At 62.1% G+C, this 112,367-nt stretch carries 112 protein-coding genes, 1 tRNA gene and 1 pseudogene (2 of these 114 running past the window's edge); 51 read left to right on the top strand and 63 right to left on the bottom strand.

Annotation, left to right across the window (positions count from 1 at the left end):
• The 3 genes in view from J1N60_RS18370 to J1N60_RS18360 are tightly spaced (each overlapping or abutting the next) and all read right to left on the bottom strand, a layout consistent with a single transcriptional unit that may run on beyond the window.
• Positions 1-14: the 5' end (the start) of a gas vesicle protein GvpH gene (locus tag J1N60_RS18370; protein WP_312909396.1), read on the bottom strand. Its footprint begins 907 nt before the window's first position; the window shows 14 of its 921 coding nt (coding positions 1-14); it begins with the start codon at positions 12-14; the stop codon falls past the left edge of the window.
• On the bottom strand, positions 7-270 hold the full coding sequence (gene gvpF / locus J1N60_RS18365) for a gas vesicle protein GvpF (protein WP_312912618.1): 264 nt from the start codon (positions 268-270) through the stop codon (positions 7-9). Before gvpF ends, J1N60_RS18370 begins: the two co-directional genes overlap by 8 nt.
• Positions 270-965, bottom strand: coding sequence for a GvpL/GvpF family gas vesicle protein (locus J1N60_RS18360; RefSeq protein WP_312909395.1), 696 nt, complete (start codon positions 963-965; stop codon positions 270-272). Before J1N60_RS18360 ends, gvpF begins: the two co-directional genes overlap by 1 nt.
• Before the next feature lie 380 nt (positions 966-1,345).
• Between J1N60_RS18360 and J1N60_RS18355 the strand changes: the two genes are divergently transcribed.
• Together J1N60_RS18355 and J1N60_RS18350 are read left to right on the top strand one after the other, a co-directional pair.
• Positions 1,346-3,046 carry a methylmalonyl-CoA mutase family protein gene (locus J1N60_RS18355; protein WP_312909394.1) on the top strand — a complete coding sequence of 567 codons (1,701 nt, stop codon included), beginning with the start codon at positions 1,346-1,348 and terminating at the stop codon, positions 3,044-3,046.
• Positions 3,047-3,145: 99 nt separating this feature from the next.
• Positions 3,146-3,319, top strand: coding sequence for a hypothetical protein (locus J1N60_RS18350; protein WP_312909393.1), 174 nt, complete (start codon positions 3,146-3,148; stop codon positions 3,317-3,319).
• 5 nt (positions 3,320-3,324) lie between these two features.
• On the opposite strand, the gene J1N60_RS18345 is transcribed toward J1N60_RS18350, so the two are convergent.
• From J1N60_RS18345 to J1N60_RS18330, 4 genes are all read right to left on the bottom strand, one after another.
• Positions 3,325-3,873 carry a metallophosphoesterase family protein gene (locus J1N60_RS18345; RefSeq protein ID WP_312909392.1) on the bottom strand — a complete coding sequence of 183 codons (549 nt, stop codon included), beginning with the start codon at positions 3,871-3,873 and terminating at the stop codon, positions 3,325-3,327.
• Positions 3,874-3,933: 60 nt separating this feature from the next.
• Positions 3,934-4,566 carry a class I SAM-dependent methyltransferase gene (locus J1N60_RS18340; RefSeq protein WP_312909391.1) on the bottom strand — a complete coding sequence of 211 codons (633 nt, stop codon included), beginning with the start codon at positions 4,564-4,566 and terminating at the stop codon, positions 3,934-3,936.
• 65 nt (positions 4,567-4,631) lie between these two features.
• A complete protein-coding gene (gene hisS, locus J1N60_RS18335; protein WP_312909390.1) occupies positions 4,632-5,933 on the bottom strand; it encodes a histidine--tRNA ligase in 1,302 nt (433 codons plus the stop codon).
• A 98-nt stretch (positions 5,934-6,031) separates the two neighbouring features.
• Positions 6,032-6,913 (bottom strand): cell division protein CdpA domain-containing protein, encoded by an 882-nt coding sequence (locus tag J1N60_RS18330; RefSeq protein ID WP_312909389.1) that lies wholly within the window; start codon positions 6,911-6,913, stop codon positions 6,032-6,034.
• Between the two features lie 381 nt (positions 6,914-7,294).
• Between J1N60_RS18330 and J1N60_RS18325 the strand changes: the two are divergent.
• From J1N60_RS18325 to J1N60_RS18315, 3 genes and pseudogenes are all read left to right on the top strand, one after another.
• Positions 7,295-7,576 (top strand): annotated as a pseudogene (locus tag J1N60_RS18325) (DUF5789 family protein); the annotation flags it as partial.
• A gap of 84 nt (positions 7,577-7,660) precedes the next feature.
• On the top strand, positions 7,661-8,359 hold the full coding sequence (locus J1N60_RS18320; protein WP_312909388.1) for a CPBP family glutamic-type intramembrane protease: 699 nt from the start codon (positions 7,661-7,663) through the stop codon (positions 8,357-8,359).
• Between the two features lie 72 nt (positions 8,360-8,431).
• Positions 8,432-9,580, top strand: coding sequence for an AI-2E family transporter (locus J1N60_RS18315; RefSeq protein ID WP_312909387.1), 1,149 nt, complete (start codon positions 8,432-8,434; stop codon positions 9,578-9,580).
• Positions 9,581-9,757: 177 nt separating this feature from the next.
• Here J1N60_RS18315 and J1N60_RS18310 read toward each other — a convergent pair whose 3' ends face one another.
• The 5 genes from J1N60_RS18310 to J1N60_RS18290 form a co-directional block, all read right to left on the bottom strand.
• Complete coding sequence (locus J1N60_RS18310; protein WP_312909386.1) at positions 9,758-10,513, bottom strand: diphthine--ammonia ligase; 756 nt, start codon at positions 10,511-10,513, stop codon at positions 9,758-9,760.
• Between the two features lie 43 nt (positions 10,514-10,556).
• Entirely contained in the window at positions 10,557-11,981 is a 1,425-nt protein-coding gene (locus tag J1N60_RS18305; protein ID WP_312909385.1) for a DUF373 family protein, read from the bottom strand.
• 140 nt (positions 11,982-12,121) lie between these two features.
• Entirely contained in the window at positions 12,122-13,120 is a 999-nt protein-coding gene (gene sppA / locus J1N60_RS18300) for a signal peptide peptidase SppA (RefSeq protein WP_312909384.1), read from the bottom strand.
• A gap of 156 nt (positions 13,121-13,276) precedes the next feature.
• Entirely contained in the window at positions 13,277-14,158 is an 882-nt protein-coding gene (locus J1N60_RS18295) for a coiled-coil protein (RefSeq protein ID WP_312909383.1), read from the bottom strand.
• 237 nt (positions 14,159-14,395) lie between these two features.
• Complete coding sequence (locus tag J1N60_RS18290; protein WP_312909382.1) at positions 14,396-16,282, bottom strand: glycoside hydrolase family 2 protein; 1,887 nt, start codon at positions 16,280-16,282, stop codon at positions 14,396-14,398.
• Between the two features lie 163 nt (positions 16,283-16,445).
• On the opposite strand from J1N60_RS18290, the gene J1N60_RS18285 reads away from it, so the two are divergent.
• Positions 16,446-17,141: a phosphoribosyltransferase gene (locus tag J1N60_RS18285; protein ID WP_312909381.1), complete on the top strand. Its 696-nt coding sequence runs from the start codon at positions 16,446-16,448 to the stop codon at positions 17,139-17,141.
• A gap of 100 nt (positions 17,142-17,241) precedes the next feature.
• Here the strand turns inward: J1N60_RS18285 and J1N60_RS18280 are convergent, their stop codons facing one another.
• Positions 17,242-18,660 (bottom strand): MATE family efflux transporter, encoded by a 1,419-nt coding sequence (locus J1N60_RS18280; protein WP_312912617.1) that lies wholly within the window; start codon positions 18,658-18,660, stop codon positions 17,242-17,244.
• Positions 18,661-19,010: 350 nt separating this feature from the next.
• Here J1N60_RS18280 and mtnP point away from each other — a divergent pair, with 350 nt between their 5' ends.
• Positions 19,011-19,865 (top strand): S-methyl-5'-thioadenosine phosphorylase, encoded by an 855-nt coding sequence (gene mtnP, locus J1N60_RS18275; RefSeq protein WP_312909380.1) that lies wholly within the window; start codon positions 19,011-19,013, stop codon positions 19,863-19,865.
• 17 nt (positions 19,866-19,882) lie between these two features.
• On the opposite strand, the gene J1N60_RS18270 is transcribed toward mtnP, so the two are convergent.
• The 9 genes from J1N60_RS18270 to J1N60_RS18230 all read right to left on the bottom strand — a co-directional run bounded on the left by J1N60_RS18270 (position 19,883) and on the right by J1N60_RS18230 (position 28,867).
• On the bottom strand, positions 19,883-20,371 hold the full coding sequence (locus J1N60_RS18270; RefSeq protein WP_312909379.1) for a DUF8108 domain-containing protein: 489 nt from the start codon (positions 20,369-20,371) through the stop codon (positions 19,883-19,885).
• Complete coding sequence (locus J1N60_RS18265) at positions 20,371-20,877, bottom strand: DUF8108 domain-containing protein (protein ID WP_312909378.1); 507 nt, start codon at positions 20,875-20,877, stop codon at positions 20,371-20,373. Before J1N60_RS18265 ends, J1N60_RS18270 begins: the two co-directional genes overlap by 1 nt.
• An 82-nt stretch (positions 20,878-20,959) precedes the next feature.
• Positions 20,960-21,166 (bottom strand): hypothetical protein, encoded by a 207-nt coding sequence (locus tag J1N60_RS18260; RefSeq protein WP_312909377.1) that lies wholly within the window; start codon positions 21,164-21,166, stop codon positions 20,960-20,962.
• Positions 21,167-21,226: 60 nt separating this feature from the next.
• Complete coding sequence (locus tag J1N60_RS18255; protein WP_312909376.1) at positions 21,227-21,967, bottom strand: class I SAM-dependent methyltransferase; 741 nt, start codon at positions 21,965-21,967, stop codon at positions 21,227-21,229.
• A 151-nt stretch (positions 21,968-22,118) separates the two neighbouring features.
• Positions 22,119-22,712 (bottom strand): GNAT family N-acetyltransferase, encoded by a 594-nt coding sequence (locus J1N60_RS18250; RefSeq protein ID WP_312909375.1) that lies wholly within the window; start codon positions 22,710-22,712, stop codon positions 22,119-22,121.
• Between the two features lie 105 nt (positions 22,713-22,817).
• On the bottom strand, positions 22,818-23,837 hold the full coding sequence (locus J1N60_RS18245; protein WP_312909374.1) for a segregation/condensation protein A: 1,020 nt from the start codon (positions 23,835-23,837) through the stop codon (positions 22,818-22,820).
• Complete coding sequence (gene smc / locus J1N60_RS18240) at positions 23,830-27,420, bottom strand: chromosome segregation protein SMC (protein WP_312909373.1); 3,591 nt, start codon at positions 27,418-27,420, stop codon at positions 23,830-23,832. The genes J1N60_RS18245 and smc overlap by 8 nt, the downstream gene beginning before the upstream one ends.
• Positions 27,421-27,477: 57 nt before the next feature.
• The gene (locus tag J1N60_RS18235; RefSeq protein ID WP_312909372.1) at positions 27,478-27,801 is read right to left on the bottom strand and encodes a DUF7518 family protein; all 324 of its coding nucleotides are present in this window, start codon (positions 27,799-27,801) and stop codon (positions 27,478-27,480) included.
• Between the two features lie 97 nt (positions 27,802-27,898).
• Complete coding sequence (locus J1N60_RS18230; protein WP_312909371.1) at positions 27,899-28,867, bottom strand: transcription initiation factor IIB; 969 nt, start codon at positions 28,865-28,867, stop codon at positions 27,899-27,901.
• Between the two features lie 248 nt (positions 28,868-29,115).
• Here J1N60_RS18230 and J1N60_RS18225 point away from each other — a divergent pair, with 248 nt between their 5' ends.
• On the top strand, positions 29,116-29,619 hold the full coding sequence (locus J1N60_RS18225; RefSeq protein WP_312909370.1) for a GNAT family N-acetyltransferase: 504 nt from the start codon (positions 29,116-29,118) through the stop codon (positions 29,617-29,619).
• Between the two features lie 170 nt (positions 29,620-29,789).
• Here J1N60_RS18225 and J1N60_RS18220 read toward each other — a convergent pair whose 3' ends face one another.
• From J1N60_RS18220 to J1N60_RS18200, 5 genes are all read right to left on the bottom strand, one after another.
• A complete protein-coding gene (locus J1N60_RS18220) occupies positions 29,790-30,518 on the bottom strand; it encodes a guanosine phosphorylase (protein ID WP_312909369.1) in 729 nt (242 codons plus the stop codon).
• 343 nt (positions 30,519-30,861) lie between these two features.
• On the bottom strand, positions 30,862-31,191 hold the full coding sequence (locus tag J1N60_RS18215; RefSeq protein WP_312909368.1) for a HalOD1 output domain-containing protein: 330 nt from the start codon (positions 31,189-31,191) through the stop codon (positions 30,862-30,864).
• A 126-nt stretch (positions 31,192-31,317) separates the two neighbouring features.
• The gene (locus J1N60_RS18210; RefSeq protein ID WP_312909367.1) at positions 31,318-32,205 is read right to left on the bottom strand and encodes an ATP-dependent ribose-1-phosphate kinase; all 888 of its coding nucleotides are present in this window, start codon (positions 32,203-32,205) and stop codon (positions 31,318-31,320) included.
• A 189-nt stretch (positions 32,206-32,394) separates the two neighbouring features.
• Entirely contained in the window at positions 32,395-33,225 is an 831-nt protein-coding gene (locus J1N60_RS18205; protein ID WP_312909366.1) for a DUF63 family protein, read from the bottom strand.
• Between the two features lie 68 nt (positions 33,226-33,293).
• Positions 33,294-34,277, bottom strand: a complete 984-nt coding sequence (locus tag J1N60_RS18200) for a ribose 1,5-bisphosphate isomerase (protein ID WP_312909365.1) — start codon at positions 34,275-34,277, stop codon at positions 33,294-33,296.
• A gap of 107 nt (positions 34,278-34,384) precedes the next feature.
• Between J1N60_RS18200 and J1N60_RS18195 the strand changes: the two genes are divergently transcribed.
• Positions 34,385-34,558, top strand: a complete 174-nt coding sequence (locus J1N60_RS18195) for a hypothetical protein (RefSeq protein WP_253437811.1) — start codon at positions 34,385-34,387, stop codon at positions 34,556-34,558.
• Positions 34,559-34,682: 124 nt separating this feature from the next.
• On the opposite strand, the gene J1N60_RS18190 is transcribed toward J1N60_RS18195, so the two are convergent.
• A complete protein-coding gene (locus J1N60_RS18190) occupies positions 34,683-34,904 on the bottom strand; it encodes a hypothetical protein (protein WP_312909364.1) in 222 nt (73 codons plus the stop codon).
• A gap of 203 nt (positions 34,905-35,107) precedes the next feature.
• On the opposite strand from J1N60_RS18190, the gene J1N60_RS18185 reads away from it, so the two are divergent.
• From J1N60_RS18185 to J1N60_RS18175, 3 genes are all read left to right on the top strand, one after another.
• On the top strand, positions 35,108-36,469 hold the full coding sequence (locus J1N60_RS18185) for a D-aminoacyl-tRNA deacylase (RefSeq protein WP_312909363.1): 1,362 nt from the start codon (positions 35,108-35,110) through the stop codon (positions 36,467-36,469).
• Between the two features lie 136 nt (positions 36,470-36,605).
• Positions 36,606-37,751, top strand: a complete 1,146-nt coding sequence (gene ftsZ / locus J1N60_RS18180; RefSeq protein WP_312909362.1) for a cell division protein FtsZ — start codon at positions 36,606-36,608, stop codon at positions 37,749-37,751.
• A 219-nt stretch (positions 37,752-37,970) separates the two neighbouring features.
• Positions 37,971-38,687 carry a hypothetical protein gene (locus J1N60_RS18175; RefSeq protein ID WP_312909361.1) on the top strand — a complete coding sequence of 239 codons (717 nt, stop codon included), beginning with the start codon at positions 37,971-37,973 and terminating at the stop codon, positions 38,685-38,687.
• Between the two features lie 43 nt (positions 38,688-38,730).
• Here the strand turns inward: J1N60_RS18175 and J1N60_RS18170 are convergent, their stop codons facing one another.
• Both J1N60_RS18170 and J1N60_RS18165 read right to left on the bottom strand, forming a co-directional pair.
• On the bottom strand, positions 38,731-39,516 hold the full coding sequence (locus J1N60_RS18170; protein WP_312909360.1) for a helix-turn-helix transcriptional regulator: 786 nt from the start codon (positions 39,514-39,516) through the stop codon (positions 38,731-38,733).
• 158 nt (positions 39,517-39,674) lie between these two features.
• Positions 39,675-40,010 carry a 2Fe-2S iron-sulfur cluster-binding protein gene (locus tag J1N60_RS18165; RefSeq protein WP_312909359.1) on the bottom strand — a complete coding sequence of 112 codons (336 nt, stop codon included), beginning with the start codon at positions 40,008-40,010 and terminating at the stop codon, positions 39,675-39,677.
• Positions 40,011-40,152: 142 nt separating this feature from the next.
• Here J1N60_RS18165 and J1N60_RS18160 point away from each other — a divergent pair, with 142 nt between their 5' ends.
• Positions 40,153-41,559, top strand: coding sequence for a geranylgeranyl reductase family protein (locus J1N60_RS18160; protein WP_312909358.1), 1,407 nt, complete (start codon positions 40,153-40,155; stop codon positions 41,557-41,559).
• A gap of 569 nt (positions 41,560-42,128) precedes the next feature.
• Here the strand turns inward: J1N60_RS18160 and J1N60_RS18155 are convergent.
• From J1N60_RS18155 to J1N60_RS18135, 5 genes are all read right to left on the bottom strand, one after another.
• Positions 42,129-42,785 carry a COG4315 family predicted lipoprotein gene (locus J1N60_RS18155; protein ID WP_312909357.1) on the bottom strand — a complete coding sequence of 219 codons (657 nt, stop codon included), beginning with the start codon at positions 42,783-42,785 and terminating at the stop codon, positions 42,129-42,131.
• 98 nt (positions 42,786-42,883) lie between these two features.
• Positions 42,884-43,186 carry a DUF8036 family membrane protein gene (locus J1N60_RS18150; RefSeq protein ID WP_312909356.1) on the bottom strand — a complete coding sequence of 101 codons (303 nt, stop codon included), beginning with the start codon at positions 43,184-43,186 and terminating at the stop codon, positions 42,884-42,886.
• Between the two features lie 61 nt (positions 43,187-43,247).
• A complete protein-coding gene (locus J1N60_RS18145; protein ID WP_312909355.1) occupies positions 43,248-43,541 on the bottom strand; it encodes a winged helix-turn-helix domain-containing protein in 294 nt (97 codons plus the stop codon).
• A gap of 74 nt (positions 43,542-43,615) precedes the next feature.
• Positions 43,616-44,887, bottom strand: a complete 1,272-nt coding sequence (locus J1N60_RS18140; protein WP_312909354.1) for an amidohydrolase — start codon at positions 44,885-44,887, stop codon at positions 43,616-43,618.
• 137 nt (positions 44,888-45,024) lie between these two features.
• Positions 45,025-45,363 (bottom strand): uS10/mL48 family ribosomal protein, encoded by a 339-nt coding sequence (locus J1N60_RS18135; RefSeq protein ID WP_254157954.1) that lies wholly within the window; start codon positions 45,361-45,363, stop codon positions 45,025-45,027.
• 110 nt (positions 45,364-45,473) lie between these two features.
• On the opposite strand from J1N60_RS18135, the gene J1N60_RS18130 reads away from it, so the two are divergent.
• Both J1N60_RS18130 and J1N60_RS18125 read left to right on the top strand, forming a co-directional pair.
• Complete coding sequence (locus J1N60_RS18130; protein WP_253437843.1) at positions 45,474-45,911, top strand: bis(5'-nucleosyl)-tetraphosphatase; 438 nt, start codon at positions 45,474-45,476, stop codon at positions 45,909-45,911.
• Between the two features lie 169 nt (positions 45,912-46,080).
• Positions 46,081-47,127: a DUF5787 family protein gene (locus J1N60_RS18125; RefSeq protein ID WP_312909353.1), complete on the top strand. Its 1,047-nt coding sequence runs from the start codon at positions 46,081-46,083 to the stop codon at positions 47,125-47,127.
• A 129-nt stretch (positions 47,128-47,256) separates the two neighbouring features.
• Here J1N60_RS18125 and J1N60_RS18120 read toward each other — a convergent pair whose 3' ends face one another.
• From J1N60_RS18120 to J1N60_RS18100, 5 genes are all read right to left on the bottom strand, one after another.
• Positions 47,257-47,541, bottom strand: a complete 285-nt coding sequence (locus J1N60_RS18120; protein WP_312909352.1) for a MarR family transcriptional regulator — start codon at positions 47,539-47,541, stop codon at positions 47,257-47,259.
• Positions 47,538-47,786: a hypothetical protein gene (locus J1N60_RS18115; protein WP_312909351.1), complete on the bottom strand. Its 249-nt coding sequence runs from the start codon at positions 47,784-47,786 to the stop codon at positions 47,538-47,540. The genes J1N60_RS18120 and J1N60_RS18115 overlap by 4 nt, the downstream gene beginning before the upstream one ends.
• A gap of 591 nt (positions 47,787-48,377) precedes the next feature.
• On the bottom strand, positions 48,378-49,520 hold the full coding sequence (locus tag J1N60_RS18110; RefSeq protein ID WP_312909350.1) for an acyl-CoA dehydrogenase family protein: 1,143 nt from the start codon (positions 49,518-49,520) through the stop codon (positions 48,378-48,380).
• A 65-nt stretch (positions 49,521-49,585) separates the two neighbouring features.
• A complete protein-coding gene (locus J1N60_RS18105) occupies positions 49,586-50,779 on the bottom strand; it encodes a DUF7544 domain-containing protein (protein WP_312909349.1) in 1,194 nt (397 codons plus the stop codon).
• 86 nt (positions 50,780-50,865) lie between these two features.
• Positions 50,866-53,133, bottom strand: a complete 2,268-nt coding sequence (locus J1N60_RS18100) for a cation:proton antiporter domain-containing protein (RefSeq protein ID WP_312909348.1) — start codon at positions 53,131-53,133, stop codon at positions 50,866-50,868.
• Positions 53,134-53,406: 273 nt separating this feature from the next.
• On the opposite strand from J1N60_RS18100, the gene J1N60_RS18095 reads away from it, so the two are divergent.
• The 6 genes from J1N60_RS18095 to J1N60_RS18070 all read left to right on the top strand — a co-directional run bounded on the left by J1N60_RS18095 (position 53,407) and on the right by J1N60_RS18070 (position 59,841).
• Complete coding sequence (locus J1N60_RS18095; RefSeq protein ID WP_312909347.1) at positions 53,407-54,225, top strand: RIO1 family regulatory kinase/ATPase domain-containing protein; 819 nt, start codon at positions 53,407-53,409, stop codon at positions 54,223-54,225.
• A 160-nt stretch (positions 54,226-54,385) separates the two neighbouring features.
• The gene (locus tag J1N60_RS18090) at positions 54,386-55,921 is read left to right on the top strand and encodes an aldehyde dehydrogenase family protein (RefSeq protein WP_312909346.1); all 1,536 of its coding nucleotides are present in this window, start codon (positions 54,386-54,388) and stop codon (positions 55,919-55,921) included.
• Positions 55,922-56,316: 395 nt separating this feature from the next.
• Positions 56,317-56,691, top strand: a complete 375-nt coding sequence (locus J1N60_RS18085) for a DUF7344 domain-containing protein (RefSeq protein ID WP_312909345.1) — start codon at positions 56,317-56,319, stop codon at positions 56,689-56,691.
• Positions 56,692-56,761: 70 nt separating this feature from the next.
• Positions 56,762-57,466 carry a DICT sensory domain-containing protein gene (locus J1N60_RS18080; RefSeq protein ID WP_312909344.1) on the top strand — a complete coding sequence of 235 codons (705 nt, stop codon included), beginning with the start codon at positions 56,762-56,764 and terminating at the stop codon, positions 57,464-57,466.
• A gap of 230 nt (positions 57,467-57,696) precedes the next feature.
• Positions 57,697-58,398, top strand: coding sequence for a phosphoglycerol geranylgeranyltransferase (locus J1N60_RS18075; RefSeq protein ID WP_312909343.1), 702 nt, complete (start codon positions 57,697-57,699; stop codon positions 58,396-58,398).
• Positions 58,399-58,494: 96 nt separating this feature from the next.
• Positions 58,495-59,841 carry a cytochrome P450 gene (locus J1N60_RS18070; protein WP_312909342.1) on the top strand — a complete coding sequence of 449 codons (1,347 nt, stop codon included), beginning with the start codon at positions 58,495-58,497 and terminating at the stop codon, positions 59,839-59,841.
• Positions 59,842-59,867: 26 nt separating this feature from the next.
• Here the strand turns inward: J1N60_RS18070 and J1N60_RS18065 are convergent, their stop codons facing one another.
• The gene (locus tag J1N60_RS18065) at positions 59,868-60,350 is read right to left on the bottom strand and encodes a cupin domain-containing protein (RefSeq protein ID WP_312909341.1); all 483 of its coding nucleotides are present in this window, start codon (positions 60,348-60,350) and stop codon (positions 59,868-59,870) included.
• 117 nt (positions 60,351-60,467) lie between these two features.
• Between J1N60_RS18065 and J1N60_RS18060 the strand changes: the two genes are divergently transcribed.
• The 3 genes from J1N60_RS18060 to aspS are packed head-to-tail and all read left to right on the top strand — an operon-like array spanning position 60,468 to position 62,461.
• Complete coding sequence (locus J1N60_RS18060) at positions 60,468-60,728, top strand: antitoxin VapB family protein (protein WP_312909340.1); 261 nt, start codon at positions 60,468-60,470, stop codon at positions 60,726-60,728.
• Positions 60,729-61,100 (top strand): type II toxin-antitoxin system VapC family toxin, encoded by a 372-nt coding sequence (locus J1N60_RS18055; RefSeq protein WP_312909339.1) that lies wholly within the window; start codon positions 60,729-60,731, stop codon positions 61,098-61,100.
• 59 nt (positions 61,101-61,159) lie between these two features.
• Positions 61,160-62,461: an aspartate--tRNA(Asn) ligase gene (aspS, locus tag J1N60_RS18050; RefSeq protein WP_312909338.1), complete on the top strand. Its 1,302-nt coding sequence runs from the start codon at positions 61,160-61,162 to the stop codon at positions 62,459-62,461.
• Positions 62,462-62,719: 258 nt separating this feature from the next.
• Here the strand turns inward: aspS and J1N60_RS18045 are convergent, their stop codons facing one another.
• Entirely contained in the window at positions 62,720-64,252 is a 1,533-nt protein-coding gene (locus J1N60_RS18045) for a WD40/YVTN/BNR-like repeat-containing protein (protein WP_312909337.1), read from the bottom strand.
• A gap of 243 nt (positions 64,253-64,495) precedes the next feature.
• On the opposite strand from J1N60_RS18045, the gene J1N60_RS18040 reads away from it, so the two are divergent.
• Both J1N60_RS18040 and J1N60_RS18035 read left to right on the top strand, forming a co-directional pair.
• Positions 64,496-65,323, top strand: coding sequence for a pantoate kinase (locus J1N60_RS18040; RefSeq protein ID WP_312909336.1), 828 nt, complete (start codon positions 64,496-64,498; stop codon positions 65,321-65,323).
• Between the two features lie 462 nt (positions 65,324-65,785).
• A complete protein-coding gene (locus tag J1N60_RS18035) occupies positions 65,786-68,689 on the top strand; it encodes a DUF1508 domain-containing protein (RefSeq protein ID WP_312909335.1) in 2,904 nt (967 codons plus the stop codon).
• A gap of 115 nt (positions 68,690-68,804) precedes the next feature.
• Here J1N60_RS18035 and J1N60_RS18030 read toward each other — a convergent pair whose 3' ends face one another.
• The gene (locus J1N60_RS18030) at positions 68,805-69,770 is read right to left on the bottom strand and encodes an NADPH:quinone reductase (protein ID WP_312909334.1); all 966 of its coding nucleotides are present in this window, start codon (positions 69,768-69,770) and stop codon (positions 68,805-68,807) included.
• Between the two features lie 143 nt (positions 69,771-69,913).
• Here J1N60_RS18030 and J1N60_RS18025 point away from each other — a divergent pair, with 143 nt between their 5' ends.
• Positions 69,914-70,690, top strand: coding sequence for a 4-phosphopantoate--beta-alanine ligase (locus tag J1N60_RS18025; RefSeq protein WP_312909333.1), 777 nt, complete (start codon positions 69,914-69,916; stop codon positions 70,688-70,690).
• Between the two features lie 202 nt (positions 70,691-70,892).
• On the opposite strand, the gene J1N60_RS18020 is transcribed toward J1N60_RS18025, so the two are convergent.
• The 3 genes from J1N60_RS18020 to J1N60_RS18010 form a co-directional block, all read right to left on the bottom strand.
• Entirely contained in the window at positions 70,893-71,351 is a 459-nt protein-coding gene (locus J1N60_RS18020; protein WP_312909332.1) for a DUF7313 family protein, read from the bottom strand.
• Positions 71,352-71,481: 130 nt separating this feature from the next.
• Positions 71,482-72,489 (bottom strand): NAD(+)/NADH kinase, encoded by a 1,008-nt coding sequence (locus J1N60_RS18015; RefSeq protein WP_312909331.1) that lies wholly within the window; start codon positions 72,487-72,489, stop codon positions 71,482-71,484.
• Positions 72,490-72,502: 13 nt separating this feature from the next.
• Positions 72,503-73,819, bottom strand: a complete 1,317-nt coding sequence (locus J1N60_RS18010; protein WP_312909330.1) for a M28 family peptidase — start codon at positions 73,817-73,819, stop codon at positions 72,503-72,505.
• Positions 73,820-74,041: 222 nt separating this feature from the next.
• Between J1N60_RS18010 and pdhA the strand changes: the two genes are divergently transcribed.
• The 7 genes from pdhA (at position 74,042) to J1N60_RS17975 (ending at position 80,887) form a co-directional block, all read left to right on the top strand.
• Complete coding sequence (gene pdhA / locus J1N60_RS18005; RefSeq protein WP_312909329.1) at positions 74,042-75,121, top strand: pyruvate dehydrogenase (acetyl-transferring) E1 component subunit alpha; 1,080 nt, start codon at positions 74,042-74,044, stop codon at positions 75,119-75,121.
• Between the two features lie 199 nt (positions 75,122-75,320).
• Positions 75,321-76,520, top strand: a complete 1,200-nt coding sequence (locus tag J1N60_RS18000) for a M24 family metallopeptidase (RefSeq protein ID WP_312909328.1) — start codon at positions 75,321-75,323, stop codon at positions 76,518-76,520.
• Positions 76,521-76,685: 165 nt separating this feature from the next.
• The gene (locus J1N60_RS17995) at positions 76,686-77,513 is read left to right on the top strand and encodes a prephenate dehydrogenase (protein WP_312909327.1); all 828 of its coding nucleotides are present in this window, start codon (positions 76,686-76,688) and stop codon (positions 77,511-77,513) included.
• Positions 77,510-79,015: a small ribosomal subunit Rsm22 family protein gene (locus J1N60_RS17990; RefSeq protein ID WP_312909326.1), complete on the top strand. Its 1,506-nt coding sequence runs from the start codon at positions 77,510-77,512 to the stop codon at positions 79,013-79,015. Before J1N60_RS17995 ends, J1N60_RS17990 begins: the two co-directional genes overlap by 4 nt.
• A 96-nt stretch (positions 79,016-79,111) precedes the next feature.
• Positions 79,112-80,011, top strand: coding sequence for a 5'/3'-nucleotidase SurE (surE, locus tag J1N60_RS17985; protein ID WP_312909325.1), 900 nt, complete (start codon positions 79,112-79,114; stop codon positions 80,009-80,011).
• Between the two features lie 51 nt (positions 80,012-80,062).
• On the top strand, positions 80,063-80,293 hold the full coding sequence (locus tag J1N60_RS17980; RefSeq protein ID WP_312909324.1) for an Rdx family protein: 231 nt from the start codon (positions 80,063-80,065) through the stop codon (positions 80,291-80,293).
• Between the two features lie 159 nt (positions 80,294-80,452).
• Positions 80,453-80,887, top strand: coding sequence for a helix-turn-helix transcriptional regulator (locus tag J1N60_RS17975; RefSeq protein WP_312909323.1), 435 nt, complete (start codon positions 80,453-80,455; stop codon positions 80,885-80,887).
• 213 nt (positions 80,888-81,100) lie between these two features.
• On the opposite strand, the gene J1N60_RS17970 is transcribed toward J1N60_RS17975, so the two are convergent.
• On the bottom strand, positions 81,101-81,553 hold the full coding sequence (locus J1N60_RS17970; RefSeq protein ID WP_312909322.1) for a hypothetical protein: 453 nt from the start codon (positions 81,551-81,553) through the stop codon (positions 81,101-81,103).
• 276 nt (positions 81,554-81,829) lie between these two features.
• Between J1N60_RS17970 and J1N60_RS17965 the strand changes: the two genes are divergently transcribed.
• Entirely contained in the window at positions 81,830-82,030 is a 201-nt protein-coding gene (locus tag J1N60_RS17965; protein ID WP_312909321.1) for a hypothetical protein, read from the top strand.
• 151 nt (positions 82,031-82,181) lie between these two features.
• On the opposite strand, the gene J1N60_RS17960 is transcribed toward J1N60_RS17965, so the two are convergent.
• Positions 82,182-82,253, bottom strand: a tRNA-Ala gene (locus tag J1N60_RS17960).
• Positions 82,254-82,420: 167 nt separating this feature from the next.
• Here J1N60_RS17960 and J1N60_RS17955 point away from each other — a divergent pair.
• From J1N60_RS17955 to J1N60_RS17930, 6 genes are all read left to right on the top strand, one after another.
• Positions 82,421-83,185 (top strand): hypothetical protein, encoded by a 765-nt coding sequence (locus J1N60_RS17955; RefSeq protein ID WP_312909320.1) that lies wholly within the window; start codon positions 82,421-82,423, stop codon positions 83,183-83,185.
• Positions 83,182-83,385 (top strand): hypothetical protein, encoded by a 204-nt coding sequence (locus tag J1N60_RS17950; protein ID WP_312909319.1) that lies wholly within the window; start codon positions 83,182-83,184, stop codon positions 83,383-83,385. The genes J1N60_RS17955 and J1N60_RS17950 overlap by 4 nt, the downstream gene beginning before the upstream one ends.
• A 211-nt stretch (positions 83,386-83,596) precedes the next feature.
• Positions 83,597-84,064: a 30S ribosomal protein S15 gene (locus J1N60_RS17945; protein WP_254157888.1), complete on the top strand. Its 468-nt coding sequence runs from the start codon at positions 83,597-83,599 to the stop codon at positions 84,062-84,064.
• On the top strand, positions 84,065-85,354 hold the full coding sequence (locus J1N60_RS17940) for an exonuclease (protein WP_312909318.1): 1,290 nt from the start codon (positions 84,065-84,067) through the stop codon (positions 85,352-85,354).
• On the top strand, positions 85,351-85,644 hold the full coding sequence (locus J1N60_RS17935) for a KEOPS complex subunit Pcc1 (protein ID WP_312909317.1): 294 nt from the start codon (positions 85,351-85,353) through the stop codon (positions 85,642-85,644). Before J1N60_RS17940 ends, J1N60_RS17935 begins: the two co-directional genes overlap by 4 nt.
• A complete protein-coding gene (locus J1N60_RS17930) occupies positions 85,641-86,282 on the top strand; it encodes a 30S ribosomal protein S3ae (protein ID WP_254157881.1) in 642 nt (213 codons plus the stop codon). Before J1N60_RS17935 ends, J1N60_RS17930 begins: the two co-directional genes overlap by 4 nt.
• A 132-nt stretch (positions 86,283-86,414) precedes the next feature.
• Here the strand turns inward: J1N60_RS17930 and J1N60_RS17925 are convergent, their stop codons facing one another.
• The gene (locus J1N60_RS17925; RefSeq protein WP_312909316.1) at positions 86,415-86,849 is read right to left on the bottom strand and encodes a cupredoxin domain-containing protein; all 435 of its coding nucleotides are present in this window, start codon (positions 86,847-86,849) and stop codon (positions 86,415-86,417) included.
• 106 nt (positions 86,850-86,955) lie between these two features.
• Between J1N60_RS17925 and J1N60_RS17920 the strand changes: the two genes are divergently transcribed.
• The 5 genes from J1N60_RS17920 to J1N60_RS17900 all read left to right on the top strand — a co-directional run bounded on the left by J1N60_RS17920 (position 86,956) and on the right by J1N60_RS17900 (position 94,102).
• Positions 86,956-87,687: a protein sorting system archaetidylserine synthase gene (locus tag J1N60_RS17920; protein WP_312909315.1), complete on the top strand. Its 732-nt coding sequence runs from the start codon at positions 86,956-86,958 to the stop codon at positions 87,685-87,687.
• A 200-nt stretch (positions 87,688-87,887) separates the two neighbouring features.
• A complete protein-coding gene (locus tag J1N60_RS17915) occupies positions 87,888-89,138 on the top strand; it encodes a HEAT repeat domain-containing protein (protein WP_312909314.1) in 1,251 nt (416 codons plus the stop codon).
• A gap of 84 nt (positions 89,139-89,222) precedes the next feature.
• Complete coding sequence (locus J1N60_RS17910; RefSeq protein ID WP_312909313.1) at positions 89,223-90,941, top strand: phospholipase D-like domain-containing protein; 1,719 nt, start codon at positions 89,223-89,225, stop codon at positions 90,939-90,941.
• 412 nt (positions 90,942-91,353) lie between these two features.
• Positions 91,354-92,181, top strand: a complete 828-nt coding sequence (locus tag J1N60_RS17905) for an HNH endonuclease (protein WP_312909312.1) — start codon at positions 91,354-91,356, stop codon at positions 92,179-92,181.
• Positions 92,182-92,668: 487 nt separating this feature from the next.
• The gene (locus tag J1N60_RS17900; protein ID WP_312909311.1) at positions 92,669-94,102 is read left to right on the top strand and encodes an RNA-binding domain-containing protein; all 1,434 of its coding nucleotides are present in this window, start codon (positions 92,669-92,671) and stop codon (positions 94,100-94,102) included.
• Positions 94,103-94,336: 234 nt separating this feature from the next.
• Here the strand turns inward: J1N60_RS17900 and J1N60_RS17895 are convergent, their stop codons facing one another.
• The gene (locus J1N60_RS17895) at positions 94,337-94,933 is read right to left on the bottom strand and encodes a tyrosine-type recombinase/integrase (protein ID WP_312909310.1); all 597 of its coding nucleotides are present in this window, start codon (positions 94,931-94,933) and stop codon (positions 94,337-94,339) included.
• A gap of 207 nt (positions 94,934-95,140) precedes the next feature.
• Here J1N60_RS17895 and J1N60_RS17890 point away from each other — a divergent pair, with 207 nt between their 5' ends.
• Complete coding sequence (locus J1N60_RS17890) at positions 95,141-98,623, top strand: Eco57I restriction-modification methylase domain-containing protein (RefSeq protein WP_312909309.1); 3,483 nt, start codon at positions 95,141-95,143, stop codon at positions 98,621-98,623.
• 57 nt (positions 98,624-98,680) lie between these two features.
• Here J1N60_RS17890 and J1N60_RS17885 read toward each other — a convergent pair whose 3' ends face one another.
• The 7 genes from J1N60_RS17885 to J1N60_RS17860 form a co-directional block, all read right to left on the bottom strand.
• Positions 98,681-99,199: a hypothetical protein gene (locus J1N60_RS17885; RefSeq protein WP_312909308.1), complete on the bottom strand. Its 519-nt coding sequence runs from the start codon at positions 99,197-99,199 to the stop codon at positions 98,681-98,683.
• 28 nt (positions 99,200-99,227) lie between these two features.
• Positions 99,228-99,509 (bottom strand): hypothetical protein, encoded by a 282-nt coding sequence (locus J1N60_RS17880; RefSeq protein ID WP_312909307.1) that lies wholly within the window; start codon positions 99,507-99,509, stop codon positions 99,228-99,230.
• A 79-nt stretch (positions 99,510-99,588) separates the two neighbouring features.
• Complete coding sequence (locus J1N60_RS20705; RefSeq protein ID WP_425499359.1) at positions 99,589-99,894, bottom strand: HNH endonuclease; 306 nt, start codon at positions 99,892-99,894, stop codon at positions 99,589-99,591.
• Positions 99,895-100,646: 752 nt separating this feature from the next.
• Positions 100,647-100,820: a hypothetical protein gene (locus tag J1N60_RS17875; RefSeq protein WP_312909306.1), complete on the bottom strand. Its 174-nt coding sequence runs from the start codon at positions 100,818-100,820 to the stop codon at positions 100,647-100,649.
• A gap of 432 nt (positions 100,821-101,252) precedes the next feature.
• A complete protein-coding gene (locus J1N60_RS17870; RefSeq protein WP_312909305.1) occupies positions 101,253-101,603 on the bottom strand; it encodes a hypothetical protein in 351 nt (116 codons plus the stop codon).
• Positions 101,604-101,617: 14 nt separating this feature from the next.
• Positions 101,618-102,061: a winged helix-turn-helix transcriptional regulator gene (locus J1N60_RS17865; protein WP_312909304.1), complete on the bottom strand. Its 444-nt coding sequence runs from the start codon at positions 102,059-102,061 to the stop codon at positions 101,618-101,620.
• 387 nt (positions 102,062-102,448) lie between these two features.
• Positions 102,449-102,766 (bottom strand): hypothetical protein, encoded by a 318-nt coding sequence (locus J1N60_RS17860; protein WP_312909303.1) that lies wholly within the window; start codon positions 102,764-102,766, stop codon positions 102,449-102,451.
• A gap of 536 nt (positions 102,767-103,302) precedes the next feature.
• Between J1N60_RS17860 and J1N60_RS17855 the strand changes: the two genes are divergently transcribed.
• Complete coding sequence (locus tag J1N60_RS17855; RefSeq protein WP_312909302.1) at positions 103,303-103,701, top strand: hypothetical protein; 399 nt, start codon at positions 103,303-103,305, stop codon at positions 103,699-103,701.
• Positions 103,702-103,773: 72 nt separating this feature from the next.
• Positions 103,774-104,451: a hypothetical protein gene (locus tag J1N60_RS17850; protein ID WP_312909301.1), complete on the top strand. Its 678-nt coding sequence runs from the start codon at positions 103,774-103,776 to the stop codon at positions 104,449-104,451.
• Here the strand turns inward: J1N60_RS17850 and J1N60_RS17845 are convergent.
• From J1N60_RS17845 to J1N60_RS17835, 3 genes are all read right to left on the bottom strand, one after another.
• The gene (locus tag J1N60_RS17845; protein ID WP_312909300.1) at positions 104,423-104,746 is read right to left on the bottom strand and encodes a hypothetical protein; all 324 of its coding nucleotides are present in this window, start codon (positions 104,744-104,746) and stop codon (positions 104,423-104,425) included. The genes J1N60_RS17850 and J1N60_RS17845 overlap by 29 nt on opposite strands.
• Before the next feature lie 115 nt (positions 104,747-104,861).
• Positions 104,862-105,476 (bottom strand): hypothetical protein, encoded by a 615-nt coding sequence (locus J1N60_RS17840; RefSeq protein WP_312909299.1) that lies wholly within the window; start codon positions 105,474-105,476, stop codon positions 104,862-104,864.
• 101 nt (positions 105,477-105,577) lie between these two features.
• Positions 105,578-106,618: a restriction endonuclease gene (locus J1N60_RS17835; RefSeq protein WP_312909298.1), complete on the bottom strand. Its 1,041-nt coding sequence runs from the start codon at positions 106,616-106,618 to the stop codon at positions 105,578-105,580.
• Positions 106,619-106,793: 175 nt separating this feature from the next.
• Between J1N60_RS17835 and J1N60_RS17830 the strand changes: the two genes are divergently transcribed.
• Positions 106,794-107,024 carry a hypothetical protein gene (locus J1N60_RS17830; RefSeq protein WP_312909297.1) on the top strand — a complete coding sequence of 77 codons (231 nt, stop codon included), beginning with the start codon at positions 106,794-106,796 and terminating at the stop codon, positions 107,022-107,024.
• 1,445 nt (positions 107,025-108,469) lie between these two features.
• Here the strand turns inward: J1N60_RS17830 and J1N60_RS17825 are convergent.
• Together J1N60_RS17825 and J1N60_RS17820 are read right to left on the bottom strand one after the other, a co-directional pair.
• The gene (locus J1N60_RS17825) at positions 108,470-109,945 is read right to left on the bottom strand and encodes an ApeA N-terminal domain 1-containing protein (RefSeq protein WP_312909296.1); all 1,476 of its coding nucleotides are present in this window, start codon (positions 109,943-109,945) and stop codon (positions 108,470-108,472) included.
• Positions 109,946-110,330: 385 nt separating this feature from the next.
• Complete coding sequence (locus J1N60_RS17820) at positions 110,331-111,881, bottom strand: tyrosine-type recombinase/integrase (RefSeq protein WP_312909295.1); 1,551 nt, start codon at positions 111,879-111,881, stop codon at positions 110,331-110,333.
• Between the two features lie 18 nt (positions 111,882-111,899).
• Here J1N60_RS17820 and J1N60_RS17815 point away from each other — a divergent pair, with 18 nt between their 5' ends.
• Positions 111,900-112,205 (top strand): phospholipase D-like domain-containing protein, encoded by a 306-nt coding sequence (locus tag J1N60_RS17815; RefSeq protein WP_312909294.1) that lies wholly within the window; start codon positions 111,900-111,902, stop codon positions 112,203-112,205.
• Between the two features lies 1 nt (position 112,206).
• Here J1N60_RS17815 and han read toward each other — a convergent pair whose 3' ends face one another.
• A protein-coding gene (han, locus tag J1N60_RS17810) for a Hef-associated nuclease (RefSeq protein WP_312909293.1) crosses the window boundary here: on the bottom strand, positions 112,207-112,367 show its 3' end. 1,768 nt of this gene lie beyond the right edge of the window; only the last 161 of its 1,929 coding nucleotides appear in the window; its start codon lies off the right edge, out of view; its stop codon occupies positions 112,207-112,209.

Raw genomic sequence — 112,367 nt, 5'->3', positions numbered from 1 at the left:
GGTTCGTCAGTCATTGGTTCGGACCTCCACGCGTCCGCTCGTGAGTTCCTCGTGGACCTCGCGAGCGAGCTCGAGTTCGTCTTCGATCTCGGCTTTGCGCTCCTCGTACTCGGCTTTCGACCGTTCGCCGAGTTCGTAGAGGAGCCGGTTTTCCTTGCGCTCGTCCTCGAGGGCTTCGATGTCGTACAGTTCGTCGATCGCCATCGTGTGCAGCGTGTTGACGAGGCCGACGAACGGGCGGACGAGCAGGTCGTCGACGATGATCGCCATCATCGCTGGGCCCCGATCTTGACGTCGACGAAACTGTACGGTGCGAACGGCCCCGAGTACCGGATCATCACGTCCTCGAGGTCGGCCTCGAGTTCGCCAACGGCGGTGTCGAACGCCTCGCGGTCCGACCGGTCGACGAGATAGGAGCGGTTGAGCACTAGCCGATCGCTGAACTCGCCACTGTCGACGCTACTCGTGGCCAGTGGCTCGAGTTCGTCGCTCACCCGCTCGACGATCGTCTCGTCGTCGACGGTCGCGTCCTGCTCGCGAACGACCTTCAGGCCGAGTTCGACCCTGTCGTCGATGTCGTGAAGCGTTCGTCGGAACGCGCCACGGCCGCCCCGGAGGACGTTCTTCAGCGCGCGTTCGCTCTCGAAGACCATGCCGAATCGCATCGGAACGATCGTTCGGCCGCCGTTCTCGGTCAACAGCGCGCGGAGCACCGCGTCGTGACGTTTCGCGTCCTCGTCGGTCTCCTCGGGATCGGTCACGTCGATCGGCGACGCCAGCGCGGCGAGTCGTCCGTGGGAGACCGGGTACAACTCGGTCGCCCCGGCGACGCCCGCCCCCTCTACGGGCAGCGTCTCCCGGTCCGAATCGTCATCTGCCTCGCCCTCCTCGAGCGAAATCACGTTGGCGTCGCTCGAGGCGACGATCCCGTACACGTAGTGGTAACTCGAGTTCGAGTCAGCCACCGTGCCACCTCGCGGATCGTCGCCGGCTTTGGTTCCGGTCCCAGGGACGGTCCCGGTGACCGCGACCGATCGCTCGCGGACGGTTCCACCGGCCGTCTGCGTCTGCGGTCGTCGATTGTTGTCGTGTATGCATACGTCTCACCCTCCAAATGCAGCGGCGACTGTGGCCGCCGCTCACTCACTCAGAGGTTCGAGCGGGCCGTGCGTTACCATGCTGCTTGCAGATGCAGCCTAGGCTCGTCGACGTCGGTCCGCTTCACAGTGTGCGGGTCGGGTGATGCGAGCAAATCGCGTTCCCACATCCCTCAGCTCCGCCAATGGCGCTGGCGTATCGACCGTTCCCGGAATCCTTAATGGACCGTCCGGCAATACTTACGCTCATGTACGATGAGGAGGAGCTCGAGGCGATCCAGGACGGCGAATCCGAGTGGGAATCGGAGACGCTCGAGCCCGTGATGGACCGCTTCGGGGAGCGAAAAGACCGGTTCGCGACGGTCTCGAACCTCGAGGTCGACCGACTGTACACCCCGGACGACGTCTCTGACCTGGACTACCTCGAGGATCTGGGCTTTCCCGGCGAGGAACCCTACACGCGGGGGCCGTACCCGACGATGTACCGCGGCCGGACGTGGACGATGCGTCAGTTCGCCGGGTTCGGGACCGTCGAAGAGACCAACGAGCGCTTTCACTACCTGATCGACCAGGGCCAGACCGGCCTCTCGACGGCGTTCGACATGCCGACGCTGATGGGGCTCGACTCGGACGACCCGATGAGCGACGGCGAGGTCGGCAAGGAGGGCGTCGCCGTGGACACGTTGCGGGACATGGAGGTGCTGTTCGACGGCATCGACGTCGGCGAGGTCTCGACGAGTTTCACGATCAACCCCTCTGCGCCCGTCATCTACGCGATGTACGTCGCGCTGGCCGACCAGCAGGGCGTGCCCCGCGACCAGGTCCGCGGCACCCTCCAGAACGACATGTTCAAGGAGTTCATCGCCCAGAAGGAGTGGGTCATCCCGCCCGAACCCGCCCTCGACCTCGTGACCGACGTCGTCGAATTCTCGACCGAGGAGACCCCGAAGTTCCACCCCATCTCGGTCTCGGGCTACCACATCCGCGAGGCCGGTTCGACCGCCGTCCAGGAACTCGCCTTCACCCTCGCGGACGGGTTCGGCTACGTCGAGGACGCGATGGACCGGGGCCTCGAGGTCGACGAGTTCGCGCCGCGTCTCTCGTTTTTCTTCAACTGCCACAACTCCTTCTTCGAGGAGATCGCCAAGTTCCGCGCCGCACGGCGAATCTACGCCCGCGTGATGGACGAGTGGTACGACGCCGAGCGCGCCGAATCCAAACGGCTGAAGTTCCACACCCAGACCGCCGGCCAGTCACTGACCGCCCAGCAGCCGATCAACAACGTCGCTCGCGTCACCGTCCAAGCCCTCGCCGGGGTGTTAGGAGGAACCCAGAGCCTCCACACCAACAGTTTCGACGAGGCGCTCGCCCTGCCCAGCGAGAAGGCCGTTCGCGTCGCCCTGCGGACCCAGCAGATCATCGCCGAGGAGTCCGGCGCTGCCGACATCGTCGATCCGCTCGGCGGTTCGTTCGCCGTCGAATCCCTGACCAACGAGGTCGAGGAGCAGGCGATGGAATACATCGAGCACATCCGCGACCTCGGCGACGGCTCCGTGCGAGACGGCATCCTCCAGGGCATCGACGACGGCTACTTCCTCCGGGAGATTCAGGAGGCCTCCTACGAGTACCAGGAGCGCGTCGAGCGCGAAGAGGAGGTCGTCGTCGGCGTCAACAAGTTCACCATCGATGAGGACACCAGCCCCGAGATCCTCCACGTCGACGAGGCCGCTCAGGAAACCCAGCTCGAGCGACTCGAGCGGACGAAAGCCGAGCGCGACGACGCGACCGTCGAGGCTGCTCTCGAGGACCTGAAGGCGACCATCGGGAGCGACGAGAACACCATGCCCGCCATCGTCGACGCCGTCAAGGCGTACGCGACGATGGGCGAGATCATGCAGGTGTTCGAGGACCACTACGGCGCCTACACCGAACAGATCGGGCTGGCCTGAGTGGGCCTCGAGTCGCCTATCCTGTTCGAATTGCCTATCCTGTTCGAGTCGTCCGCCTCCATCAAAATATATTTAGTGTTTCAAAATCGAGTGGAAATAATGTCTGACGATCCCGTCATCTTTCGTCTCAACGTCATCATCGTCCTCCTGATCGTGATTCTCGTCGCTCTGCTGGGGCCCGTATTCACGGCGCTCGTCTACGTCGTCAGCGCGCTAATCGTTCTTGCCGTCGCCGGTGCGATCGGGTGGGCGATGGTCCAGGGCGCCCGGTGATCGAATCAGGCCTCGTGGAGCGTCACCTCGAGGTCGCCGTCCTCGACGTCGACGGTCATCATCGTCGCCTTCTCGGCGGGGTCGGCCCCCGTCACCGAACCCGGGTTGAGCAGTCGAATCCCCTCGTGGACGCGGTCTTCGACCCTGTGGGAGTGACCACCGATGCCGACGACCCCCTCCCCGTCCCACGCGCGGGTCCGCGCTCGAGCGGTGTCCGCGATGGCGTTCGCCCAGTCCTCGTCGGCCATGACCATTCCGTCGTGGCCGTAGACGGCCGCTTCAACCGGGTTCAGCGTGCCGTGGGTGACGACGAAGGTGACGCCCTCGAGGGTCACGTCCGCCACCGCTGGCAACTCGAGGTCCGCCGGATCGGCGTTGCCGTGGACGGCAGTCAGGTCAGCGGTGAGGTCGCGAATCTCCGCGAGCGTCTCGTGGGTCTCGAAGTCGCCGGCGTGAATGGTGTGGTCCGCGTCGGCGATGCGCTCCCGGAAGCCGTCCGGGATGGCGTCTGCTCGCTCGGGTATGTGCGTATCGGAGATGACGGCGAGTCGCATACTCCTCGTGCGTTGGACGGCCAAAAAATAGTTCTGGTCGCTCGAGTCAGGGGAGACGAATCAGGGGACGCGATACGTCGGGAACCACTCCCCATGCTCGGACGTTCCCCTCGTGGGATCGCCGGATCGGTGGCCGACCAGGGTTACCAGTCGCTCGCCGTCGACCTCCCGTTCGGCGTAGTACCGGATCTCGAGCCTCGAGCAGGCCTCGAGGAGTTCGTTCGGCTCGAAGCGGTAGCGGTTTCCGGGACCGCCGCTGCTCGCGTCGTCCAGGTAGTGTTCGTAGACGAGCACCCCACCAGGGGCGAGGGCGTCGATGATCGCGGGCAGGCGGTCGCGGGCGTCGAAGAAACTGATCGTGACCAGGTCGTAGGCGTTCGGGCGAAACCCGTAGCTATCCACGTCGGCCAGAATCCAGTTGATCGCCAACGTCCGCTCGAGCGTTCGTTCTCGATCCTGCTCTCGCTCTCGAGCCCTCGATAGCACGGTACTCGAGATGTCGATGGCGTCGACCGTCCACCCTCTCTCGGCGAGGAACCGGGCGTTTCGGCCGCCGCCGGTGGCGACGTCGAGCGCCCGACCCGCGAGGAGGTCGTCCGCGAGGGCCTCGAGGACGGCCGACGGATCCTCGGGCGAGCGGTGTGTCGAGCCCTCGTAGCGGTCGTTCCAGCGTCGTCGTTCCTCGTCGGTCACGACTCGTTCTTCGTGGCGCTCGAGCAAGAAAGCGCCGCAAAGACGAACGTACTCGAGGAAGCGTCTCAGGCGTCGAAATCGTCGATGGTCGGCCGCTCGAGGTCGCCGGGGAACGCGGTAACTGGAACCTGGACCTCGTCGCCCGAGGCCATCTCCTTGACCGTGATTTCGTCGTTCTCGAGGTCGCGCTCGCCGACGATGACCGTCGTCTCGGCGTTGATCGAGTCGGCGTACCCCAGCTGGGCGCCGAAGGAGCGCCCGGCGACGTCGCTCTCGACGACGTGGCCCCGGTTTCTGAGGTCGCGAGCGATCCGCGAGGCCACCGAGCGGGTGTCGCCCACCGAGAGAACGTAGTAGTCGGTCGTCACCTCCTCGGCGGGCCAGACGCCGGCGCGTTGCATGAGTAGCGGCAGGGTCGCGTGGCCGGGAGCGACGCCGACCGCGGGCGTCGGCTGGCCGCCGAAGGACTCGATCAGGTCGTCGTAGCGCCCGCCGCCGAAGATCGACCGCGAGACGTCGCCCGCAGAGTCGAAGCACTCGAAGACGACGCCCGTGTAGTAGTCCAGGCCGCGAGCCGTCTCGAGCGAGATGGTGCAGTACTCGCGGGCGCCGAAGTCCTCGGCCGCCGCGAGGACGTCCTGCAGGTTCTCGACGGCTGCCGTGACGCGCTCGGTGTCGGCGAACGCGTCGACTGCCTCGAGGTCGCCCCCGGCGATCAGGTCGGCGACGTCCTCGGCCTCACCTCGTGAGAGTCCGGCGTCGGCGAGCAACCCGTGGTACTCGGCGCGGTCGATTTTGTCCGACTTGTCGACGGCCCTGATGGCCGCCTCGACGTCGACGTCGTCGCCGTAGGTCTCGAAGATGCCGCCGAGGATGTCGCGGTGGGAGATGCGGAACTCGAAGTGCTCGCCCGTGAGCCCGAGACCGGTGAGCGCGTCGGCAGCCCACGCCAGGATCTCGGCGTCGGCCTCGGGCTCCGAGGAGCCGAAGATGTCGACGTTGGTCTGGTAGAACTCGCGCTGGCGGCCCTGCTGGACCTGCTCGTAGCGCCAGAACGGGCGCGTCGAGAACCATTTAATTGGCTTCGAGAGTTCCTGTTGCTTGGCGACGACCATCCTGGCGACCGTCGGCGTCAGTTCCGGGGTGAGGGTGACGTGGCGGCCGCCCTGGTCCTCGAATGCGTAGAGTTCGTCGACGATGTCGTCCCCGCTCTTGTCGGTCCACATTTCCGCGCGCTCGAGCGCCGGCGTCCCGATTTCTCGAAATCCGTATCGACGGGCCGTCTCCTCGAGGGTATCGATCGCCTGGCGGCGAGCGGCCATCTCGCCGGGATAGAAGTCGCGAAAGCCCTTGATGCGGTCGTACATGGAATGTGGTTTACGGACCGAACACTTCTACTCTTTCGTTCGGCGCGGCCGCTCGAGTCTCGAGGAAACGACGGTGCGGCGAACATGACGAATCGACTCTACCGGCGATTCGGCGTCCACTCCTCGCAGGCATCCATGTCGTCCATCGTCTCCTCGAAGCGCCCACAGTAGGGCGTCATCCCGTTCGACGTTCGGACGTACTGGAAGTGCTGGCAGTTCCCGCAGTAGCGGTCGGTCGGATCGGCAGCCGTCGGCCCGTCGACGATGACGCCGTCCGAATCGGTAGCGTCCGCCGAGGGCCCGTCATCGAGCGGCGACCGAATGTCCTGCGTGGTCGAGCCACCGTCGCTGGCCGCCGAGCCCGGGTTCCCGGAGGTGGATGGTCCGTTCTTCTCGGCAGTCTGCGTCTCGACCTCGCCGTCGGGCGTCCCGCCGAGGAAGCCGATGCCGCCCAGGCCGCCTCTCGAGGACTCGACCTCGACGACCTTCGTCTGGTTTCGGCGGGTGACGTTCATCTCGAGCATGCCACCGGGGTCGTTTCGCGTCTTGAAGTTGACGACGCCGGTGAACAGACACCACATCGCGGTGAACAGGCCGAAGAGGTAGACGACGGACACCTGGAGCGTGAGGTTCTGGCCGTAGTTTCGCCAGTGGTCCGGGTAGGCGTAGGAGAAGAAGACGACGCCGAGCAGACAGATGCTCGTGCCAATTACGGCGGCAGCCTGCACGCGGCGACTCGCCGGAAGGACGGTGAAGACCCCCAGCAGCGCCAGCGGAACGCCGGTCCCGGCGAGTATTCCTGCCCACAGCACCGGCTCGTACTGGTCGGCGAACAGGCTCGCGAACGTCGAGGTCGTCGCGACGATGACGGCGACGACGGAGAGGAGCGCCCCGACGGCGACGAGTGCCGTTCCGGCGTACAGCCGTCGGTGGCTCGTTCCCGCTCCGGCCCCGTCGTAAACGTCCGTCAGGCTTGTCATATCCGCCCAATGGGGCTCATTCCACAAAACGATACGTCAGACACATGTAAAATATCATAGATGGTTTTCGACCCGGATCGTGCCCAATTCGACGCCCATCGGGTAGGGGTGAAACGATGTGAGACTCGACGCGTACTCGTCGTTTGGAACCACCGTCGAGACCAACCTCGGCCCGCCTTATTACTATACTTTCTATAGGATAAACAGGAACTCCGATACGCACCGTTCCTGCGCTGGCGATCGCCCCTCGAGGAGTGACGCTGGCACACCAAATCGATCGAGTCCCGATGGTGACTCGAGCCACCACGACCGACGAGGCAAGGGAGGTCCTGATCCCGCGGAAACGAAAGCTTGAATCGACGGGCTCGCGAACGCTCGCCTATGAGTGACGAGGAAGACGATTCGACGCCCGCCGTCGAGCTCGGTGAGCACACGCCCGTCGAGGGAGCCCCCCTCGCGCGCGTGACCTCTCGCCTGCACTGGCCCATCCAGAAGAGCGAAATCGACCGACTCGAGGGCGACAGCGAGATCCGAACGCCCGACGGTCCCCGAGCTATTTCGACCGTCCTCGAGGACGTCGACGAGACGTACTTCGAGCGCCGCCAGGAGTTCGAGGCACACGTCCAGGACGTCGTTGGAACCGGACCCGTCGCGACGGCAAACTCGGGCGCGGCAGCGGACTCGGGCACAACGGCGGACTCGAGCGCGTCGACCGCCGACGAATCGGCCTCGAGCGAGTAACGAATCGTGGAACGGGTGGACGAATCGGGCCTTCGCCGGTGGGTGCGCGAACACCTCGGTGACCGATCCTGGGTCCAGAAGTCGTTGATCGCGGGAGCAGTTCTCACGATCGTCTGGATGACCGGCGTCCCCGAGTCCATCGGCCGACGGGCGATCTTCGACTCGGTCGTCCTGATTGGCGGGCCGCTCGCGCTCGGCTACACCCACGGGCGTCACATCGGCTGGCACGTCGACCGCGTCGCGATCCGAAACGCGGTGTTGCTGGCGCTATTCGTCCTCCCGATCTACCTCGTCGGCTCGACGCTCCCCACGATCCGCGCGTACTACCCGATGTGGGAGACGTCGCTCGCGATGGGCGAGTTTCTCCCCCACGCGATCCAGCTGTTTACGCTCGCACTCGCCGCCGAGACCTACTACCGGGGCCTGCTCTGCGTCGGCGTCAAGGAAATCGGCATCGTGGCCGTGTTCATCAGCCCCGTCGTCTACATGATCCACCACGCCGCGAAGCCGCCGATCGAGTTCCTGCTCTCGGGGCCGACGGACGTCCTCTTCGGCGCCGTCGACTACCACTCGAACTCGATCCTGCCCTCGGTCGTCGCCCACGGCGCCGGACTGGTGCTTCTCGACTGGTTGGTCCTCCGAGAGCCGCTGTTCGACCCCACGGAACTGCTCGGGGCTCTCGAGTGGCTCCCGATCCCGCTCTAGATTCCGCTATAGGTCGTCGCGACCACCCCGCCGAAGGTGAAGACTTATGGGACTGTCACGTTAGCACTCGCTATGGATATTCGAGCCGGGTTCTTCGTACTCTCGCTGTTGATCCTCGGCTACATAGCCGCGCTAATGGTTCTCCCCCTCTTTCCGTACGTGATGGCTGCCTGTCTGCTCGCGTTCGTCCTCTATCCCCTCCAGCGGCGCCTCGAGACTCGACTCGAGCCGACGTGGCTCGGGAATCGCTACGGGACGAAACTCGTCGCCCTGGCGTTGACCGTCGTCGCCGTCGTCACCGCCGTCGTGCCGCTGGTGATTTTCTCGGTGATTCTCTTTCAGACCGTGTTCTCGTTTCTCCGCGACCTGGACGGCCGCAACCTGCTCGAGGGGGTCCGAACGACGGCCGAAGATCTCGGTCTCGACCCGCAGACGGTCGCCGCCCTCGAGGAACAGGCGCTCACCGGCGTCGAAACCGACGTCCTCACCCGCGTCATCAACCTCCTGCTGGACGAATCCGTTCGCCTGCTCAACTCGGGAATGGAGATGAGCATCGGACTGATCGTCCTCGTATTCCTGCTCTATTACTTCCTGGTCGACGGCGATCGGTTCGTTCACTGGGTCGGCGCCATCGCCCCCCTCGACCCCGTCGTTCAGGACGAACTGTTCGAGGAAATTCGGGTCGTCACCTGGGCGGTCATCCGCAGTCACGTCCTGGTCGCGCTCGTCCAGGGCGCCCTCGGCGGCCTCGGTCTCTGGGTCGCCGGCATCTCCAACGTCGCCTTCTGGACGCTGGTCATGATCGTCGCCGCCTTCCTGCCGGCCATCGGCGTCTGGCTCGTCTGGGGTCCGGCCGCCGGCTACCTCCTCGCCAGCGGCGAGACCGGCGCCGGTCTCCTCCTGCTCGCCTACGGTGCCGCGGTCCTCTCGGTTGTCGACAACTACCTGCGCGCCATCTTCGTCGATCGCCAGTCGGGCGTCCACCCCGCGGTCGTCCTCGTCGGCGTCATTGGGGGACTCTACCTCCTCGGGATCATGGGCCTGTTCCTCGGCCCGGTCCTCCTCGCGGTGTTCAAGGCCGGCCTCAACGTTTTCGGCGAGGCCTACGGCAACCTCGAGCCGCGACCCACGCTCGCGGAGGAACCCACCCAGGGCCCGACAACGCTCGAGATGTCGGCCGCGACTGCCGCTGGCGAGGAGCCGGCGGGCGAGACGGATTGAAAACCCACCTTTTGCACTGCGGTCTGCCGCGCTGGTGGCTTCGCCACACAGCGCGGCGTCCCTCGGCAAAAGCTGGACCAAAAGCACTCCTCCCTCCCCTACGGGTCAGTCGTCGGCCCGCTCGCTCACCGCGTTCGCTCGCGGTAGGATCGAGGTGAGACTAACTGCTGGATGGAACTACTCGAGCCTCGCCTCACTCACTCGAATCCGTCCACGGGTCCCTTCCCACTCGGTCTCGTACTCGAGATCCAGTCGCCGATCCATGTGCGGCCCGTCCACGACCAGCGTCTCGAACTCGCCGCCTTCGCCCAGCAGGTGGACGCCGTACTCCTCGTTGAGCGCCTCGAGTTCAGCCAGCGCGTCGTAATCGAGCGTCCGACCCAACCACGACTCGTCCAGGCCCGCCGCCGCCACCTGGACGATTACGATCTCGAACCCGGCCTCGAGCATCGACTCGGCCAGTTCTCGAGGATCCTCTCGCCAGAGCGGCGCGAACAGGTCACACTCGAGGCGCTCACACATCGCTTCGAGGCGACTGGTCTGGAACTCGCTCTCGACGGCGCCTGCGGTGACCCCGGCGAGCCCGCCATCGCCCTCGAGGTCGTCCGCGAGGTCGGCGAGCGCCGCCTCGAGCGGCTCGAGTTCGTCGTCGCCCTGTGTGCTCGAGTCCGTCGCCGATTCGGCGTCGAACGAGTCGGGTTCGACGTCGATCAGCGGAATGCCCATGCTCTCCGCGACCAGCGCCGTCAGGCGCGTCTCGGGGACGTGGTACATGTAGGAGTCGCCAGTCGGGTGGACCGTCAGGAGCCACTCGACGGAGAGCCCGCGCTCGAGCGCTCGATACACCGCCCACGCGGAATCCTTGCCGCCCGAAAAGAGGCCGACCCAGGCGCCTGTGCCCGTCGAATCGTCGGCGTCGTCCGGTGCTGTCATACTCGATGGTTCGACTCGAGCGTCATAGGGGTGGCGAGTCGGGTCACTCGGGGTCACGCTGGCTATCGGTGTCGGTGTCGTCCCCGGTGTCGGTATCCGTGTCTTCGTCGACTCCGGTGTCGGTGTCGCTATCGGTGTCGGTATCCGTGTCTTCGTCGATGCCGGTGTCGACGTAAACATTGGAGCCCGTTTCGTCCTCCGTCTTCGGCATCGGATCGGCCGAATCGTCGCTATCGCCCGCCGTCCCCTCGTCTCGAGACCGTGCGGATTTCGACCCACCGTCGGTCAACTCCGCGTCCGCCAGTCGCGACGGTTCTTCTTCCGCCGCTGACTCGTCGCCATCGGCGTACTCGTTTTCAGCGGCGGAGTCGGCAATACGCGAGACGACGAAGACGCCGACCAGGCTGAGAAGAATCGCCAGGCCGACGAAGAGCGCCAGCCGTTGCTCGGCCGTGAACGCGACTCGCCCGAATCCCTGCTGGCCGAACTGCACGATCAGGGGATCGGTCCACCCCTGTTGTTCGAGGAAGAAGCCGCTGAACCCGCGAACGACCAGCCCGACGGAGACGACGAGCGACGGCAGGTGGAGGTAGGAACTGCGAAGGGGACCGTCGTCGATCAGTTCGTCGAACAGCCGGCCCAGGCTGGCAGTGAGCCCCGCGGCGGCCAACCAGGGGACGCTGTCGAAGACGAAGCGCATCGTCGGGACGAGCACCCCCTGCGTGTCCTCGAGGGTCGAGACGCCGAGCGCGCCGACGAAGAGGCCCACGAGGGTCAACCCGATGGCGACGACGTAGGTGACGACTGAGACCTGTCCGGAGTACAACGACTCCCGGAGCCGTTTCGCCGTCCTGGTCAACCGTTCGTCGATGCTGAATCCCTTGTACAGCAGGAACAACCCGATCACGGCCGTGATCGTGGCTGCGCCGACCGCCGGGGTGAACACGCTGGCGAGTATCGGAAAGACGAGCAGGGTCAACCCGAGGGGCACCAGGATGGTCTGGCGAAGCTCCTCGTCGGCCAGGAACTGCTTGAGCAGGTAGTACGTCGACTCGATGTCCCTGGCCTGTCGAACGACCACCCGGTCGACGGCGTCGACCTGCAGTCGGCTCTCGACGATGGGGACGAGTCGCTCGTCTTCGGCACTGTCGATGACGACGACCGCTGAGTCCGGTTCGTACTCGGTCATCAAATCGTCCAGCTGGCGGGCGACCGCCCGATCGGCCGAGACCATCGACTCGCGGTCCCCCGAAACCACCGCGACGACCGTCTCCTCGTCGTCGTCGCGGAGGCTCTGGGCGACCCGCAGGGACTCGAGCAACGTGTTCACTCCCGAGTCTTCCGGGTCGGCGAGGCCGACGTCGGTCACCAGGGCGCGGACGGCTTCCCACCCCACGATTGGCGTCCGGAGACCGGTCCGTCGACCGACGTCGTCGGTTCGGTCGAGACAGACCACCAGCGTTGTCACGGTTTCTGTTGCATTCTCTGCGACGATAAAACCACTCACTCGTTTGGCGGGTCGAACGGCCGTCGGGCCGCGTATCCGAGTTCGTCGGCCCCGTCATCGGCGTACAGCCCCTCGAGTCGATGGTGGACTCCCGGATGGGATCAGGCCCGGAGCCGAAATCCGCGTTCGTGAGCGGTTCCCGAGAGTCCGGCCCCGAACGCGTACGCCAGCGACCGGGCACCCACGCCCACGCGAGCCATCAACGGTCGTTCGGGTTCGAACGCCTCGACGACCACGTCGTCGGCTCCAATCTCGAGCCGTTCGGCCACGGCCTCCTCGACGTCCTCGCGTGGGCCGAGAGCGTCCACCAGTTCGAGGTCGAACGCGTCGGCTCCGAGGTAGACGCGGGCTTCGGTCTCCCTGACCAGTTCAGGATCGAGCCCCCGGCCGTCGCTGACTCGCTTGACGAACGACTCGTAGTAGCCGTCGACGATACCCTGGAGGTACTCGCGCTCGTAGTCCTCGAGGTTCTTCAGGGGAATCCCGGCGTCCTTGTACGCACCTGCGGTGAACTGCTCGTAGGACAGTCCCACCCGATCAAGCAGTTCGGCGGCGTTGACTCGCGAACCGACGACGCCGATGGAGCCGACGATACTGGCGTCGCGCGCCCAGAGTTCGTCGCAACCGCTGGCGATCCAGTAGCTACCGCTGGCACAGAGATCGGTCGCGTAGGCAATCGTCGGGCCGTCGAAGCGTTCAGCCGCGAGTTTGATGTCGTCGCTCGGGACGACCTGCCCGCCCGGCGTGTTGAGTTTCACGAGCAGGGCGTCGACGTTTCCGTCCTCGTCCGCCCGCTCGATCTGGTCGACGACGTCGTCTGCCGGAGTCGAGCCAGGACTGCTGAGGCCGGACCCGCCGCCATCGCGCGTGATCGGTCCCTCGACGGCCACCTCCGCGACGTTGTACGCTGGAAACGCGGATCTGGCGATATTACTCGCGAACCGAAACCCGACCAGCGTCGCCGCGAGCGCGAGCACGACGCCGAGAACGTCCGCGACCGTCGTCGGAACGACGACGAACACGCCGACGCCGGCGACGGCGATGATAGCGGTTCCCAGCAGAACGATTCCTAGTCGAACGACGGTGTGGCTCCCCTTCATCAGTACTCACTCACACACCCGAGTCCACCCGCTGGTGGGTTAATGGTTGACCACGGTCGGCAGCGGGCACACTCGAGCGTCTCGCGAATACTGCTGTCGCACAGCTGTCGCTCGTGGTCGAAAAACGAAGAAAATCTCGAGAGAGAACCGTCGGACTTAGAGCAGGCCGGTCTTCTGGAGCTTCATCAGGTCCTCGGTGTCGAGGGTCTCGCCCTCCTTGAACTTCTGATAGATCTCCTCGGCTTCCTCTTTGGCTTCCTCCTTCTTCTTGTCGCGAGCGGACTGGCGCTGTTTCTCCTCTTTCTTGTCCATCTCGCGCAGGCGCTTCTGGACGCGGACGAAGTCCTCGTGGTGGCGGTCGGCGGCCTCCTGGGCCTCGACGAAGGACTCGTGCATCTCGTCGGCCTCGTCGCGGATGTCGTCGGCCTCGCGGTAGGCCTCGATCATCTGGTTGTGGTGCTCCTGGGCCTTGTCGGCCAGCTCGGTCACCTTCTGGTGGTGCTGGGAGGCCTCGGAACGGACCTCTTCGGCTTCCTCGACGAGTTCCTCGAGGCCGTCGTTGTCCTCGAGCTTGTCCTTGCGCTCGGCGTACTCCTCGCGCTTGGATTCGATCTTCTCGATGAGTTCGCGCTCCTCTTCGGTCGAGAGCACCTCGGTCTGCTGTTTGAACTCTAGCTGTTCGATCTCGGACTCGAGCTGCTCGAGGTCCTTGCCCTCGTCGAGTTCCATGTCGGACTTGAGCGTCTCGACTTTGTCGAAGAGCTTGTTGGCCTCGGCGTTGAGTTCGTTGCGTTTCTCCTTGTGCTCCTGGACCTTCTCGTTGAGCTCGTCGCGCTTCTCGCGGTGTTCCTGGGCCTCGTCGACCTTCTCGCGAGTCTTCGCGTTGAGGTCGTCACGCTTGCCGGCGCGTTCGGAGGCCATCTGGTTCAGCTCGTTTCGTCGGTCCCGGAGCTGGCCGGCCTTCTTGATGAGCTGTCCTTTGGAGTCGTTCTCGAGATGTTCGTCTGTAAGGTCGATGTTTTTCGATTCGTCTACCATGTGTAGTTACCTTCGGTGCCATACCCGCACCGGCCGGCGCAATCGCTCGTGACTCGCGAAAACCCAGTGATAAGATTTCCTGTCATCGATCATCGAGCGATACGCGCCCCGGTGGCGTTCTGGTACCCGATACTACTGGTGCGCACCATTTAAATGTACCGATCCGCTCGACTGTGAAAATCGTTACCAGGGAGCCTGAAACGGTGTGTAATTCACTCGCATGGCTGAACGAACAGCTTATAAATCGTATCGATTCTCGACTGTTCGATCCGGCAACTCGAGGGACAGGACGATGGCATCGGCGTCCGATGGTATGTCGACGCTTCCGGCCGACGCACAGCCCGTCGCGTCGACGGTTACCGACGTCTCACCCGACTGGTCGCCTGTTCGCCAGGAAACCGCCGTCTCGAGCAGTTCGGGGCCGTCGTTGACGACGGTCACGCCGACCTCCTTACCACGGACCGGCTCGGAATCGAGTACCGCCTGCACTGGTTCGTAGGCGGACGCGAGCGCCTCGAACACCGGCTTCGCCTCGCCGTCGACGGTCAGAACGCCCGTGCCCCCGCCCGGCGCGCTATCGCGAAGACTCGAGGCGACGAGCAGGCTGCTCTCGTGGCGACGGAGGGCTTCGGCGACCGTCCGCACAGTTTTTGCCTGCTTCGCGAGGGACTCCTCAGGGCCCGCCGCCCGTCGCTCGAACGAGTCGGCGTCGATGCCCGCGACGGCCGCCGGATCGACGTCGTCGGTGAGCGACGCGCTGCCGAACGCGCCAACGAATCGCCCGAGTGACGGGTATCGGTCGAGGAGCCACTCGACGTCGGTCGCCTCGAGGTAGTGCCAGCCCGGGTAGAGCGTCGTGGCGGTCGCGTCGAGTCCCGGCGCTCCCGTCAGGGGGACGGTTGCGACGGAATCGGGTATCGAGTCGGCGACCTCGAGCGCCCCGCGCTGGTCGACGCCGGCACGCCAGGCCCGCCAGCGAAACGCCAGGCGGGCTCGCCAGCCGCTCCCGAGCGGGTCGGCGAACGGGTCGACCGGTTCGTTTCGAACGCCGACGAGCCCGAGGCTCGGGTGCGAGCCGTAGGTTTCGAGGAGCACCTCGGCCAGCTCCGTCGCGCGGTCGACCTCGAACTCGGGGTCGGTCCCGGTGACCGGCAGGTCCTGCCAGACGAGTATCCCAGCCTCGTCGCAGGCGTCGTAGAACTCGGGGCGTGGAACATGGCCACGCGCGCGTACGAGATTCGCGTTGCAGTCGACGACGCGCTGGACGTCCTCGAGTGGGTCGCCGCCGGGGAGTCGAGCGACCCCGCGGGCTCGGATCGGCCGATCGTTGACGAGCAGTTCGTCGTCGGTGCGCTCGACCGTCCGGAGGCCGACCGTCCGTTCGGTCGCGTCCTCGCCGAGTTTCGCCCGCACCGTGTAGCGATGCTGGTCCCCGTATCCTCGCGGCCACCACAGCGACGGGTCCCGGACCTCGAGCGTTTTCGAGACCACGACTCGCTCGCCGGGGTCGCCCTCGACGCGGACGCGGTCCATCGTCCCGCCGCCGCGAAACCCCTCGGGGCGGAGCGAGAGCGTGATCGAATCGTCGAGCGGGTCCTCGCCGACGTCGACGACGAGTTCGACATTGATGAATGCGGTCTCACCCTCGAGTCGAGGCGTCACCGACAGTTCGTCGATGAACGTCTGCGGGCGCACCTGCACCGCCGCGCCCCACCAGATTCCCGGCAGGCCGAGTTCCGGTGGTACCTCGTCGGTGTCGTAGACGCCGCCGGCGGTTCGCGCCGTCGCGAACTCGAGGTGGAGTTCGGTTTCGGATTCCGGCTCGAACTCGAGTCTCGTCGGAACGAAGTACGGCGCTCCCGCGTCGATCTCGCGTTCGGTTCCGTCGATCCGGACCGACTCGAGGCCGGATGCGCCGTGGAGGGCGAGCAGCGTTCGGTCGTCGGGCGTCGTTCGAGGGTCGGCGATCGTCGTTCGATATGCGAGGCGCTCGTCGGTCGAACGGGCCGCCTCGGCGAACCCGCCCGGTCGACCGGGGACCGAAACGGGGGTCCACCGATCGACGGTCGGCGGCCCACCGTTCGAACGCGATTCGACGACGCCAGCTATCCACTTGCCAGCCATTACCACTGTTCACTGAACGGGGACCAAATAGGTGTTGCGACGGTTCGAGCCCTCGAGGCGCCACCCCTCGTCGTTCACCCCGACCCTCGAGCGACCGCTCGAATCGGATTCAGCCGACTTAAGAGGGACGGCGTCATCGACTCGAGGTAGGTGGCCACACGCAATGTCCGATCTACCGGACGACTTCAAGTGCACGATCACGAACTGGGAGTACATCTACAGCCTCTGTCGAGACGTCAGCGACGACGTTCGCCGCGACGCGTTCGAACCGGACGTCATCGTCGCGCTGGCTCGCGGGGGCTGGTTCGCGGGTCGGTGTATCTGTGACTTTCTCGGCCTCGACGACCTGACGAGCCTGAAGATGGAACACTACGTCGGCACCGCCGAGAAGTCCGGCGAGCCGACCATCCGGTACCCGATGCCCGAGGGGAGCGTCGAGGACAAGGACGTCCTCATCATCGACGACATCGCCGACACCGGCGGCTCGATCAGGCGCGCCCAGGAGTACGTCGAGGATCGCGGCGCCGGCGAGGTCCGGACGGCGACCCTACAACTGCTCCAGACCAGCGAGTTCGACCCCGACTACGTCGGCGAGCAACTCGAGGAGTGGGCCTGGGTCGTCTATCCGTGGAACTTCATCGAGGACATGGTCGACCTGATTTCGGGGGTCATGGAGAAGTCCGACCAAGATTCGTTCACGAAGGCGGACGTCCGTCACTACCTCAAGGAGTATCACGACGTCGACCGGATCGGCATGGAGATCGCCCAGCCCAACCGGCTGACCGAGGTGCTGACCGAGATGGAACGCCGGGGGGTCCTCGAGATGACGGCGCCGGGTGAGTGGGCGCTGGCGGAGTAGCATCTCGAGACTGACACCGCCGACGTGCCCGATGGCGATTTTCGGTCCGGAACTCTCGAGGAGGCGATCGACGCTTCGCTCGAGGCATTCACTCGTTCGTTCAGTCGCTTGAGGACGTACTCGCCGGTTCTGGCCTCGCTTGTTTGGGTTCGTCCTTGCTCTCGCCCTCGCCCTCTCCTTCGCCCTCGTCATCGACGATCGATCCCTTCCAGGTGCCGCGGGTGAAGTAGGCGATGGCAGCGAGCGCGCCGACGACGTCGCCGGCGACGACGCCGATCCAGATACCCATCGTTCCCCAACCGGCGACGAAGATGAGGTAGTACGCCACCGGGACCCGGGCGATCCAGAGAGTGACGACCGAGAAGACGAGCGCCGTCTTGGTGTTCCCGGCCCCGCGGAACGCGCCGAGGAGGACCTGCAGGACGCCCATGAAGACGAACATCGAGGCGGCGATCCTGAGGTACGTGCTGCCGTGGGCGATCGTCTCGGCCGCCCCCTCCTCACCGGACGTCATGAACACGCCGACGATCGGTTCCGGGGCGACGAACGCGATCACTCCCGCTGCGAACATGATCGACGCGACGACGCCGGAGGCGATCCAGGTCGCCCGTCCGGCGCGGTCGGGTTTTCCGGCCCCGAGGTTCTGGCCGACGATCGTGTCCGTCGCCTGCCCCATCCCCATCGCCGGGAGGAAGGCGAGCGAGATCAGTCGGTTGCCCAGGCCGTAGGCCGCGACGACGGCCACGGGAAATGTCGAGACCATTGCCGTCATCGCGATCATCGCGAGCGAACTCATCGACTGCTCGAGCGCCGTGGGGACGCCCAGTCGCGTGATCTTCGAGACGTACTCGCGCTGTGGGACGAGGTGACTCGCCTCGATCTTCGGGCCGACGTCCGTCCCGAACAGGACGTAGAGGCCGATGGCGGTCGCCACGGCCCGCGAGAAGACCGTCGCGACGGCCGCTCCCTCGATCTCGAGGGCGGGAAACGGCCCGACGCCGAAGATGAGTAGCGGGTCGAGTACGAGGTTGACGACGACGCTGACGGCCATCACGCGCATCGGGGCCCGCGTGTTCCCGTAGCCGCGCATGAGCGAGGTGAAGATGAAGAAGCCGAACAGGAACGGCGATCCGAGGAAGAAGATGCGCATGTAGTCGGCCGCCAGGGGGATCACGGTGGCCTTCGTCTCCGGATCCGCCGGAAGCAGTGCGAGCATCGGATCGGTCACGAAATAACCGAGCACGCCGAGGACGATCGCGACGATCGAGATGAACGAGAGCGTCTGGCCGGCGATCAATCCGCCTTTGCCGCTCTCGGCGCCCGTGTGCTGGGCGATGAGGATCGCCCCTGCCGCGGTGAAGCCGCCGCCGATCGAGATCAGGAAGAAGATCAGCGGGAAGGCCAGGCTCAGCGCGCCGACCGATTCCGGCGACAGCGCACCCAGCCAGAAGGTGTCGCCGATGTTGTAGGCGACCTGCAGTAACTGGATGACCATGAGTGGCCACGCGAGTCGAAACATGGGTCGGAGAAGCGGTCCGTCGGTGAGGCCGCTACCGGTCGTCGCAGTCGTCGTGGTCGTTCCTGGGGAGTCGGTGTCGGTCGCCTCGCTCTCGCTCGCACTCGAGTTCGCGTTCGCATTCTCGTTCGCGGTCACGCTCGCGGCCGTACCTGCCGTCTCCTCGAGGGGCTCGGTGCCGGAATCGTCCTCGGGAGGCATTACGAATCGAAATAGTTCTCAGGATACTTGAACTCTCGTACGACGTGATAGCGTGTCACATCGCCCTATCGCCTCGAGCGAGCGGCAGTCGGTGGTGAGCTGGGCCGCACAGATTCCACACCGTTTAGGAACCTCCCCGTCGACGTCGAGGTATGACCATCGGCGTCATCGGCGGAAGCGGTATCTACGAAGCACTGCCACTCGAGAACGTCTCTACGGAGTCGGCGACGACGCCCTACGGCGAGCCGAGCGACGATCTGACGATCGGCGAATTAGCGGGCAAAGAGGTCGTCTTCCTCCCGCGTCACGGCGAGGACCACCGCCACACCCCCACCGAGGCGAGTTACCGGGCGAACATCTACGCGCTCAAGGACGCGGGCGTCGACCGCGTCATCTCGACGAACGCCGTCGGCAGCCTGCGCGAGGACCTGCCACCGCAGTCGCTCGTGATCCCGGATCAGATCTTCGACCGAACGAAACATCGGACGCCGACGTTCTTCGGCGACGGGATGGTCGTCCACATGGGCTTCGCCGACCCGTACTGTCCGGCGATGGTCGACCATCTCGCGACTGCCGCCAAGGAAGCGGCCGAGACCACCGTCCAGGAGAGCGGCACTTACGTCTGCATCGAAGGACCTCAATACTCGACCAGAGCCGAGAGCGAGTTCTACCGCGACCAGGGCTGGGACGTCGTCGGCATGACCACCATCCCGGAGGCCAAACTCGCCCGCGAGGCCGAGATGAGTTACGCGACGGTAACCGGAATCACCGACTACGACGTCTGGAAACAGGACAACGAGGTCACCCTCGAGGAGGTCCTCGAGAACGCCGCGGCCAACCAGGAGTCGATCAACGCGGTGATCGAGCGGGCGGTTCGGACGATGCCCGAGGACTTCCAGAGCGAGGCCTGGTCGGCGCTCGAGGGGACGATCAACACGCCCGTCGAATCGATTCCCGAGGAGACCCGCGAGCGCGTCGAGTTGCTAGCGGGGGAGTACCTCGAGTAGCCGGCCGCCCACGCGCGTCAGTCGTCGAATTCTCGAGCCAGTTCGCCGCGTTCGCTCGTTTCGTCCCCGTCCGTCTCATCCGCACTCGTCTCGAGCGCTGCGCTGCTCGCCTCGCGCTCGAGGCACTCTGGACAGTAGACGTTCTCGCCCCACTCGGGGACGGCCACAGTGGTGCCGAAGAGGACCTGCCGGGTCGCGTACCGGCGCCGCTCGCCGCCTGCCGCGTTGGCACCACACTCGTCGCAGAGGCTCGTGTCGTCGGTCATCCGCTCGCTCGAGACCTCGCGGCGTTTGCCGACGACGTAGACGGGATGGGTCGAGGCCGCCGCGGCCTGCCAGCAAAGCGCCAGTCCGAGGAAGAAGAGGAGCGCTCCGATCCACCAGTAGCCGAGCCACGTCGGGACGAAAAACAGCGAGACCAAGAGCCAGCCCCACAGCAGGGTGAACCCGAGGTTGTCCGCCAGCCGCCGGACCTGCCGGTCGAGACTGATCGGGCGCTCGGGCATCAGGCATCGTCCTCGAGCGCGCGCTCGAGTTCGCGCTTCGCGCTGGTGTCGTTCGTTCGGACGCGCCCGACCTCAGAACTTCGGTCGACGCCTGGACCGCCGCCCGGACGAGCGCACTCGAGACAGTAGTCGTTGATGCCCCACTCGAGGGTGTGCAGCGGGACGCCGAAGACGACGAACTGGCGGGTGTAGCGTCGTCGGAGGCCCTGTCGGCAGGTGGTGCCACAGCCAGCACAGTGTTTGCGGGGGCCGTCGAAGGTGTCCTCGTCGACGCGGTGTTCGACGCCGAAGGTGTGAGCGGGGTAGAGGGGAATCCCGCGGGCGATCCAGAGGACGAAGAGACCGAGGAAGAAGTTCGCCCAACCGAGCAGCATGGCCCAGCGGGTCTGGAAGACGACCACCGGCCAGATTAATAGAAAGGCGAGCGCCACGACCGGGAAGAGCTTTCGGAGGAGGGCGAACGCGCCGAGGCGGGCACGATAGAGTACGTCGTCGGGTCGCGACATCTGTTTATTTGTTTGCTCGTGGCACCCTAAACCATTGCGGTCGGACCCGAGTCACAGGTCGTCGCTCGTCGAACCTCCGCCGTCAGTGACGTCTCGGATCGTCGCTCACGCCCCAGAGCACCCGGTACGCGACGTAACCGATCAGCAGGGCGAACGCGAACATCGCGACGGTTTCGGTGAACCAGACGATCGCGTAGAGCGCTCGAGTGAGCGTTCGCACGAGGACGTACCCGCCGTAGAGGGCGACGACCACGACCAGTCCGCCGAGGGCTGCCTGCACGCGTTCCATACGCGCTTCCTGTCGGCCAGCACCAAAAATCGTCGCGGTCGGTGGCGGTCGGCCCGCTTTCTACTGATCCGCTCGCGCTCGAATTACGAGTAGTTCCGGCCGTCGTAACGCGTCCTCGTACCGCTCTGGGGAGTGCTCCTCGTACGACTCCTGCGGTTTCGGTTCGTCGAACGCCTCGAGACGAAACCCGGCTTCGATAAACGGGGTGACGACCGCGTTCATCGGGCGATAGTACGTCGGAATCTCGACCCCTGGCCACTCGTTCATCAACTTCGTCGTCTCGTCGTAGCTCTCGATACCGGCGCCCGAACGGATATATCGCGGGTGGATAGTCGCGATAACGAGAATCCCACCGGGGGCCAGCAAACGGTGAAATTCCTCGAAGACAGGCCGCCATGCCTCGATGTGGCTGAACACCAGATTGCTGACTAGGAGGTCGAACGAATCGTCGTCGTCGAACTCCAGGTGGTCGGTCAGATCGGCGTGGTAGAAGGTCGCCTCGTCGTCGAATCGCTCTTGTGCACGCCGAATCGCTGCCTCGCTCACGTCCACGCCGGTTACCGTCGCACCCTGCTCGCGGAACCACTCCACGTGATCCCCGCGTCCGCACCCGGCGAGCAACACCCGACGGTCATCGAGTTCCGGGAGAGCCTGTTGCAGGGCGGGCCAGGAATAGTGGCGCTGGAAGTGGCTGTCGCCCCACGGACTCGCCTCGCGTCTCAAATCCTCGTCTGCCTTCTCCGCTAATACGTCGTAACCCGCCGCGACCTGATCGACGGAAGTGGTCTCGCTCTCGTCCAAAGTGTTTCCTCGATACAATTCCTCCACTGACAGTGATATATTTTGTGTGGGCCAGAAATACGCTGTGTTCATGCCCGTCAATGTCGGTTCGCTACGTCCACCGATAGGTGTTTCACCGGTCGATAGCGCCGACTCGAGCGATCCATCTCGATCAATCGACAACCGCTTGCTCGTACTGTTCCCGTAAAACAGTGTACCGGTGTAAGTCGTCGACCCCGTCGCTCATCGGCACCCAGTTCCTGAGCACCCCGTCGTACTGGCCGCCGTGGGCGTTGACGTACGCCTCGATGGCTCGCCTCGACTTCTCGTTGCCGTCGTTGTACCCTGCCGTGACGAGCGCGAGGTCGAGGTGATCGAAGGCGAGTTCCATCAGCGCCGCTGCACGTTCCCTCGAGTAGCCGCGTCCCCAGAACGGCTTCGCGAGAATGAGCCCTAGCTGTCCCGTCTCTCGCTTCCACTCACAGTACAGTCGGGCCGTTCCGGCAAGCTGTCCCGCTCCTTCCTCGCCTTCCTTCGGCCGCACGATGTACTCCGCGGCCTCGCAATCGTTCCACCGTTCCTCTGCGTCGTCGATCTGCTCGAGTGCGTCCTTCGGCGTCCGGTACGGCTCCTGCGGCACGTACTCGAACACCTCGGCGTCCGCCTCCCCAGCCGAAAAGCGGTCGTACAGTTCGAACGTATCGGCGTTCTCGTGACAGAGTCGCTCGAGAACGAGTCGGTCGGTCTCGAGACGTTCCGGGAACATACCCGACACGTGAGCTCGCGCCATAATCAGCGTACTGATGGAACGAATCGTTGGAGATGATGACCGTCCAACTTCCGGAGAAACAGCCAACTCGAGCCGTCCCGCTCAATCCGCGACCGCTTCCTCGACCTCGGGCTCCGGCGTCACGGGTGCGATCCAGAGGTCGCCGAATAACTCGTCCTGCTCGAGAACCAGCCGCCCGCGGTGGGCCAGAAACAGCAACGCGAGGTAGGTCATCACGCGGGTGCCGCCCACGTGATCGATCTCAGCGTACAGTACTTCGTCGCGCCCCTTCTCGTAGTGGGACTCGATTTCGGCCTCGACGTCGTCGATGACGGCCTCGATGTCCTCCTCGTGAGCCGTGTGAGTCACGTCGTCGGCCGTCGGCTCGTCGTCCACTCGGAAGTCGTCCCCCGAGTGGTAGCTCAGCTCCTGCATCCCGCGGCCGTACCCGTGCGGGGAACCACTCGTGTCGTAACTCCTGGAGGACTTCCACCAGGTGCCGCGCTCGGCGTCCCGGAGCTCTCGCACCAGTTCGTCCAGCGTCTCGGGCTTCCCGCGGGCGTGCTTGCGCTCGAGGCGACGATCCATCTCGGCTTCGAGGCTCTCGATGGGGTCGAAGCCCGGCGCCGCGTCCTCCATCGCCGCGTCGTCGGTGAAGGGGGCCTCCCAGGGCGGGAGTTCCTCTTCCTCGGGCTGGTCGGGGGCGAACAGTTCGTCGCTCTTCATCCGGAGGAGGACGCTCGCGTAGAACAGCGCCCGCCCCGACGTTCGGAGGTCGGCGTCGTCGAGTACCTCGAGGAACTTGTCGGTGACGGCGACGATGTCGATGTCCCAGGGGTCGATCTCGCCGTCTTTGGCGAGCTGGACGAGGAGTTCGACGGGTTCGACCTCGTCTTCGTCTTCGCCTTCGTTCCCAGCCTCGTCCTTGCTCTCGCCCCCGTCGTCTCCGCCATCGCCCGCCGTCTCGAGGTCCTCCCTGGTATCCGAGCCAGTGATCTCGCTCTCGTCGAACGCGAGGACCGACTCCCCGACTCTCGAGTTCCCATCAGACCCCGGCCGCTCGCGATCCTCGTGACCGGCGATCTGCAGCGGGATGTCGTTCTCGCTGTCGCCGTCAGTCATCTGCCGGGACCTCTTCGCCGTCTCCGTCTCCGTCGCCGCTCAGGTCGATCCCAGTCACGGCCGAGACGTTGTCCTGTTGCATTGTGACGCCGATGGCTCGCTCGGACCGATCGAGCATCGCCGAGCGGTGAGAGACGACCACGAACTGGGCCCGACCCGCGAGTTCGTCGACCATCTGGCCGACGCGCTCGGCGTTGACCGCGTCGAGGAACGCGTCGACCTCGTCGAGGGCGTAAAACGGCGCCGGGTTGTGACGCTGGATGGCGAAGATGAACGCCAGCGCGGTCAGGGACTTCTCGCCACCGGACATCGCGTCCAGGCGCTGGATGGGCTTGTCGCCTGGCTGAGCCTTCATCGTCAGGCCGCCCTCGAACGGGTCGTCCTCGTCCTCGAGGTGGAGCGTCCCCGTCCCCTCCGAGAGCTTCTCGAAGATGTCGGTGAAGTGCTCGGCGATTGCGTCGTAGGACTCCATGAACGTCCGCTTCTTCTGGGTCTCGTACTGTTCGATTCGCTCGCGGATACCCTCCGCTTCCTCGACCAGCGTCTCCCGTCCCTCCTCGAGGTCGTCGAGGTCCGAGCGCACCTCGTCGTACTCGTCGATCGCTAGCATGTTCACCGGCTCGAGCGCTTCCATGTCGGCCTCGAGCAACTCGACCATCTCGACGACGGTGTCGTGGTCGGGGACGTCTTCGGGGTCGTACTCGCCGACTTCCTCCTCGAGGGCGTCGATCTCCCACTCGAGTGCGCCGGCGCGCTCGCGGGCGGACTCGAGTTTGCTCTCGACGGCGTTGACGCGATCTTGTTGCTGGTCCCGGGCCGTTCGGGCCTCCGAGACGGCCTCCTTGACCTCCGACCGTTCGCCTTTGAGTTCGGCTAACTCGTCCTCGAGTTCCGCGACGGCCTCGCGCTTTTCCTCGAGCTCCCCGCGTTTGTCCTCGATGGCGGCCTCGCACTCCTCGATGGTCGACTCGAGTTCGGCCTTGCGGTTCTGGGCCGTCTCGATGTCGTCGTGGAGGTCCTCGATGGCGTCCTCGGCGTACTGCTTCTCGAGGCCGAGTTCGTTGAGCTTCGTGTCGAGGGCGTCCATCCGCTCTTCTCGCTCGTCGATTTCGGCCTCGAGGTCCTCGATCTGGGCGGTGAGTTCGGGGATCTTCGAGTCGGCGAGTTCGGTCTCGAGGTCGTCGATGGCGGCCTGAATCTCGTCGATCTCTCCCGTGGTCGCCTCGATCTCGTCGGCGATTTCGGTCATTCGCTCGTCGACGGACTCGCGCTCGTCCTCGAGGTCCTCGAGTTTCGTCTCGAGATCCTCGACGTCGCCCTCGATGCGCGCTCGTTTCTCGTCTAGCTTCTCGAGTTCGGCCTCGATCGAGCGCACCTCGTCGGCGGCGTCGGTCTGGCGGTCGCGGGCGTCGTCGAGGCGCTCTTCGACCCCGCGGAGATCGCTCCGGACGGACTGTTTCTCGTCCTGGAGCTGGGTGATCTGGGTCGCGACGCGCTCGAGTTGTCCCTTCCCGCCGCTGGTGAACGAGTACCTGGATCCCTTCCGGGAGCCACCGGTCATCGCCCCGCTCTTCTCGACGAGGTCGCCGTCGAGGGTGACCATACGGTAGTCGCCCATGTACGCTCGGGCGGTCTCGATGTCCTCGACGACGAGCGTGTCCCCGAGGACGTACGAGAAGATGCCCGCGTACTGGTCGTCGAAGTCGACGAGGTTGTACGCGAAGTCGACAACTCCCGGATCCGAGGGCGCGTTCGGCAGCCCCCGTGAGCGCATCTTCGTGATCGGGAGGAACGTCGCTCGCCCGGCGTTGCGCGACTTGAGGTACTCGATGCACTGCTGGCCGATCACGTCGTCGTCGACGACCACGTTCGCCAGTCGGCCGCCCGCCGCGGTTTCACAGGCGACGGCGTACTCGCCGCTCACGCTGCCCAGCTCGGCGACGGGGCCGTGGACGCCGTCGATAGCCGCGTTCTGGATCGTCGTCACCGCTCGGCCGAACGAGGAGTCGCCGCTCTCGCCCGCGTTGGCCTCGAGTTCGGCGTACTCGGCCTGTTTGGCCTGTAACTCGTCGTCGATCTCCTCGAGTTTCGCCTGCAGTTCGCGCTTCTCCTCGCGCAGGTCCTCGACGACGCCCGTGATGTTCTCGCGGTTGGCCTCGGCCTTCTGGAGTTCGCGCTCGAGATCCTTGCGCTGGGTCTCGATTTCGGGGATCGATTCCTGGAGGGCTTCGATCTCGGCCTCGGTTTCGCTCACCTCGTTCGAGCGGCGACGGGCCTCGTCGAGCAGCCGATCCTGCTCGCGCTGGAGGTCGTTCTTCTCGGTCTTCGCCGTTTCGAGTTCGTCCTTTCGCTCCCGGAGGTCGGCTTTGACCTCGTCGTACTCCGTGTCGACGTCGTCGATCTCGGCCTCGAGACGTTCGACCTCGCTCTCGCGTTCCTGCACTTCGGACGTGAGCGAGGCCTTCTCGAGTTTGTACTCGCGCATCTCGTCTTCGAGGTCGGCGACCTGTTCCTGTTTGCGGTCGATCTGGACGAACGCCTCTCGCCGAGTGGATTCGGCCTCCTCGATCCGCTCGGTCGTCGCCTCGATGCGATCCTCGAGGCGGGAGATTTCGCCCTTGACGGATTCGATCTCGCTTTTGATCCGCAACTGCTCGTCCTCGCCCTTGCGCTCGATTTCGGCGTTGAGATCCTCGAGGTCCTCTTCGAGCCTGAGTACCGTCCCCTGGCGCTCGTCGAGTTCGCGCTGGAGCGCTTCGAGGTCGCCCTCGAGGCCGTCGATCTTCTCCTCGACGCCCGCGAGTTCCTCGCGCTTGTCCTCGAGTTCGCTCGCCTTGAGATACCCCTCGTACTCCTCTTTTTCCTCGCGGAGTCGGCGGTAGCGAAGCGCCGTCTGGCGCTCGTCCTCGAGCTGGGCGAGGCGGTCGCGCTTCTCGCCGATGCGCAACTCGGCCTCGTCGATGCGTTCCTGAACGATCTCGAGTTCGCCGAAGGCGTCCTCCTTCTTGGCGTCGAACTCGGCGACGCCGGCGATTTCGTCGATGATCTGGCGCCGGTTGTACGGCGTCATGTTGATGATCTCGGTGACGTCGCCCTGCATGACGACGTTGTAGCCCTCGGGGGTGACGCCGGCCTGGGCGAGCAGGTCCTGGATGTCCGAGAGGTTGACCGAGCGGTCGTTGAGATAGTAGTAGGAGTAGTAGTTGTCCTCGGTGCGCTTGATCCGACGACGGATGCGGATCTCCTCGCAGTCGCCGACGTCGTCGCTGCCGGCGGCGTTGACGACCTGCGAGCGCGTCAGCGTCTCGTCGCTATTGTCGAGGATGACCTCGACGATCGCTTCGCGCGGGCCGGACGACTCTCCTTCGCCGTCGTGGCCCGGGTTGTAGATCAGGTCGGTGAGTTTCTCGGCCCTGATCCCGCGGGTGCGAGCCAGGCCGAGTGCGAAGAGGACGGCGTCGATGATGTTCGACTTGCCGGAGCCGTTCGGGCCCGTGACGACGGTGAAGTCCTCGTAGAAGGGGATCTTCGTCTTTCGGCCGAAACTCTTGAAATTGTCCAGGACGAGCGCCTTGATGTGCATTCGAGATCTCCGTAGAGCGGGCGTCGACCGCCGACGTGAGTCGGGCGAGTCGACGAGTTATGCGACAATAATGTCGTCGGTACCTGAGTCTTCTGGTTCGCCCTCGAGCGCTTCGTCTTCTTCCTCGACGCCGTCGGCTTCCGCGGCCGCCTCGGCGACGTCGTTCTGGGCGGCTTCCGGCGTCTCGTCGCCCTCGGTCTCGGCCTCGACGTCAGCCGACTGGCGTCGCTCCGGGACGCGCGTCGGGATTTCGGTATCCAACTCGGCCTCGAGCACGCGGATCCGTTCTTTCGATTCGACGAGTTCTTCGGTCAGTCCCTCCACGGTGGACTCGAGTTCCTTCACGGTCGCCTCGAGTCGCTCGACGCGGTTTTTCGGCATACCTACTAGGGACTGTTCTCGATACTTAAACGTACGTCAGACACGTATATCTTCACTGATATAAAAATGGGTTCGCTGGCGGTGTTTCGCTCGAGTGTCAGTACAGTCCGACCGCCTCGATCTGCTCCTGGTATCGGTTGCGGATCGTCACCTCGGTCACCTGCGCGACGTTGGCGACCTCTCGCTGGGTCTTCTTCTCGTTGCAGAGCAGCGAGGCGGCGTAGATGGCCGCGGCAGCGTAACCCGTCGGCGATTTTCCGGAGAGAAGCCCCTTCTCGGCGGTGACGTCGATGATCTCGTTGGCCTTCGCCTGGACCTCCTCGGAGAGCTCGAGTTCCGAACAGAATCGGGGAACGTACTTCTTCGGGTCGACGGGCTCCATGCCCAGGCCGAGTTCCTGAGCCACGTAACGGTAGGTACGACCGATCTCCTTGCGGTCGACCCGCGAGACGGCGGCGACCTCCTCGAGGCTCCGCGGGATGCCCTCGATTCGGCAGGCGGCGTACAGCGCCGAGGTGGCGACGCCCTCGATGGACCGCCCGCGGATGAGGTCCTCCTGGAGCGCTCGGCGATAGAGCATGCAGGCGACCTCGCGGACGGATCGTGGAATGCCCATCGCCGAGGACATCCGGTCGATCTCGGAGAGGGCGAACTGCAGGTTGCGCTCGCCCGCGTCCTTGGTCCGGATGCGCTCTTGCCACTTGCGCAGGCGATGCATCTGACTTCGTTTCTCCGAGGAGAGCGAGCGGCCGTAGGCGTCCTTGTCCTTCCAGTCGATGGCCGTCGTCAGCCCCTTGTCGTGCATCGTCTGGGTCGTCGGTGCGCCGACACGCGACTTGCTGTCGCGCTCGGCTGCGTTGAACGCCCGCCACTCCGGCCCGCGGTCGATCCGGGATTCCTCGACGATCAGCCCACACCGCTCGCAACTGATTTCGCTCCCCCCATCGCTCGTGACGAGCGACTCGGACTCACACTCCGGACACTGTTTGACCGTCGACTGAGTCGAGTCCGTTTCTTTCGTCGCCGACGTCGCGGATTGCTCTCGTTCGCGGGTGGGGCGTATCATCGGATATCTCCCTGAATGCGACGGGGAGGGTTAAGCCCTCTGTCCGGTCTTCTGACAGTTACTCGCCGAAACTCGCTCGTTTCCGCTCTCGAACTGTGGCCGCCGACTGCTCCTCGAGTCAACTGCCCTCGCAGCTCAAACGATACACGTGGAACCGACGGATTCGGCGAACTGACCCCGCAAACCCTCGTCTCCCAGGGACTGGGAACGCGAGCCAGGCTTAGGACCGTGTCGCCCGAAGCGAACGTATGGTCATCGCCACCGATCAGCACCGACGATCCTCGCCCCCGACGACGTTTACGGATCGCGCAGAGCGATCGATCACCGTCGACGCGTACGCTGGCGGCCGCGAACCGCTGGTCGAGATGTACACCCACTTCGACGACGAATCGCGATCACAGGGGCTTCCACCGCGGGGCGAGCCCCGGGTACGCGAGTGGATCGACGGACTCCTGGACCAGGGGCTCCACGTCGTCGCGCGCCATCGAGGCGACGTGGTCGGTCATGCCGTCCTGGTTCCGTTCGACGACCGGGCCGAGCTGGCGATCTTCGTCCGGCCGGCGTACCAGTCGGCGGGGATCGGGACGCAACTCATCGGTCGTTTGCTCGAGTACGGTCGGGAAAACGGCGTGACCAACGTCTGGCTGACCGTCGACCGGAACAATCGCATCGCGATGAACCTCTACCGATCGGCCGGGTTCGAGACGACGGCGCGCAACCGTGGCGACTACGAGATGGAACGGTACCTGTGAACGCGAGACGCGCGGACCCGCCCGCCCACTGCGGAATCGTCCTCGAGTACGCTCGAGATCCTCCAGGCATACGCTCGAGATAATGGTAGTCGTCGCTCGAGTCAGCATAAGAAGTCGCCAAACGAAGGGAGCGTCCGCGATGGGACTCTCGAATATCGCAGCGACCTCGGCTACAGGTTTGTCGTCGCCTCGAGCGCGATGTCGATCGCTCGAGCGACGTTGTTTTTGGCCTTCTCGGGCAGTTCGTTGTCCTCGGTGTCGGTCCCCTTCTGGGTGCCCTTCACGAGGTTCCCGTCAACGGTGCAGATGGCGCCGGCGCGGAGCCCCTTGCGTCGCGCGAGGGTGAACACGGCCGCGGCTTCCATCTCGACCGAGAGCAGGTCGGCGGCCTCCCAGTTCTCGACGTACTCGTCCGTCTCGGCGTAGTAGGCGTCGTCGCTGGCGATGGGGCCGACGTGGACGTCCTCGCCGTTTTCCTCCGCGCCGTCGACCAGCGCCGTGAGAACCTCGTAGTCCGGCACGGCCGGGTACTCCACGTCCTCGTAGCGTTTCGAGGTGCCCTCGTTCTTGGCGGCGCCGGTCGCGACGATCATGTCGCCAATCTCGATCTCTTGCTGGAGAGCACCGGTCGTTCCGACGCGGACGAACGTCTCGACGCCGACGTTCGACAGTTCCTCGAGCGCGATGGCCGCCGAGGGGCAGCCGATGCCGGTCGAACAGATGGTCAGTTCGCGGTCGTCGTAGACGGCGTTGACGACCTTGTACTCGCGGTTCTGAGCGATCGTCTCGGATTCGTCGCAGTGACTCGCGATGCGGTCGACGCGTCCCGGGTCGCCCGGAATCAGCGCGATGTCGTGGACGTCACCGTCGTCGACGAGCAGGTGCGGTTGGGTTGCCATGGACGGCGATTCTCGGACCGGCCGCAAAAAGGTCGCGTTCCGTCCGGCGGAAGCCGATCGGTTCGTGACGCCACTCGAGATAGAGTTCCTCGGGCTCGGAAACCGGTGCTCGGTGATCGGACCTCCCCAGTACCGACGACTCGAGAGCCGTGCCATTATCTGACGCCGACGCTCGGAGCGCTCGAGTTCAGATTGTGAGCCGCCGCTCCCCCTTACTGTCCTGCTGGCTGCTCGGTCCCTTACTCGCCGTCGCTGCTCGCTATCGCCGCCCGTCGTATCGCCGACACGATTCGTCGCACAGAGTTCCACTGGGCGTAGGCGGTGAGCTTCGGCGTACGCGCGGTTACGACGTAATCTCTTGTCGCTCGTCGTCGGGCGTGACGTGAATGGACGTCGACGTGATGACGACCAGCCCGTCGGGGAGATCGATCGTGATTCGGCCCGCTTCGCGAGGCGTCCCGTCGTGCCTGTCTGCGAACAGCGCATCGAGTGCCTCCGGGTCGACGTACTCGTACAGCTGTGTCGACGACGAAAGTACCTCTTCGGCCCTGTACATCGCAATTGCGGACGCCGTGGCCACGCTCAGTGGCTCGTCGTCGTCCCGCTCGTACCGAACGTGATGTCGTGCCCCAGTCCCCCGGGAGCGAACGGCCCCTACTGTTCGTTCGTTCATGTCTATCAGGTATACGTCTCCGTGACGCTACTCGAGTTGCCAACGACTAACGCCATATAACTACCGTCAGACACCACTGTCTGCAATAGTTTGGTAGTGAAGAACGTGGTAAAAAGTGGCACGAAATCAGCGGGTGCGGGCGTCGTCGAGTAGCGCCTCGACTGCATCAACCGTCGGCGCACACCGTGCCCCCTCGACGCTCGCCGCGAGCGCGCCACAGGCGTTCGCGAACTCGAGGATCCGTTCGACGTCGTCGGTCTCGAGGTACGTCGCGAGAAAGCCAGCCGCGAACGCGTCGCCGGCACCCGTCGTGTCGACGGCTTCGATGTCGAACCCGGGGTGGTGAACCGATCCTCCAGGCGTGTGGACTTCGGCCCCGTCACTGCCGTACTTGACGGCCAGGATACGGTCGCTGAAGTCCGACGTGGGGTAGGTCTCCTCGATCATCGCCTCGACCTCCCGGTCGTTCGCGAAGATCACGTCCGCGTGGGCCAGTGCCTCGTCGTAGTCGCGTTCGGCCAGCCGCCGTCCGGGATCGATGCTGACGGTCACGCCGGCGTCGCTGGCAAGACTGGCGAGGCGGCCGGCCGTATCCGGTCGCTGGCTCGTCAGGTGCACGTGATCGACGCGCTCGATGCGGTTTGGGTCCAGATCGGACGGCCGAACGGCCTCGTTGACCCCGTCGTTCCCGAGGACGGCCACCTCGCCGTCGTCGTCGACCAGGATGTACTTGACCGCGGTGTCGGCGCCCTCGATGATCCGAACGCCCTCGAGATCGACGCCCGCGGCCTCGAGTTCGCGCCTGGCGAGGAGGCCGTTGTCGTCGTCGCCGACGCTCCCGACGAGGCCGGCCTCGACCTCGAGGGTGGCGAGCGCGGCGGCGACGTTCGCGGCGCTTCCGCCGCCGGACTGGCGTTGCGAGCGGATGGCGGCCTCGCCGTCGGGTTCGGGGAAGCGGTCGACGCGGAGGGTGACGTCCCAGTTGACGTGGCCGGCGGTGAGTACGGTGACCATTCGACGATGGCGGAGAGACGAGAGCCGGTCAAAAAACGTTGTCGTCTCCTCTCGATCTGTGAGCGGTCGTCGGGTTTCTCGCTACACGGGCGTTCGTCATGTTTTCTCGGTCACTCGAGCAGTTGTCGGGTTCACTCAGTTACTTGAGCGGTCGTCGGGGCTTCTCGATTAACTCGAGCCAACCCGCCCTCACGCCCCCACGCCCACGGTAAACAGGAGGACGTTGTGGACACCGGGACCGAGTCCGACGGCTGCGATCAATCCGAGGACGATTCGGGCCTGGCGGGGCTCCTCGCGAACGTACTCCTCGAACAGCGAGACGATGATCAGCGCGAGGACGACCTTCACGAGGACGAACAGCCAGCCGCCACCGATGTACCCCGCCGTCGGGAGCATCTCGCCCACCTCGAGGATGAACGCCGAGGCGGGGACGTCCTCGCGGACGCCGAGGACGTCGTAGCCGATCGCCGTCGACACGCCGTCGAGGGCGTGGGCGAAGACGACCAGCGCGCCGGTCACCCCCGTCACGGCCGCGACGTCGGTCAGCCAGAGGCTGAGGGCCACCCAGGCGATGGCGGCGACGACGCCGGTGACGACGACGGTGATCACCGGCCAGAAGGGTTCGAATGTCCCCATCTGCCAGCCGATCAGCACGGTGAACGTGGCGAAGACGACGGCGAAGCCGGTTCCGACGATGCCGACGAAGCGTTCGATCGATCGTTGCAAGCCGGCGGCATACAGAAAGCTGCCGGCGATCCAGGTCAACCCGGCAACCGTCGCCGTGGTCACGTACACCGTCGGCGCACTGAACAGTGCCTCGAGGCTCGCGGGAAACTGCTCGAGCTGGTACAGGACGTACAGCGTCGACCCCAGCATCATCCACGGGACGAACGCCATCACCGTCTCGTCGGTCACCGGCGGCGCCAGCACCCACAGGAGCGCGACGGTCCCCAGAAGCACCACCGCCAGCGGCACCACCACGTACCACGGCGGCAAGACGAATCCCTCGGGTACTACCATAGCACTACTGGGACAGACCAGCGTGAAACAATTTCCGGTTATCGGCGACGTTCGGCCGTAGCGCGGCCTCAGACCGCCCAGGGATCGGTCGTCGTCTCGCCGAAGAGGTCGCGCATGAGCATCACGATGCTCTCGGGCGGGTACTGCCCGTGCTCGGTGACGATGGCGTCGACGTGGCGGGGCGGGGTCACGTCGAACGCCGGGTTCTCGACGGTGAGGCCGTCGTCGGGAACGTCGCCGTCGGCCGCGACGTCCGCGTAAGCCGTCTCCTCGAGCACTTCCCGCTCGTCACGCATCTCGATTTCGACGGTGTGGCCGGTCATCGTGTCGGGGTGGAGTTTGATCGACTGGGCGGCGACCATCACCGGCACGCCGCGCTCCCGGGCGTTGACGGCCAGGCCGCTGGTGCCGATCTTGTTGATGACGCTGCCGTCGGCGGCGATGCTGTCGGCCCCGACGAGTACGTGGTCGGCCTCGTCGAGGTACCGGCGGGCGGCGTTGTCGACGATCAACGTGACGGGGACGCCCATCGAGCGCAACTCACTGGCGGTGATGTGCCCCTGGAGGCGCGGCCGGGTCTCCTTGACGATTGCCTCGATGTGCTTGCCGTCCTCGACGGCGGCCTCGACGCAGGCGAGCGCGTCCGTCGAGTGGCAGTGGGTCATGACGACGTCGCCGTCGCGTAGCCGGTTCGCGCCGACCTCACCGAGGGTCTCCTGGGCCTGCTCGAGGTCCGCCTGGAACGCCTCGGCGCGAGCGACCGTCGACTCGCGCATGGCTGCGACGGTCTCGCCCTCGACGCCACGGAGGACGTACCGCAGGGCGTTTGGCAGGCTCACCGCGGTCGGTCGCGTCTCGTACAGCGCCGAAGCCGCGGCCTCGAGTTCTTCGCGGAACGCTTCCGGCGAGTCCGCCTCGGAGCGTTCGGCCTGGGCGGCGAGGGCGGCCGCCGCGGCGTCGGCGATGGTCGCGGCGCCGCGAACCTCCATGTCGGCGATGTCGGTTGCCGTCTCCTCGACGACGGGGGCGACGTCGGGCGTCTCGTTGCTCATGGGTCGACGTTCGTCGGCCGAGGCCAAAAGTCCGCGGGCGTGGTCGGCCGCCGTCGTCTTAGGCGGACCAAAACCTATATAGGTTTAGGCTCGCCTAACACCTGCTAATGGACGTTCCCGTACAGCGTGACGACGGGCGCTCGCTCGAGCGCTCCGACGACGCGGACGCCGACTGCCTGGTGACCTGTCACGAGACCCGCCCCGGCAAAGCCGTTTTCACCGAGTGGAACAACACCGATGGCTGGATCGCGACCGACCTGACCGTCGACCTCGAGCGCTGAGTCGGTCCCACAGACGGCTCGGTGCTGCCCCCACGTCGACGCCGTCACTGCCGACTCGGGGTCGTCGAGATTCGCATCCGCCCGGACCGATTTGTGAATCGCTTCGTCACAGATCTGTCTCCCATCACTCCTCGGTCGTCTGGAACGCCCCAAACGCACACTCCAGTGAGAACATCACGATTCCCATCGTGAGAGCCTGAACGAGGGGGAACTCATCACTCAACAGAAGACCAACCGCGAGAACGCCGATACCTGCCGACATACCCAGCAGGGCTGCATACCGCACTCGAGAGAGTCCCTTCGCCCACTCGTCGGCGCGCATGTAGAGGCGAGTCACGGTGTTCATACTGACGATACGGGAACTCCAGGCAAAATATGTTGTGTAACTGATGTACATTCTCGATCGATTCGTTCGCAGCCATCTTGCTTGCAGTCGTCGTTTTTGACCGACGAACTTCGCTTCCAGCCCGTCGAGGTACGCGCAGTTCGAATCGCTACCAACGGATCAAAAACGGAGCCTATTCGGTTCCCCGCGGCCGACGACGATCCGTGATCGCAATCGTCGAGAGCCGCGCCGACCGCGCCTCGAGCCACATCTGCTCCCACCTCCGCGAGCTGAGTGACTGGGAGGAACGCGTCGATCCGGAGACGCCCGACGCCGAGGGCGGCGACACCTACTACCGCACCGATGGCGCCGAGTTGCGGTCGTTCGAAGCCCTCCATCTGGACCTCGAACGGCTCGTCGACGCCTTCGACGTCGACCCCGAGCCCGACCTGCTCGTCTTCGCCTCGCGCCACTCTGGGAACACCGGCCCGCTGCTGACGGCCCACTCGACTGGCAACTTCGGCCCTGCGGAGTACGGCGGGGAGCCGAACGCCGTCGCCGAGGCGGCGCCGAACGCCCTCGCCGAACTCCTCGAGGCGTTCGACCGCCACGCGCCCGAGGGGTACGACACTGGCCTCGAGTGCACCCACCACGGCCCGACCGACGTCGGCTGTCCCTCGCTGTTCGCGGAACTGGGAAGCGACGACGCACAGTGGGACGACCCCGAGGGTGCTCGTGCCGTCGCGAAGGCCATTCTCGAGTTGCGGGACATCGCCCCGCACCGGCGACGGACCTTCGTCGGCTTCGGCGGCAACCACTACGTCCCCCGGTTCGAACGGATCGCCAGGGAGACGCCGTGGGCCGTCGGCCACGTCGCCGCCGACTGGGCACTCGAGGCGATGGGCGACCCGGCCGACCACCGTGAGGTTATCGAGGCGGCGTTCGACGCGAGCGACGCCGATCACGCCGTCCTCGACGGCGAGTGGCCCGCCCTCGAGGCCACGATCGAGGACCTCGGCTACCGCGTCGTGAGCGAAACCTGGCTTCGCGAGGTCGGCGACCGGCCCCTGGACCTCGTCGACGCGGTCGAGTCCAGACTGGGAGCCGTCGACGACGGCGTTCGCTTCGGGTCCAGCCGAGCGGACGAATTCGCGGTCGTCGAGCTGCCTACGGAACTGCTCGAGGCCGCGGAAGCCGTCGACGCAGAGGCCGTTCGAGCGAGCCTCGAGTCCACTGCGGTCGCGTTCGAGACGCGAAACGGCGGGAGCCGAGTCGGGGGACGAGCCGCCTTTCCCGCTACCTCCGCCGCTGGTGAGGGCCCGCTCGAGTCCATCGTTCGCACGGCTGCGGCGGTACTCGAGGACCGCTACGAGGCCGTCGACGTCCGCGAGCGAGCCGTGGTCGTCCGCGAGGTGGCCTTCGATCCGGCGCTCGCTCGCGAGGCGGGCGTCCCGGAGGGCCCGAAGTTCGGACGACTGTCAGCGGGTGAGGACGTGACCGTCGATGGGCGGCCCGTTCGGGCCGAGGACGTCTCTCGAGAACGGAGCAAATCGTTCCCGTGGAACCGTCTCGAGGACGAGAAGTAACGATCAGTTACGGGGTTTCTTCTGCTGGTACATCAGTGACAACCTGATTATGTGTAAGAATCCATTACTATGTCTGACGTCTGACTGACGCATGGGGGAAAGATAATAATACTCCATCCTCTAGAACGGAGCAAGAATGGACTCAATTGTCGAAAATGCCATCGACGAGGCCGAGGAGGACGCCGCCGAGGGCGTCCCCGGGGCCGAGGAACCCCACGAGGGCGGGGCCGACGCTGGCGCGAACTCCGGAACGATGACCGACGACGAACTGCTCGACGTGCTCGACGACCTCCAAACGAACATCACGGTCGTCGGCTGCGGCGGTGCGGGCGGCAACACCGTCGATCGGATGAACGAGGAGGGCATCCACGGCGCGAAACTGGTCGCCGCCAACACCGACGTCCAGCACCTCGTCGAGATCGACGCCGACACCAAGATCCTGATGGGCGAGCAGAAGACGTCGGGCCGCGGCGCCGGCTCGCTCCCGCAGGTCGGCGAGGAAGCCGCCCTCGAGAGCCAGCAGGACATCTACGACGCGATCGACGGCGCCGACATGGTGTTCGTCACGGCCGGATTGGGCGGCGGTACCGGCACCGGTTCGGCCCCCGTCGTGGCCAAGGCGGCCCGCGAGTCCGGCGCACTGACGATTTCGATCGTTACGACGCCCTTTACCGCAGAGGGCGAGGTCCGGCGAACGAACGCCGAGGCCGGCCTCGAGCGCCTGCGGGACGTCTCCGATACCGTCATCGTCGTTCCGAACGACCGACTGCTCGACTCGGTCGGCAAACTCCCCGTCCGCCAGGCGTTCAAGGTCAGCGACGAGGTCCTGATGCGCTCGGTCAAGGGTATCACCGAACTCATCACCAAACCCGGTCTGGTCAACCTCGACTTCGCCGACGTCCGCACCGTGATGGAGCGCGGCGGCGTCGCCATGATCGGTCTCGGGGAGTCCGATTCAGAGGCGAAAGCCGAGGACTCCGTGAAGACAGCGCTTCGATCGCCCCTGCTCGACGTCGACATCTCCGGCGCGAACTCCGCGCTCGTCAACGTCACCGGTGGCAACGACATGTCCATCGAGGAGGCAGAAGGCGTCGTCGAAGAGATCTACGACCGGATCGACCCCGACGCCCGCATCATCTGGGGGACCTCGATCGACGAGACCCTCGAGGGCTCGATGCGCACAATGATCGTCGTCACCGGCGTCGAATCCCCGCAGATCTACGGCCGACCGAACGGCGAGGCCGTCCAGCCCGAGGGCGACGACATCGACTTCGTCGACTGACCCGTCGATTTCCCGCGTTTTGTTCCGTCTAATAGTCGATTCTGGGGATACCGATTCGGCTCTCTGAGATTCTCGAGCGGAGGTCGAGGCCACCCGCCTCGCGCTTCGATCGTTTCGTCCCCGTTCTTCGCTCATACCGTACCATTCCCATCCCCCGTTCACGCCGTGAATTCGTCTCATCGAGTGAGTACAATATCCTCAGGAGCCAACGATCGGTCCATGCAATCACGTGCGAATCGCGTCCTCTCGAGGCGACGGCTTCTTCGGACCGCAGGCGTCACCACGGCCCTCGTTCTCGGCGGCTGTCTCGACGACGTCCCGATCGGAGACGCACAAGTCGACGACGATGGAGCCACCGGTGACGACGACAGCGACGGGACCGACCCGGGAGACCGCTCAACGGACGGCGACGCGAGCGACGCGTCATGGAATCCCTTCGAGTTCGACCGTCCGATCACCTACACCTACGAGACCTACTCGACCGACGAGGGAGCGGGAACGCTCGTCTGGGACGTCACCGACGTGACCGACGACGAGGCGACCGTCACGCTCGAGTACGAGACGACCGACACCCAGTTCGAGACGACCGTCAGCGGGACGAAGGAGGACCTCCAGAGCGACCTGATCCTCACCCCAGCGGGCACGTTCGTCCTCGCGACGCTCTTCTCGCCCACGATGGGGTACTACGAGGGACGCACGCTTTCAGTCGGCGACGAGTGGTCGTACTCCTCGCCGGACGGCTCAGTGCGATTTGCGATCACCGAACGGCGAACGTACGCGGGCGTCGAGTGCTACGCCTCCGTCACCGAGGTCGACGGGCGGCCCGTCCACGAGGGCTGTTTCGCACCCGACCTCGGACTGGCGCCATACACCGTCTACTACGACGAGAACGGCGAACGAACCTTCGAGTTAGCGCTGGTCTCCATCGATACGTAGTGTTGGAGGACGGCTCGAGTCTCGAGTCGCTTTTGTAGACTATTCAGACGAGACGGTCTGCATCTTCCCGATAGCGATTGAACACCTGTTCTCCCCACGCGTACGCGTCCTCGTTATCGGTGTCGACGAACACCTCGAGGAGCCCCGTCTCGTCGTCGTACCCTCCGATTCCGACCCGATCGTCGAACAGCGCGAGACCGAACGGGACCTCCTCGCGGACCCAGAGCGTGAAGTTGTCCCGCTCGAACGCGTCGGTCGCGAGGTCGGTGTACTCGGTCGCTAGCCGTTCGACGACCGCCTGGTCGTAGACGAGTTCGACCGGCAACCCGTCCGCGATGCGGTCGTAGACGTCCTCGACGTAGGTTGGCGAGACAGACGTCGTGTCGAACCCGCGGATCGCGGAGGTGTCCTCGAGCAGTTCGATGAACCGATTCAGCGGGCGGTATGGATCGTGGGGCTCGACAGTGGTGACGGTCGCGTCCTCGAACCACGCGAAGTCGATAGGCGCCGATGGCGCGGCGGCCGTGACCACGTCGTACAGTGGAGCCAGTCGGTGCGTCTCGGCGACTGTCGACTGGTAGGTCGCGGTGGCTCGTCCCAGTGCCTCGCCGAACTGGGTTAGTGTGTACCCACGCGGCGTCCGTTGGATCCAATCCTTCTCCCGGAACGACGCGAGAATTCGATGGGCGGTCGCCGGCGAAACCTCGAGCGCTGCGGCGAGTTCGGGTTTCTCGAGGGGTTCGTCGGCCAGTACGTCGAAAACGTCGTGTCGCCGGATCAGTTCGACGAGCACGTCCTCGGTGTTCGCTTCGGCCGAACGGGTATTCATTAGTAGTGTATCATATTCGTGGTATAAAACCTTTTCAGCGGATAAAATCCGGTCAGGAGGAGAGTAGAGAGAATCGGCGCGTTGAGGGGCTCCTATCTCGGCCGATCGGTACGATGGGTGGTCCCTCGAAAATACTGCTTTCGGAGCCCCTGCTCCGCTCAATCGTCCGCCGGGGCCGTATCGCTCGAGCCACCGGTTTCGAGATCGGCCTCGATGCTCGGCGGATACTTCCCACGCTCGAGTCGCAGATCAGACTGGGGTCGAGCCATGCAGGTCAGCGCGTAGTTTTCCGCCTCTTCCTCAGTCAACCCGCGGGCCGCCGGCTGAGTGACCTCGCCCTCGAGAATCTCCGCCGAACACGCCAGGCACATCCCGACGCGGCAGGAGTACTCCTGGGCGATTCCTTCCTCGAGACAGCGACTGAGAATCGTCTGCGTGTCGGAGCAGGTGATCGTCTCGCCTGTGCCGACGAATTCGACGGTGTACTCGGTCATACTGGCCGGTACGAAAGACCGTACTAAAACTCTTTATCCCTCTCTGTCGTTTTCCTCCCGACAGAATCGGGGACGGCGACACTCCAGAGCGGTCGACGGCGCACGAAAAACGTTTTCTTACCCCGGTGTGGAGAGTCGAGTTATGAGCAGCATGGAGCAGTCGGCCGCGACGACGGGCCAACGCGAGCAGTCGCCGGACGTGGTCGTCGTCGGCGCCGGCACGGCAGGGTGTTACGCCGCCGCAACCGTCGCGAAGGCGGGCTACGAGGTGATCGTCCTCGAGCGAAAATCGGAGAAAGAAGCCGGGCACATCGCCTGCGGCGACGCGCTGAAGGGCGCGGACGCGTTCCCCGAGGCGATCCCCAAGTCCCAGCTCGAGCCGGCGTTCACCAACACCGAGGTGACCCACGGTCGCTTCGAGATTCCGCACGAGGACACCGTCCTCGAGATTCCGGTCCCCGGGGAACTCGCAGTCGTCGACCGCTGGGAGTACGGCCGCCGGATCATCGAGGGGGCGAAACATGCGGGCGCGACGTTCCACTACGACACCGTCGTCCAGGACGTGATCCAGGCGGACAACGGACGGGTTACGGGCGTCCGGGCGATGTCCCGCGGCGATCCCTACACCTACGAGGCCGACATCGTGATCGACGGCGCCGGGTCGCTCTCGCTCCTGCAGGACAAGGTCGATTTCTCGGACTCGACGTTCGACACCAACGTCACCTACTCACAGTTCTGCTCGGCCTACCGGGAAATCGTCCACGTCGAGGAGCCCGTCGAGTGGAGTGACGCCCTCGTCTTCAAGCCGACCGAGCGCGCCGCGGGCTACCTCTGGTACTTCCCCCGAACGGACACTGAGATCAACGCCGGACTGGGTTTCCAGATGACCGAACAGCCGATGAAACTCGTCGAGGACCTCAAGCGCGACCTCCGGAACCGACCGGAGTTCGCCGGCGCCCGCGTCGAGGACAAACTCGGCGCCGCCCTCCCCACCCGACGACCCTACGACTCCGCGGTGCACCCCGGCTTCATGGCCGTGGGCGACGCCGCCGGCCACGTCAACCCCACCACCGGCGGCGGCATCGCCGGGGCCGCCTACGCCGGGAAATACGCCGGCGAGCAGGCCATCGAGGCGATCGAAGACGGCGACGTCAGCGAACACGCCCTCTGGGCGTACAACGAGCGCGTGATGGACCACTACGGCGCCCGCTACGCTGCTCTCGACGTCTACAACATCCTCTCGACGGCCGTCGACGTCGACGACCTCATGGGCCTGCTCGCGGCGATGCCCGGCGACAAGCTCGCCGAGGCGCTCTACTCGGGGAGTACGGACATCGGCATGAAACTCAAGCTCGAGGCGCTGGTCAAGAGCCGTGGCCACTGGGGGACGATCCTGAACCTCTACCGGACGAAGCGCCGGGCCGACGAGGTGCTCGAGCAGTACGAGGGATATCCCTCGCGACCCGACGCGCTCCCGAACTGGCAGCGCCAGCGCGACGACCTGATGGAGACGGTGTACGAGACGACGGGTGCGGATCCCAAGTACTAGAACCCACCTTTTACGCTGCGGTCTGTCACGACGGCTCGGAGCCGTCGTGACGTCCCTCGGTAAAAGCTGGACCAAAAACACTCCTCCCTCCCGTTGGTCGGTCGTCGGCCCGCTCGCTCACTTCGTTCACTCGCGGTGAACGTCGGTGTGGCGCCTGCCCTCCCCTGAAAAGCGCGTCTCTCGCCGTCGTTCGAGCCGCGCTCCCGGCCACCAGCCGCGCTCTCGGCCACGACCCACGAGCTCAGAATACGGCTGACTCGAGTGACGGGGCGTCGGTGCAGGTGGGTGCGTCTCAAATGAACCCGAGCAGGTCGAGGAGTTTGTCGAGATACCAGCCGTAGCGGTCGTCGTCGTCATCTTCGTCGGCGTCGTCCTCGCTCTCGACCCCGTTCTGTCCCTCGTCTTTTGTCATCGGCTGACACTTTCACGTCCGAATTGAATAGTCTGTGGGCGTACGGACGGGGGCGAGACCACGCCTGTAACGCGTTCAGAGACTTGATGTGGTTCGGCGCTCGGGTCTCAGGGAAGCCGTTCGATCGGCGACTCGGGTGGCCGAGGGGTACACACCGTCAGTAACCGACGCCGTCGTCATCGTCGCTATCTGAGTCATCCGTGTCGTCAGTCTCATCCGAGTTACCGTCGTCGCCAGAGCCACCACTGTCGTCCGGCCGCATCGGCGTTCCGTCGGGCTTGAGGACCCACCAGACGTCGTTGACGCCCTGGCCGTTCACGTCGCCCGGTTCTTCGTCAGAGGCGAAGTAGTACAGCGGCCAGCCGTCGGCGGCCACCTGTGTTTCCCCGTTGTTCCGCTCGAACGTGGTCAGCGTCGCGGAGACGTCGTCGCCGGCGGTGGGGTCTCCCTCCCCCTCGACTGTCAGCGGCGGCCACGCCGTGGCACAGTCGTCGTAGCAAGTGCTCGCCATCTCGTCCTGGGTATCCTGATCGAAGTTGTACAGCGTCAGTTCCTCCGGCCCGACGAGGATGTCGCCGTGGTCGGGATGGGACCGAACTCGAACCGTCGCGTCGGATTCACCTTCGTCGTCGGTCTCGTTTTCGTTCTCGCTCTCACTTTCGCTATCGTCGTCACCCGAATCGTCGCTACCGTCCGTCTGCGTCCCGTCCGTCGAATCTTCGCTTCCGCCGTCCGATTCTTCGTCGCCCAGGCAACCGGCGATCGCGACGCTCGAGCCGACGGCGAGCAGGACCGTTCGTCGTGGTATCGACATACCAAAACCGACGCCGATATGGTAGATGAGGATTTTCCGAACTCCGTCCAAAATTCGTCCCCAATCGCCCCGTCACGACCTCGTGTCCAATCGTCCCGTCAGGACCACGTGATGCGAACGAGGAAGGCCAGGGCGAGCGTCTCGAGGCCGCAGAGGAGCACCATTCCGAATTGGACGTCCGTCCCCGCGTTCACGAACCAGCCGATGTACCCCTCGTGGAGGCGGTAGAAGTACAGCCAGACCCCGTTCTGAACGAGGAGCAACGACGCGAACACGAGCAACCCGAGGGTGTGACTCGCGCCGTGTCGCCGGTAGCCCTGCACCCAGACCCAGCCCAGAGCCGCCAGTAGCACGACGTTCACCGCTGCGGCGACCCAGGCGATCGTGAACAGGGCGCTCATCTATCCCCACCTTTCCAGTCGACGGTTATCCGTGTTGTCCAAAATTGATCCATGATTGCGATTACCTCGCCTCCGAGTCCGGATCGACCGCCTCGAGAACAGTTTCGACGGTGTCCCAGTTCGACCGCACCTGCTCGGTGAACAGGTAGACGGCCGCGTAATCGTCGTCGGTTCGGCGGACGACGTTGTTCTCCATCAGGACGTCCAGGTGATGGCGAATCGTCGTGTAGTCGAACTCGAGGTCGGTCGCGAGCTGGTTGGCGTTCCGCGGACGCTCCTCGAGTGCCCTGAGGATCCTGACGCGCGTCGGACCCCCGCGAGAGCTTGCGAGGACGTACCACAGAACGTCTTCCATCTGCCTTCCGTTCTCACAGGAGTGTTGTAAAGTCGCTGGTCGCTGGAGTCTTCGCTTCGGCTCCACTGATCGGCTCAGGGCCGCTCGAGACTCACCTGCTCGATCGCACCCGTCAGGACGTCGACGCCGTGACGAAGGCTCGCCTCGTCCACGTCGAACGTCGAGGTGTGGTGGCCGCCGGGGTGATCCGTGCCGACGCCGACGTAACACGCCAGCCCGCCGTTCTGCTGGACCTCCCGCATCAGGAAGGTGGCATCCTCGCTCCCGCCGAGTTTGTCGCGCTCGAGGACCCGGTCGACGCCGTCGGTTGCGCCCGCCACTTCCGCAACGATGCCGGTGAGGGCCGCGTCGCTCGTCGCACTCGGCGCTTCCGCACCGAGTTCGATCTCGAGGTCGCAGTCGTGCATCTCGGCCGCGGACCTGAGTGCCCGCGTGGCCTTCTCGCGCATGTACTCCATGAGTTCGGTCGTCTCGCCGCGCACCTCCGCGACCAGGCGGGCCTCTTCCGCGATGATGTTCGCCGCGGAGCCGCCTTCGATGACGCCGGCGTTGACCCGCGTCTCCCCGTCGGAGTGACGCGGGATCGCGTACAGGTTCTGGACCGCCGTCGCGAGCGCCTGGTTCGCGTTGCGCCCCTCTTCCGGACGAGCGCCCGCGTGGGCCGGTTCGCCGTGGAACGTCGCCTCGAGGTGGGAAACGGCGAGGAAGCCGTCGATCCCGGCGACGATTTCGCCCGTCGGGTGGTCGAGCCCGATGTGCATCGCCAGCAGGTAGTCGACGTCCGCGAGGTGATCGCTCTTTGCCATCGCCTTCCCGCCGCCGATGACCTCCTCGGCTGGCTGGAAGAACACCTTTAAAGTCCCCTGAAAGTCGCTCTCGGCGACGGCGTCGAGCACGCCGATGCCGATCGTCGCGTGGGCATCGTGCCCGCAGGCGTGCATGGCCTCGTGTTCGGATCGGAACCCGTCGGCCGCGGGTTTGTGATCCTCATCGTCGGCTTCGATCCGCGGGAGGCCGTCGATGTCGACCCGGAGGCCGACCGTCGGGCCCTCGCCTTTCTCGAGGACGGCGACGGCGCCCGTGTAGCCGCCCTCGAGCGAGGCCAGTACGTCGGGATCGACGTCGTACTCGCGGGCCTGTTCGTACCAGGCGTCGATCTCGCTATCCTCGGGCAGTGCCAGGCGGTGGTCGCCGTTTATGGCTTCGGGTCCCACGTACAGGTCGAGGTCGGCCTCGAGGGACTCGAGGGCCTCGACGATTCGCGCGGTGGTGTAAAATTCCCGCCAGGCGGGCTCGGGTTTCCGGTGGAGGTCTCGACGGAGCGAGACGAGTTCGTCGTCGTGCATACGACCCTCTTCTCGGGAACAGTAAAAGGATTGATGAACGCGGCGATGTGCGTGTGAGTCAGAATTAGAACGACGACGAGAACGACGGCGAGACCGCGACGACTCCCATCGGAAATCGGAACCGGCGAAGACGACGCTCAGCTCCGGCCCTGACCGACGCCCCGGACCTGTTCGACTTCGGCCTCGATGTGCACCGAATCGGGGAAATTCTGCGAGGCGATGTTCCGGGCGAGATTGTCGTGGCCGTGAATCTCGAGTTCGCGGGTGAAGACGGTGTAGGTCCACGCAGAAAAGCGCCGGTCGTCGTCCGCGTGGAGTCGGCGGTGCTGTGGAACGGTGTACTTTTCCGGCGGGTGGGAGTGTGGTCCCTTCAGCGCGGCTCCTTTCTTCTCGGCGGTTGCCTTGATGTCCTCGACGATGCCGTCCAGGGCGGCCCGGTCCCCACTCTGGAGTCTGAGACGGGTGACGAAGGTCATGGTTGTATTATGCACTACTCCACGATGGGGACAGAAAAAGGTGCTGAGTCGCGTTCACCGGAGACGAACAGTCCGATATTCTCTTAACGTCCGGCCTGCTATTTCTGGCAATGGCAGTCGAAGCTACGAGCGCAGGCGCGATCCTCTTCCGCGACACGCGGGGCCGGCGCGAGTATCTTCTACTCAAGAGCCGCCCGGGCGACTGGGAGTTTCCGAAGGGCGGTGTCGAGGGAGAGGAAGAACTACAGCAGACGGCGATCCGCGAAATCAAGGAAGAGGCAGGTATCGAACAGTTCAGACTACTCGACGGCTTCCGCGAGGACTACGACTACGTCTTCGAGGCGAACGGGAAGACGATACACAAGACCGTCCACCTCTTCGTCGCAAAGTCGTTCGAAGCGAGTGCGGAGCTCTCGAGAGAGCACCGGGATCTCCAGTGGCGTGACTACGAGCAGGCGGTCAACACGGTCACCCAGGACGGGCCCCGCGAGATCCTCGAGCAGGCCCACGTCTACCTCGACGATCTCGAGGAAGACGGCGAGATTTAGGTCTCGCTGAGACGCCATCGAGAGCCGCCACGAAGAGCGGTTGCGCATCTCCGAGAACCGTTCAGCCACTCCGTAACCGTTCAGCGGCACGTTCGTCTGGCGACTCCGGTGTCCGCCAGCCACGGCTCGAGTAACGAGCGTTTTTGATCCCCGACCTCCTACGACGGCCGTGAACCGGGTCGCGACCGAGAGTGAGAGCGAGTTCCACTTCGAACTGCGGACCTGCCGCTGGGCCGAACGCGAATGGGCGCCAGACTCGAGCGACGCCGCCGTCCTGGTCGCCCGGCAACTCGGCACGAAGCGGCGCCGCTGGGACACCATCGTCCTCGAGTGTGATCCCGACGCGCTCCGCCATCGCGCGAAGTTCGGCGAGAAACGCCTCGACGGCGATTTGCTCCACGTCCTCCGAAATGCGCCCGAGAGGTGGACGTACTACCGCGACTGCCTCCCCGACCCTGGCTATCCGTGGCGCTACGTCCGCGAGTCGATCCACGAGGCCGACGACCGCGGAATTCTCGAGACGCGCCGGAACGGCAACCGCATCGAGATCCGACGCACGTGGCCCTACCGCGAGTGGGTCCGCCGAATCGTCGCCATCGAGAACAAGCCGGACCTCGACGCGAGCGCCGCACGCGCCCTGCGCCCGCAACTCGAGTACGACGTGGCGATGGCGCTGGCCGACGAGGTGTGGGTGGCCACTCGAAAAACGGGCGAACGGATCGAACCGGCTCTGCTCGAGCGCCTGCCAGTCGAGGCAGGCATCCTGACGCTCGATCCCGACTCGCTCGAAAACGAGGTGGCGTGGTATCCCCGGCGCCTCGACGTCGACGGGCCGGGAACGCGCATCCTGGAACGACCGGCGGGCGGCCCTCGAGATGCGTCGCCGGCACAGTTCGAGTACGTCGATCCCGAAGCCAAGTCTCGAAAACGGCTCGAGATCGCCGAGCGCGCGTACGAACGCGGCTGGCGGTCGTTCGTCGACACGATGCGTTCCGACTGTCGGCACTTCGAGTTACGGTCGGCGGGCCAGCTCCTGCCGTGGTGCGCGGCAAAGGGGTGCTGTCAGACGGCCGTGGAGTGTAGCAGTCGCTGTTCGCACGTCGAGCCCGAACCGCCGGCGTGGCGGACCCGCGGCTGGCCGATCGAGGGTGGGCCCGGCAAACGAGCGAAGGCACTGCTCGAGGAGCGGCGACGACGACGGCGCCCCGAGCTGTGAGCCGTCGTGTGTGGCCTGGATGCGGATAGCCCTCGAGTGGCACGAATTGGTATCACTGGTCGCGACTCCAGACTCGCTACTCGAGGAGTGTCACCGATGCCGGCTCAGAATGGGTCTTCATTCGACGCACTACGGCCGTGGTGAACGGACCGACGTCGCGTCGAACTCCCCGAGGAGGTACGCTTGCCCGCGATCGGTAATCCGATACCGCATCGCGTCGGAAGCGACCAGCCCAGCGTCCTCGAGCGTCTCGAGTCGCTTGTCGACGTAGTCGAGTCGGAGCGCGATTCCGAGATCGTTCAGTTCGTCTCGGATGTCTCGAGGGCGACACCGATCGGCCGTACAGAGCAGTTCGAGTATTCGCTCGTCGTTCTTCGACATCCACTCGCCCTGCTTCCTGACGGCGATCGTCATGGGCCGACCACCGTCCGACGCTCCGGCGTCCGCGTCAGTTCGTGGAAGTGTTCGTCACAGAGACACGGGACGTCGCCGTCCTCGAGTACGCTCGTCGAGACCAGCGACTGATCCCGGGTCTCTATCTGGGAGAGATACCGCGGGAGAGAGATCTGGCCGTCGCGTCGACAGAGTTCGCACTCGGTGCCGTCTCGGCGACTCGCGTACTGAAGCGTCTTGCCGAATTCGTCTTTCTCGCAGTTCATACACAGCCGACCGATTTCTGCGCCGCTGTATAGATCGATCGCAGCCCTGTTGTACCCTGCCTCATTCCCACATATTACACAATTCATACATGATCCCTGTTTCACCTTCCGGGAAAACGAGTTAAGCACCAATTTCACTTAAAGGAGGCTAGCGAGGCGAAATTGAACAAATTTGTACGTTTGTAGAGGTATTCATATGTGGTATCGATGCACACACGTCTATCGATTTCGAGTCAGAAGACGAGCGGTTCACGTCCAGACTATTACATGTTCACTTTATGGTGGTGTCTCGGTACTCGCGAGAGCAGTGACGCCGAAGTCCGCTACGTCTGGCGGTTTCTCGCTGTTCGTCCAGTAGAAAGTTTGGTTCAACAACCCGACGTGTGTCGATTTGAACGTTTTATATACCCCTTCGTTTCGTGTACTCGCTTGGCATCCGTCCGATTGTCTGTTCTGTGACCGGACGGCTCGTTTCCTCGCACAGAAAACCTCGACAATAGATCGTTACCTTTGGTGAAACCAATTTTTCGGGACGGGTGAATACCCGATCGAGTGATGTTAGAGTGACCGAGCGACGTCGACGCTCGGGCCCTACAGCCCGATTTCGCGACCGATCACGAGGTGCTGAATCTCGCTGGTTCCCTCGCCGATCTCCATCAGTTTCGCGTCGCGGTAGAAGCGCTGGGGCGCGAAATCAGTCGTGTAGCCGTAGCCGCCCAGCACCTGGACGGCGTCCTCGGCGACCTTCCGGGCGGCCTCGCTGGCATCGAGTTTGGCGAGGGCCGACTCCTTCGTCACCGACTGCCCGTTGTCGTACCGACTGGCGGCCTTGTGAGTCAACAGCCGGGCACGCTCGGTCTTGCGGTGCATGTCGACGAGTTTGTCCCGGATCGCGTCGAACTTGCAGATCGGTTTGCCGAACTGTTCGCGCTCTTTACTGTACGCGTGGGCGTGTTCGTAAGCCCCCTGGGCGAGCCCCGTCGAGATGGCCGCGATGGAGATGCGGCCGCCATCAAGGGTCTTCTTCGTCTGGTCCCAGCCCTCGCCGACCTCGCCGAGGAGGCGGTCCTCGGGGACGCGAACATCGTCGAGGGAGATTTCGCAGGTCGGGGAGGCGTTGAGCCCCATCTTGTCCCACACCGTCGTCACCTCGAAGCCGTCGTCTTCCTCGGGGTCGACGATGAACGTCGAGATGCCGTCGTAGCCCGCCCCGGGGTCCGTCACGGCCTTCACGAGCACCGACCCCGCGACGCTCGCGTTCGTGATGAACTGTTTGGTACCGTTGAGCACCCACTCGTCGCCCTCTTTTACGGCTCGAGTGTCCATGTCAGACGCGTCGGAGCCGCTGCCGGGCTCGGTGAGCGCCCACCCACCGAGGTACTCGCCCTCCGCGAGCGGGCGGAGCCAGCGCTCTTTCTGTTCTTCGGTACCGAATAGCTCGAGCGGCTTCGAGGCGAGCGAGGTGTGTGCGACGTACGAGAGCGCGACCGAGCCCGACACCCGGCCGAGTTCCTCGGCAACCACGGCGTACATCAGTGTGTCGCCGCCGAGTCCACCGTACTCCTCGGAGATGGGGACGCCCATCACGTCGAGTTCGCCGAGCTGGGCGAAGATTTCCTCGGGGAACCGGTGTTCGTCCTCGATCTCCTGGGCGATCGGCTCGATTTCCTCCTCGCAAAACTCCCGGACGGTGTCCCGGATCATCCGGTGCTCGTCGGGCAGATCGAACTCCATGCGCAATACTTGCCGACCGGCGAAATAAACGCTCCGAAGACCAGCGGGGTGGCGGACGTTGCGGGCTACCAGCCGCGGTCGCGATTCTGGTCGCGGTCCTGGTCGCCGCCTCGGTCCTCGTCGCCCTCACTTTCGCTGTCGAATCGCCAGCCGTCGTCGTCGGCATCGTCGTCCCACGAACTCGAGTCGTTCCAGTCGTCGCCGTCGGATCCGCCGTTCGAGTCGGGACCGGAGCTGGGTCCGACCGGTCCGCCCGTCCGAGCCGCGCTCCGGCGCTCGGGGATCAGATCGAGGTCCGGGTTCGTGTCGCCGAGCAGGAGGAAGCCGTAATACCGGAAGTACGAGTCGATGGGAACGCGGAGCACGAGCGCGGCCAGGAAGATACAGAGGAGACCGACGATACCGACGAGGACCGCGAGGTAGATGGCCGGGCCGCCGACGACGACGAAGATCGCCCCGACGACCACGAACGGAATCGCGACGACCACGGCCACGATGGCGGCCAGGATCCCATAGCCGAAGCTCACTACGAGCTGCAGGATCCACACAAGGATCACGTAGACGGCGTACTCCGCCAGGTTCGATCGAAGCGTCGGCAGGAATCGGCTCCAGCCGGCGAGCACGCCGCGGTCCTCGAGCACCATGATCTGGGTGACGAAGATCGTGGTGAAGCGACTGACGAGCGCGTACGCGAGCCCCAGGACGATCGCGCCGAAGACGTACAGGGCGCCGAGGGCGGCGAGTCCCGCCGAGAACTCGGTCGCGCTCGCCACCACGAACCAGATCGGGACGAGGAGGGGAACGAGTACCGCGAGCAGCAAGGCGAGTCGAAAGCCGAATAGCCGCAGGCCGTCCCCGAGGTGGTTCCGTGCGTACTGCCTGACCTGGACGGCGTCCGTTCGGAGCGATTCGATGAAGACGAACTCCATGATCGATCCGACGAGCACGTAGAGGAGCCAGAGGAGGAACAGGGCGACGACGAGGGCGGCGACGGCGTATAACACGGTCTCGAACGGAGGACCGTCGGTGACTTGCGACTCATACTCGGCCTTGAGGTCGGCGAGGGAGTCGATGTCGGTACCAGTCGCCTCCTCCGGTGCGGTGTCCGTGCCGGTCGAGGGCGCACCCGGTCCACCGAAGGTAGCCCCTCCGATGAAAAACAGGACGAGCGCCAATTTGAGCCACGTGCCGGCATTGATCGGCGTCAGTCGGTCTCGTGTGACGTCGATCGCATCGCCGAGATTATCAATCGCGTGCATGGTTTTCTGGAATTACGATTCGAGGCCGTAAAATACTGCGGTATTCGAGCGAAGAAGGGCCAGACTCCTCCGGTGCTGCTACGCTTTCACAGCGAACTGAGCACGGCGACCGGACAGGGAGCGTTCTGTATGACGTGCTCGACGTTCGGTCCGAGGAAGGCTCGACCGGAGATCGGTCGCGTATTCGATCCCATCACGATTACGTCGGTCCCGTTTCGACGGGCAATTTCAACGAGCTTCGCACCGGGATCGTCCGATACCGCAACTGTCGTCACCACCTTCGCCCCGAGTTGCCTGCCCAGTTCCGCCTCACGGTCGACGATCCGGCCCCCGACCTCGATCTCGCTCGAGAGGTTCGGATCGGCCGCAAACTGGTCGTTCGACTGCGGCCTATCGACGACGTGGACGACTTCGACCAGCGCGCTCTCTTCGGCCGCGATGGTAAACGCCAGTTCGGCGGCGTGTCGACTGGAGAGCGTGCCGACGGTCGGTAGGAGGATGCGGCGAATCGGCTCGTCGATCCGATCGGGTACTCGATCCATCGAGTACGGCGTGCTGACGACCATCGCTGGACACGGCGTCCGCTGGACGACCCGATCGACCGTCTCGCTGTACAGTGGTTCGCCGGGGTAGCCGCCGAGGCTTCGCTCGCCGAGGACGACGAGATCGTAGCCCACGTTGACCTCCTCGAGAATCGCATTCGACACGCTCGCGTCGGTCCGTCTGGTGAGGCGTCTGGGCTGGCGGTCCTGCTCGCCGAGGCGCGTCTCGACTCGAGAGAAGACGCGACCGATTTCGTCTGACCCCGTTGGCGTCGGCACCGTTTCGGACGACTCGTCTCCGCCGCGGGCGTAGTGACCAGGTCGGAGCCACCCCGGAAAGCCAGCCCGCTCACGGGTTCGTCTCGATTCGTCGGCCGGGTTCACACAGAGCAGATCGAGTTCGACGTCGAGAGTTCGAATTAGCGATCCGATCAGACGGGCGGCGTACTGGGTGTCCGCGCCGCCCTGGGTCGGCAACAGGATTCGAGTGAGGCTGTTGACGAAACTCTCCTGTAAGTACTGTTCGCGCTCGAGGCGCGTTCGTTCTTCCTCGCGCATTTCGATCTTCGGGATCGACCAGCGCATGATCGCCGGTGCCATCAGCGACGTCGCGATGGCGACCATCACGATGATGCTGTACATGTTCGTCGTCAGGATACCGAGACCGAGGCCGATGGTGGCGACGATGATCTCCATCGCGCCCCGGGCGTTCATCCCGCCGCCGATGGTCACGCCTTCCCACCGCGAGAGTCCGGCCAACCCGGAGACGCCCATGATCCCGGCGAACTTGCCGAAACAGGCCACGGCAAGGACGACGAGCCCGACACCGAGGACCGCCGGATCCGCCAGGGCGACGAGGTCCATTCGAAGACCGGCGATGGCGAAAAACAGCGGCGCGAAAATGGAGAGGGTAATCGTCTCGAACGCGTGACGAAGCTGGTAAGTGAACCGTTTGACCTGTCCGACCAACACCCCCACGACGAATGCACCGAGGATTGCCTCGAGCCCCAGGTACTGTGTAATCGCCCCTGCGGCGAGTGCGAAGATCATCAGCGTCGACAGCAGGGCGGTGTCGCTCCCGAGGACGTTGTCGACCCACCTGATCGCGCCGGCGACGAGGGGACGACCGACGACGAACGCGAGGCCGAGGAAGACCAGTACCGACAGAACGGTCGTCAGTGCCGAACTGAGGTCGACCACACCGGTTCGGGCGAGTCCGGCGACGGTCGCCAGGAGGATCCAGCCGATCGTATCGTCGACCATGCCGGCGGCGAGGATCAGCTGGCCGATGTCGCGGCGGATGGCGCCGAGTTCGATGAGTACTTTCGCGATGACTGGGATGGCGGAGATGCTCATCGCCGTGGCGATGAACAGGCTGAATACGAGGCGCTGGTCGGGAGCGGCGATGAACGGAGCCGGAAGCACCCATCCCAGCGCGAACCCCGTCGAAAACGGGACGACGATACCGCCGAGCGAGAGTATCACGGCGGTTCGCCCCTTGCTGACGATGAGGTCGATGTCCGTCTCGAGGCCCGTCACGACCAGCAGCATGATGAGCCCGATCCAGGAGATGATTTCGAGGAGGTGAAACTGGCTCTCCGAAACCGCGAACACCGACTCGTAGACACTGGGGACGACCAGGCCGAGCAGGGAGGGGCCGAGAACGACACCGGCCAGGAGTTCGCCGACGACTGCGGGCTGACCGATCGAACTGAAGGCCTCGCTGAGAACCCTGGCGACCAAGAGCAACAGCGTAAGCTGAACGATGACGAGAAGTAGTTCGTGATGCCCGATCGGGTCGATAGCCTCCATGGATTCGGTTCGGACGGTCACTGACGTCGCCGTCTCGTCACGTAATCCGCTGCGAGGGTACTTCGAACCACAGTGCTCGAGCCCGTGATATAATTGAGACGCTACAGTTCTCGCTGAGAGCCTTGAGACCGGACGGGTGTCTCGGCAGCGGTCGGCCGATCGGGGGTCGGTCGACGTGACAATCGGGACGGTGAACCTGTTCGTCCTCGATAAGCCGGTGACGGTCTACCGAGTCCGGGAGGCATTTATGATCGTCGCGTCTGTATTTCCGGTATGGACATCCGCCAGCTCGCTCGCGGGACGGTCGAGTGGGATCGACTCGAGCGAGTCGTCCGGACCCTGGCGGATCGATACGACCTCGCGGACGTTCGCGTCGACTTCTTCGAGGCCAACAACTGGCTCTCGACGCCGTGCGTGCTCGACGACGAGTACTTCGTCAAGATCGTCTCGCGACAGAACGCCCTCGTCCACGGGCTGTTGACCACCGGGCGCAACGTCGGCGCGTTCTCCTCGGGAACGGAGGGCTTTTTCGACCGATTCGAGACGCCCCGCGAGATGGTCGAACACGAGTTCGAGGCGACCCGTCGAATGCGCGAGATCGGTCTCAACGCACCGCGTCCGATCGACGCCTTCGAGGTCAACGGCCTCGGCGTCCTCGTCCTCGAGTTCCTCCCCGACTTTCGAACGCTCGACGAACTCACGGACGACGAGATCCGCGACGTCTCCTCGACGCTGTTCGAGATGCTCCGGACGCTTCACGACCACGGGCTCGCCCACGGCGACCTCCGCGCGGAGAACGTCCTCTTGCTCGAGGGGGATCTCTACTTCATCGACGCGACGAGCGTGAACGAGGGCCGGGTTCGCGAGACGAGAGCGTACGACCTCGCGTGTGCGCTCGCGATGCTCGAGCCGCGAATCGGGGCTCGAGATGCCGTCTACGCAGCCGCCAGCGTGTACGACGCCGAAACGCTGCTGTCGGCGCGGTCTTTCCTCGACTTCGTCAGGTTGCGCCCGGATCACGAGTTCGACTCGACGCAGTTGCGAAGCGAGGTCGAGAAGGTCGCCGACATCGGGTATCCCGGCGACGACTGACGACGTGTCGTGGCCGGGTTCCGCCGCTCGAGAGTCGTCGGCGAGCAGCCGCCAGGTACCACCCATTCACCCACCCACTCTCGCCGGCCTCGGCGCAGACTCGATCGGTCGCCTCGAGTAGCAGGCTTTTTCATACCGCTCGGCGAAAATATTGCCGAGCATGAGTCAAGACGACCCTTCGCAGACGTACGGCCACTACGTGGGTGGCGAGTGGACCGACGGGACCGGCGACGACACCTTCGGGAGCGAGAACCCGGCGACGGGCGAGACGCTCGCCGAGTTCCACCGCGGAACCGAGGCCGACGTCGACGCCGCGCTCGAGGCCGCCGACGAGGCGTTCGACGAGTGGCGGGAACTCTCCTACATCGACCGCGCAGAGTACCTCTGGGACATCTACCACGAGCTGCGCGACCGAACCGACGAACTCGCCGAAATCGTCACGAAGGAGTGTGGCAAGGAAATCTCCGAGGGACGTGCCGACGTCGTCGAGGCCTACCACATGGTCGAGTGGGCCGCGGGCAACGCCCGTCACCCGCACGGGGACGTCGTCCCGAGCGAGGTCGGCGCGAAGGACGCCTACATGCGCCGCAAGCCGCGGGGCGTCATCGGCTGCATCACCCCGTGGAACTTCCCGGTCGCCATCCCGTTCTGGCACATGGCCATCGCGCTGGTCGAGGGCAACACCGTCGTCTGGAAGCCCGCCGAGCAGACGCCGTGGTGCGGCCAGATCATCGCCGAGATGATGGAAGACGCCGGCGTCCCCGAGGGCGTCTTCAACATGGTCCAGGGCTTCGGCGACGCCGGGGCCTCGATCGTCGACGACTCCCGGGTCGACACCGTCCTCTTTACGGGCTCCGCCGAGGTCGGCCACGAAATCGCCGGCAAGGTCGGCGGCGAACCCGGCAAGCTCGCGGCCTGCGAGATGGGCGGCAAGAACGGGATCGTCATCACGGAGAACGCCGATCTCGACATCGCCGTCCACTCGGCGGTCATGTCGAGCTTCAAAACCACCGGCCAGCGCTGCGTCTCGAGCGAGCGCCTGATCGTCCACGAGGAGGTCTACGACGAGTTCAAGGAGCGCTACGTCGAACTCGCAGAGAGCGTCGCCGTCGGCGACCCGCTCGACGAGAACACGTTCATGGGCCCGGCGATCGAACCGGAACACGTCGAGAAGATTCACAAACACAACGAGTTGGCGGAGAAGGAGGGCGCCGAGGTCCTAGTCGACCGCGCCGACCTCGAGGCCGACGAGATCCCCGACGGTCACGAGGACGGCAACTGGGTCGGCCCGTTCGTCTACGAGATCGAGTACGACACCGACCTGCGCTGTCTGAAAGAGGAGTGTTTCGGTCCCCACGTCGCCCTGCTGAAGTACTCGGGTGACATCGAGGAGGCCGTCGAGATCCACAACGACACGCCCTACGGACTCGCGGGCGCGATCATCTCCGAGGACTACCGCCAGATCAACTACTTCCGCGACCGCGCCGAAATCGGGCTGGCGTACGCCAACCTGCCGTGTATCGGCGCGGAGGTCCAGCTCCCCTTCGGTGGCGTCAAGAAGTCCGGAAACGGCTACCCCTCCGCCCGCGAGGCCATCGAGGCCGTCACCGAGCGCACCGCCTGGACGCTGAACAACTCGAAAGAGATCCAGATGGCCCAGGGGCTCTCGGCGGACATCACGACCCAGGACGACTAGTGCTGTTCCAGACCTGAACTGCCTGGTGAAACCGGATTCGGATACCGGTTTCATCCCACAGTCGACGCTCGGGAGAGGACGAGCGACTCGTCTGACCGAACGAAAGCGTCGAACTGACGGCGCCTCTCTATTCTCACCCACGAATCGGCGAGGGAATGAGCCGTCAAAGCCCTTCTCGAGGCCGGTTTCGGGTCCTGTGCGCGTTGCAGTATAATTTACGTGTCTCGTTTACGTGTACGACCGAGAACGTCACGCGTGGCGGGGAAATCGCTTATTGCGCGTCGTACTGTAATGTTCGCGTATTAACAGGCCGCGTGACCCCTGGCGTCCACAGAACAGCCTGGCGAATAATGGTCGAGCACTGATCCACGCTCGCACTCGACGCCGGTGAATACATGCCCGAAGACGAACCCGCAATAGACGAGGAGGACTACGTCGAAACGGCACCATTACTGGCCAGTGATTCGTTTTATCGGGCGCTCTCTGAACGCCCGCGCCGGCGCGTGCTTTATTACCTGCTCGAGCGCGAGGAGTGTTCGGTCGACGAACTGGCGGACGTCCTCGCCGGGTGGGAGACGACGACCGAAACGATGGTCGCTCCCGACCGACGGCGCCAGCACGAACTCTCGCTGGTCCACAGACACCTTCCCCTGCTCTCGGATGCCGGGCTGGTAGCGTACGACAACGAGAGCGGAGAGGTCTCGCTCGCGACCGTTCCGGAGCCGGCGAAGGCGCTCGTCCGTCGCGCGATCGAAGCCGAGACCGCGTAGTCGTCGGAATGTCACCGTCGCCCCTCGAGCGGCCGATTTCGGAACCCACCACCAGCACCATCAACGGCCCATGCTCGATACCTACATCGAAGCGGTCGAACGCCGACGCAAGTGGCTCACCGTCTACAGCGACGCGGACGCGACGGACCTCTCGGACCGACTCGCCGCGCGAAACGTGACGGTCGTCCACCGCAAACTGCCGCCTCACGGACCGTCGCCGTTCGTCACTATCTACGACGGAGAGACGTTCGTCGGCGCAATCGGACTCGAGACACTGGAGCAACTGCTCGAGCCGCCGGTAATTCGCCCGACGGATCGGACGGGCCTGTCCGAGGGGTACCGCGCACTCCTCGAGGTGCTCGAGGAGACGCTGTTTACCGCCCTCGATCGCCGACAGCTGCTGGCTACCAGCCGCGAGATCGAGGACCGTGCCTTCCGGATGGGCCGGGGGACGCTACGCGTCGGTTTCCAGCGGCTGTCGGCCTTCGAGCACCAGGTGCCGCTCTACCGACGACTCGGCGAGGAAACCAACCTCGAAGTGCACGTCTACGGCCGCCCGGACTGGGAGCCGCCGTCGCTCGAGAACGTACGTTACCACCGGGACGAAGCGGGCGCCCTCGCCCCGTTCTGGTGTCTGGCGTTCGACGGCGGCGAGGACCCGATGCAGGCGTGTGCGCTCGTGGCCCGCGAACGCGAGTCGGGATTTCTCGGGTTCTGGACGTACGACCCCGGCCTGGTCGGAGAGATCCTGGAGGCGCTCGAGGCCGTCGAATAGGGTGCTCGAATCCCTCGAATAGTCGTTCGTATCGGTGGCGTGAGGTCCAGTCAGCGTCGATGAGAGATTCACTATATTTTCTATAGTTTAGGGCACTGTCTCTATAGAATCGCCTGATCGATCAACGACTACGATCGGGAACCGCCGACGGTTCGCTGATCAGGTGCCCGAAGCCGACGGAGAGCCGCCGATTCGCAGAACTTTTGCTCGAGACCGAGAAACGGGTCGGTATGACTGCACCCTGGGCGGACTGGAACCACATCCTCAAACTCGATCCCGACAAGGACCTACCCGAGGGCGTGACCTACGGCGACCTCTGTGCGACCGGCACCGACGCCATCGAAGTCGGCGGGACGATGGGGATGACCGAAGAGAACATGACGGCCGTCATCGAGGCCTGCGCCGAGCACGACGTGCCCCTCTACCAGGAGCCCTCGAACCCGAGCGTCGTCGTCGAGAACGACGGCCTCGAGGGCTACCTCATCCCGACGGTCTTCAACGCCGGGTCACCGTTCTGGATCACCGGCGCCCACAAGGAGTGGGTCCGCCTGGAGGGCGACCTCGAGTGGGATCGAACGTACATGGAGGCCTACATCGTCATGAACCCGGAGGCGGACGTCGCCACGTTGACGGAGGCCGACTGTGACCTTGCAGCGGACGACGTGGCCGCCTACGCTACCATCGCCGAGCAGATGTTCGGCCAGGAAATCGTCTACGTCGAGTACTCGGGCACCTACGGCGAGGAGTCGGTCGTCGAGGCGGCCGCGGAGAGCCTCGAGGAATCGGCGCTGTTCTACGGCGGCGGCATCCACGACTACGACTCGGCACACCGGATGGCCACCCACGCAGACGTGATCGTCGTCGGCAACCTCGCACACGACGAGGGCGTGGACGCAGTTCGCGAGACGGTAAAAGCGGCGAACGACGCCTGATCGGCGGACGGTGATCGTCCTCGAGTCACGTTCCCTCCTGGCCTCACGCGAACCCTGGACGACAAAAGGTAACCCGTCAGCCTTCCTAACTACCGTATGGCCCCATCGACGCACTCGACCAACCGCAGACGACCGCCCGGCCCCGACGGGTTGCCGTTCGTCGGGACGCAACTCTCCTTTCTCCGTCGACCCTACGAGTTTATGACCGAGACAGCCCGCGAGTACGGGGACATCGTCTCCTGGGACGACCCCATCGGGCCAGTCTACCAGCTCAACCACCCCGACTACATCGAGCACGTGCTGGTCCGAGACAACCAGCACTACGTCAAGGGGACCCTGTTCCAGAACACCCTCCGGCCGATCACCGGCAACGGCATCCTCAACAGCGAGGGTGCGGTCTGGCGGCGCAACCGCCACCTCCTCCAGCCGGCGTTTCACCCGGACCGGATCCGGGAGTACGCGACGATGATGACCGACATCGGCCTCGAGACGACCGATTCCTGGACCGACGGCGAGACGCTCCCGTTCCACGAGGAGATGTCGACGCTTACGCTCCGAATCGTCGCCCGGGCGCTGTTCGGCGTCGGCATCGACGAGCGCCTCGGCGTCGTCTCCTCGGCGCTCGACGACTTCATGCTGGCCTCCGAGACCCTCTCGCACTACATCCTGCCGCCGGGCATCCCGACGCCCTCGAGACGGCGGATCGAACGCGCACGGGAGCACCTCGATTCGCTGATCTACGACCTCATCGACGAACGGCGGGCGAACCCGACCGACAACGACGTCATCTCGAAACTGCTCGAGGTCGAGACCGAGGGCGGCGACCACCTTTCGGACGAGCAGATCCGCGACGAGGTGACGACCCTCCTGCTCGCGGGCCACGAGACGACGGCGCTCTCGCTGACGTTCACGGCGTACCTGCTCTCGACCCATCCCGCGGTGGAGCGACGGCTGGTCGAGGAACTCGAGACCGTCCTGGAGGGGGAGCCGCCGACGATGGCCGACCTCGAGAAGTTGACCTACACCGAGCGCGTCGTGAAGGAGTCCATGCGGCTGTACCCGCCGGTCCCGAGCATCGTCCGCGAGGCGGTCAAGCCGGACTTGATCGGTGGCTACGAGATTCCGCCAGGAGCGACCGTCCAGATGCACCAGTGGGTCGTCCACCGCGACCCGCGGTGGTACGACGATCCGCTGGCGTTCCGGCCCGAGCGCTGGACCGACGAAATGGAATCCGAACTCCCGAAACTGGCCTACTTCCCGTTCGCCGCGGGACCGCGCCGCTGTATCGGCGACCGGTTCGCGATGCTCGAGGCGCGGCTCCTATTGGCGACGATTTACCAGAACTACCACCTCGAGTTGGTCCCCGGAACCGAACTGGACCTGATGGCGACGATCACGGCGCGGCCCAGGAAGGAGATTCCAATGACGGTTCGGGAGCGGTAACCCACCTGGAGTCCGATGGCGGCGCGTTAGGCGTCCTCGTCCCAGTACTCGACTTCGTCCTCGAGCCGGTAGTAGCCGTGCACCGACCGTTCGTCGCGCCCGCCGGGCGGCGAACCGGCGTAGACGCCGATCTTTCCCATCTCGGGGTAGACCGTCACGTCCGGCTCGTTCATCGTCGAGAGGAGCAGGTATCGGAGCGGTTCGTCGCCGTCATTGACGATTCGATGGCCGCCCGCCTCGCTCGCCGGAAACGCCGCGAAGTCACCGGGCTCGAGCGGAACGGGTCCGTCTTCACACCGAAGTGTCCCCTCGCCGCCCAGGACGAACAGTGCCTCCTCGTTGCCGGTGTGGTAGTGGTACGGCCACGAGCGCTCACTCGCCGGGAGTTCGTAGAGACTACAGCCGAGGTCGGTGGCGTCGGCGGCTTCTGAGAGCTGTTTCCGCCGGAATCGCGCGTCGCCGCGGTCGTACTCGGTCCACTCGAGCTCAGTCACGTTGATCGGTTGCATACGCTTCGACACGCCTGGGAGAGCAAAGTAGGAAGGGGCGCTTCCTGAGCTTTCGACGTCTCGTATGACGGGTCCAGTAAGACACATATACACAGAAATAAAAACACAGATATACAGATGAGTAGCAAGACGATCAGTCTCCGCGACGAGACGTACCGTCGGCTACATCGGGAGAAACGCGAGGGAGAGAGCTTTAGCGACGTCGTCGACCGACTGCTGCTCGAGGAAGACGGGAACCCGCTTCGTGAACTGATCGGACTCGTCGATGACGATGAACTCGAGCGCGTTCGTCGTCAGTCGAAGACGTTCCGCTCGAGTGTAGAACGGCGATTCGACGGTGACGAGGCCCTCGAATCGGACGCGGATGAGGACTCGTAGATGGTTCTGCTTGACAGCTGTTTCGTCATCGACCTCTTCGCCGATGACGCTGGAGCCATCGCCAAACTCGACGAACTCGATTGGCGAGATGCCTCGATGTCGACTCTGACGGTCACTGAAGTCGGGCGTGGCCTCCATAACTCGAAACGCGACCGCTTTCAATCGGTCGTCGAACGCGTCGACGTTCTCCCGTACGGACTCGAGGAGGCGACTCGAGCGACGACCGAGCATCGTCGACTCCTTCGGGAGGGCCAACCGATCGGTGCGGTCGATACGATGATCGCAGCGACAGCGATCGAAGCGAACAAGCCTGTCGTCACGCGGAACGTCGCGGAGTTCCAGCGTACGAATGCCGAGGTCACGCCGTACTGAACGCACTCCAGCGAGCGCGAAAGATTGCGCTTAAGTCCCGCCTACGAGAATCGGTGGGTATGCAGGACCGAACCTACACGGCAGACGCCGAGCCAGGCGACCACGTGACGGTCGCCGGCTGGGTCCACGAGGTACGCGACCTCGGCGGAATCGCTTTCCTGATCCTCCGGGACACCTCGGGCAAGATCCAGGTCAAGTTCGAGAAGGACGAGATGGACGAGGACCTCGTCGAGACGGGCCTCGACGTCGCCCGTGAGAGCGTCATTAGCGTCACCGGCGAGGTCGCCGAGGAACCCCGCGCGCCCACGGGCGTCGAGATTACGCCCGAGGACCTCGAGATCGTCGCTCCCGCCGACCCACAGCTCCCGCTCGATCCCTCCGAGAAGGTCGACGCGGAGCTCTCGACGCGACTCGACAACCGGACGCTCGACCTCCGCAAGGACGACGTGCAGGCGATCTTCGAGATCCGCGCCGAAATTCTGCGGGCCGTCCGCGAGCACTTCCGCGAGGTCGGCTGTACCGAGATCACGACGCCGAAGATCGTCGCCACCGGGACCGAGGGCGGCACCGAACTCTTCCCCATCACGTACTTCGGCGAGGAGGCGTTCATGAACCAGAGCCCGCAGCTGTTCAAGCAGTTGATGGTCGGCTCCGGCCTCGAACGCGTCTTCGAGATCGGGCCGATCTTCCGGGCCGAGGAGCACAACACGCCCCGTCACCTCAACGAGGCGACGATGATCGACTTCGAGTCGGCGTTCATCGACCACCACGAGGCGATGGACGTTTGCGAGGGTACGCTCAAGGCCGCCTACCAGGCGGTCGCCGAGAACTGCGAAGCGCAACTCTCCTTGCTCGGCTACGACGACTTCGAGCCACTCGACGAGGCGTTCCCCCGCCTCACCTACGAGGAGGCCATCGAGCGCGTCAACGCGACCGGCAAGGTCGACGAGCAGCTGGTCTGGGGCGACGACCTCTCGACGGAGGCCGAGAAGGCACTCGGCGAGGACGTCGGCGGCCACTACTTCGTCACCGACTGGCCCAGCGAGATCAAGCCGTTCTACATCCAGGACCACGACGACGACCCCGACCTCTCGAAGGGGTTCGACCTGATGCACCCCCGGATGGAACTGGTCTCGGGCGGCCAGCGCGAGCACCGCTACGAGAACCTCGTCGCCGGCTTCGAACAGCAGGGCCTCGACCCCGAGCAGTTCGACTACTACACGAAGATGTTCCGCTACGGGATGCCGCCCCACGCCGGGTGGGCCTACGGCGTCGAGCGCGTCGTGATGACGATGCTGGGGCTCGAGAACATTCGGGAGGCTGTGCTCTTCCCGCGAGATCGCCAGCGTCTGAGTCCGTAGGACGAAGACCTGTGAACAGCGAGACAAGCGAAGCGACGTCTCGCCGGACCGACAGCGGCTGAGCCCGTACGGGCTCACCGAAGTCAGTCGAGCGACAGTTCACATATCGAGATTGTCACCGTCCATCGCCACGAGCGAGAGTGTCTCGATGCGCGCGAGACCGTGACTTCTCCTCTCAGAAATTGGCCCATCCTCTCAGGATTCGGTCCTCGAGGCTTCGTCTCTGGCGTTTCGAGTGGGAACCAGAACCGAAAACGGTCACCGCCGCTCGAGCACAGTCCCACCCTCTCCGACGGCGACTGCTCGACCGGGGCCGGTCGCGACACCGTAGAGGGGGCCGCTCGCGCCGGTCACGGCGTGTTCCCAGTCGGCCGTGCGGTCGGGACGATCGTAGACGCCGCCCTGGTCGTCGATCGCCACGAGGTGGTTCCCCGCTCGAGCGATGGCCGTGATCGCGTCCTCGCCGACGCGGTCGGGCGTCCACGTGGACGGGGGCGACTCGTATCGGTAGACGAAGCCGGCGTCGGTGCTCGCGTGACACGCCGTTTCCCCTCCCTCTCCCCCACCGTCGCCCTCGTCCGCCACGACGTCGGTCAGCGTCCCTTCCGCCCCGTCGATGCCGATCGCGTCGAACGTCTGGCCGCCGTCGTCGGTCCGGAACACGCCGTCGTTGGTGTCACAGCAATACCCGGTCTCGGCGTCGAGCAGGGTCACGCCGGAGAGGCTCGAGCCGCTGCCGGGCGCGACGGGTTCGGCCCACGCGAGATCGCCGTCCCGGTATCGACCCCTGACGACCGCTCCTGACCCGGTAATCAGGAGGACGGTCGCGTCGCCGGTCGCGCCCGCGGCGGCCAGACCGCTCAGGTTGTCGGTTCGGTCGTCCGGGGCGGAGAAGTCCGTGTGGCGCCCGGTCGCGATCTCGAGGCGGGCGACTGCGCCGCCGTCGCCGGCAATCCAGGCCACGCCGCCGTCGTCCGTCACGTCGACGCCGTGGAGGTCCTGGTCCTGGCCGGCGGGCCCGTGCTCGAGGACTGCTTCCCACTCGTCGTCGGTGGCTACGAGGACCGTTCCGCCGGTTCCGACGGCGATGGCGCCCGTGCCGACGGCGACGTCGTGAAGGGTGGAGTCAGTCGGGCTGTCGACGGCGGTCCAGTGTGGTTCTCCAGGACGGCTCGAGGTACCATCGCTGCCCGTATCCTCGTCGCTGTCCGTATCGGTGTCTGTACCGGTGTCTGTGTCCGTATCGGTGTCTGTACCGGTGTCTGTGTCCGTATCGGTGTTATTGCCAGTATCGGTGTCTGAATCGGCGTCTGTGTCCGAACCGGCGTCGGAATCGGCGTCCGTACCATTGCCGTCAGTGGAGGCCACGTCTGACCCGCCGGCGGCATCGGTGCCCCGCCCGGGGTCGAGCGTCTTGCCTCGCGTCGATGGCGTCGGTTCGGCGCCGGTAGACGTGCTCGTCGCCGCGTTCGGTTCAACCGACCGTGTGGACCGCGTTCGCTCGCCGCTCGAGACCGATTCGGGCCGGTCGGCACGCGGGTCGGTTTTCGACCCGGATTGAGACACCTCGTCGTCCGCCGCGATTACGGCCTCGGACCGGCGTCGTCGAGCGACGTAGAGGGCGACCGGCGGAACGACGTAACTGGCGAGCGCCAGGACGGCGAACCCGCGGTAGAAAATCGTCAGCGTACCGAACGCGGTCAATCCGGCCGTCGCGACGGCGTGGACCCAGGTCTTCGTGTACCGCCTGAAAAACGCGCCGAAATTGTCGGTCTTCGTGTTCGTGGCCATCGTGAGGGGCGGCTGGACATATTGCCCGGTTCAAGGTTCGGGGCTCGGGGCTCGAGGTTGGGGGTTCGAATGTCGGCCCGGTCGCGGCGACGTTTCCCCTCTCCCGGAAGCGAGGCAACTCGCCCAGTCGTCTACCGGTACTGGGTGCTCGGGACGGAAAAGCCACGCCCATGTGTTTGCCGGAACGGCTCCCGTTGGGCAGAATCTTCAACGTTATATCCGCCGGGCCGAAACGACGACCGTATGCGCGAGGAGGCGACGGCGTTCGTTCCCGGCCACATCACCGGCTTTTTCAGTGCCCACCCGGACGACGACCCGACGAAAGCCGGCTCTCGAGGCGCGGGGCTGACGTTGACCGACGGGGTCGACGTGACGGTGACACGGGCCGACGACCCGGCCATTTCCCTCGAGGGCGAGCGCGTCGACATCGAACCCGTCTACACGGTGCTCGAAACGCTCGAGGCGCCAGCGCGAGTCGACGTCGAGTCCTCGCTCCCGCTCGGATCCGGGTTCGGTATCTCCGGGGCGACGGCGCTGGGTGCGGCGCTGGCCGCCAATTACGTCTTCGATCGACGCCTCTCGTACAACGAACTGGTGACGATCGCCCACGGCGCGGAGGTCCAGGCCGGGACCGGACTCGGTGACGTCGTCGCCCAGGCCCACGGAGGGATTCCGATTCGGCTCGAGCCTGGCGCGCCAGCCCACAACGTCCTGGACGCGATTCCCGCACGGGCACGCGTAGAATACCTCTCGTTCGGTGGACTGTCGACGGCGGACGTCATCACGGGTGACACGGACGTGCTGTCGGCGGCCGGGCAGGAGGCGCTTTCGCTGGTCGTCGACGAACCGACGCTCACGTCGTTCATCTACGCGTCCCGTCGATTCGCCCGCGAGGCGGGACTGCTCACCGACGAGGTGCGCGAGGTCCTCGAGGACGTCGCGGCCGTCGAGGGTCAGGCGTCGATGGCGATGCTCGGCAACACGGTGTTTGCGCTGGGGACCGGCCTCTCCGACGCGGGGTACGAGCCGTCGGTGTGTGGGACCCACTCGGCCGGTGCCGTACTGAAGTGACGGATTGCGGTCATTGAAGGCGTCTCGAGAGTGGTTCGTTCTTTGATTTCATCTCGAGATGGATTCCGTTCACCGATACCATCTTGACCCTCGGGCACGTCGCCCACCGATGCGAGACCACCCGACTCAGGAACGGCATAGAGAAACGGCGACTGCTTAAGTAACGGCTGAAGCTATCAGTTCCCAGTATTTTCTCCGATACTCGAGGCCGCAATCGACGGGCTCGCCCGGTCGAGCTGTGTCGTCCGTGTGGCCGCGTCGCTCGACGGTGCGGTTCCGGCCGCGTCGTCTATGTCGTCTATGGCGTCTCCGGTCGCCGTGACGGCTCCGACCGAATCGGTGGGAGACCAATTCCGAACCGTCCAGGGTCGCGCCGTCCGTCGGTTTCCGAATATGTAATCCCAGTTATTGGTAGCCAGAAGTTTATTATGGTTGAGTGTGGTGATGCACTCGAGTTTCAGAATGTCGTCTTTCAGTGACTTTCACCAAAATTTGTTTCGACTGTACGAACACTACGTCGGCGAGCCCGATTCACCGAAGGACGTGTATGGATTCTGGGTGTTTATCGCCGGCTATCTCCTCGGCGCAGTCGGCGTCATCGTCTTCGTGGTCGGCTACACGGGACAGGTCGCCCAGTTCGAGTTCCGCGTCTCGGGCGTCCTGGCCGCCATCGGCCTCGCGCTCTGTCTCTTCGGCATCGTGCTCCTGTTACCCGTCCGGAGACGGGGGATTCAGGCGAGCGTCGTCGGCCTCTTCATCGCACTGGCGGGCGCCGCATCCTTCGGTGCCGTCTATCCCGACCACTGGTACTCACATGGCCGCGAACTGACCGTCGAAGTCGTCGGTCTCTACGCGACCGGCATCGCGATCATCGCCGGCGTAACCGCACTCGTCCCCATCGTCACCGGGCGCAAGGGGATGTTCGTCGCGGAAGAGGGTGCGACGGAAGAGCCCCCAATCATGACCGGCGACTCCCTCGAGGGCGCCCAGTTCGCCGTCTTCCGCGACGAGGAGGGCGACTGGAAGTGGCACGTGCTCCACCTCGAGGCGCTCGCCGAGAGCGTATCCAGCGCGGTCACCCGCCCGGAGACGGAGTCGGGCATCGAGAACGTCAAGTCCCAGATCGGCTCGGCCGGCCTGATGGAGCTGACGACCTCGGCGTTTCGCCTCCACGAGGACCGCGAGGGAACTTGGCAGTGGACGCTGGCTCGAGACGACGGGAGCGTCGTGGGGAGCTGCGCGAGCGAGTTCGACCGACGCGACGACGCCGAACAGTCGGTGAGCTTCCTCAAGGATCGCGGCCCGGGCGCGGACGTAATCGAAATCGAGGGGGCAGCCTTCACCTACACCGAACGGCGCGACCAGTGGTACTGGCAGCTGCTCGACGACGACCGGCGTCCCCTGGCCGAGAGCGAGGAGGGCCACGCGTCGATGGACCGGGCCGAAGCGGCAGCCCAGACGTTCGCCGAGCGGTTCGACCGGGCACGACTGCTCGACGTCGACCACGTCGGCGTCGAACTCCTCGAGGAAGTCGACGGCTGGACCTGGCGGTTCGTCGACGAGGCCGACGAGGAACTGGCCCGGTCGACGACCGACTTCGAGACCAGGCGCGCCGCGGAGGACGCCGTCGAGGCGCTCCTCTCGGTACTCGAGTCGGCGTCGGTGACTGTCGCGAGCGAGCCGACCTACGAGTGCTACGAATCTGAGGCCGAAGACGGCTGGAACTGGCGGCTGGTCGACGAGAACGAACACGTCGTCGCACACAGCCCATCGGCCCACGGGAGCGAAGCGGCGACCACCGAGGAGACCACCGCGTTCGCCGACCACGCGACGGCCGCGTCCGTCGTGGAGATCGACGACGCCGAGTACGAGATCTATCCGACCCAGCGAATGGCCGCCGCGGACGGTGGCGAACTGCAACCCGTGGACACCGCCGACACCGGGGCGGACGACACCGGAGCCGACGACGAATCGACCGGCACCGACGAACCGTCGGTGACCCAGGACTGGCACTGGCGCCTCGTCACGGAGGGCCGGGAGGTCATCGCAGCCAGCACCGAGACCCACGTCGGTGAGGACGCCGCCGAGGACGCCATCGAGCGCGTCCGCCAGCAGGCCAGCGAGGCCGACCTCATCGAGTTCGAGAACGCGGCGTTCCAGGTCTACGAGGCCGACTTCGGCGAATGGCGCTGGCGACTGATCGACGAGGACGGCAACGTGCTCGCCGACTCCGGGGAGGAACACACCTCCCGCGGGGACGCTGCCGAGGCCATGATGACGCTCAAAGAGCAGGCGCCCGAGGCCGAACTCCTCGAGATCGACACGGCCGCGTTCGAAATCTTCACTGAAGACGGCGAGTGGGGCTGGCGGCTGATCGACGAGGCCGGCAAAATGGTCGCAGAAGACCCGGCCAGCCACCCGACGCGGGCGGCGGCCAAAGAGGCCATGGAGCGCCTGCTCGCCCACCTCGACTCGAGCGTCCGGACTATGGACGACGCTATCTTCCAGACCTACGCCGACCAGGACTGGCAGTGGCGATTCGTGCTTCCCTCGGGCGAAACCGTTGCCGTGTCCGCCGAAGAGACCTCGACTCGCGACGAACTCGAGCGGGCGATCGACGACGTCCGCGAGACGGCGGCGAACGGACAATCCACGACGGTCGGCGACGTCTCCGTCCAGTTGTACGGCAGCGGGAGCGGCGAGTGGCGCTGGCGGCTCCTCGACCGCGAGCGAACGGTCGTCACCGACGCCACTCGAACGTACGACTCGCGCGGTCGCGTGATGTCCGCCGTCAAGGGCCTGAAAGCGCGTGCGGACGACGCGCCGATCTTTACCATCGACACGGCGGCCATCCGATTGACCGACGACGACGGCTGGGCCTGGGAACTCATCGATGCCGATCGGGAGGTACTCGCGAGCGCCGTCGAGACCGAGCGCACCAAAGCGGACGCGATGGCCGTCGTCGACGAGGTCAGGCGACGGGCACCCATCGCCGGTCGCGTCGACTTCGACGTCGCTTCCTTCGAACTGTTCGCCGACGAGGACGGACGGTGGCGCTGGCGGCTGATCGACGAGAACGGACGGACCGTCGCGGTCGGGTCGGAAGGCCACGCCTCGAGCGAGACCGCCCAGGCGGCACTCGAGGACGTTCGCGGGCTGATCGCGAACGCGAGCATCCTCGAGATCGACAGCGTTTCGTTCGAACTCCACCGCGCGGAGGACGGCTGGGTCTGGCGGCTGATCGACACCTACGGCGACGTATTGGCCGAGAGCACCCAGAGCTACGAGCACCGCACCGACGCTCGGGAGGCGATGATGGCGGTGAAATCGCACGCACCCGAGGGCTGGATCACGTTCACCGAGTGATCGCCGGTCGCTGAGTCAGATTTCGTTTTACTGGGAATTCTCCGTTCGGAGCGTTCGGTTCGCTCGAGGGGGATACGGTCGCCGGTCGAGATGAAGAACGAAAACGAGCGACGGCTTACGGCACGATCACGAGTTTCCCGAACACGCTGTCTTCCATCACGGCCCGCTGGGCCTCGCCGGCCGCCTCGAGCCCGTACGTCTCGGCGATCTCGATCGACAGATTGTCCGACTCGAGGAGGTGGGCGACCCCGCGAAGCGGCACGCGGAGGTCGGGCGTGTTGAACATACTCATGAACTGGTAGTTGACGTCCTTCGAGCGGGCGGCGCCATCGTTCGTGAAGCCGGGGTCGGGGCTGTTCTCCCCGATGCCGACCACCCGTGCCCCGGTCGCTGCCACGTCGGCGTCGAACTGGAGATACTCGTCGAGGCGGTGGTCGAGAATCGCGTCGACGCCGCCGTCGCTGGCCTCGAGGACGGCGTCGGCGAGGTTATCCCGGCCGTAATCGAAAACCGTCTCGGCACCGAGGTCGGCCAGGGCGCTGTGGTAGTCGGGGCTCGCGGTCGTGAGGACGCGGGCGCTCACCGCGGCGGCGATCTGGACGGCGGCGTGCCCGACGCCGCCAGAGCCGCCGTGGACGAGGCAGTACTCGGCGGGATCGAGGGCGGCGTGATCGATCAGAGCTCGCCAGGCGGTGACGGCGACGACGCCGGCCGCGCCCGCCTGGATGGCGTCGACACCGTCGGGCAGGTGGACGACGCGATCGGTCGGAATCGTGGCGTACTCGGCGTAGCTCCCCTGGGCCGTCGCGTTGCCGATCCCGGTCCCGAAGACCCGGTCGCCGGGTTCGAAGCCCTCGACGCCGTCGCCGGTCTCGACGACGGTTCCCGAGACGTCCACGCCGGGCGTAAACGGCAGGGAGACGGGTTCGTAGGAACCGTCCCGGAAGTAGGTGTCGACGGGGTTGACGCCCGCCGCGGCGACCTCGAGGAGGAGTTCGTCGCTCTCCGGGTCGGGACGATCGGCGTCGACTACTTCGAGGACGTCCGGTCCACCGTGGGTGTCGAGTCGTACGGCACGCATGTGCCTCGAGACGGCGCAGGGCGGCATAAATGGTGGCCTCCGTTCACCGTTCACCCGATCCGGGCCGGCGTTCGTGGCGGTATCGACCCCACTCGAAGCCCGCAATCGCGTCGTTTTTGTCCGACCCACTCGAGGTGACCGGTGTGAGCGACCACGAGACCGTCCCGGCGGAGGTCGAAGACGAGTCGGAGATCCCCGCGGACCACCCCCGGTACACCGACCTGGTGACCCGGCACCGAATCGAACGCGGCGTCGAGAAGGGAATCACCCACCTCCAGGGCATGCACGCCGAGGGGCGCGGAAGCGCGTTCGACTACCTCCTGGGCGAGGAGACCATCCCGAGTGCCGACGACGCCGAACGAGTGGCCGCGGCCCACCTCCTGCTGGCCGACCGTCCGGTGCTCTCGATCAACGGCAACGTCGCGGCGCTCGTCCCCGCCGAGATGATCGCCCTCGCCGACGCCGTCGATGCAGACCTCGAGGTCAACCTCTTCAACCGGACGCCCGAGCGCATCGACGCCATCGCGGGCCACCTCCGTGAGCACGGTGCCGAGGACGTCAAGGGGATCGAGGCGGACGCCCACATCCCGGGCCTCGAGCACGAACGGGCGAAGGTCGACGCCGACGGGATCTACGCGGCCGACGTGGTCCTCGTCCCGCTCGAGGACGGGGACCGGGCGGAAGCCCTCGACGCGATGGGGAAGACGGAGATCGTCATCGACCTGAACCCGCTCTCGCGGTCGCCGCGTGTGGCTGACGTCCCGATCGTCGACAACATCGTCCGGGCGGTGCCGAATATCACCGCCCACGCGAGGGAGTTGGCCGACGCCGACGAGGCGACGCTCGAGGCCATCGTCGCCGACTTCGACGCGGACGCGGCGCTCGAGGCTGCCGAAGCGCGGATCCGGAACGGTTTCTGAGGAGAGACAGGGGACGGGCTCTGAGCGAGCTAGCTGAAACGATCTCTGAGCGATCTTCGGGGGCCGTGCGGCACTCGAGTACTTCCGCGGCTACTCGAGGTGGACCTACCGAGAACGGGGAGCCGCAAAACCAGGCGCTCGTCGATGGCGAATCGAGGGCGGAATCGACACGTAGACGCCGATTCCGGGACGGGCTTACGGCTTACCAGGCGACCGAGTCCCAGAACGGGTCGAGCAGGAAGAACAGCGACTGGTAGGCGATATACGCGAGGGCGACCGCCGAAGCGGTCATCGCGGCCTTGGGCCGCTCGAGGGGCAGTTCCTGGCGGGCTTCGACCAGGCGCGCCTCGAACTCGAAGAAGTCCGCGATGAGCAGGGTGATGGCGAGTGAGGTGAAGATGACCCCGGGGTGGAGGTCGACCGTCAGGTAGTAGAACCCACCGAGGACGATCAGGAACGACGACACGTCGAGGATGACCGGCCTCGAGACGGCTTCGGGACCATCGTCCTGGGCTGCGGAGACGGTTCGATGGTGGGCGAGCACGCGAACGAACAGGTTCGCGACGACGAGCCCGAGCAGAACGAACTCGATGAGCATGACGCCGCCGACGACCTCCTCGGCGAGGACGTCGATCGGGCCGAGCAGCGCTGGTGATAACATACTCGAAACACGGTGGTTCGTGCATTAGAATTTTTCCAATGTCGCGCGCGACTTCCCGAGAGCGCTCGAGTGGCGAAAACAGCATTCACGAGGTTTCTACGGACGGTATGGCACGATTGGCCGATGCCGACTAGGGCTGCGGACCAGCGAACGGCCCACGACTCACCGGCGTCTCGAGACAGGCGAAGCTCCGTTCGGGATCGACCCAGATCGAGACGGCCGCGCCGACACCGATCGTCCCGAGACAGCGATCGTCGACACAGAGCGAGACGGCGACCTCGTCGCGCTCGACGGTGAGCGTGAGGTCGTCGTCGGGCACCACCCAGTGGCGCGTCCGAGTCGTGAACGGAGCGATCGGGACCACCGAGAGCGCGTCCACGGCCGCCGACAGCGAGGGGCCGGAGGCGGCGGCCGCGTAGGCGTGGCTTCCGGCCGGCGTCGCCGCGACCACGCCGTCCGCACGGAACGCCGCGAGCGTGTTCCCGCGACTGCGGACGCTGTACTCCGAGATCTGGGCCGGTTCGTCGGTGACGAGCGAGACGTCGAAGACGGCCCTCGAGACGACCGAATCGTCGGCGACGACCGAGACCAGTGGATGGCGCGTGATGGTCGCATCGCCGCGAGCGACAGCATCGACGGCCTCCTGGAGGTCGGTCAGGGCGACCGGAGCGACCCCGGCGCTGGTCGCCACGGGGAGGATCGGCGCGTCGACGGCGGTCTCGAGCCTGGCGAGCGACGAGAGCGCGTGATCGCCGACCGCGACGACGAGGTCCGGTTCGGCGTCGCGAACCTCGTTCGGCGTTCCGGTGACGACCTCGAAAGCGCCGTCGAGTGCGCTGCGTGCGTCTTCGAGTGCCTCCTCGCGTTCGCCAGCCCCTGCCCCTGCGCTCTCGTCCGTCACTCCGTCCTCGCCGGCGAGCGTGCCGGAGCCGGCCGCTCGAGTCGAATCACCCGTCACGTCGTCCGCGACGATCCCAATCCGGGGCGCGTCGCCCAGCGTCAACCCGTCCTCGTCCATACGACTCTGTTGCCGGGGATCGACCAAAAACGTGCGGTTCCGTGAGTCGCCCCCGTCATCGCGGTCGCCGTTCTCGCCGTCCTCGCCCTCGCCCTCGTCGCTGAGCGCGTCGCCGATCACACCACCCTCGCCGTCACTCGTCGTAGGGCCAGTCGCCGGTGATCTGCATCCCCTCGGCGAGGTCCTCGGCCTCGAGTCGCTCGACGATTTCGTCGGTCGACTTCGGTTCGGTGGTCACGTCCTCTCTTGCGAGCGTGACGACGTACTCGGTGAGGAGGATGGCCTGCTCGAGGAGGTCGCGCTGCTCGAGTTTCTCGAACGTGTCGGCGAAGGTGTGGCCCCAGCCGCGACCGACCTCGTCGGACGTGCTCATCACGTGGGTGCCGGGGACGCCCCACCGGACGAACGGCCAGTGGTCGCTGTGGGGTCCGAGTTTGGGAATCGTCTCGATGGGGTGGCCGAAGCGGTCGGACACCTCGTCGGCGACGTCGTCGAGAGCGTCGAAGCCGTGGGTCGTCAGCGAGAGCGTCCGCCCGCGCACCACGCCGTCGTTGTTGACGACGGCCTTGATTTCGTCGTGGGCGGCGGTGTCGGCGTGGTAGCCCGACCCGACGAGGCCGACTTCCTCGGCGCCGTAGGCGACGAACTCGACGCGCGTCTCGAGGTCGTCCTCGCGGGCGGCGAGGGCGTTCGCGAGTTCGACCACCATCGCGGTGCCGGCGCCGTTGTCGAGGGCACCCTCCGCGATGTCGTGGGCGTCGACGTGGCTCGTGATCAGCACGCGCTCGTCGGTCTCGGGGCCGAGTTCGGCGTGGACATTCTGACTCTCGGCGTCCTCGATCGTCGCTTCGACCGCGACCTCGATCTCCTCGCCGTCGAACCGCCGAGCCAGTCTGGAACCGACCTCGCTCGAGACGCCGACGGCCGGAATCTCGCCGACGGGACGTTCGGGCGTGCCGACGCTTCCCGTGGGCGGGAGACACCCCTCGACGTGGTTGCGGTAGACGAAGCCCGCGGCACCGTTTTCGACCGCGTGGTAGTACTTCTCGCGGCGGTGGACGTACCGATCGTAGTAGTCCGGAATGTCGCTTCGAACCATGACGATCGCCCCCTCGAGATCGGCGTCTCCGAACTGCTCAGGCAGGCCGTACTCGAGGTCGACCAGCGGGGCCGTCGCCGACGCCGAGGGGCTTCGGGGAAGCGCGATGCACTGGAGGTCGAGTTCCAGGTCACCCGCTCGAACCGCACTCGAGCCGCGTTCCCAGCCCTGGATCGCGAAGGACTCGAGTCTCGCATTTCGAGCGCCGGCGACCTCGAGCGCGTCGCGCGTCAGCTCCGCCGCCTCGCGTTCGCCCGACGAGCCGGCCATGCGGTTGCCGACGTCGACGAGGGCCTCGAGGTGGTTCCAGCCGCGATCACTGGTGAATACGTCGCCGATCCACGTGGACATGTGCCGGAGTAGGTCGGCCCGGTAGCCTAACTGTTGGGAATCCGGCCGTCCGGAACGAGCCGGGGTCGACGGATCGTCAATAATTGCCCGAATCTCCGGGCGATTCTCGACGAATCGTTGTGGACTTTTAAGAGGTGGTGAATTATCTTTACCATACCGGGGTAAAGCCCATCATTTATTAGCTAGTACAGCATCTTCCCTGATAGACCGTTGGAATCTACTATGGCCAGTCACGTCGATGAAATCGTTCGTGTGTTGCCGGAACTCGAAGCCGAAGCCGACGAGGACGAGGGCCCGCAGTACTCCCTCACCCACTCCGAGGAGACGCTCCTCGAACTCTACGAGACACAGGTACTCGCCCGAACGTTCGACGACAAAGCGATCAGCCTCCACCGCCAGGGGCGGATCGGTACCTACGCCCCCATGCAGGGCCAGGAGGCCGCCCAGATCGGCGCCGCAATGGCGCTTCGCGACGAGGACTACCTCTTTCCGACCTACCGCGATCACGCGATGTACCTCTCGCGTGGCCTCCCGCTCTCGGAGGTTGTCCGCCACCTGATGGGGCGAGGAAGCTACGTCGACCGCCAGGACGAAGCGGACCTCCGGACGTTCCCGATCACCATCCCCATCGCGACCCAGCTCCCCCACGCCGTCGGCATGGGTATGGCCTCGAATCTCAAGGGCGACGACGTCGTCTCGATGGCCAGCCTGGGCGACGGCGCCACGAGCGAGGGCGACTTCCACGAGGCCCTCAACTTCGCGGGCGTCTTCGAGGCACCCACCGTCTTCTTCTGTCAGAACAACGGCTACGCCATCTCGGTGCCCAGGGAGCGCCAGACGGCGAGTGCCACTATCGCCCAGAAGGCCGACGCCTACGGCATCGAGGGCGTTCGCGTCGACGGCAACGACGTCCTCGCCGTCTACGACGTCGTGAACGAGGCCCTCGAGCGCGCCCGAAACGGCGGCGGTGCGACCCTCATCGAGGCCGTGACCTACCGGCGCGGACCCCACACGACCACCGACGACCCCGACGTCTACCGCGACGAGGACGAGGCCGAGGAGTGGACCGACCCCCTCGAGCGGACCCGCGAGTACCTCGAGTCGACCGTCGGCTGGTCCGACGAGGACGAACAGGCCGTTCGCGAGCGGGCCGAGCAGCGCGTCCAGTCGGCAGTCGAGACGGCCGAATCCGAGTCCGACCCCGACGCCGAGACGATGTTCGATCACGTCTACGCGGGCGAGCACCCGCGCTACCCTCGCCAGCGTCGACAGCTTCCGGACGACCCGTCGCTCGGACACTGAGTCGATTCCGGGCTGTTTTCCGGTCGCTGTTCGCCGTTCGTCGCTGTTCGCCGTTCGTCGCTGTCGCCAATCCTCGAGCGTATTTCCAAAATCGCGACGCGCCTTTCGATTCGATCCCGCGGTATCGTCAGCGGCACTCGAGTTGCCGCACTGTTCCGCTTTCCCGGTAATTATTAGCGCGGCACGCCCACGCTCTGGCATGGAGACCGATCTATCACCGCTCACGGAGTTCCTCGCCGCCGAGGAACTCGACGCCTACCTCATTGACGACGACGCGACCGACTCCGACCAGCGTTACGTCTCCGGATTCTCCGCGCCCGACGCCTACCAGACGCTCGTCACCCCCGACGGCGAGATCCACCTGTTCGTCTCGGGTCTCGAGTACGGCCGGGCCGTCAAGGAATCGGGAGCCGACACCGTCACCCGGTACGCGACGTACGATTCCCAGGAACTCATCGCCGAGTACGGCCGCTACGAGGGGTTCCTCCGCGTCCTCGAACGATTCCTCGACGACCGGGAGATCGCCTCGGTCGCCGTCCCGCGAAGCTTCCCGACCGGGACGGCCGACGGCCTCCGCGACCGCGGCCTCGAGGTGACCGTCGAGGCCGACGGCATCGTCGGCGAGATTCGCTCGGTCAAACACGACGAGGAAATCGAGCACGTCCACCGCACGCAGCGGGCGAACCAGGCGGCGATGGCCGTCGCCGAGAGCCTGATCGCCGGGGCAGACGTCGAGGACGGCGTCCTCCACCACGAGGGCGAACCGCTGACGAGCGAGCGCGTCACCGAGGAGATCGAGGTCGCGCTCCTGCGAAACGGCTGTTCGCTCGACGAGACGATCGTCGCCTGCGGGGAACACGGCGCCGACCCCCACGACCGCGGGAGCGGCCCGCTCGAGGCGAACGAGTTGATCGTGATCGACATCTTCCCGCGCGACAAGGAGACGAAGTACTTCGGCGACATGACCCGGACGTTCTGCCGGGGCGACCCGACCGACGAGATGCGCCGTCGTTACGAGGTCACCCACGAGGCCTTCGAGGCCGCCCTCGAGTCGATCGAACCCGGCGCGACTGGCGCGGCCGTCCACGACGCCGTCTGCGACGTCATCGAGGACGCCGGCTACGCAACCTTCCGGAGCGACCCCGGCACCGAGACGGGATTCATCCACAGCACCGGCCACGGCGTCGGCCTCGACATCCACGAGTCGCCGAGTCTCTCGCCGTCGGGCGAGGAACTCGAGGTCGGCCACGTCGTGACGGTCGAACCCGGCATCTACGATCCCGCGGTCGGCGGCGTCCGCATCGAGGACCTCGTCGTCGTCACCGAGGACGGCTACGAGAACCTGACCGACTACCCGATCGATCTCGAGCCGTCGGTGCGCGCCGAAACGAGCGAGTGAGAGCAGGCCGAATCAACCGAGTGAGGTGGTCGTGCCGAACCAACCGAGTGAGCGAGCGCGTGCCTGTTCGACGCGAGCGAATCGATCGGCGCCCGCACCGACTCGAGCTGGAGCCGCCGTCGCCCACCGAACCGTTTTTGCGCCGGCGACGGGTAGCGGTCCCCAATGGAGGTTCTGATCGTCGGCGCCGGTGCGATGGGAACGTGGTTCGGGGAAGCGATAGCCGACGATCCGTCCATCGACGCGGCGCTGACGTTCGCCGACGTCGACGAGGACGCCGCCGAACGGGCCGCCGAAACCGTGGGCGGTACCACCGCCGACCTCGAGGGAACGACGACCTACGAGGCCGTCTGTGTGGCCGTCCCGATGAGACACGTCGAAGAATCGATCGAACGCCACGCGAGGCGGGCCGAGCGCGCCGTGCTCGACGTTACGGGCGTGATGGCGACCCCGCTCGAGGCGATGGCCGCGTACGCCGACGACCTCGAGCGAGCGAGTCTGCACCCGCTGTTCGCCCCCGAGCGAGCGCCCGGGTCGATCGCGACGGTTCGCGCTCGTGAGGGGCCGGTCACCGACTCGCTGCTGTCGGCGCTCGAGTCGGCGGGCAACCGCCTCGTCGAGACAACCGCTGAGGAACACGACTGGGCGATGGAGTCCGTCCAGGCGGCGGCTCACGCCGCGATCCTGTCGTTCGCGCTCGCGGCCGAACGCGTCCCCGAGGGGTTCCAGACGCCGATTTACGACGAGCTCGAGCGGCTCGCGACCTACGTCACCGGGGGCAGCCCTCGCGTGTACGCGGACGTCCAGCGGACGTTCGACGGGGCCGACGCCGTTGCCGAGGCCGCTCGAGCCATCGCCGAGGCCGACGACGAGGCGTTCGAGTCGCTGTACGACGAGGCGGCAGAGCGGTGGAGCGCTCGAGAGGGGGTCGACGACGGCGAAACGGACGTCCAGAACGCTTCCAGGAGCGCGAACGGAGGTGAGCGCGAGTGACCGACCAGCGCGAGGCAATCCGGTCGAACGCGAAGTACCTGCGCCAGGTCCGGCCGATCGATCCCGAAGAGATCAGCAGCTACGTCGAGGGCGAACCGCACCCGGCGGTCGTCGCCCAGATCCTCCGCGAGGAGGCCCTGGACCTCGGCCTCGTCGAACGCGAGGACGGGACGTTCGCTCCCGTGAGCGACGAACCGGTGCCGCCGCGATCGGCGGCTACCACCGATCCCGTTCACCGACTGCCCGAGCGGTACGTCACCCGTCTCGAGGAAGTGCTGGTCGACCGCTACGGCGTGGACTGGCACGAGGGCCCCTCGGGTTCGCTTCTCCGGTCGACGATCCGGCGCATGAAGTCCCAGTACCTCGAGCGACGGTCGGTCTCCTACGACGAGGACGTCGCCGCCGGCTACGCCATCTACCACCTGCCGGCCTACTACGCGGCGATCCAGTACGCCCTGGACGACCTCGCCGAACGAGGGCTGCTCGAGCGACGGTTGCGCGTGCTCGACGTTGGGGCTGGCGTCGGCGGCCCCGCACTGGGGCTGTTCGAGTTCCTCCCCGACGATTCGCTGGTGGACTACCACGCCGTCGAGCCCGGCGAGGGCGCCGACGTGCTCGAGGCGTTGCTCGAAGAGACGGGGCAAAACGTCCACGCGACGATCCATCGGACGACCATCGAGGCGTTCGATCCGGGATCCCTGGACAACCGGGACTCCGATGCGGACGATGCGGACGATGCGGACCCCGCGTTCGACCTCGTGCTCGCCTGTAACGTCCTCAGCGAACTCGAGGATCCCGAAGCCGTCCTTCGACAGGCGGTCGAGTGGCTCGCACCCGACGGCTCGCTGGTGGCGATGGCGCCCGCCGACAAGAACGCCAGCATCGAACTCCGGGAACTCGAGCGAACCCTCGAGGCCGACGGCGTCACCGTCTACGGACCGACCGTTCGGCTGTGGGGCGGCGAAACGCCCGAAGACCGGGGCTGGTCGTTCGACGTCCACCCGGACCTCGAGGTGCCGTCGTTCCAGCGAAAGCTCGATCGGGCGGGCGAGGGCGCCGACCCCGGCGAGTTCGTCAACGTCGACGTCCAGTTCTCCTACTCGATTCTCCGGCGGGATGGAACCCGACGGATCGCGATCGGGCTCGAAGGGAGCGGGCAGGCGAAGATGGCCGAGATGGAACGCCACGTCACCAACCGGATCGACCTGACGGCCGCGAAGCTGAGCCACTCCCTGAGCGAGACCCGTGGAGGGGGCGGCGGGACCCGTAGGCGGGATGCAGACGACCGGGAACCGAACCCGATCTTCAAGATCAGCGACGGCAGCGAGGCCATCGACCACTACGCCGTCGTGACGAACGAGACCGCGCTCAATCGGCCCCTGCTCGAGGCCGAGTACGGCGACGTACTCGCGTTCGAGAACGTCCTCGTCCTCTGGAACGACGACGAGGGCGCGTACAACCTCGTCGTCGACGAGGAGACGATCGTCGATCGGATCGGCTGACCTGGCTGACCAGGCTGACCGGGACCAGTGCCAGGACCGAACCGACCGACGTTCCCCAAACGGAGCACTTTTCGATCACGACGCCGACGGACGGGTATGAGCGAGCGCGAGCGAGAGAGCGAGCGACATGGAGACCGAGACCGCGACCGGAACCGAAACCGAAACCGGAACGACGACCTCGAGATCCTCCTGACGAACGACGACGGGATCGACAGCCCCGGCCTCCGGGCACTGTACGACGAACTCTCCGCCCTCGGCACCGTGACGACGGTCGCCCCAGCCACCGACCAGAGCGCCATCGGTCGCGCCCTCTCGAGCGACGTCGACGTCGAGGAACACGACCTCGGCTACGCCGTCCACGGCACGCCCGCCGACTGCGTCGTCGCCGGCCTCTCGGAACTCTGCCCGACCGATCCCGACCTCGTGGTATCGGGGTGTAACAAGGGCGCCAACCTCGGCGAGTACGTCCTCGGGCGCTCGGGCACCGTCAGTGCCGCCGTCGAGGCCGCGTTCTTCGACGTACCCGCGATCGCCGCGTCGATGTACGTCCCCACCGGCGACCTCGCGTTCACCGACGTCCAGACTACCCCCGAGGACTACGTCCTCGCCGCCGACGCGACCCGTTACCTCGCCGAACGCGGCCTCGAGTTCGGCGTCTTCGAGACGGTCGCATACCTCAATGTCAACGCTCCGATGCCCGACGGCGCGACCGACAGCGTCGACCTCGCCCCGCTCGAGCTCACGCGCCCGTCGAAACGCTACGAGATGGACGCGAGTCGCCACGAGACGGGCGTCACCCTTCACGACCGCGTCTGGGAGGAGATGGACCCCGACGTCATCCCCGATCCCGAGGGAACCGACCGACGGGCCGTCGCCGAGGGCCGGATCAGCGTCTCCCCGCTGACGGCTCCCCACACCGTGGCCGATCCAGACTCGCTGTCGGAACTCGTGGCGTCCTACGGCCGACTCGAGGAGCGTTCGCGTCCGGAGTTCTGACGCTCGCCAGGGGCCGCCACCGCTTTCCGTATCCACAACGCCAGTTGTGACATGACCTCCCTCGAGATCGAGTACTGTCACCCCTGTGGCTTCCTCGACCGCGCCCTCGACGTCCAGGCGGCCGTCATGCGATCGTTCGGCGGCGAACTCGAGTCGGCGACGCTCACCGTCGGCGATCACGGGGTGTTCGTCGTTCGCGTCGACGACGCGGTCGTCTTCGACGTCAGCGAGGAGTCGTTCGACGTCGACGAGATCGTCAGGGCAGTGCGGGCCGATCTGTGACCGACGGGGTAACCGCCGAATTGGAGTCCGCAAAGCTGTCGGATCCGATGCAATTCTCGAGAACCGACTCGACACCGGACACATATAATCCTGCGAGCACAAGAGAAAGGTAGGAGCACATCCTATCAGCGATATCAACCGAGGTTGGTGATCACACAAATGGTATTCAATTCACTTCGAGACCGTCTCTCGTCCCTCTTCGGATCGGAGACAGCCGACGCTGAATCGGTCGACGGCCAGTCGGCTTCCGGGACGCCCTCCGATCCCGATGCGGCCCCCGAGGAACCGACCACAGGACCGGCCGCTCGAGAGAACAAAGAGACGTTGAGTTACGCCGAACAGGTCGAATACGGCGCCAGCGATCGCGAAATCGCCGACGAGGACAAGGTCCTCCGCCTCCTCGTCAAACGCGGCGGGCGCGTCGACGAAACGACCATCCTCGAGGAAACGGGATGGAAGGAATCACATCTCTCGGCAGTCGTCGAGGAGATGGAAGACGACAATCAGGTCAGTGCGATCACGGTCGGGCGAAAGCGCGTCATCTGTCGGCGCGGCTTCGAGCCCAAGGGGTACCGGTCGCACCTGAACGAGTAACTGGGGAATTTTACGGGGGTCGGGGACTTCTCGAGAGCAACCAGCGCTAGTGCTGCCTGTCTGATTTAGCGTCCAGGACGGTATTTCGGACGTAGTTGAGCTCGAAGGGGTGCGATGTAGCCTGGTTCTGGCGGGGCGCTCCTGGTCGCGCTGTTCCACCACGAACTGGCGTCTCTGAGACGACTGGTAGGAGCGAGAACAGATCAGATGCGACTACGAGATCACCGCAGGTACACGCTCGAGCGCGTCGTCTAGCTGGGATTCGTGGCGTCCGAGCATCTTCCGCATTACCGCTTCAGCAGCCATGTCCGCAACGACCCCGTCGGGGATCCAGTTCTGGTCCATCGGCGTCCCTCGGCCCTGTAGTTCTAACACGGCGAACTCGGCTATGTGGGCGACTTCGATGTAATGAGTGGCGAGGTTCGCGTACTCCCACGCCGTCCGCGGGTCTTCGAAATCCACGAGCGGTTTGCGTCTCTCATACCCCGATTCGATCCCCGTCCGGAACGAAACCGAGTACACGGTTGTGTCTGCCTCCGTGTCGCGTTCTCGAGCGTCGTTCACTCCATCTTTCGAAACGACGTGTGTGGGAGTAACGAAGACACCGATCTCCCCATTTTTGTAGCCGTCCTCAGTATCCTCCCACGCTGCATGATGTGACACCATTTAGCGTCCACTCGGTTTCCCATTGCATAGAGTTTTTGGACTGTCAATCTCCTGTCGAGGTTCTAACTGGGTTTGTGGCGTGTTGGCTCGAGAATATCTCACTACATATTTAGGTCTATAAATGTTTTAAGAACTTAATATCCTATATTTAATCGAGTTAAAAAATTGAATCGAGGAGACCTGAACGCTTCCACAATCGGAAATATATTTTTGGGTCTTTGATGAGTCTATAAACCCACGTCAGGATTTATTAGTTAGAAGGTTGAATAGACATCTATGAAACAAGTTATAGCGCTTTTTGGAGTTGCTGGTGCAGTGACTTCGCTGACTATCGTGCTTATCCTCGTCGACGCGCTTCAGATTACTCTGAACGAGGCGGCTGCTGGGAATATAGAAGTCGTCGGGCAGTTCATTATTGTTTGTTTGGCAGCGGTCATCGCGATAGAGCTCTTAACACTTGCAAACCCAGCCCGCTGAATACGCATAGGTCACGATGGAACGGTTTTCGATCTTTAAAGGGAATAACCGACACGAACCGCGGAGTCAGCACTGGAAGAAGTAGAGGTATCGAGAAACCCAGAAGGAAAGGATTTCAGGCATTAGAAGGCCTGAAAATCTTTTTTGTATATGGACTTGCCGGGATTTGAACCCGGGGCCTCTCCCATGCCAAGGGAGTGATCTACCGCTGATCTACAAGCCCTCCTACGCACCTTCTGCTTTCCGGCGGGCATAGATAAACCCCTCGAATTCTCCGCAGGGACGCTACGCTGGCACATGGTTTTCGGGCGCTCGAGCCCGCCTCCACCCAACAAACCAAACCCATCCGCTCCTCGAGTTTAAATACCATGCCGAAGCCAGAGCCGGTGTATGAAACTACACTTCGGGCGGGCGACGGGCATCTACCTCCAGACGTTTCCGTTCGTCCTTCTCCGACTGGGCATCGGGCTCGCACTCGGGATCGCATCGCTCCTCTACTTCGGCGCCATCGGCTGGATGGCCTACGCGTTCGTCGACGCGGGGACCATCTCGGGGTGGATCGCCATCGTGGGCCTCCTGGTCGCGCTCGCGCTGTTCGTGAAGGCCTGGCGGCTCCTGGTCAGGTACGTCCTCTACATGGTCAAGGCGGGGCACATCGCCGTCATCGCCCACGTGATCGAAACGGGCGAGGTGCCGCCGAACCAGGTCAGCTATGGCATCGAGCAGGTCAAAGCGAACTTCACCGAAGCCAGCGCCCTGTTCGCCGTCGATCAGGTCGTCAAGGGGGTGCTCGAGCAGTTCAACCGTCACCTCCTGTCGGTGTCGAACCTCGTCGACTTCGCCCCGAGCCTCGAGCAGCTCGTGGAACCCTGGGGCGGGCCCTGGCGCTCGCGGCGACGTACATCGACGAGGCGATCGTTGCCCACCTGTTCGTCACCGAGGAGGACAACCGCTGGCAGGCCGCGGGCGATGGGCTGGTGTTGTACGCCAAGACCTGGAAGTCCGTCCTGGGCTCGACGCTCCTCATCGTGGTGGGAATGTACGCGGTCACGGGGGCGCTTCTCCTGGCGCTCACGCCTCTGGCGGGTGCGTTCGGTGGCCTCTCGTCGACGGTCGAGTTCGCCGGCTGGCTCGTCGTCGGGGCCATCGTGTTGACCGTCTACACCGGACTGCTCAAACCGTGGGTGAAGACGGTCGTTATCACGACGTTCCTGCTCGAGTCGCGAAATCACTCGCCGGATGCGAAGACGCGGGCGCGGATCGAAGCGCGCTCCGAGAAGTTTCGCGAGTTGCTCGGGCGAGCGGACGCGGAGGACGAAACGAAAGCTCGGGACCGCCCGGCGGCCCCGGCCTGATCGGAGCACCGTCGAGTCCAGATACGGCGAGACGCAGGTCGCAACGCTTTTGCCTCCGACCGAGAAGAAGTGAGTGGGAAGCGCACGGCCGCAAATCTGACTTCGTCACCCCGCAGTTGTCGGGTGACTCGAGATTGCGGAAGTGCATCCAGCGAGAGCTGACAGTTGCAACGGTACGCCTCGCGGTCAGTGCGGTTCCTATCCTCGACCAATGGCACGAATGCACACCCGCCGCCGTGGCACGTCCGGTTCGGACAAGCCGGCGGCAGACGAACCACCGGAGTGGAGCGACGTCGACGCCGAGAAGATCGAATCTCGCGTCGTCGAACTGGCAGAGCAGGGGCACGATCCGAGTCAGATCGGCCTCAAACTTCGCGACGAGGGCGTCACGGGAACGCCAATCCCGGACGTCAAGCTGGCGACCGGGAAGAAGGTCACCGAGATCCTCGAGGAGAACGACGCGAAAAGCGACCTCCCCGAGGACCTCCACAACCTGATGGAGCGAGCGATTCGACTGCGCGAGCACGTCGAAGCGAACCCGCAGGACGCCCAGAACAAGCGCGCCCTGCAGAACACCGAATCGAAGGTTCGACGCCTCGTCTCGTACTACCGCGGGACGGAGATCGACCCCGACTTCGCGTACTCCTACGACGCGGCCGTCGAACTGCTCGAGGAGTAGATGACGATGGAAGGTCGCGCCACGGTCGATTCGTCCGCCTCGTCGGTATCGGCACCGGCGCTCGAGCGACTCGAGAGTGCCGACTTCGTCCGCATAGTCACGCGGGCGGACGGCGACGGACTGGCCGCGGCCGGCCTTCTCGCTAGAACCCTCACCGACCGCGAGACACCGTTCCAGGTGGCGGTTGGCGAGACGATCGGCGAGCGGACAGCGCGCCTGCAGCCGAGCGACGATCGCACGCCGGGAACGGTGTCGGTCGTGATTGGGCCGCACGACGCCGACGTTGACGCTGACGGCGACGCCGACGCAACGGACGCCGTCTCCCTCGAGACCGAGACCCGCCCGGCGACGCTCGCCGCGGCCGAACTCGCCCGCGACCTCGAGGGCTCGCCCGACCCCGTGCTCACCCTCGCCGGAACGATCGCCGCCGGGATCGAACCCGGTGCTGGCGAGTCCGAGTGGGTGCTCGAATCGGCTCTCGAGAGCGATCGACTGGAGCGACGACCCGGCGTCGGCGTTCCGACTGCGGACGTCGTCGACGGCCTCACCGCCTCGATGGGCTGTCTCGCGCCCTGGTCGGGTGACGAGGGCGCTGTGGCGGATGCACTCGAGGGACTCGGAGTCGACATCACCATCGACGGTGACGACAACGGCAATGGCGACAGCGACGCTATCGGCCCGGACTCGGACCCGGAGCTTGACCCGAACACCCACCGAACGATCGGCTCGGCCGTCGCCCTCGACGTCGTGGGCGACGACGACGCCAGCGAGCACGCCGCGACGGCAGTCGGGCGATTCCTTCACCCGTACGCGATCACCGACGGCCGGCCGTTCGCCACGCTCGAGGGCTACGCGGACGTCCTCGAGGCGACGGCAGCGCTCGAGGCCGGAACCGGCGTGGCCCTCGCGATGGGCCACGAGGCCAGAACGCCTGCTCTCGAAGCCTGGCGGACCTGTGGACGACGTGTCCACGCGGCCATCGACGACGCGTCGGCTGGTCGGTACGACGGCCTGTTCGTCGTCGACGTCGGTGACGCGCCGGTCCGACCGGCGGCCCGTCTCGTGCTCGCCTACCGATCTCCCGAGCCTGCCGTACTCGCGCTTGGAGACGGGACGGCAGCGCTCGCGACGCGGGACGCCAGCGGCTTCGGGCCGACGCTCGAGGCCGCCGCTCGCGACCTCGAAATCGGCGCGGCGTACGACGTGGGTCGGCGTGGCGGAACGCTGCGGTACGGCGACCGCGAGCTTGACGACGAAACGGTCATCGCGGCAGTGAGGGAGCACCTATGACGGAGACCGAGCCGAACGCGACACGACGAGCGACGATTCGGACGCGACTGGCGGTCGATTCCGCGACGATTGCGGCAGCCATCGCTCCGGACAACACGTCGGAGATGGCGACGCGACTCGAGTCGGCTGACGACGAGTCGACGGCCATCGTCACGCGAATCGAACGCGAGACGACGGGTAGCCTCCACTCGACGGTCGACGATTACGTCGTCAATCTGGACGTCGCGACGGACGTTGCGACAGTGGCACAGCACGGACGAACGAACGACACAGATACCAACACACAATGAGCGAACGATCAGTTTCACGCGCGAAACAGGAGAAGCGGTGGTACACCGTGCTCGCCCCGGAGCAGTTCGACCGGGCGGAGCTCGGCGAGACCCCCGCCGACGAACCCGAACAGGTCTACGACCGAACCATCGAAACGACGCTCGGCGAACTCACGAACAACGCCAGCGAGAACAACACGAAGCTCACCTTCCAGGTGAACGACGTCGGTAGCGACGCCGCGTACACGGAGTTCAAAGAGCACTCGTTGGCTCGCGACTACCTGCGCTCGCTGGTCCGCCGTGGCGCCTCGAAAATTGAGGCCTACGTCACGGTCCTGACGACCGACGACTACCGTCTCCAGATCCAGCCGGTCGCCTTCACGACGAAGAAGGCCGACGCGAGCCAGGAGAAGGCCATCCGCCAGCAGATGGTTCAGATGGTCGAGGAGGCTGCCGCTGACCGGACCTTCGAGGAACTCATCGACAGCATCGTCGAGGGGCGACTCTCCTCGGCGATCTACGGCGAGTCGAAGACGATCTACCCGCTTCGACGCGTCGAGATCCAGAAGACGACGCTCGAGGCTCACCCCGAAGAAGTCGCCGAAGAGGAGGCGACCGCGGTCGACGTCGACGAAGAAGACGTCGCCGTCGACGAGTAGATTCCCTGTCGATCGATTTTTGGCGCTTCGGCTATAGCGGTGCGTAGGTTGTGATCCGGGTGTTTGCACGAGTTGCTCGAGTTGCTCGAGTTGTGCGAAGCGACCTCGAAAAGTGCACTGGCGAATCGCGATTCACTCGGTAACGACGACGCGGCCGACCATGCCGCCGCCAACGTGAGGAACGCAGATGTAGTGATAGGTCCCGGGAACCTCGAACGTGTACTCGTAGGTCTCTCGAATGCCGATTGCGCCACCGTGATTGTCGTGCCAGGCGTCCTCGGCCGATTCCTGATCGTCGTAGCCCCCGGTCGCGAAGTACTCGGCCTCGTCGGGCAGCCTTCCCTCGATCGCGGTGATGGTGTGGATCGACTCGCTCGTGTTCTTCCAGACGACGGGTTCGCCGACGGTCGTCTCGTACTCGGCGGGGAGGAACTCGTTTCGGGTCATCCCGATGTCGTACTCGGGTTCGCCGAAGACCTGTTCGCCAACGTCCCCGACGACCGTACAGCCCGCGAGCCCCGCCAGGGCTGCGCTGCCAGCCGTGGCGAGGTAAACGCGCCGGTGCATACCGGACGTTCGGACAGGCGGAACATAACCCGCTCGGTTGCTCCCGCCCCGCTGGAATCGGGCGAAACGGAAACACGTAAGAGCGCTGCCGGTCGAATCCGGGTGTATGCTGCCCCGGTTCGTCGGCCGACTCGGAATCGCCGACGCAGTGACCATCGCCAACGCGGGCCTCGGATTCGTCGCCGTCGTCGTCGCGTTCGTCGACATTCGTCTCGCCGCCCGGTTGATCCTGCTCGCGGCGATCGCCGACGGACTCGACGGCATTCTCGCGCGCCAGTACGGCGGGACGGCGGCCGGCCCCTACCTCGACTCGCTGGCTGACGTGGCCTCCTTCGCCATCGCGCCCGCCGTGCTCGCGTTCGTCGTCGTCAGCGACGGACTCGAAATCGGCTTCGAGGCAGTGTCCGTCGAACTCGGCGTCGTCACTGGCGTCTGTGCGCTGTTCGTCGCGATGGCCGTCGCCCGCCTCGGCCTCTACACGGCCTACGACACGGCCGACGACTACACCGAGGGCATCCAGACGACGCTCGCGGCGACGATCATGGGCGCGGCGATCCTGGCCGGCCACCCCGTCGACGACCCCTGGCTCGTCCTCGCCGTCACCGGCGCGTTCTGTTACCTGATGGTTTCGCGGATTCGCTACCCCGACCTGCTGGCTCGAGACGCGCTCATCATGGGCGTCGTGCACGCGCTGGCCATGCTCGTCCCGAACGTCGCGGGCCGGACGTTCCCCTACGCCCTGCTCACGCTCGGCATCGCCTACATGACGCTGAGCCCGTGGTTCTACTGGCGCGAGGAACCTGCCCCGGTCGAGGAGCGTGCCGCTGGTGTGGAGTAGCCGACGCGCGAGGGCGAGAGCGAGAGCGAGAACACGGGCGAAGGAGGTCGAGGGCACGACCCGATTATCACGCTTCACAATCACACCTCGAGTGGCACGCTCCGTGACCAGATGGAAACGCTTAGGAGCATCCTGACACGATTCTTCGGTATGAAGACGGAACTGCGTCACCGCACGCCGACGGGTCACCGGGTGGTTCCATGAGCGACGAGGAGTCCGAAACGGCCGACGAACACGAACACGAACTCACCGTCGAATCGCTCCGCGAGCGCCTCGAGTCCGTCGAGGCGGCCCTCGAGGACGCCGAAACCGAGTCCGATCTCGACGAAGTCGAGGCCGCACTCTCCGACCTGGAAGCTGACGTCGAAGCGGCTGACCTCGAGGAGGACGAGGAAGACGAATCCCTCGAGGACGACGTCGACTCCTTGTCCTCGGACCTCGAGGACGCCCGTGGGCCCTACGCCGAGGACGTCGTCACCGAAATCGACGACGCGAAGGGCGAAATCGCCGAGACGCGCTGGACCGAGCAGGGCGAGTCCGAACTGGTCGACGTCGTCCAAACCTTCGTCGCCGACGTCAACGAAGTTCTCGGGACGAACCTGACCCTCGCCGACGGCAACGGCGAGGACACCGTCGCCAGGCTGACCGCCACGCTCGAGAACGCCGGCGCCGCCGTCGAGGAAGCCGACCTCGATCCCGACGCCGACGACATCGCGGCCCTCCTCGAGGCCACCGAGGCGCTGGTCGACGGCATCGACGACGCTCAAGCCTGGGAGGACCTCTCGGTTCGCCAGCAACTCCGCGCCCAGGGGTTCTACGACGTCCTCGAGCACGTCAAGGACTACCCGCCGGAGTGGCACGCCCTCAAGGTTCACGAGAAGCAACACAACGTCGACATGATCTTGCTGTCCCTGGAGACGTTCGACTCTGACTTCATGGAAGAACACGCCCTCGAGGCTCTCGAGCGAATGGGCCCCGAGGAAGCCCTCGAACCCATGCTCCAGCGGGCGACCCGTCGCGACCAGGACGCGATCACCATCATCGGCAAGATCGGCGTCGCCGACGAGGAGGTCGTCGAGACGCTCGTCGACTACGTCGACAACGACTCGAACCCGCTGCTCCAGAAGGTGACGTTCAAGGCCCTGGGCGAAATCGGCGCCGAGGAGGCCGTCCAGCCTCTCGCGGACCAGCTCGTCGCCGAGAACGGCGAGATTCGAAGCGCCGCCGCGCGCGCACTCGGCCTCATCGGCGATACCCGAGCGATCTCTCCGCTCGCGGACGTCCTCGAGGAGGACGACGACGACACCGTCCGCGCCTCCGCCGCCTGGGCGCTCAACCGGATCGGCACCGAAGACGCCCTCGAGGCACTCCTCGAGTACGACGACGACCGCGCCTACCTCGTGCAGGCCGAAGCCGAGAAGGCGGGGCCGGCGCTCGAGCCGACGGCCTGAGATCGAGGCGCCACGTCATCGGATCCTTCTTCGCTATCGTCGTGGGACGAGAGTTTATATACGAACGCGCGGCCAGAGCCCACCGTGCGCCCCGTCCTGGCAGTCTTCCTCGTGATCGCCCTTCTCGGTGCCTCGGTAGGCACCATCGGAACCGCCGAAACCGTCGAAACCGTCGGTACCGCCGGAACCGCCGGAACCGCCAGCGTTAGCGTCGACTCGTCGACGAGCCACCGCCACCTCCCTGTGGACTCGAGCGACGGCCGACTCGAGATGGCCGGGGTGTTCTCGGGAGAATTCACGGGCATCCCGTTGCAGGACGTACGCGACGACAGCCGAGCCTGTCCGGTTGGGGCGGCAACGGCGTTTCCCGACAATAGCCCTCTCTCCGACGCGGTGGAGATGTCCGAGAGCCAATCTCGAACTGAACCACACGTTGCAGCCGTTTATCCGAACCCGACGACCCACGGCAACGTCGGCGAGTTCTTCGTCCTCAAGGTGCCGGCACGAACACGATTCGAGAACTGGACGGTAACCGACGGTCACACGACGGCAGCGATTCCGGACGCAACGGTCTCGGGTCCGGTTGCGCTCTCGATGGATCCCGACGAGACGGCGTCGATGACGACCCTCGAGGTGCTCGAACTCGAGGGCCACCTCTGGCTGGCGGCCGACGGGGACACCCTCCGAGTGCTCCAGGGCGGGACGCTCGTCGACGAAGTCACCTACGATCGGGCGCGAACGGCCAGGGTCTGGTACCGGTCGGGATCGAACGCGACTGACGTATCCACGACTCCGGGCCAGGACGCGTGGTGGCCACGCGGCGCGACCTGCCTCCCGGTCGCCACCTACGGCGAGACGGCGGGAACCGCGTTCGTCTTGCCGGACGCACCCGACGTCGCCCGCGACCGAATCGCAGCGGCCGAGGATCGGATTCGCATCGCCGGCTACACGTTCACGTCTCCGGAAATCTCAACGGCGCTCGAGGACGCCCTCGAGCGCGGCGTCGACGTCGAAATTCTCGTCGAGGCGGGGCCCGTCGGCGGCGCCTCGGAACGCACCGACGAACTCCTCACCGAACTCGAGAGTCAGGGCGCCGACGTGTACGCTCTCGGCGGACCGGGGGCACGGTATCGATACCACCATCCCAAGTACGCCGTCGTCGACGAAACGGTCCTCGTCACCACCGAGAACTGGTCGCCGTCGGGACTCGGCGGCGCCTCGAGTCGCGGCTGGGGCGTCGTCGTCGAGAACCGTGCGCTCGCCCGCGACCTGGAGGGGGTCTTCCGGGCCGATGCGGACGGCTGGGACGTCACTCCGTGGGCCGAGCACCGGAAATCAGCGACGTTCGTCGAGCCCGATCCAGCACCCGGGGCCTATCCGACCGTCCACGAACCGGAACCCGTCGCCCTCGAGCGGGTAGAACTCCTGCTCGCACCGGACAACGCCGAGGGTCGGCTCCTCGAGTTGCTCGAGGGCGCCGAGGAGTCGATCGACGTTACCCAGGCCAGTATCGGCGACGACGCGTCGGTGCTCGAGGCGACGATCGAGGCCGCCGAACGCGGCGTCGAAGTGCGCGTCCTCCTCGACGCCAGCTGGTACAACGAGGAGGCGAATCACGAGGTGATCGAGCGACTCGAGACGGCCGCGGCGAGGGACGACCTGCCGCTCGAGGCTCGTCTCGTCGAACCTGGTGAGCGATTCGAGAAAATTCACGCGAAGGGCGTGATCGTCGACGGCGACACGGTTGTTCTCGGGAGTTTGAACTGGAAGCCTAATATTAGGTTGGTGTTCCAACGAACCTAAAAAGTATAATTCCCAACACATTCGTCCTAGAACGATGTTTTAAATAGACCTCCTCTGAATGCGATTTCTCTTTCTATATCCTGTTAAACCCCTAATTAGTGTGTAGCTGCGTGTTAAATTGTATTACCATTCTCGTATTAACTGTATTGTATGCCCATAAGTTAAGGATTTCTTAAACATATTCAAATTCATTCATAAATTACGGTCTGAATAGTTTTGAATATACCTCCCGTCCATCCAATCATGGTTGAGCAGATAACAAGCCACTCGATGGCCCGTTACCCTGAGGGAATCCCCAATAGACTCGCTCCAGATGATTGGACACCCACGTTCATACGCGCAAGCGAACTCTACAATCGGCCCAAGTGTAAGGGGGACAGACGTTCCGCCCAACTGCTGCTTGAATAAGACCATGACCACGAATACTATCGAGACTGGTCAAATCTGGGCCCGAGACGACAATTACGTACGAATCATCGACCGGCGGACGGAAGGAGGAATCCCCCTCTACTTATGTCCTGTTTCTCTCGTGGTTGACCCGGAAACGGACGACCCAAATAATTGGCATCCCGACATCAAGAAGACGATGGCTTATCCTTTGAGGGGATACGAGGAGGCTGGACCGTTGATTTCCGTCAATACGCTGCTGAGCGAGTGGGAGCTAGTTAGGTGGGTCGACAAAGCGTGTAATGAATGCGGTAAAACGGTGTGGATACGTTCAACTGATTTCTGGGTCTGCCGACATTGTGGTCACTCAAAAAACCTACAGAGCAAAGTCAGAAATATTTCGGAGGTCCCTAAGGAGAGTAACGCGCACGACGAGGCAGACGCTGTTGCGGACTTCGAGGACGACTCCCCTGACTTGGCGACGCTACGCAAGCGGGCGGGGGAATGTGCGAGTGAGGCTGTGGACCCGGTCTCGGCCACGACTCAAACGTACGAAGGGTCAGACGTGGTGAAAACGTATGTGAAAGCTCGCGCGGAGGGGAAATGCGAAGGGTGTGGGGAGCCAGCGTTCCAAAATAAATCCGGCGACCCGTATTTCCATGCGCATCACATCAACGAACTAAGCGATGGTGGGCCGGATAGACCTGATATGGTCATCGCGCTCTGTCCGAACTGTCACTGTCGCGTCCATCACGGCGAGGACGGCGAGAACTACAACGAGAAACTCCGCGAGTGGCTCGCCGACATCGAGTCCGATGAGTACCGCGAGGAGACATCTGAGACGTCTGGTTAGACGGAGAAGCGTTCATCGGCGCTGTTCTCTTGCGCCGTGGCGAGATACGACGTTGACCGATTCTGAGTTTGAGGTCTCGAAGTGGGCACGCCGAACACCCGGGCTGAAGCTCTTCATCTTCAAGGAAGCGGCCCAAATGCAAGTCAGACGCATACTTCAAGGTTTTCTGGCGGTTCGCTTTCACTGTTCGATGCCGTAATCCGGGCTGTTCATTCTACGCTCCCGATGATGACTGACCCCGGGTTCCCGATTCTCGGTACAGTTGTCTCGGCGGTCTCGCTTGTGGTTGCGACTCTTCTCTGGCGAGTGTCCGAATGAGAAGAATACGGCCTTTTCGTTCGCCCACACGCCTGTACCTCTGCTTTTGTGGCAGAATCAACTGTACAGAATTATTTTTAGAATGAGCTTAGGGCTTCAAGATGGTGGAAATCAGCGGGGGCCTTTATTAGATAGCCTCTTATGAATTTAGTAGTAAGTTGTCCAGTAAATGCGTATTGAGCAAGAAACGAAACGACTTGTGAAACGATTTGCTTCTGAACCGGGGGTTGAATCGGAGGAGTTTGATTGTAAATCGAAGGAAATAGTTGAGAGTTCTGATGGCCGAAAAAAGCTTGTAAAAGTACTCTCAGCGATGGCCAATCAGGCCGGTGGAACAGTAATTATCGGCGTTAGGAAAGAGCAATCAGATAGTCTACTCATTCAAGGATTTCCAGTTGATTCGGAAGTTGTACAGTATATAACTCAAACTGCCCTCGAATATACCACCCCACCAGTTTCTGATTTAGTAGATGTGAATTTTGTCGAATACTCGGGAAAACGTCTCCTTCGTATTGACGTGGACAAGGCCCGTGAAAAACCAATTCAATTCAAAGAGAAGGGAGATTACGTCCCGTGGATTCGTGTTGGTGATGGCATGGATGAGATGTCTAGCGACCAACTATTATCATTCTTCCAAGTCCGTAAACGTGAGGAATACAGTTTGTTCTCATCTGAGATAGAACAACGTGTCAGCATTAATGTTGACCTCGATTCTCAAGATAACGTGCCTTCGCTTCGGTCTCCTTCAAATTGGTTAATTACAACGTCTGAAGGTCCATCGATGTTCGTATTTGGCGAACCGGGGCTCACCCATGACTTTGGGAAATCAGTTCTCTACCATGTAGAGGAATACGTTCACGCATCCTCAGCAGAGGAAATCGAAGAGGTGTTTAACATCTTAGAACAAACCACCGATACCAGCCTGCTCCCCTCACGCTTAGGCTACGCCATTAAACTGGGCGACCGTCAAGTAGTAGGTCGGGGGCATCGATGGTTCGTTGAAGATTTAGAGAAGATAGACCAGACAATACGACTATTAGAGGAATCACATACCGAAGAACCCCAATCCGATAATGTTCCTAGTGACCCTCGGCCTATTGCAGTAGCGTATGTAAGTTGTTCTGCGGGGATATTTTGGATTGAAACTCAGTGGCGAGGAGACCATTTCTCAAGAACAAAATGTGGCTTTGTATTTACTGATATTCCATTCGATAGTAGCGGCTACCAATCGTTTTTCAGAGAACTAGGCAAGCACCCTGATGTATACCAACAACGACGAGGTCTACAGATGCTTACAATATCAGGAGACTCACAACATCTTGGGCATCCGGAAGTGGTGAATATTAGTTCACATCCTGATGCACCAGAATATATGGTAGTAGATAACCCTCTTTATCACCGTATAGATGAACTCCAGAATCAAGCCCGGGTCAATATCCCAGAATACATATCAAATCCGTTAAACGGACTTAATCGAATTCCTCTAGAAATAGTTGGAGGTTACACTGAGAGTAACGATAGAATGGTAGAACTCGATAGTCTCACTGTATTTTCAAAAGGTCTTTTAATGAATACAATGTTCGTTTCTGGCTGGTGCAGGTAACGGTGGAACCACGTAAACTGAGATACCGAATAGAGTGAATTGTAGTGATTTCATCACCTCTGTGGCATAGCTGACTGAAAGCTCTCTTGTACGCAGATGGTTACCAATTTACAGGGTGTAAATAAGTCGTGTGTACAATGAGGACAGCGGGTTGCAAAAGAGAACGAACTTTCACGGAGCATCGTTCCCATACCCCTGTATTGCACTTAGTGGAATTCCCTGTTCGGGATTCGTTCAGAATTTGACCGCGCCCAATTCCTCGACAATTGCTTGTTCTGTAGCTTCGCCGAGATATGGTTTCATGCTGTCATAGTCTTTCCACCCCCCGGCTGACTGGACGACCCTAACATTGCGCCGTTGCTCTACGAGTAGGTACGTGGCCCACGAGCGGCGGAGGTCGTGACTGGAGACGTGCTGCCAGTCGTCTACACCCGTCGTCTCATGTGCGTTCTTGGCGGCGACCTCGACCCATCTGCGGACGCTGCGCGGCGCGACGGTGATGTACTGCTCGTCCATGCCTAGCGACTCGTCCCGTTGATAGGAGTGCAGGAGTTGTTCGGTTTGCGCTGGGAGGAACGTATCTCGCGCCTTACCGGTACCGTTTCGCGTGTCTTTCCCCTTCGGAACGCGGAGGAGCCACGCGGAGCCGTCTTCACTCCGTCGCTTGTGCTTTGGGCAAATCTGGATAACTTCGAAGGAACGCAGTCCACAGTCGCCCATTATTCGAATCGCGAGTTCGGCTTCTCGGGTGGGTGCGCGTCTTGCAAGTGTGTCAATCTCGGAGCGACCGAGCCAGCATTTCACCCGGTCGCCGTCAGTATCGATTCTCATTGTGTCCTATTTCTCTTTAGTCAACTAGGACATTTGAACCTTCCGTCTCTCCGCATTGAATGCGAAATAGACCTGTTATTGGGCTATTGCGTCCTAGTTATACCTATAACTGGGACAATGGAATTGGAGGGAAATTCCTAACCATGTCTCGGAGAACGCGCGGTCCTCAAACAAAATTATAACACGCCCGGATGAGAAGTGCCCGTCATGACATCTGCTGTGGAGAACCTCCATCAAGCCTTCATCGATATCAATGCGGAAATTCGACAGGAGGGAAGTGAATTTGACTTCAGGTACAGCCTCGTCGACCACCTCTTCACGGACGCACTGGGATGGTCTCGGACTATTGGCACAGGTCACGTCAACTTCGAGGACGAGCAGAAAGACCTGCTCTGTTACGACGATAGCGAGCCGCCGTTTCCGGTGATTGTCTGCGAGACAAAACGCCCCTCGCATGACTTGGGTCTTGCCGACCACGACCAGTTGGAGACGTACATGGTAAGTGTCGGCAGTGCCGAATACGGGATTCTCACGAACGGCCACACGTTCAACCTCTATGAGTATATTCAGGACGACCGGTCTATTCGCAAAATCGTTGGACTCGACGTCGATAAGATGGCGACCACAAATGTTGAGAAGTTGGACGCCGACCAGCGTGACGCTCTCCGAGAGTTGACTCTACTCCAAAAAGACCGCTATGTAGATTTCGACGCGGCTGACTTCTTCAGAACCCGCTACCAAGAGGTGCCTGTCCAGTATCAAGAAGGGGTGGACGACGAAGGGTACGAGTTGTTTCTGGATGCAGTCAAGGACTCGCTCGACGAACTGACCGAGGTCCTCAAACGGTTTTTCGATGATTACCAAGACCGTGAGGAAGGGTCGTACCCGAAACACTTCTTGGACTCGACGTTCCCCGATTGGAAGGACTGGCGCGCGTACACGGGGCAGACTGAGGACGCGAAAGATGCATTTTGCCGAGAGACCGCATATATCGTTCTCAATCGGGCGCTATTCGCGCGAATTGCCGAGGACAAAGAGATTGTTGGTCATACCCGGATTTCGTCGCGTGGTATGGCGGAAGCCATAGAACGTGGAGACGAGCAGCCGTATCTGAGCGGGTTGATGGACACGTACGACAGGATTGATAACCACTATAGCGACTTATATGACCTTGGTATTTTTGACTGGTGGTGGGTATCGAGAGACAAGCGTCAGCAGTTCTCCTCGGAAGAGGAACGCCGCCAGCGTACGTTGGAGGATGAATTAGATTATACATTGAGCACGGTTTTGAAGCGGCTGAACCGGTTCGACTTCGAACGCGTCAACCGTGACATCCTTGGTCATGTATACGAGGACTACCTGCCTAAGGAGGAGAGGAAAGAACTGGGGGAGTACTACACGCCTATTGAAGTTATCCAGTATATGCTGGACACCGCGGGATACGAGGTGAATGCTGGTATCGGCCAGCAGAAAATCCTCGACCCTGCGTGTGGGAGTGGTGGGTTCCTCACTGAAGCGGCCGAGCGATTGATTCAACATTATCTCAATAAGTTCGGAGAGACGAGTATCCACTACTTGGACGGAGAGCAAGCCCGGACGATTCTGGAGCGTATCCAAAACAATCTCTATGGAATCGACATCAATCCATTCGCTGTCCACATTACGCAGATTAATCTGCTCTTCCGCACCATAGACTTGTACAACAAAGTCATGGATGTGAATCCTCACTACACGCTCGATGGGTTTGAGATTCACGTCGCAGACACCCTTTCTCCGACGATAATGGAGAAACGGGAACGGGACGGGAACGCAGACAATATCCAGTCTAACCTCCAGCAGTTCGCCGAGTATAATGGGCGCGCCCAGTCATTTATCGAAGATAGGAACGCTGTCGACCGGATTAAAGACGAAATTGAATTCGATGTAGTAATCGCGAATCCCCCATATGTTCGTATCCAGAATCTGAGCAACGACGTTAAAGAACTGTACTCCAAGAACTATAGAACAACTGTAAAGAACTTCGACATTTACATTCCGTTCATTGAGCGCGGATTGAACTGGCTTACCGAAGACGGCAGCCTCGCATACATCTGCCCGAATCGAGTCGTCAACGCGGATTATGGAGTTAAAATCCGCCAGCGGCTCGGAGACGAACCGATTACGCACCTACTGGACTTCAAAGATACCAAGGTTTTCGACGCGGCCACACCCTATCCGTGCATCCTCGTTGTGGATAGAGAGGCTCCGATTGATGATGACATAAAGTGCGCCCGAGTCTCAGAGACGAAAAGCGATTTATTGGACGAAATCAAATACCTTGAAGACTGGGGGGCCTCCTCAGCCAAGGAATATGAGTTATATACTCACTCCCAGTCATCTCTCAGAGCGGATAATCGTAGCGAGAGCCTTCCGTGCTGGAAGCCGATGCCGGATGACGAGCGAGAGGTCTTCAACTCCATCCAAGTCGCCAGTGATTACCGGCTGGAAGAGGTCACGGACGAGGTCTTTCAGGGAATCATCACCGGAAAGGACAAGGTATTCGCTGGGGAGATTGTGCAAGACAACGGCGACGGTACGGTTGAATTCAAATGTGCCGACGCAGGTGAACCAGAAACAATTGAAAAGGACATCCTGCGTCGTCTCCTCAAAGGGAAAGAAATCGAACGCTGGGGGACAAATTGGAGCGGGCTTTGGGTCGTGTTTCCTTACGCTGTCACCGATGACGGCGCACGGGCACTAACCAAACATGAGTTGCAAAACGACTATCCACATGCATGGAGGTTCTTCAAGAATCACGAGACGACATTGAAAGCGCGAGAAGGGGGTAAGTGGGAAGACCGGGACCAATGGTGGCGGTTCAGTCGGAAACAAAACATCGGAAAGTTCGAGACCGACAAAATCATGGCCGGTGTCCTCCGACAACGCCCGTCATTCGTCCCAGACGATGAAGGGAAATACTACTTCGTTGGCGGCGGGACCGCGGGCGGATACGGCATCCACCTCTCTGAGGAGTACGCGCCTAACGCCAGTGACACGCTCTACTATGGTGCATTACTAAATTCGCGGGTCATCGAGTTCTACCATAAGCACATCAGCTTCATCTTCAACAGCAAATACTACTCATTCGGCCAGACGTTCCTTGAACCGCTGCCAATCGTCGCTGAGACGGAGCACAAGGACACGGTCGTCAAATCCGCAAGAGAAATTCGTGACATGCTGGAAGAAGTCGAAGAACTCCAATACAAGACTTCGGAGGTGACGAATTATCTGCCTGAATATGACCGTAGTAGCACGATTTTGGACATCGTTGACAGTGTCGACCTCGATGATGACGATTACCGACAGGACCCGATTCGCACGGGTGAGTCTGATGATGCCTTCCAAGTTGTGATGAAACAAGGGCACCATCTGAACTTTAGTTCAGAGGAGGTGCGTAATTTCGTCTACCGTCTACTGACCGAGCAAGGGAAACGACTCAATCGAATGGAAATCCTCGATATGCCGGTCCCAACGAAAGATGGGATACTCGCTCTAATGGATGAATACGAGACCAACAAGCAGCGCATCCAAGACCTTCAGGAAGAATCCGTCCAGAAACAGCTTGAATTGGACGACCTCATTATGCACGATGTGTACGGTCTTTCTGAGGAAGACAAGGAGATTATCGATAACTACTTAGAAATCTGGTAGAGTAGTCCGTTTCATTCTTCGAACTGCTCGAACCACACGGCGGTTTCCCGGCTAACACTATTTCTCCTGAGATTCACTTTCTTCTATTATCTCGTCTTCTTCATCTTCCTCCTGTCGCTCACTACCATATTTTTCCATAATCTCCTCGTCGTCTCCATAGTGGCGTTTTAACCCTCCACCCTCAGAAAGAAGCTCAAAGTGCCCGGTTACCTCTTTTGCTTCCCTCGCGGACATCATTTCCATCTCCTTGATAACCACGTTACCACTATTTGTCTGGATTATGACGTTCTGTTCGGTATCAGAGCTTTCTTCATTCTCCTCACTTTCCCCAAAATTCCGACGTAAATACTCGTAGATGGCAAATGAGCCTACCTCTTTGATTGCGAAATAGGCCCATTCCACGGCCGGTTCCGGAATATCAGTCGCAACATCCAGAGCATAGACCTTTCGAGTCGGTCCCATCTCAAAATCATATTGTCTAAATTCGTCAGCAATGTGTTTTGCCAGTTCGTTGTATGCAGGAACGTCGGTCTTCTCCTCGTCAAAATGGAGCACGACAACTTCCTCCTTGCTCATGCTGTTTGCATGCATGTATCTGTTCGAATCACTCGAAATGGTATTCTAACTCCATTCGATGAACGGGTTTGAACTCGGTTACAGATTCTCCGGGCTCATCTGGTCGTGCTTGTCGGCTCTCACCGTATTCCTCTTCGTGTAGATAGGAAGCTGTATACACGTCCTCGTCAAGGTCTACGCGCTCAATTTTGTCTGGAGGAAACGCCTCGTCTGGACGGCCATGGAGAATCCCGATTGCCCACCCGTTTTCTTTGACAATGACCTTTTCATACTGCTTGGACTGCCCATTCGATAGATGTAATTCTGCCATACTGACGTATCGGCATTGAAACCACATAAGTGTAGCTCTGCATTTAGGTTTGAGCGCTGAAAGCGCCTCCAGTGTCGACTCACATGGTCACTTCCCGGAGAACAGCCAACACAACATTCCGCTTGTGACCCTCATCCACGAGTTCTCCGATGAAGTCGCCTTTCGTTCGATTCGAGTGGCGGTTCTGGATGCTGTGAATCCGATTGTGACACCGTTCGCACAGCGTCACCAGATTATCCGAGTCGTTGTTCGTCGCCTCTCCGTCGATGTGGTGGACGTGGATTTTATCAGAATTTAAACAGAGAACGCATTGGTCCCCATCGCGGTCGCGTATCTCCTGAATTGAAATACATGACTGAGCCAGATGAGTATCAATGGGAATCAAAGTGTTGCAGTGCAGAAGAAACAATGGCTATCTGGCCGTGTGGAACCCATCTACTCAAAAGTGATTCGACTCTCTCGAACGTTGACTGGACGGAACTCGCACATAGTACTCACAGCATTCGGAATTCACGGACTCCCAGCTGCCCCTCTCAATATGGCATCGTGGATGGAATCCAAACTCTCAGCCACTGTTCACACTGGAGCCTACTGTGTCACTTATCCCATCTTCCCACAATACCTTAGCAATAGAACATATTCTATTGCATATGGAAAATATTAGTGAAGTTGGTGAAGTTGGACCACATGACATGGTTTACGCTGAGCGACGACCGAGCGATAGTGACCGCGTCGTGTGCTTTTGTGCATGGTGTGACTATGAGACAACTAAAAAATATATGCTTCAGCACTATCGGTGTGAGCGTGACCGATACAAGGATAACGACCGGTATACGATTGACTGAGTTTATGGTGGCCTGTTGATAAGCTATCCTTCTATATTAGTTAGAGGAGCCGAAATCATGCCACGCCCTGTACAACTCATCAGAACTAGTCCCTTGCCCACCTTGCATTGGTCGATGATACTGTCCCCTTCTGTGGCGTCGTTGAGGTCGAACACGGTGAGCGCGACCGTGCCATTCTCCGCGTTGTACGAGGCGCTGATTTGATAGTCGGTCATCGTGGGTTGAACTCCACGTCATACGCCGTCTCGCACTCGATGCAATAGACGACAGGCTCCGTGTACTGTCGCTCCAGCTACTTTTCACTGTCCAACGCTCCCTCGTCGTCTCGCATTTCGGGCCCGGCGACATCCCTCGATGGGTTGCCGCTCGCGACGAGTTCAAGGATTGCGTGTGGCTCGCCCTCGTCCCGGTCGGCTTCGCATTGTGGACAGAGCCACGTACAGTCGTCCCAGACGGTCGTGTTCATGTTGTCACACAGTCACGGATATGTTCGTTCGCTTTTTCGACCTCGACCACGGTCTTGCAATGTTTACACCGTAGTTTGAGGTCAGGCACGTCGTCCCGCTCAATGTGGTGCCAGTCGTAATGACCAGATGGTGGTTTCATATCGGTAATACGTGGTACGGCCCATTCAGTGTTTGGGCGAGGCCGCCGCTCATCAGCGGCCCTCTGTTAGTTTGACAAATCCTCGTACAGATGTTCTGGATGGTTTCGGGGAGCAGTTCGTCTACCGGCCAATCCCCAGACGATTGAGTCGAACTCAATAGACGTTAGGATGCATACCAACTTCAAAATGGGAGCAGTCCGGAATCCATCTCGTCGACGTCCTCCTCCAAGTCCGCACGGTCCGCCCCTAACTCTTTGATGCGAGAGTGAACGGCGTTGTGCGCGCGGCACGCTACGTCCAACTCATCCTCGTTCGATTTCGACCGGTTGAGCGCGGCGCTGGCATAATCGGTGAGCACCTCAACACGTCTCGAGTCTCCTCGATATCTTCGCGCAACTCGTCGATTCGCGCCTCCAGCAGTGACACATCCGCACTAGCCGACTGCATTACGTCGTTTGATTTTTTATGCATGAATCGAACCATATCCTCGCGAGTAATGTGGTCCTTGCTCGTAATGTGCTCCAGCACCTCCTCCGTCGCCTCTTGCTCCTTTTTGAGTCGGTATAGCTTTCGACGGTAGCCCTGCACGGACTCCTTCACACTCTCGTCTCCCCGCTTCGCCTCTAACGCGACCTCGCTCATGTCCGGGGCAATAATCAATCCAATTTGGAGTTGGATTGGATTGGGTCCCTCTCTATCAACTCCTCTACTCGAGGCCCAATCCAATTCTGATTACTTTGGATTTGATTCACGAGGTCGCGTACCTCCCTAAGGTCTTCCTCTAATGCTTTGATGCGGTCTGCATTATCGACGGGCTCTATTGTAGCTCGCCGCTGTTCAGTTTCAACAGTCAGGCCCTTCTGAATCTCTTCTCTCGCAAAGTCAGTGAGTTGTACAACCGTGATGGGTGCGACCCCATCAGGGGTTTGGCTATCATTATAGCTTATATCAATGAAACCCAGATTCTCGAGTTTCGAAAATCGATAACGAACAGACGAATTCGATAGTCCAGTTTGCCGTCGAACATGTGTCGTATCTGCTGTACCACCGTTGCGGTCGATAGCATTGACAATGGCTCGGGATGCTTCATCAAGTGTCATAGCGCCTTTGTTGTAATCGTTTCAATATTGGTTTTATGGTCAGGAGACAAATACCGTAGATGTCAGTAATTGTCAGTAATGTCCTATCGGCAATATCGTCAGTAACCGTCAGGATGGGCCATATACGACACCTCCTAATGGAGGCCAAGTAACAATATCCTTGAGAGGTCTATTGGGACCTCTTTGATTTCGCCGCTGCTCGAGTTTGTGAGAGAAACTGTTCTCTGCTTCTATGGAAGCGCAGTAATGACCCGGACCGGTTGAAGTGGTCTTACAGATATTAACGGGAGTCACTGAACACAAGGGCTGGATAAATCCTCCCAAGGCTCATCCGGAAAGGCAGTGAGAGTGTCTTGCGGAAATTCCGGGAAATCTTCCCGTGATTATTTACGCCGAATGACGCATTTTCTTCACGCGATTGATTCCAATAGCGAGGATGGCCGGAATACACGTGATAACCAACACTCCGGCCCCAATACCGAGAGTCCAGATGGTCACTTCCCCCATCTGATAACTGATGATGGCCGTGAGGACTCCCGCCCAGAAGATACCTCCGAGAAGGGCTCCGTAAAACACCTTTGTGAGTGCCCAAGCGCTTGCCAGCGTTCCCAGTCCGAATCCGACGAGACCGAGATAGCTCGATGCCTCAGCAGTGTAGAGTAAGAGGAATACATATCCCAAAATGCCGAAGATTCCGATGGGCAACTGACTACCCCACCTACCGAATCGAGAAATCAACCGAACGCCGCCCGCACAGGAGGATTACGTTCGGGTTCTGCAACTGGACTCCGCTAACTGGTGTTCGGAACACTGGTCTGGGGTCGATGGAACCCTCGTCAGTGAGAAGGGCGAGACGCGTACTCGTGAGGACTTGGCTGAAACTGATGCTCTCGAACTCGCCCGCCAGCATGACATCGTGTTCGTGACGACTGTTCGGAAAGCGGAGGAGCCCCAGTATGTCCCTGTACGGAGTGTGACCATTGTGTCTACGACCGACGAAAGCTAACGTCGGCTCGCGCTTTTTGACTCACTCTCTCAATTTAGAGTGCAACAACCAGAAAAAGGCCCGGAGGGAGATTGAACAGGGTTCTTGGTGAGAGTGGCGAGGGCTCGACGGAGGGAACGACAGTCCCGGTTGATGTCGTGCCCGCAGATACTCAACAGAGTCAAGTGAGATTCTCGCAATTCAATCTGCGAGAACTCATGTATGTTTTAAATAAGTCGTATGGTAAGTGCGAGGTATGATTAAGCGGTCAAGACAGGCGGTTGGAAACATACGGCAGAAGACCGGGAGTTTCTTCGGTTGGCTCCGAGACCCTTGGTGTGGCGACCGGTTTACGCGGCCCATCAGCCGGGAAATCGCTGGTACTGGTGAGTCAACATGGTGGATACTGACCCATAGAGGACTGAATGCATTTACTGCGTTAGCCTACAAGCTGTTAGTCGATATACCGCTGTTCGTCGCTAAATTCGTCGGAGGGGTATTGAAAGACCTCCGGCGGTCGGACTACAGATACACCAGATACTACGGGGGAATGCTTATCTCCGCGGTGGTATGGTCGCTGAAAACGATAGTCGATATAGTGGTGACCATTGCGGTCGCGACTGGGCGTCTGCTGCAAGACCTGATTAAGAAATAGAGCTACATCGAACCTCTCTTCTCTGTTAACAGATAGTAGGTATTACATGACTGTAGTAGCCTCTGTCAGAATATGTACGGGCCGCTACCTTCGGAATTGGTCTACGTTCTTATTGGTGCGATAGCAGCGACCGGGGGCTCATTTCTATTAGGGTGGTATCAACGAAAAGTTGAACAAGACCACCTGAAGATGGCATTAGCGACCGAAATAAAGACGATAGATGTCGATACTATTCAGGAATACTGCTCCTTAGAATCTTATCGAGGGCTGTCAGACTCTGATATACTGGATGATGATGAGATTGCAGAATTGACTGATGAAGAAGCCGAGCGGTTGGTTCAGATGTATTGGCGAGGACAGGTACTTGGACGATTTGCAAGGGTCTCCCCATTGTACCCAAAACGCCACGTATATGTGGAGAACCTGAGCGATATTGGAATCTTGACCGGGTCGCAGATTGAGGCCGTCATCAGATTTTACGAGCAGATAACTATAGTTTCTGAAACAATGGAACGAGTAATACGGGCGAGTAGGATTGAGGAAGAGGACGACGCGACGATAAGGGATTTTCAAGAGGAAATGGAGCGTCTGAGGAAAGAAGCGAAATTACTCTCGAACCTGAAGGGGGCTGCATTGGAATCACTGGATGAACTGGATGAGGAGTATGAATCTGATGAGTTAGACAGCGGAGATTCGGAGAGTTGGAAGACAGATATCGAATCTACAGCGGGCCAAAGAACCAGTTCATGATGATGTTTGTGCCACACCAGAAGAACCCAGCAGTGAAAATAATGAACACCCGCTTGGCCCCAAGCATAGAAATGGAAATTGATGCCCCGACAGCTGCCATGAATACCGCGAGATATATCCCAACCTCTGTGGTTGGAAAGGCTGCGAGAAGGAGTACTGTGACCGTTTTCGTGAAGATAGTGACGGAGTCTTGGGTCGAATCAGCGGTCCACAACAATATCACTGCGATATAGCCGAATATGGCTAGTGCGGCTGCACTCCCCGCTTCCCAGATATCTTCGACTGTTTCTCCCATTGTGTACGATTGAACATTCATTGACTATGATAATAAATCGAGGGGGTGAGGATATTGATTGGCGTAGCTAAAGATATCTATGCGAGAGATATTGACGTTTAATCGGCGAGACCGCTCACTCTAACTCATTAATTGCCTCGTCACACTGTTGGACAAGTTCAACTGAAGCCTCTTTGACCGCGTTGTAGTTCGAATCGGGAACATTTTTGAGTATCTTCATCTTATTCACTTTCTCCAATAAAGTGGACGCAGTCTCTACAATCTCATCATCAAGGTCATCTGGCTGTGTCGATAATTGTTCTCGTAGTCGCGACACGTGCAGTTCCATAGAAGTCTGGATTTCCTCCCTGATATCCCCGACAGATTCAAGTCTCAAATGGTGAGTAAACTCCTCAAAAGTCTCATGTAATCCTGAAACCTCTTTATCTTCCCATCCATGCTTCTGTTTAATCCACTCTATTCGTTCCTCAGTGGGTTTCGGACCGTAGACGTATTCCTGCTCGTCCGGGTCGAATAATGTAAAATACCTAATGTTGCTCTTATACATCCGCGCGTCGATATGAGCCTCCTTCGCGTATTTCATCATATCGTCGTACCACTGTTTTGTCTCTCGCTTTGCCTTCCGTCGTTGTTCTAGTCGGTGAGCAATAACATCGTAAACCAATTTACTCCCAATCCCACCGACAAACCCGACAGCAACGGTAATATCAATAGACCCATCTAAGACCATACAAATGTGTCGTCAGTGGTGTAATATAAAATCTAGTGAGTGTAGCAACAGGTCAGATACTACAGGACCTCATCAGGAAATAGAGTTACGACGAGACAGCGTTATTGAATATAGATTTCCTCAATCGGTAGGGAATCTGGGATTGACAAGTGCTGTTTATCTGATTCTGTTACCATTAAATTCAGAGTCTCTGTTCGCAGCCTGTTAGCTGTTCGTTTCTCAATCTGCTTGCGTATCTCGTCGAGACTTGCATCCTTATCTGGTGAGGATGGCGGAGACGATGGAACAATTGATGCACCTGATAGGCGCTTCCGAACTGGTGCATCGTACTCTATTCGTTCTATATTATCAACAATATCTGAGTTGAAGGCGGCGAGATATCGGATTTTGGCGTCTGGTCGTATATCTTCATATACCATTCCCCAATCTCCCGGGATGTTCTCCATCACTCTCAATCGCAGCGGGTTATGGCTGAACCCGTCCTTCGAAATAACCGTGAAGTCTTCAGTGTCAATTTTCCATTTTGAATCTGCTTTATTATGTATCTCGAACGTTGCGATAGTGCGGGACAGACGGTCAGAGTAGGACAATCCCGTCAACTCCATGGTCAAATGCTCGCCTTCCGCGTACAGAGCCGCATCGATGGTAGTATCCGTATCATCTTCGCTCTCAACGCTGGCGGTCGCGGGAGTTGGCGAGTCAATTTGAGCGTCATCAATTTCTCCAACGTACTCTCGGACTAGGTCTTCCAGTCCCTCCTGTTGGATAATTTGTGCGAGGATTCGTCCATTAACGCACTTGATTCCGAAATCCTTTGCGATATCCTGTGCCTGCGAGGTAAAGTTACTAGTACAGACGATGAGGACCTTATCGACCTTGTCGCGCTGGACGAGTGATGCGTACTTCTGCATCTCTGGACTCCCGACCCTGCTCCCCGAGCCATACCGTTTGGCTTGAATCAGAATCTTCTCTTCGTAAGGGAAGTCTTTCTCAGCGACAACGTCGATACCTTTGTCGGCCGCCCCTTGGGTAACACGAGTGTTCCAGCCCCGGTGGCACCAGACCTCGGCAACGAACTCTTCGAACTCGTATTCGTTGATTTGTTGTAGATTAGTTTCGAGTTCGCTTATCGATATGGACATGATATTCTAGACTGGTGAATTGTATCGTAGGTTGATTAATTCTCTCCTATCTTTTCGATATCACCTCGTTGACCAAGTAACCAATATCTATGAGTGACGCGACCTCGATTGATTTGATATTCATATATAATGTTCAGACGATAGTATTTTCTCACTTGCTTGAATAACGGAGCGTATGAGCGAATACTTATTGGGCATCGCCATTGTTGCGGGTTTTGTGGCTATGTGGGCCCATGGTGAGGTGACTGGATACGAAGAGACGTTAGCGGGGCAGGCTGCCGTGACGTTCTCATCAGAACATCAATCCCAGTACCAGATGTATTGGTGGATACGAACTATCGCAGCAGGTGCAGCAGTATTATTCGGACTGGGTTGGCTCGGAGAAGTTGAGGCTGCAGAAGAATAGCTGTTCTATATTCCTGAAGTAGTGAAGTGTGACTGCCGGAGTTGATGGCTAACTCAGTCAATATTCGTTGTGAGCCCCTACCTTCTTCGAACATTGGCAATGGCGTCGAAATCTGGGTGAGTGGTTTCTCCTACGGCTGATTCTCACTATCAAGGCACCGCTACGTGTCTCCCCTGTACTTACCGTTTATCGGGTAGTCATAGAGAGGGTATGCAAACTTTCTATGACACCCTCAGTCTAGCTGTATGACACCGGAGGTAGAGGTCTGGCTAGAGAATATCTCTTGGAACTGATTCGAGGATGATGTCAGTTAATGGTATACCGTGCGGTATCTCTGTACCGGTCTCGTCCACATCTATAATGTTGGAGCATGTATTTCTTAGTTGTTTCAAGCGAACACCATGCACAGAAATAGATTATCTCTTCGCTGTCCTCAGGTCGCCTCTCAGCGTAAACCATCTCATGTGGTCCAACTTGGCCAATTTCTCTTGCTTGTTCCATAGTATATATAAATAATCCAACTGCTAAGGTATTGTGCTGGTCAACCCCCATTTCTATGAACTCTCGTCAACTCAGTTGATTGAATACCTACCGCGCGTCGAATTGATACTCTACTAGTGCCAAGGACTGGTAAGGCACTATCAGTACGTTAGCACTTTCAGTAGATGCTATTGAAGGATTTGCTGGGCAAGTTGGGGTCCTAACAGTGTTGTTAGGCGGGTCAAGGACCTACCTGTAACTCGAAGCTTCTCTTCTAAGCTTCTTCGTAAATAGACCCCACTCTAACGAAGGAATATTTATATTACTAACACACATATTCACCCTTCTTTCTTGTCAGGTTGTGGTCTGTGTGGAGGCCATTTCACCCCTGCCCTAACAACATCGTCTCGAATCGTCCTAACAACGCTGTTAGTTTGTGAGGGGGTGCGAATGACGCCCTTCGTTACGCCATTCGAAAGCCTCAGTCGTTATGGTCTACGTGCTCTACCACTATAGCTATTTTCACTGACAGTACGTTCTCTTGTTATGCTTGGGCCTTATTCTGCGGGCTAAGACTGATTTTTTCGGCTTAGCAGCCAGACTAATATAGTAAATTATATTTCATATTTGCGTCTTTGTTTACCAATAGTTAGTTGTGCCACAACGTTGACCGCACTAACAATTCTCATTGCTCATCCAATGTAGATTGTTGGTAGCAATAGAGGCGCCAACCCAGAGGATGAAGGGGGCCATTCAGCAGTAAATACGATATCCTGACCGCTCCACGGTCTTGGTTGCTGTAATCAAGAAATCGCAAGGGAACTTTCCACCAACAATGTCCATCACAAGACCGCTCTTGTAAATTGAGTTGTAGTTTTGACGACCATCGTGATTTTACGGCTTGCCCTGTCAACGAACCACGCATGGAGTCACTTTTGATATCTAAGTGGGAAAATCTGTAGAGATTAGAGAACCCGATACTGCTTGTATCTATCATAGAGTGTGTTCCGTATTTGCGATTCAGAAACACCAATTTCTGCTAAGAATGCCACCTCTAATAGCTGTTCTAACGACCAAGTTAGCCGCGTTAAATCAGCACCTTCAGCTATCGCGGGGTCTTTCTGTTCGCCTTTCAGTTGATGAGTATGGTGATTCCTTGTCTCAACGATGGGATGAATCTGTCCGACAGCACTATGAGGAAGGCCTGTTAGGATGCTGTGGAATTCGTCATTCACTAACTCTTTAAACCGCTTCCGTAGAGAGTATTCGTTGGCATATTTAATAGCTGAATCTAAGACATTTCCTAAGTCATTCGGGATATCGTGAGCGTCGCTCATGGTCTTAAGTTGTTGTACTTGAGATTGAGATAACGAATTGCCATGGAACATACTGGGGTCATCATACACATCATTCAAATCACCCCTGATGAAATCCATTACGTCCGGGTAAACGCCTGATTCATACTTCTGAGAGTCCATATATTCATCTTGATATCTACGCCGATGATAGGATTCAATAGCTTGTGTGAGCGAGAGGAAAATGTTCTCTCGGTACATATTGGGGTTATACTGTGTTCCAAGGAAAAGGTCAATAGCTGATTTAGTGTCTTGTCTCAGGCCAAACCATCTCTCTATTAAGCCACTGAACCCATTAGGAATATCCGGAAGTCGGAAATTGAGATTCGTGATTCCCGGAGACCCCGGCTGCCCAAAAGATGGGTTCCCATAGTATACATCAATAGTGGTGAATCCCGAATCGGGAGTTCTTGCTTGCACGTATCTTGGTTCTATTGGATGGTTCGTTGCGATTGTGAGTAGCCCTCGGAGCGAATAGATATAGTCCCTTAACCGACTCAATGTGATGGCCGGATGCTTTGGATAAAGATGAAACCTTGTTTCATTTGGGACTGAGGGAGTTTCGCCGCGTGACCGGGATGTCTTAAAGGAACTTGAAAGCGTGAGTGTGTATTCTACGGTTTTCGCCTCTATCGGGTCAGGATTATCTACAACAATCTCTACAGTCCGCCCGGGAACCCCATCTACATCTGATGAAGGAATGTGCTGTGTCCACTCCTCAATCCCCGGAAAGCTTGTGGTAAGCCTCGTAAAAGAGATGTTTTTGTTCTGTGGAACATGGATTCCGTCTAAGACATATCTCGGTTGATATGTTGAGTAACTTACGTTGCCCGCTACTGTTTGAGTTGAGCTAAATCCATCACGGTGAGAATCAACTAATGTGAGGAGGTCACCTTCTTTAGAAAGGCCGTATAGACGGCTATGTGCTTCATGTTCCCTTTCTCTTGTGAGGAGTACACCGGATTCAAACGATTCAAACAGGTTTAGGGTAGCCCCTGACTCTGGCTCATACGAAAGGACTCCCCCGACCCGGTTTTCATGCTCTCCGGGCGGCCACCAATATCCTTCGAATTCTACACTTTGCATAAAAGAATATTCTAGCCAATCTACAAAGGTCTTGGTGTAGAAAAGTGAGTTCCTATTTGTTGAACCTGATAGGAAGTAACTCGTTCGTGTAGCAGCAGGGCCGCAACATTGCGTAGATATACCATTGAATCGTCCGTCTTGGCAGGACGCCCCTGTTTTGTCGTCAATAGTGATTCGCGTTCGTGGTTGTCGGTCACGTCATGTCGGGATGCTCGAGCCGCAATTACGCCTCAGTGCGATGTCTGAATCGGCGGCTTGCGCTAAAACTTCCATTGGTTCTTTAGTAGCGCCCCTACTCAGGTCGATTAACAAACTTGATGGGTGTCTTCCGCACTGTCCTCGTCGAAGTTTTCGAGGGCGAGCGCCCGAACTCTGCTTCGTTTGATTAGTTGTCGAGTTTGTCTAAATCCTCTTCAATATCCTTAACTGGTAATCCGGTTGCACTCCCTTGTAATCGGTATTCAGTCTCGTTAACGTCGAAGTTTCGAGCTAATGGTTCTGATGCAGCAACCCAGTTCTTACTGATGTAGTCAATATCAGTCTCATCAATCCCACTGATGTCGATTTCTGAAGCCCAGTCATAATCTTCGACATTTTTTCTGTGGTCGTCATAATCAATCCCGCCGAAGTCATGTAACTGGACGGCCATAGCGAATTTTTCCCGAACGTGCTCAAATTCGGCTTTGGTAAGGCCCGCGATTTCGGGCGTTATTGAAGCCATCTCATCATATTTCTTTTTGACAGGGTCGTCTTCATTGACGATTTCCCGATAGAGTTGGAACCACTCTGCGGGCCGGTCGTCGATAATCATACTACAGTATGGGCACCGATTCGCATCGAACGGAATCTTCCGCTGACATTGAGGGCAATCGATTTCTTCGGGGTCAACGTCATCATCTTGCGCATCGATACCCTTCGCACGCAATATTGCATTTATCTTGTCATCTTGGTCTAAATGCTCATACCGCTTATGCTCATTAGACCCTTCTGCCCAATTTAGTGTGTGCTCAATATGTAAATCACTATAATCGTTTGACTTTTTCATGTACGTTGCTCGAGCATGCCGAAACGCATGAGGGTAAACACGGTCTTTGTCAATCCCTGCGTTTGTAGCTGCCTTCTTTAGATGCTTACGTACAGCCTCACCAGTCATGTGTTCGCCGTAGTGTTTTTCTTTGTCCATCCTGCAGAAGAGGGCTGCCTCAGGGTCGTCTTGACACGGATGCTCAGCCAGCCAATTTTCTAAATATCCTTTCGACACCGTGACTGGTTTCTTGAAGCCACCCGCTCCTTTCAACCCTTCCGCCTTTGTTGGCAGTTGGAGTAATCCATATTCACTGCCCATGCGCGTGTAATCCTTGACTTTAAGCGAGATGAGGGCTGTAACGCGCCATGCGCAATCCCACGATATCGCGATAATGGCTTTAGTTCGAATGTTATTTGCAGATTCAATCAGGTCCCAAACTTCGGATTTCGAGAGGATAAAGTCTTCATCTACTTTCTCTATCTTCAGACTGGGACGTTCGATATCGACTAACGCATCGATACCGCGGTTCTCAGCAAACTCAGTAACAGCATCGAGGTATTTCCGTTTCGTTGAGGACTTGTACGTTTTTCCTGTGCCTAAATTTTTCTCTGCAAGGGAACCCAGTAGTGCATTGATATCATCCGGGCTACACTCTGTGAGAGGCTTGTCTGAAACCTCGCTGAGTCTCCGTAGGCGAGCAATCAAATTCATCGCACTCGCTGCTTCTTGGTCATCACGTACATATTGCGAGAACAGATATATCTCGCGAGCATCTCCATCAAGGTCTGCTACTGTGAGGTCCTCGGCTTTCCGTTCATCATCGTTGTCCAGCGAGAGTCTTTTGACGTTCTTTAGCTCCCGTTCGACCTTCTGGTGGTATCCGTTAGCGTCGAGCTTGTTGTCTGACATACACTATAGGTTCATCTAATGGAACGTCAACCTATCTGTTGTGTTCTGAACTGGAACCGGAACTCGCTCCGGAACAATCGCGAAGTCGTCCTGGCTCTCCACGGCGAGTCGGTCGCCTCGTACTACACGACCGTCTTCGAGGCCGACTGGGAGGGAGAGGAGACGACGCCACTTCCCGTCCCGCTCGAGTTACTCGGCGTGGTGGGTGTCGGCGTGGTTGCTGCGGGCGCACTCGGGTGGCATCGGCTCGCGTTCGAGGGTCGGGATGAAGAGAGACAGCGGAAGCAAGAAGAATCGGTCGACGACGAACGGATCTACTTCTAGACTAGTTCTCGAGCGGCGCCGCACTCGAGAGCGCCTCGTCGATGTCCGCGGCGGCCATCTTCTCGACGAGGGCGTCGATGACCTCCTGGCGCTTGCCCTTGACGAACTTGATCGAGCCGACGACGAGGTGGCCGCCGCCGGAGACGCCGCCGCCGGGGATCT

It is taken from the genome of Natronosalvus caseinilyticus (assembly GCF_017357105.1).
GTDB classification, from domain to species: Archaea; Halobacteriota; Halobacteria; order Halobacteriales; family Natrialbaceae; genus Natronosalvus; species Natronosalvus caseinilyticus.
The sequence above is the reverse complement of the archived record's forward strand: the minus strand, read 5'-3'. Positions and strand labels throughout refer to the sequence as shown.

What these genes read in the sequence shown, in the direction of transcription:
- J1N60_RS18115 (WP_312909351.1), bottom strand. Translation starts at nt 47,786, where the DNA reads ATGAACTGCGAGAAAGACGAATTCGGCAAGACGCTTCAGTACGCGAGT.
- J1N60_RS18345 (WP_312909392.1), bottom strand. Translation starts at nt 3,873, where the DNA reads ATGCGACTCGCCGTCATCTCCGATACGCACATACCCGAGCGAGCAGAC.
- sppA (WP_312909384.1), bottom strand. Translation starts at nt 13,120, where the DNA reads ATGAAGGGGAGCCACACCGTCGTTCGACTAGGAATCGTTCTGCTGGGA.
- J1N60_RS17920 (WP_312909315.1), top strand. Translation starts at nt 86,956, where the DNA reads ATGCTGCCCCGGTTCGTCGGCCGACTCGGAATCGCCGACGCAGTGACC.
- J1N60_RS18195 (WP_253437811.1), top strand. Translation starts at nt 34,385, where the DNA reads ATGGACGTTCCCGTACAGCGTGACGACGGGCGCTCGCTCGAGCGCTCC.
- J1N60_RS17925 (WP_312909316.1), bottom strand. Translation starts at nt 86,849, where the DNA reads ATGCACCGGCGCGTTTACCTCGCCACGGCTGGCAGCGCAGCCCTGGCG.
- J1N60_RS18085 (WP_312909345.1), top strand. Translation starts at nt 56,317, where the DNA reads ATGCCCGAAGACGAACCCGCAATAGACGAGGAGGACTACGTCGAAACG.
- J1N60_RS17840 (WP_312909299.1), bottom strand. Translation starts at nt 105,476, where the DNA reads ATGGTCTTAGATGGGTCTATTGATATTACCGTTGCTGTCGGGTTTGTC.
- J1N60_RS18170 (WP_312909360.1), bottom strand. Translation starts at nt 39,516, where the DNA reads ATGAATACCCGTTCGGCCGAAGCGAACACCGAGGACGTGCTCGTCGAA.
- J1N60_RS18280 (WP_312912617.1), bottom strand. Translation starts at nt 18,660, where the DNA reads ATGTTTCGACTCGCGTGGCCACTCATGGTCATCCAGTTACTGCAGGTC.
- J1N60_RS17940 (WP_312909318.1), top strand. Translation starts at nt 84,065, where the DNA reads ATGACGATGGAAGGTCGCGCCACGGTCGATTCGTCCGCCTCGTCGGTA.
- J1N60_RS18035 (WP_312909335.1), top strand. Translation starts at nt 65,786, where the DNA reads ATGTCGTCTTTCAGTGACTTTCACCAAAATTTGTTTCGACTGTACGAA.
- J1N60_RS17975 (WP_312909323.1), top strand. Translation starts at nt 80,453, where the DNA reads ATGGTATTCAATTCACTTCGAGACCGTCTCTCGTCCCTCTTCGGATCG.
- surE (WP_312909325.1), top strand. Translation starts at nt 79,112, where the DNA reads ATGAGCGAGCGCGAGCGAGAGAGCGAGCGACATGGAGACCGAGACCGC.
- J1N60_RS18105 (WP_312909349.1), bottom strand. Translation starts at nt 50,779, where the DNA reads ATGCACGCGATTGATAATCTCGGCGATGCGATCGACGTCACACGAGAC.
- J1N60_RS18095 (WP_312909347.1), top strand. Translation starts at nt 53,407, where the DNA reads ATGGACATCCGCCAGCTCGCTCGCGGGACGGTCGAGTGGGATCGACTC.
- J1N60_RS17850 (WP_312909301.1), top strand. Translation starts at nt 103,774, where the DNA reads ATGTACGGGCCGCTACCTTCGGAATTGGTCTACGTTCTTATTGGTGCG.
- J1N60_RS18250 (WP_312909375.1), bottom strand. Translation starts at nt 22,712, where the DNA reads ATGTTCCCGGAACGTCTCGAGACCGACCGACTCGTTCTCGAGCGACTC.
- J1N60_RS18190 (WP_312909364.1), bottom strand. Translation starts at nt 34,904, where the DNA reads ATGAACACCGTGACTCGCCTCTACATGCGCGCCGACGAGTGGGCGAAG.
- J1N60_RS18225 (WP_312909370.1), top strand. Translation starts at nt 29,116, where the DNA reads ATGGTCATCGCCACCGATCAGCACCGACGATCCTCGCCCCCGACGACG.
- J1N60_RS18260 (WP_312909377.1), bottom strand. Translation starts at nt 21,166, where the DNA reads ATGGAACGCGTGCAGGCAGCCCTCGGCGGACTGGTCGTGGTCGTCGCC.
- J1N60_RS18110 (WP_312909350.1), bottom strand. Translation starts at nt 49,520, where the DNA reads ATGGAGTTCGATCTGCCCGACGAGCACCGGATGATCCGGGACACCGTC.
- hisS (WP_312909390.1), bottom strand. Translation starts at nt 5,933, where the DNA reads ATGTACGACCGCATCAAGGGCTTTCGCGACTTCTATCCCGGCGAGATG.
- J1N60_RS18290 (WP_312909382.1), bottom strand. Translation starts at nt 16,282, where the DNA reads ATGGCTGGCAAGTGGATAGCTGGCGTCGTCGAATCGCGTTCGAACGGT.
- J1N60_RS17845 (WP_312909300.1), bottom strand. Translation starts at nt 104,746, where the DNA reads ATGGGAGAAACAGTCGAAGATATCTGGGAAGCGGGGAGTGCAGCCGCA.
- J1N60_RS18010 (WP_312909330.1), bottom strand. Translation starts at nt 73,819, where the DNA reads ATGTCCACGTGGATCGGCGACGTATTCACCAGTGATCGCGGCTGGAAC.
- J1N60_RS18155 (WP_312909357.1), bottom strand. Translation starts at nt 42,785, where the DNA reads ATGTCGATACCACGACGAACGGTCCTGCTCGCCGTCGGCTCGAGCGTC.
- J1N60_RS17970 (WP_312909322.1), bottom strand. Translation starts at nt 81,553, where the DNA reads ATGGTGTCACATCATGCAGCGTGGGAGGATACTGAGGACGGCTACAAA.
- J1N60_RS17820 (WP_312909295.1), bottom strand. Translation starts at nt 111,881, where the DNA reads ATGTCAGACAACAAGCTCGACGCTAACGGATACCACCAGAAGGTCGAA.
- J1N60_RS18295 (WP_312909383.1), bottom strand. Translation starts at nt 14,158, where the DNA reads ATGGTAGACGAATCGAAAAACATCGACCTTACAGACGAACATCTCGAG.
- J1N60_RS18205 (WP_312909366.1), bottom strand. Translation starts at nt 33,225, where the DNA reads ATGGTAGTACCCGAGGGATTCGTCTTGCCGCCGTGGTACGTGGTGGTG.
- J1N60_RS17945 (WP_254157888.1), top strand. Translation starts at nt 83,597, where the DNA reads ATGGCACGAATGCACACCCGCCGCCGTGGCACGTCCGGTTCGGACAAG.
- J1N60_RS18080 (WP_312909344.1), top strand. Translation starts at nt 56,762, where the DNA reads ATGCTCGATACCTACATCGAAGCGGTCGAACGCCGACGCAAGTGGCTC.
- J1N60_RS17955 (WP_312909320.1), top strand. Translation starts at nt 82,421, where the DNA reads ATGAAACTACACTTCGGGCGGGCGACGGGCATCTACCTCCAGACGTTT.
- J1N60_RS18145 (WP_312909355.1), bottom strand. Translation starts at nt 43,541, where the DNA reads ATGGAAGACGTTCTGTGGTACGTCCTCGCAAGCTCTCGCGGGGGTCCG.
- J1N60_RS18350 (WP_312909393.1), top strand. Translation starts at nt 3,146, where the DNA reads ATGTCTGACGATCCCGTCATCTTTCGTCTCAACGTCATCATCGTCCTC.
- J1N60_RS18065 (WP_312909341.1), bottom strand. Translation starts at nt 60,350, where the DNA reads ATGCAACCGATCAACGTGACTGAGCTCGAGTGGACCGAGTACGACCGC.
- J1N60_RS17875 (WP_312909306.1), bottom strand. Translation starts at nt 100,820, where the DNA reads ATGAACACGACCGTCTGGGACGACTGTACGTGGCTCTGTCCACAATGC.
- J1N60_RS18230 (WP_312909371.1), bottom strand. Translation starts at nt 28,867, where the DNA reads ATGATACGCCCCACCCGCGAACGAGAGCAATCCGCGACGTCGGCGACG.
- J1N60_RS18090 (WP_312909346.1), top strand. Translation starts at nt 54,386, where the DNA reads ATGAGTCAAGACGACCCTTCGCAGACGTACGGCCACTACGTGGGTGGC.
- J1N60_RS18140 (WP_312909354.1), bottom strand. Translation starts at nt 44,887, where the DNA reads ATGCACGACGACGAACTCGTCTCGCTCCGTCGAGACCTCCACCGGAAA.
- J1N60_RS18265 (WP_312909378.1), bottom strand. Translation starts at nt 20,877, where the DNA reads ATGTCGCGACCCGACGACGTACTCTATCGTGCCCGCCTCGGCGCGTTC.
- J1N60_RS18120 (WP_312909352.1), bottom strand. Translation starts at nt 47,541, where the DNA reads ATGACGATCGCCGTCAGGAAGCAGGGCGAGTGGATGTCGAAGAACGAC.
- J1N60_RS18100 (WP_312909348.1), bottom strand. Translation starts at nt 53,133, where the DNA reads ATGGAGGCTATCGACCCGATCGGGCATCACGAACTACTTCTCGTCATC.
- J1N60_RS17995 (WP_312909327.1), top strand. Translation starts at nt 76,686, where the DNA reads ATGGAGGTTCTGATCGTCGGCGCCGGTGCGATGGGAACGTGGTTCGGG.
- J1N60_RS18150 (WP_312909356.1), bottom strand. Translation starts at nt 43,186, where the DNA reads ATGAGCGCCCTGTTCACGATCGCCTGGGTCGCCGCAGCGGTGAACGTC.
- gvpF (WP_312912618.1), bottom strand. Translation starts at nt 270, where the DNA reads ATGGCGATCATCGTCGACGACCTGCTCGTCCGCCCGTTCGTCGGCCTC.
- mtnP (WP_312909380.1), top strand. Translation starts at nt 19,011, where the DNA reads ATGACCATCGGCGTCATCGGCGGAAGCGGTATCTACGAAGCACTGCCA.
- J1N60_RS18220 (WP_312909369.1), bottom strand. Translation starts at nt 30,518, where the DNA reads ATGGCAACCCAACCGCACCTGCTCGTCGACGACGGTGACGTCCACGAC.
- J1N60_RS18200 (WP_312909365.1), bottom strand. Translation starts at nt 34,277, where the DNA reads ATGAGCAACGAGACGCCCGACGTCGCCCCCGTCGTCGAGGAGACGGCA.
- ftsZ (WP_312909362.1), top strand. Translation starts at nt 36,606, where the DNA reads ATGGACTCAATTGTCGAAAATGCCATCGACGAGGCCGAGGAGGACGCC.
- J1N60_RS18070 (WP_312909342.1), top strand. Translation starts at nt 58,495, where the DNA reads ATGGCCCCATCGACGCACTCGACCAACCGCAGACGACCGCCCGGCCCC.
- J1N60_RS17965 (WP_312909321.1), top strand. Translation starts at nt 81,830, where the DNA reads ATGAAACAAGTTATAGCGCTTTTTGGAGTTGCTGGTGCAGTGACTTCG.
- J1N60_RS18210 (WP_312909367.1), bottom strand. Translation starts at nt 32,205, where the DNA reads ATGGTCACCGTACTCACCGCCGGCCACGTCAACTGGGACGTCACCCTC.
- J1N60_RS18235 (WP_312909372.1), bottom strand. Translation starts at nt 27,801, where the DNA reads ATGCCGAAAAACCGCGTCGAGCGACTCGAGGCGACCGTGAAGGAACTC.
- J1N60_RS18045 (WP_312909337.1), bottom strand. Translation starts at nt 64,252, where the DNA reads ATGGCCACGAACACGAAGACCGACAATTTCGGCGCGTTTTTCAGGCGG.
- J1N60_RS17930 (WP_254157881.1), top strand. Translation starts at nt 85,641, where the DNA reads ATGAGCGAACGATCAGTTTCACGCGCGAAACAGGAGAAGCGGTGGTAC.
- pdhA (WP_312909329.1), top strand. Translation starts at nt 74,042, where the DNA reads ATGGCCAGTCACGTCGATGAAATCGTTCGTGTGTTGCCGGAACTCGAA.
- J1N60_RS17815 (WP_312909294.1), top strand. Translation starts at nt 111,900, where the DNA reads ATGGAACGTCAACCTATCTGTTGTGTTCTGAACTGGAACCGGAACTCG.
- J1N60_RS18040 (WP_312909336.1), top strand. Translation starts at nt 64,496, where the DNA reads ATGCGCGAGGAGGCGACGGCGTTCGTTCCCGGCCACATCACCGGCTTT.
- J1N60_RS17880 (WP_312909307.1), bottom strand. Translation starts at nt 99,509, where the DNA reads ATGGCAGAATTACATCTATCGAATGGGCAGTCCAAGCAGTATGAAAAG.
- J1N60_RS18020 (WP_312909332.1), bottom strand. Translation starts at nt 71,351, where the DNA reads ATGTTATCACCAGCGCTGCTCGGCCCGATCGACGTCCTCGCCGAGGAG.
- J1N60_RS18175 (WP_312909361.1), top strand. Translation starts at nt 37,971, where the DNA reads ATGCAATCACGTGCGAATCGCGTCCTCTCGAGGCGACGGCTTCTTCGG.
- aspS (WP_312909338.1), top strand. Translation starts at nt 61,160, where the DNA reads ATGCAGGACCGAACCTACACGGCAGACGCCGAGCCAGGCGACCACGTG.
- J1N60_RS17865 (WP_312909304.1), bottom strand. Translation starts at nt 102,061, where the DNA reads ATGACACTTGATGAAGCATCCCGAGCCATTGTCAATGCTATCGACCGC.
- J1N60_RS18285 (WP_312909381.1), top strand. Translation starts at nt 16,446, where the DNA reads ATGTCCGATCTACCGGACGACTTCAAGTGCACGATCACGAACTGGGAG.
- J1N60_RS18165 (WP_312909359.1), bottom strand. Translation starts at nt 40,010, where the DNA reads ATGACCGAGTACACCGTCGAATTCGTCGGCACAGGCGAGACGATCACC.
- J1N60_RS17870 (WP_312909305.1), bottom strand. Translation starts at nt 101,603, where the DNA reads ATGAGCGAGGTCGCGTTAGAGGCGAAGCGGGGAGACGAGAGTGTGAAG.
- J1N60_RS18160 (WP_312909358.1), top strand. Translation starts at nt 40,153, where the DNA reads ATGAGCAGCATGGAGCAGTCGGCCGCGACGACGGGCCAACGCGAGCAG.
- J1N60_RS18310 (WP_312909386.1), bottom strand. Translation starts at nt 10,513, where the DNA reads ATGACAGCACCGGACGACGCCGACGATTCGACGGGCACAGGCGCCTGG.
- J1N60_RS17935 (WP_312909317.1), top strand. Translation starts at nt 85,351, where the DNA reads ATGACGGAGACCGAGCCGAACGCGACACGACGAGCGACGATTCGGACG.
- smc (WP_312909373.1), bottom strand. Translation starts at nt 27,420, where the DNA reads ATGCACATCAAGGCGCTCGTCCTGGACAATTTCAAGAGTTTCGGCCGA.
- J1N60_RS17830 (WP_312909297.1), top strand. Translation starts at nt 106,794, where the DNA reads ATGAGCGAATACTTATTGGGCATCGCCATTGTTGCGGGTTTTGTGGCT.
- J1N60_RS18060 (WP_312909340.1), top strand. Translation starts at nt 60,468, where the DNA reads ATGAGTAGCAAGACGATCAGTCTCCGCGACGAGACGTACCGTCGGCTA.
- J1N60_RS18355 (WP_312909394.1), top strand. Translation starts at nt 1,346, where the DNA reads ATGTACGATGAGGAGGAGCTCGAGGCGATCCAGGACGGCGAATCCGAG.
- J1N60_RS18055 (WP_312909339.1), top strand. Translation starts at nt 60,729, where the DNA reads ATGGTTCTGCTTGACAGCTGTTTCGTCATCGACCTCTTCGCCGATGAC.
- J1N60_RS17835 (WP_312909298.1), bottom strand. Translation starts at nt 106,618, where the DNA reads ATGTCCATATCGATAAGCGAACTCGAAACTAATCTACAACAAATCAAC.
- J1N60_RS18315 (WP_312909387.1), top strand. Translation starts at nt 8,432, where the DNA reads ATGGATATTCGAGCCGGGTTCTTCGTACTCTCGCTGTTGATCCTCGGC.
- J1N60_RS17890 (WP_312909309.1), top strand. Translation starts at nt 95,141, where the DNA reads ATGACATCTGCTGTGGAGAACCTCCATCAAGCCTTCATCGATATCAAT.
- J1N60_RS18270 (WP_312909379.1), bottom strand. Translation starts at nt 20,371, where the DNA reads ATGCCCGAGCGCCCGATCAGTCTCGACCGGCAGGTCCGGCGGCTGGCG.
- J1N60_RS18075 (WP_312909343.1), top strand. Translation starts at nt 57,697, where the DNA reads ATGACTGCACCCTGGGCGGACTGGAACCACATCCTCAAACTCGATCCC.
- J1N60_RS18330 (WP_312909389.1), bottom strand. Translation starts at nt 6,913, where the DNA reads ATGACAAGCCTGACGGACGTTTACGACGGGGCCGGAGCGGGAACGAGC.
- J1N60_RS17905 (WP_312909312.1), top strand. Translation starts at nt 91,354, where the DNA reads ATGACCACGAATACTATCGAGACTGGTCAAATCTGGGCCCGAGACGAC.
- J1N60_RS17980 (WP_312909324.1), top strand. Translation starts at nt 80,063, where the DNA reads ATGACCTCCCTCGAGATCGAGTACTGTCACCCCTGTGGCTTCCTCGAC.
- J1N60_RS17915 (WP_312909314.1), top strand. Translation starts at nt 87,888, where the DNA reads ATGAGCGACGAGGAGTCCGAAACGGCCGACGAACACGAACACGAACTC.
- J1N60_RS18215 (WP_312909368.1), bottom strand. Translation starts at nt 31,191, where the DNA reads ATGAACGAACGAACAGTAGGGGCCGTTCGCTCCCGGGGGACTGGGGCA.
- J1N60_RS18245 (WP_312909374.1), bottom strand. Translation starts at nt 23,837, where the DNA reads ATGACTGACGGCGACAGCGAGAACGACATCCCGCTGCAGATCGCCGGT.
- J1N60_RS18135 (WP_254157954.1), bottom strand. Translation starts at nt 45,363, where the DNA reads ATGACCTTCGTCACCCGTCTCAGACTCCAGAGTGGGGACCGGGCCGCC.
- J1N60_RS18030 (WP_312909334.1), bottom strand. Translation starts at nt 69,770, where the DNA reads ATGCGTGCCGTACGACTCGACACCCACGGTGGACCGGACGTCCTCGAA.
- J1N60_RS17855 (WP_312909302.1), top strand. Translation starts at nt 103,303, where the DNA reads ATGATTAAGCGGTCAAGACAGGCGGTTGGAAACATACGGCAGAAGACC.
- J1N60_RS17895 (WP_312909310.1), bottom strand. Translation starts at nt 94,933, where the DNA reads ATGAGAATCGATACTGACGGCGACCGGGTGAAATGCTGGCTCGGTCGC.
- J1N60_RS17825 (WP_312909296.1), bottom strand. Translation starts at nt 109,945, where the DNA reads ATGCAAAGTGTAGAATTCGAAGGATATTGGTGGCCGCCCGGAGAGCAT.
- J1N60_RS17900 (WP_312909311.1), top strand. Translation starts at nt 92,669, where the DNA reads ATGCGTATTGAGCAAGAAACGAAACGACTTGTGAAACGATTTGCTTCT.
- J1N60_RS18000 (WP_312909328.1), top strand. Translation starts at nt 75,321, where the DNA reads ATGGAGACCGATCTATCACCGCTCACGGAGTTCCTCGCCGCCGAGGAA.
- J1N60_RS17885 (WP_312909308.1), bottom strand. Translation starts at nt 99,199, where the DNA reads ATGAGCAAGGAGGAAGTTGTCGTGCTCCATTTTGACGAGGAGAAGACC.
- J1N60_RS18130 (WP_253437843.1), top strand. Translation starts at nt 45,474, where the DNA reads ATGGCAGTCGAAGCTACGAGCGCAGGCGCGATCCTCTTCCGCGACACG.